The 93,459-nt window shown below is 72.6% G+C and carries 76 protein-coding genes, 3 tRNA genes and 2 pseudogenes; 37 read left to right on the top strand and 44 right to left on the bottom strand.

Annotation, left to right across the window (positions count from 1 at the left end):
- Positions 1-366 precede the first annotated feature (366 nt).
- Positions 367-999: a lytic polysaccharide monooxygenase gene (locus ACFV7Q_RS09150; protein ID WP_385425636.1), complete on the top strand. Its 633-nt coding sequence runs from the start codon at positions 367-369 to the stop codon at positions 997-999.
- 235 nt (positions 1,000-1,234) lie between these two features.
- Positions 1,235-1,308, top strand: a tRNA-Lys gene (locus ACFV7Q_RS09145).
- 105 nt (positions 1,309-1,413) lie between these two features.
- On the opposite strand, the gene ACFV7Q_RS09140 is transcribed toward ACFV7Q_RS09145, so the two are convergent.
- The gene (locus ACFV7Q_RS09140; protein WP_385425633.1) at positions 1,414-2,172 is read right to left on the bottom strand and encodes an IclR family transcriptional regulator; all 759 of its coding nucleotides are present in this window, start codon (positions 2,170-2,172) and stop codon (positions 1,414-1,416) included.
- A 433-nt stretch (positions 2,173-2,605) separates the two neighbouring features.
- Here ACFV7Q_RS09140 and ACFV7Q_RS09135 point away from each other — a divergent pair, with 433 nt between their 5' ends.
- From ACFV7Q_RS09135 to ACFV7Q_RS09125, 3 genes are all read left to right on the top strand, one after another.
- A complete protein-coding gene (locus ACFV7Q_RS09135; RefSeq protein ID WP_385425650.1) occupies positions 2,606-3,628 on the top strand; it encodes an LLM class flavin-dependent oxidoreductase in 1,023 nt (340 codons plus the stop codon).
- Positions 3,629-3,886: 258 nt separating this feature from the next.
- Positions 3,887-5,578, top strand: a complete 1,692-nt coding sequence (locus ACFV7Q_RS09130) for a glycosyl hydrolase family 18 protein (RefSeq protein WP_385425630.1) — start codon at positions 3,887-3,889, stop codon at positions 5,576-5,578.
- Positions 5,579-5,936: 358 nt separating this feature from the next.
- On the top strand, positions 5,937-8,186 hold the full coding sequence (locus ACFV7Q_RS09125; RefSeq protein ID WP_385425627.1) for a hemopexin repeat-containing protein: 2,250 nt from the start codon (positions 5,937-5,939) through the stop codon (positions 8,184-8,186).
- 163 nt (positions 8,187-8,349) lie between these two features.
- On the opposite strand, the gene ACFV7Q_RS09120 is transcribed toward ACFV7Q_RS09125, so the two are convergent.
- On the bottom strand, positions 8,350-10,194 hold the full coding sequence (locus ACFV7Q_RS09120; RefSeq protein ID WP_385425624.1) for a putative bifunctional diguanylate cyclase/phosphodiesterase: 1,845 nt from the start codon (positions 10,192-10,194) through the stop codon (positions 8,350-8,352).
- 387 nt (positions 10,195-10,581) lie between these two features.
- Here ACFV7Q_RS09120 and ACFV7Q_RS09115 point away from each other — a divergent pair, with 387 nt between their 5' ends.
- Complete coding sequence (locus ACFV7Q_RS09115; protein WP_385425621.1) at positions 10,582-11,775, top strand: M6 family metalloprotease domain-containing protein; 1,194 nt, start codon at positions 10,582-10,584, stop codon at positions 11,773-11,775.
- 64 nt (positions 11,776-11,839) lie between these two features.
- Here the strand turns inward: ACFV7Q_RS09115 and ACFV7Q_RS09110 are convergent.
- From ACFV7Q_RS09110 to ACFV7Q_RS09080, 7 genes and pseudogenes are all read right to left on the bottom strand, one after another.
- Positions 11,840-11,913: transfer RNA gene (locus tag ACFV7Q_RS09110), tRNA-Lys, on the bottom strand.
- A pseudogene (locus ACFV7Q_RS09105) lies at positions 11,904-12,489 on the bottom strand (hypothetical protein). Before ACFV7Q_RS09105 ends, ACFV7Q_RS09110 begins: the two are co-directional and overlap by 10 nt.
- A 215-nt stretch (positions 12,490-12,704) precedes the next feature.
- A complete protein-coding gene (locus ACFV7Q_RS09100; protein WP_385425619.1) occupies positions 12,705-13,052 on the bottom strand; it encodes a hypothetical protein in 348 nt (115 codons plus the stop codon).
- Between the two features lie 308 nt (positions 13,053-13,360).
- On the bottom strand, positions 13,361-14,716 hold the full coding sequence (locus ACFV7Q_RS09095; RefSeq protein ID WP_385425616.1) for an AAA domain-containing protein: 1,356 nt from the start codon (positions 14,714-14,716) through the stop codon (positions 13,361-13,363).
- On the bottom strand, positions 14,713-16,290 hold the full coding sequence (locus ACFV7Q_RS09090) for a hypothetical protein (protein WP_385425613.1): 1,578 nt from the start codon (positions 16,288-16,290) through the stop codon (positions 14,713-14,715). The genes ACFV7Q_RS09095 and ACFV7Q_RS09090 overlap by 4 nt, the downstream gene beginning before the upstream one ends.
- The gene (locus ACFV7Q_RS09085; RefSeq protein WP_385425610.1) at positions 16,281-17,411 is read right to left on the bottom strand and encodes a hypothetical protein; all 1,131 of its coding nucleotides are present in this window, start codon (positions 17,409-17,411) and stop codon (positions 16,281-16,283) included. Before ACFV7Q_RS09085 ends, ACFV7Q_RS09090 begins: the two co-directional genes overlap by 10 nt.
- Complete coding sequence (locus tag ACFV7Q_RS09080; protein ID WP_385425607.1) at positions 17,350-18,282, bottom strand: phosphatase PAP2 family protein; 933 nt, start codon at positions 18,280-18,282, stop codon at positions 17,350-17,352. Before ACFV7Q_RS09080 ends, ACFV7Q_RS09085 begins: the two co-directional genes overlap by 62 nt.
- A 115-nt stretch (positions 18,283-18,397) precedes the next feature.
- Here ACFV7Q_RS09080 and ACFV7Q_RS09075 point away from each other — a divergent pair, with 115 nt between their 5' ends.
- Positions 18,398-18,994 carry a histidine phosphatase family protein gene (locus tag ACFV7Q_RS09075; RefSeq protein WP_385425604.1) on the top strand — a complete coding sequence of 199 codons (597 nt, stop codon included), beginning with the start codon at positions 18,398-18,400 and terminating at the stop codon, positions 18,992-18,994.
- Positions 18,995-19,102: 108 nt separating this feature from the next.
- Here ACFV7Q_RS09075 and ACFV7Q_RS09070 read toward each other — a convergent pair whose 3' ends face one another.
- Entirely contained in the window at positions 19,103-20,395 is a 1,293-nt protein-coding gene (locus ACFV7Q_RS09070) for a tetratricopeptide repeat protein (RefSeq protein ID WP_385425601.1), read from the bottom strand.
- A gap of 286 nt (positions 20,396-20,681) precedes the next feature.
- On the opposite strand from ACFV7Q_RS09070, the gene ACFV7Q_RS09065 reads away from it, so the two are divergent.
- Both ACFV7Q_RS09065 and ACFV7Q_RS09060 read left to right on the top strand, forming a co-directional pair.
- Positions 20,682-21,074 carry a hypothetical protein gene (locus ACFV7Q_RS09065; protein ID WP_385425598.1) on the top strand — a complete coding sequence of 131 codons (393 nt, stop codon included), beginning with the start codon at positions 20,682-20,684 and terminating at the stop codon, positions 21,072-21,074.
- 127 nt (positions 21,075-21,201) lie between these two features.
- Positions 21,202-22,080 carry a spermidine synthase gene (locus ACFV7Q_RS09060; RefSeq protein WP_385425595.1) on the top strand — a complete coding sequence of 293 codons (879 nt, stop codon included), beginning with the start codon at positions 21,202-21,204 and terminating at the stop codon, positions 22,078-22,080.
- 27 nt (positions 22,081-22,107) lie between these two features.
- Here ACFV7Q_RS09060 and ACFV7Q_RS09055 read toward each other — a convergent pair whose 3' ends face one another.
- Positions 22,108-22,653, bottom strand: a complete 546-nt coding sequence (locus ACFV7Q_RS09055; RefSeq protein ID WP_385425593.1) for a hypothetical protein — start codon at positions 22,651-22,653, stop codon at positions 22,108-22,110.
- A gap of 79 nt (positions 22,654-22,732) precedes the next feature.
- On the opposite strand from ACFV7Q_RS09055, the gene ACFV7Q_RS09050 reads away from it, so the two are divergent.
- From ACFV7Q_RS09050 to ACFV7Q_RS09025, 6 genes are all read left to right on the top strand, one after another.
- Entirely contained in the window at positions 22,733-23,422 is a 690-nt protein-coding gene (locus tag ACFV7Q_RS09050; RefSeq protein ID WP_385425590.1) for a response regulator transcription factor, read from the top strand.
- A complete protein-coding gene (locus tag ACFV7Q_RS09045; protein ID WP_385425587.1) occupies positions 23,419-24,807 on the top strand; it encodes a sensor histidine kinase in 1,389 nt (462 codons plus the stop codon). The genes ACFV7Q_RS09050 and ACFV7Q_RS09045 overlap by 4 nt, the downstream gene beginning before the upstream one ends.
- Before the next feature lie 175 nt (positions 24,808-24,982).
- Complete coding sequence (locus ACFV7Q_RS09040; RefSeq protein ID WP_385425584.1) at positions 24,983-25,147, top strand: DUF5993 family protein; 165 nt, start codon at positions 24,983-24,985, stop codon at positions 25,145-25,147.
- A gap of 14 nt (positions 25,148-25,161) precedes the next feature.
- The gene (locus ACFV7Q_RS09035; RefSeq protein WP_385425647.1) at positions 25,162-25,806 is read left to right on the top strand and encodes a disulfide bond formation protein B; all 645 of its coding nucleotides are present in this window, start codon (positions 25,162-25,164) and stop codon (positions 25,804-25,806) included.
- A 126-nt stretch (positions 25,807-25,932) separates the two neighbouring features.
- Positions 25,933-26,643: an NADPH-dependent F420 reductase gene (locus ACFV7Q_RS09030; RefSeq protein ID WP_385425581.1), complete on the top strand. Its 711-nt coding sequence runs from the start codon at positions 25,933-25,935 to the stop codon at positions 26,641-26,643.
- 100 nt (positions 26,644-26,743) lie between these two features.
- Positions 26,744-27,046 (top strand): hypothetical protein, encoded by a 303-nt coding sequence (locus tag ACFV7Q_RS09025; RefSeq protein WP_385425578.1) that lies wholly within the window; start codon positions 26,744-26,746, stop codon positions 27,044-27,046.
- Positions 27,047-27,177: 131 nt separating this feature from the next.
- On the opposite strand, the gene ACFV7Q_RS09020 is transcribed toward ACFV7Q_RS09025, so the two are convergent.
- Positions 27,178-27,672, bottom strand: a complete 495-nt coding sequence (locus ACFV7Q_RS09020) for a MarR family winged helix-turn-helix transcriptional regulator (RefSeq protein WP_385425575.1) — start codon at positions 27,670-27,672, stop codon at positions 27,178-27,180.
- Positions 27,673-27,797: 125 nt separating this feature from the next.
- Between ACFV7Q_RS09020 and ACFV7Q_RS09015 the strand changes: the two genes are divergently transcribed.
- A complete protein-coding gene (locus ACFV7Q_RS09015; RefSeq protein WP_385425572.1) occupies positions 27,798-28,685 on the top strand; it encodes an NAD(P)H-binding protein in 888 nt (295 codons plus the stop codon).
- Here the strand turns inward: ACFV7Q_RS09015 and ACFV7Q_RS09010 are convergent.
- The 4 genes from ACFV7Q_RS09010 to ACFV7Q_RS08995 form a co-directional block, all read right to left on the bottom strand.
- Positions 28,677-28,749: transfer RNA gene (locus ACFV7Q_RS09010), tRNA-His, on the bottom strand. The genes ACFV7Q_RS09015 and ACFV7Q_RS09010 overlap by 9 nt on opposite strands.
- Positions 28,750-28,854: 105 nt before the next feature.
- Positions 28,855-29,457 (bottom strand): oligoribonuclease, encoded by a 603-nt coding sequence (orn, locus tag ACFV7Q_RS09005; protein ID WP_385425569.1) that lies wholly within the window; start codon positions 29,455-29,457, stop codon positions 28,855-28,857.
- 120 nt (positions 29,458-29,577) lie between these two features.
- Complete coding sequence (locus tag ACFV7Q_RS09000; protein WP_385425567.1) at positions 29,578-30,750, bottom strand: helix-turn-helix domain-containing protein; 1,173 nt, start codon at positions 30,748-30,750, stop codon at positions 29,578-29,580.
- 373 nt (positions 30,751-31,123) lie between these two features.
- The gene (locus tag ACFV7Q_RS08995; RefSeq protein WP_385425563.1) at positions 31,124-31,579 is read right to left on the bottom strand and encodes a hypothetical protein; all 456 of its coding nucleotides are present in this window, start codon (positions 31,577-31,579) and stop codon (positions 31,124-31,126) included.
- A 340-nt stretch (positions 31,580-31,919) separates the two neighbouring features.
- Here ACFV7Q_RS08995 and ACFV7Q_RS08990 point away from each other — a divergent pair, with 340 nt between their 5' ends.
- On the top strand, positions 31,920-32,450 hold the full coding sequence (locus ACFV7Q_RS08990) for a universal stress protein (protein WP_385425560.1): 531 nt from the start codon (positions 31,920-31,922) through the stop codon (positions 32,448-32,450).
- A gap of 97 nt (positions 32,451-32,547) precedes the next feature.
- Positions 32,548-33,117, top strand: coding sequence for a GPR1/FUN34/YaaH family transporter (locus ACFV7Q_RS08985; protein ID WP_385425557.1), 570 nt, complete (start codon positions 32,548-32,550; stop codon positions 33,115-33,117).
- Between the two features lie 107 nt (positions 33,118-33,224).
- On the opposite strand, the gene glmS is transcribed toward ACFV7Q_RS08985, so the two are convergent.
- From glmS to ACFV7Q_RS08970, 3 genes are all read right to left on the bottom strand, one after another.
- Positions 33,225-35,042 carry a glutamine--fructose-6-phosphate transaminase (isomerizing) gene (gene glmS / locus ACFV7Q_RS08980; RefSeq protein ID WP_385425554.1) on the bottom strand — a complete coding sequence of 606 codons (1,818 nt, stop codon included), beginning with the start codon at positions 35,040-35,042 and terminating at the stop codon, positions 33,225-33,227.
- Between the two features lie 86 nt (positions 35,043-35,128).
- Positions 35,129-35,404 carry a hypothetical protein gene (locus ACFV7Q_RS08975; protein WP_385425551.1) on the bottom strand — a complete coding sequence of 92 codons (276 nt, stop codon included), beginning with the start codon at positions 35,402-35,404 and terminating at the stop codon, positions 35,129-35,131.
- Positions 35,405-35,513: 109 nt separating this feature from the next.
- Positions 35,514-36,428 (bottom strand): DUF4429 domain-containing protein, encoded by a 915-nt coding sequence (locus tag ACFV7Q_RS08970; RefSeq protein ID WP_385425548.1) that lies wholly within the window; start codon positions 36,426-36,428, stop codon positions 35,514-35,516.
- A gap of 51 nt (positions 36,429-36,479) precedes the next feature.
- Between ACFV7Q_RS08970 and ACFV7Q_RS08965 the strand changes: the two genes are divergently transcribed.
- A complete protein-coding gene (locus ACFV7Q_RS08965) occupies positions 36,480-38,078 on the top strand; it encodes a beta-N-acetylhexosaminidase (protein WP_385425545.1) in 1,599 nt (532 codons plus the stop codon).
- Between the two features lie 40 nt (positions 38,079-38,118).
- On the opposite strand, the gene ACFV7Q_RS08960 is transcribed toward ACFV7Q_RS08965, so the two are convergent.
- The 11 genes from ACFV7Q_RS08960 to ACFV7Q_RS08910 form a co-directional block, all read right to left on the bottom strand.
- The gene (locus tag ACFV7Q_RS08960) at positions 38,119-38,535 is read right to left on the bottom strand and encodes a hypothetical protein (RefSeq protein WP_385425542.1); all 417 of its coding nucleotides are present in this window, start codon (positions 38,533-38,535) and stop codon (positions 38,119-38,121) included.
- A 76-nt stretch (positions 38,536-38,611) separates the two neighbouring features.
- Positions 38,612-40,393: an IucA/IucC family protein gene (locus ACFV7Q_RS08955; RefSeq protein ID WP_385425539.1), complete on the bottom strand. Its 1,782-nt coding sequence runs from the start codon at positions 40,391-40,393 to the stop codon at positions 38,612-38,614.
- Positions 40,390-40,974, bottom strand: a complete 585-nt coding sequence (locus tag ACFV7Q_RS08950) for a GNAT family N-acetyltransferase (RefSeq protein WP_385425536.1) — start codon at positions 40,972-40,974, stop codon at positions 40,390-40,392. Before ACFV7Q_RS08950 ends, ACFV7Q_RS08955 begins: the two co-directional genes overlap by 4 nt.
- The gene (locus tag ACFV7Q_RS08945; RefSeq protein WP_385425533.1) at positions 40,971-42,290 is read right to left on the bottom strand and encodes a lysine N(6)-hydroxylase/L-ornithine N(5)-oxygenase family protein; all 1,320 of its coding nucleotides are present in this window, start codon (positions 42,288-42,290) and stop codon (positions 40,971-40,973) included. The genes ACFV7Q_RS08950 and ACFV7Q_RS08945 overlap by 4 nt, the downstream gene beginning before the upstream one ends.
- The gene (locus tag ACFV7Q_RS08940; protein WP_385425530.1) at positions 42,274-43,755 is read right to left on the bottom strand and encodes a pyridoxal phosphate-dependent decarboxylase family protein; all 1,482 of its coding nucleotides are present in this window, start codon (positions 43,753-43,755) and stop codon (positions 42,274-42,276) included. Before ACFV7Q_RS08940 ends, ACFV7Q_RS08945 begins: the two co-directional genes overlap by 17 nt.
- Positions 43,756-43,928: 173 nt before the next feature.
- Positions 43,929-44,828 (bottom strand): siderophore-interacting protein, encoded by a 900-nt coding sequence (locus ACFV7Q_RS08935; RefSeq protein ID WP_385425527.1) that lies wholly within the window; start codon positions 44,826-44,828, stop codon positions 43,929-43,931.
- A 143-nt stretch (positions 44,829-44,971) separates the two neighbouring features.
- Positions 44,972-46,018, bottom strand: coding sequence for an ABC transporter substrate-binding protein (locus ACFV7Q_RS08930; protein WP_385425524.1), 1,047 nt, complete (start codon positions 46,016-46,018; stop codon positions 44,972-44,974).
- Positions 46,019-46,146: 128 nt separating this feature from the next.
- Positions 46,147-47,307, bottom strand: coding sequence for an acyl-CoA dehydrogenase family protein (locus ACFV7Q_RS08925; RefSeq protein WP_385425521.1), 1,161 nt, complete (start codon positions 47,305-47,307; stop codon positions 46,147-46,149).
- 7 nt (positions 47,308-47,314) lie between these two features.
- The gene (locus tag ACFV7Q_RS08920; protein ID WP_385425518.1) at positions 47,315-48,256 is read right to left on the bottom strand and encodes a hydroxymethylglutaryl-CoA lyase; all 942 of its coding nucleotides are present in this window, start codon (positions 48,254-48,256) and stop codon (positions 47,315-47,317) included.
- On the bottom strand, positions 48,253-50,379 hold the full coding sequence (locus ACFV7Q_RS08915) for an acetyl/propionyl/methylcrotonyl-CoA carboxylase subunit alpha (RefSeq protein ID WP_385425515.1): 2,127 nt from the start codon (positions 50,377-50,379) through the stop codon (positions 48,253-48,255). The genes ACFV7Q_RS08920 and ACFV7Q_RS08915 overlap by 4 nt, the downstream gene beginning before the upstream one ends.
- Positions 50,380-50,413: 34 nt before the next feature.
- Positions 50,414-52,045 carry a carboxyl transferase domain-containing protein gene (locus ACFV7Q_RS08910; protein WP_385425513.1) on the bottom strand — a complete coding sequence of 544 codons (1,632 nt, stop codon included), beginning with the start codon at positions 52,043-52,045 and terminating at the stop codon, positions 50,414-50,416.
- A 100-nt stretch (positions 52,046-52,145) separates the two neighbouring features.
- Here ACFV7Q_RS08910 and ACFV7Q_RS08905 point away from each other — a divergent pair, with 100 nt between their 5' ends.
- Both ACFV7Q_RS08905 and ACFV7Q_RS08900 read left to right on the top strand, forming a co-directional pair.
- On the top strand, positions 52,146-52,724 hold the full coding sequence (locus ACFV7Q_RS08905; protein WP_385425510.1) for a TetR/AcrR family transcriptional regulator: 579 nt from the start codon (positions 52,146-52,148) through the stop codon (positions 52,722-52,724).
- Between the two features lie 56 nt (positions 52,725-52,780).
- The gene (locus tag ACFV7Q_RS08900) at positions 52,781-53,593 is read left to right on the top strand and encodes a phosphatase (protein ID WP_385425507.1); all 813 of its coding nucleotides are present in this window, start codon (positions 52,781-52,783) and stop codon (positions 53,591-53,593) included.
- Positions 53,594-53,646: 53 nt separating this feature from the next.
- Here the strand turns inward: ACFV7Q_RS08900 and nadE are convergent, their stop codons facing one another.
- From nadE to ACFV7Q_RS08885, 3 genes are all read right to left on the bottom strand, one after another.
- Positions 53,647-54,477, bottom strand: coding sequence for an ammonia-dependent NAD(+) synthetase (gene nadE / locus ACFV7Q_RS08895; RefSeq protein WP_385425504.1), 831 nt, complete (start codon positions 54,475-54,477; stop codon positions 53,647-53,649).
- Between the two features lie 115 nt (positions 54,478-54,592).
- Positions 54,593-55,471 carry an acyl-CoA thioesterase gene (locus tag ACFV7Q_RS08890; RefSeq protein WP_385425501.1) on the bottom strand — a complete coding sequence of 293 codons (879 nt, stop codon included), beginning with the start codon at positions 55,469-55,471 and terminating at the stop codon, positions 54,593-54,595.
- A 6-nt stretch (positions 55,472-55,477) separates the two neighbouring features.
- On the bottom strand, positions 55,478-56,635 hold the full coding sequence (locus ACFV7Q_RS08885) for an acyl-CoA dehydrogenase family protein (RefSeq protein ID WP_385425498.1): 1,158 nt from the start codon (positions 56,633-56,635) through the stop codon (positions 55,478-55,480).
- A 284-nt stretch (positions 56,636-56,919) separates the two neighbouring features.
- On the opposite strand from ACFV7Q_RS08885, the gene ACFV7Q_RS08880 reads away from it, so the two are divergent.
- Together ACFV7Q_RS08880 and ACFV7Q_RS08875 are read left to right on the top strand one after the other, a co-directional pair.
- Positions 56,920-58,053, top strand: coding sequence for a serine hydrolase domain-containing protein (locus ACFV7Q_RS08880; RefSeq protein ID WP_385425495.1), 1,134 nt, complete (start codon positions 56,920-56,922; stop codon positions 58,051-58,053).
- Positions 58,054-58,125: 72 nt separating this feature from the next.
- Positions 58,126-58,893 carry an alpha/beta fold hydrolase gene (locus tag ACFV7Q_RS08875; RefSeq protein WP_385425492.1) on the top strand — a complete coding sequence of 256 codons (768 nt, stop codon included), beginning with the start codon at positions 58,126-58,128 and terminating at the stop codon, positions 58,891-58,893.
- 422 nt (positions 58,894-59,315) lie between these two features.
- Here the strand turns inward: ACFV7Q_RS08875 and ACFV7Q_RS08870 are convergent, their stop codons facing one another.
- Entirely contained in the window at positions 59,316-60,899 is a 1,584-nt protein-coding gene (locus ACFV7Q_RS08870) for a helix-turn-helix domain-containing protein (protein ID WP_385425489.1), read from the bottom strand.
- Between the two features lie 150 nt (positions 60,900-61,049).
- Between ACFV7Q_RS08870 and speB the strand changes: the two genes are divergently transcribed.
- The 4 genes from speB to ACFV7Q_RS08850 all read left to right on the top strand — a co-directional run bounded on the left by speB (position 61,050) and on the right by ACFV7Q_RS08850 (position 65,552).
- On the top strand, positions 61,050-62,027 hold the full coding sequence (speB, locus tag ACFV7Q_RS08865; protein WP_179176777.1) for an agmatinase: 978 nt from the start codon (positions 61,050-61,052) through the stop codon (positions 62,025-62,027).
- A 59-nt stretch (positions 62,028-62,086) separates the two neighbouring features.
- The gene (locus ACFV7Q_RS08860) at positions 62,087-63,772 is read left to right on the top strand and encodes a thiamine pyrophosphate-binding protein (protein WP_385425485.1); all 1,686 of its coding nucleotides are present in this window, start codon (positions 62,087-62,089) and stop codon (positions 63,770-63,772) included.
- Positions 63,773-63,834: 62 nt separating this feature from the next.
- Positions 63,835-64,278: a hypothetical protein gene (locus tag ACFV7Q_RS08855; protein ID WP_385425482.1), complete on the top strand. Its 444-nt coding sequence runs from the start codon at positions 63,835-63,837 to the stop codon at positions 64,276-64,278.
- A gap of 440 nt (positions 64,279-64,718) precedes the next feature.
- Positions 64,719-65,552, top strand: a complete 834-nt coding sequence (locus ACFV7Q_RS08850) for a UTRA domain-containing protein (RefSeq protein WP_385425644.1) — start codon at positions 64,719-64,721, stop codon at positions 65,550-65,552.
- A gap of 53 nt (positions 65,553-65,605) precedes the next feature.
- On the opposite strand, the gene ACFV7Q_RS08845 is transcribed toward ACFV7Q_RS08850, so the two are convergent.
- Complete coding sequence (locus ACFV7Q_RS08845) at positions 65,606-65,767, bottom strand: helix-turn-helix domain-containing protein (protein ID WP_385425479.1); 162 nt, start codon at positions 65,765-65,767, stop codon at positions 65,606-65,608.
- A gap of 500 nt (positions 65,768-66,267) precedes the next feature.
- Here ACFV7Q_RS08845 and ACFV7Q_RS08840 point away from each other — a divergent pair, with 500 nt between their 5' ends.
- From ACFV7Q_RS08840 to ACFV7Q_RS08830, 3 genes are all read left to right on the top strand, one after another.
- Positions 66,268-70,182, top strand: coding sequence for an ABC transporter ATP-binding protein (locus tag ACFV7Q_RS08840; protein ID WP_385425476.1), 3,915 nt, complete (start codon positions 66,268-66,270; stop codon positions 70,180-70,182).
- Positions 70,183-70,340: 158 nt separating this feature from the next.
- Positions 70,341-70,739, top strand: a complete 399-nt coding sequence (locus ACFV7Q_RS08835) for a hypothetical protein (protein ID WP_385425473.1) — start codon at positions 70,341-70,343, stop codon at positions 70,737-70,739.
- 85 nt (positions 70,740-70,824) lie between these two features.
- Positions 70,825-72,276, top strand: a complete 1,452-nt coding sequence (locus ACFV7Q_RS08830) for an aminopeptidase (protein WP_385425470.1) — start codon at positions 70,825-70,827, stop codon at positions 72,274-72,276.
- 39 nt (positions 72,277-72,315) lie between these two features.
- Here the strand turns inward: ACFV7Q_RS08830 and ACFV7Q_RS08825 are convergent, their stop codons facing one another.
- A complete protein-coding gene (locus ACFV7Q_RS08825; RefSeq protein WP_385425467.1) occupies positions 72,316-74,202 on the bottom strand; it encodes a glycoside hydrolase family 3 protein in 1,887 nt (628 codons plus the stop codon).
- A 10-nt stretch (positions 74,203-74,212) separates the two neighbouring features.
- A complete protein-coding gene (locus ACFV7Q_RS08820) occupies positions 74,213-75,172 on the bottom strand; it encodes a LysR substrate-binding domain-containing protein (RefSeq protein WP_385425464.1) in 960 nt (319 codons plus the stop codon).
- An 82-nt stretch (positions 75,173-75,254) separates the two neighbouring features.
- On the opposite strand from ACFV7Q_RS08820, the gene ACFV7Q_RS08815 reads away from it, so the two are divergent.
- Positions 75,255-76,271 carry an EamA family transporter gene (locus ACFV7Q_RS08815; protein ID WP_385425461.1) on the top strand — a complete coding sequence of 339 codons (1,017 nt, stop codon included), beginning with the start codon at positions 75,255-75,257 and terminating at the stop codon, positions 76,269-76,271.
- Here ACFV7Q_RS08815 and ACFV7Q_RS08810 read toward each other — a convergent pair.
- Positions 76,222-76,719: pseudogene (locus ACFV7Q_RS08810) on the bottom strand (GNAT family N-acetyltransferase); the annotation flags it as partial. The gene ACFV7Q_RS08815 and the pseudogene ACFV7Q_RS08810 sit on opposite strands and share 50 nt — an antisense overlap.
- 371 nt (positions 76,720-77,090) lie before the next feature.
- On the opposite strand from ACFV7Q_RS08810, the gene ACFV7Q_RS08805 reads away from it, so the two are divergent.
- Both ACFV7Q_RS08805 and ACFV7Q_RS08800 read left to right on the top strand, forming a co-directional pair.
- A complete protein-coding gene (locus tag ACFV7Q_RS08805) occupies positions 77,091-79,334 on the top strand; it encodes an ATP-dependent RecD-like DNA helicase (RefSeq protein WP_385425458.1) in 2,244 nt (747 codons plus the stop codon).
- A gap of 166 nt (positions 79,335-79,500) precedes the next feature.
- The gene (locus ACFV7Q_RS08800) at positions 79,501-80,790 is read left to right on the top strand and encodes a citrate synthase (RefSeq protein ID WP_385425455.1); all 1,290 of its coding nucleotides are present in this window, start codon (positions 79,501-79,503) and stop codon (positions 80,788-80,790) included.
- Between the two features lie 480 nt (positions 80,791-81,270).
- Here ACFV7Q_RS08800 and ACFV7Q_RS08795 read toward each other — a convergent pair whose 3' ends face one another.
- From ACFV7Q_RS08795 to ACFV7Q_RS08775, 5 genes are all read right to left on the bottom strand, one after another.
- Complete coding sequence (locus tag ACFV7Q_RS08795; RefSeq protein WP_385425641.1) at positions 81,271-83,634, bottom strand: heavy metal translocating P-type ATPase; 2,364 nt, start codon at positions 83,632-83,634, stop codon at positions 81,271-81,273.
- A 132-nt stretch (positions 83,635-83,766) separates the two neighbouring features.
- Entirely contained in the window at positions 83,767-84,000 is a 234-nt protein-coding gene (locus tag ACFV7Q_RS08790; protein ID WP_385425639.1) for a heavy-metal-associated domain-containing protein, read from the bottom strand.
- A gap of 168 nt (positions 84,001-84,168) precedes the next feature.
- Entirely contained in the window at positions 84,169-84,366 is a 198-nt protein-coding gene (locus ACFV7Q_RS08785) for a helix-turn-helix transcriptional regulator (RefSeq protein ID WP_385425452.1), read from the bottom strand.
- A gap of 288 nt (positions 84,367-84,654) precedes the next feature.
- Positions 84,655-85,665, bottom strand: a complete 1,011-nt coding sequence (locus ACFV7Q_RS08780) for a Gfo/Idh/MocA family protein (protein ID WP_385425449.1) — start codon at positions 85,663-85,665, stop codon at positions 84,655-84,657.
- A 69-nt stretch (positions 85,666-85,734) separates the two neighbouring features.
- The gene (locus ACFV7Q_RS08775; RefSeq protein WP_385425446.1) at positions 85,735-86,649 is read right to left on the bottom strand and encodes a sugar phosphate isomerase/epimerase family protein; all 915 of its coding nucleotides are present in this window, start codon (positions 86,647-86,649) and stop codon (positions 85,735-85,737) included.
- 42 nt (positions 86,650-86,691) lie between these two features.
- On the opposite strand from ACFV7Q_RS08775, the gene iolC reads away from it, so the two are divergent.
- From iolC to ACFV7Q_RS08755, 4 genes are read left to right on the top strand one after another with little or no spacing between them, the layout of a single operon-like run.
- Positions 86,692-87,639 (top strand): 5-dehydro-2-deoxygluconokinase, encoded by a 948-nt coding sequence (gene iolC / locus ACFV7Q_RS08770; protein ID WP_385425443.1) that lies wholly within the window; start codon positions 86,692-86,694, stop codon positions 87,637-87,639.
- Complete coding sequence (iolB, locus tag ACFV7Q_RS08765) at positions 87,636-88,622, top strand: 5-deoxy-glucuronate isomerase (RefSeq protein WP_385425440.1); 987 nt, start codon at positions 87,636-87,638, stop codon at positions 88,620-88,622. Before iolC ends, iolB begins: the two co-directional genes overlap by 4 nt.
- Entirely contained in the window at positions 88,619-90,487 is a 1,869-nt protein-coding gene (iolD, locus tag ACFV7Q_RS08760; protein WP_385425437.1) for a 3D-(3,5/4)-trihydroxycyclohexane-1,2-dione acylhydrolase (decyclizing), read from the top strand. The genes iolB and iolD overlap by 4 nt, the downstream gene beginning before the upstream one ends.
- 13 nt (positions 90,488-90,500) lie before the next feature.
- Entirely contained in the window at positions 90,501-92,000 is a 1,500-nt protein-coding gene (locus tag ACFV7Q_RS08755) for a CoA-acylating methylmalonate-semialdehyde dehydrogenase (protein WP_385425434.1), read from the top strand.
- Between the two features lie 182 nt (positions 92,001-92,182).
- On the opposite strand, the gene ACFV7Q_RS08750 is transcribed toward ACFV7Q_RS08755, so the two are convergent.
- On the bottom strand, positions 92,183-93,289 hold the full coding sequence (locus ACFV7Q_RS08750; RefSeq protein WP_385425431.1) for a DUF916 domain-containing protein: 1,107 nt from the start codon (positions 93,287-93,289) through the stop codon (positions 92,183-92,185).
- Positions 93,290-93,459: the final 170 nt, after the last annotated feature.

Here is a 93,459-nt window from a genome sequence, read left to right as displayed (position 1 = left end):
GGCCGGGGCCGCAGCCGTGTTCCCGGCTGCGGCGGCCGGATGCCGTCGTCGGGGCGGCGCGGACCCGTCCCGTCCGCTGCACCGCCACGGCCTCCTCGCCCGACCCTTTCCGAGGCGGGAAACAGCTGGTCGAGGGGGCCGGCCGGAGGGGCTGGAAGGCAAGGTCGGCCGTGCGGGCGACGGTGGGTCCGGTCCGGACCGAACGTTCCCGCATTGGTATGGACATGGCCAACTCCCGTCAATAGATTGAGACTTGGTCTAGACCTGAAATCGTGCTCGGTCCGGCCGCGGGAATCGCCACCGCCGCCGTCCCCACCCGTGCGCGCGCTCTCGCCCACCCCCCCACGTTCAAGGAGCATCCGACCCATGCGCCCCATCCGCATGCCCATGCGCCGACCCGTCCGCCTGCTCCGGCGCGCCGGCGCCACCGCCCTCGGGATCAGCGTGGCCGCGGGCCTCGCGTTCGCCGTCGCGCCCAGCGCCAGCGGTCACGGCTACACCGACACCCCGATCAGCCGCCAGAAGCTCTGCGCCAACAGGACCGTCTCCGACTGCGGCCCCATCCAGTGGGAGCCGCAGAGCGTCGAGGGACTCAAGGGCTTCCCGGCCGCCGGCCCCGCCGACGGCCGCATATGTGCCGGCGGCCACAGCGAGTTCGCCCAGCTCGACGACCCGCGCGGCGGTGCCTGGCCCGCCACCAGGGTCACCGCCGGGCAGGGATACGGCTTCCGGTGGCAGTTCACCGCCAACCACGCCACCACCGACATCAAGTACTACGTCACCAGGAGCGGCTGGGACCCCACCAAGCCCCTCACCCGCGCCGCCCTCGAATCCCAGCCCTTCCTCACCGTCGCCTACAACGGCGCCCGGCCCGCCATGACCACCGTCCACCAGGGCGCCATGCCGAGCGGGAAGACCGGCCGGCACGTGATCCTTGCCGTCTGGACCGTCCACGACACCCCGAACGCCTTCTACGCCTGCTCCGACGTCGAGTTCTGACCGTCGGCCGGGGCCGGACCGGGGTCGGGCGTCGAGTGCCCGCCGGCCGGACGCACGGCCCCGGCCGGCTCCACAACGGTCGCGCTGCGCCGCGCCGGCTCCTCACCTGCTCGCCGCGTACGCCGCACAGGGCCGCACAGGGCCGCACAGGGCCGCGCGGACCCCCGGGGGTGCTGACCGGCGGACCTGGTTTGGAGCACCCCTCGGGACCAGGTAGTATTTTCTCTGTCAGCAGGCGCCGCTAGCTCAGTTGGTTAGAGCAGCTGACTCTTAATCAGCGGGTCCGGGGTTCGAGTCCCTGGCGGCGCACCTGTCCTTCGGGCGGTTACCGGTTCACCGGTAACCGCCCGAAGTGTTTCGTACGCCGTCCCGCTGCGGACGCACCCTCTCCCGTGAGGCGCATCACACGGCGGCTCAGAGGGCGAGCGACAGCAGCAGCGGCGCCGCCTTCCGGTTCAGGACCTCCGCGGCGGCCCGCAGCCGGTGCGCGTGCTCGACGGGCATCGACAGGGCGAGGCAGCCCACCGAAGCCCCGGCGGTGATCGGGACCGCTGCGCACACCGTGCCGAGCGCGTACTCCTGGAGGTCCAGCACCGGAACCGTGGCCGGCTGGGCGTCGAGCTTGGACATCAGGACCCGCTCGTTCACGATCGTCTTCGATGTGAGCCGGGCGATCTTGTGCCGGGAGAGGTGGTCGCGCCGCCCGTTCTGGTCGAGCTGTGTGAGCAGGCACTTGCCGACGGCGCTGGCGTGTGCCGCGGACCGGAAGTCGACCCACTCGTGCACCTTCGGCGTGCGCGGGCTGTCCGCGAACTGCGTGATCTTCACCTCGCCGTCCTCGTACCGGCTGATGTAGACCGCCGCGCCCACCGAGTCCCGCAGCCGGTCGAGGGTGTCCTGCAGTTTGTTCTGGAGGGCCTGCTCCTTGTGTATCCCCGAGCCGAGGAGGACGAGCGAGTCCCCTATGGCGTAGGCCCCGTCGGAGACCTCGACCACGTACCCCTCCCTGCGCAGCATGAGGAGCATGGGTGCGAGATGGGCGACGGGCAGCCCGGTCTCGCGGGTGATCTGTGCGTTGGTCACCCCGCCGGAGTGGCGGGCGATGGTTTCGAGCACGCGCAGGGCGTACTGCACCGAGTGGAACGGCGCGGTCGGCTCGGGCTTCAGCGCCACGGTCTCCCCCTACCAGGTTGCTACCGCTTGCGTTACCACGATAGCCATCAAGAGGCTCACGTGGAGCGTCTGTTGAGGAGATTGATGGCTCAATCATGCGCCTCTGCCTCGATCTACTCCGCTGGCATATGCCAAGGTCAAGGGCAATCGCCTGAGGGGGCCGGGAATGCCCGCCGACCCCTCACGGTTCGAGTTCCTCGTACGGATGCGAACCGAGACGGGAGCGACAGTGAGTGACATCGGGGACCCCGAGAACGCCGGACGCGACACCGCGCAGGACGCCGGACGGCCCATCGCGCCGAGCGCCGGGCAGCCGGCCGGGCAGCCGCCCGGCCCGAGCACCGCACCGGAGGGGGCCCGGAAGGCGGACCCCGGCCACGCCCCCGACCCGGTCCGCGGCGTCCGCCACGGCCGTGCACCCGTTCCGCTCTCCGTGCTCGACCTCGTCACGGTCGGCAGCGGCAGCACCGCCCACGACTCCCTCCGCACCAGCGTCGCCCTCTCCCGACTCGCCGAGTCCCGCGGCTACCACCGCCACTGGGTCGCCGAGCACCACTCCATGCCGGGCGTGGCCAGCTCTTCCCCGGCCGTGATCCTGGCCCACCTCGCCGCCCACACCACCCGGATACGCCTCGGCTCGGGCGGGGTCATGCTGCCCAACCACGCCCCGCTCGCCGTCGCCGAGCAGTTCGGCACCCTGGAGGCCCTCGCCCCGGGCCGGATCGACCTCGGCCTCGGCCGGGCCCCCGGCACCGACGGGCGCACGGCCGCCGCGCTGCGCGGGCCGGGCCGCCTCGACGAGGCCGCGGACGAGTTCCCGCGCCGCCTCGCCGAGCTCACCCGCTTCCTCGACGACGACTTCCCCGCCGGCCACCCGTACGCCCGCGTGCACGCCGTGCCCGGCCCGGTGCAGGGGCCGACCGGCCGCCCGCCGCTGTGGCTGCTCGGCTCCTCCGGGTTCTCCGCCCGCCTCGCCGGCGAGCTCGGCCTGCCCTTCGCGTACGCCCACCACTTCTCCGCGGCCGGCACCCTGCCCGCCCTCGACCTCTACCGGCAGAGCTTCCGCCCCTCGGCCGTCCTGGACGCCCCGTACGCCCTGATCGGTGTTTCGACGTTGGCCGCCGACACCGCCGGGGCGGCCCGCGCCCAGGTGCGGACCGGGGCCCTGTCGATGCTGCGGCTGCGCACCGGCCGGCCGGGGCTGATCCCGACCCCCGAGGAGGCGGCGGCGTACGGATACTCCGAGCTGGAGCGGGAGTTCGTCGACACCTGGATGTCGAACGTCGTGCACGGCACGCCCGACGAAGTCCGCGCGGGGCTCGATGCCCTGGCCGCCCGCACGGGTGCCGACGAGCTGATGTTGACCACCAACGCGCACAGCGGCGCGGCCCGGCTGCGCTCGTACGAGCTCGTCGCAGATGTGTACGGGATGCCGGTGCCGGGCGTCGGGAGCTGATCGGTCCCCGGCGAACGGAGTTCGGCTGGTTTGTTGCCGAAACCTTGCGGGAGCGTGTCCTAAGTCATCCTTAAACCGCTCGTCACCCGGGGTGGCGAGCGGTTCTTCTTGTGCTCGCACGCCTCTGACGAGGGGATTTGTGAGCTGAGTGGTCTAGTCCTTGTTTGGTCCAAACCATTGACGGGGTGCTTCGGTGATCGCTATCACTTCTCCCACCCGAACCTCTCGCCCTCCCCTCCCACTTCCCGGAGGCAGTTCATGCACATCCGTAAACCCCTCGTCGCGGCCGCCGCCACGGCCGCGCTGGCAGCCGGACTGGCGGCCGGCTTCGCGGGGCCCGGCACCGCGACCGCCCGGGCCGCGGACGCCTCCGTGACCGCAGGCAGCGGCAACGTCCGGATCGCGTACTACGACCAGTGGAGCGTGTACGGGAACGCCTTCTACCCGAAGCACCTCGACACCCGTGGCATAGCGGGCAAGTTGGACGTCATCAACTACTCGTTCGGCAACATCCACCCCACCAACCTCACCTGCTTCATGGCCAACAAGGCCGCGGGCGACGACAGCAACCCCAACGCGGGCGACGGTGCGGGCGACTCCTACGCCGACTACCAGAAGTCCTTCAGCGCGGCCGACTCCGTCGACGGCGTCGCCGACAAGTGGGACCAGCCGATCGTGGGCGTCTTCAACCAGTTCAAGGAGCTGAAGGCCAAGTACCCGCACCTGAAGATCAACATTTCGCTGGGCGGCTGGACCTACTCCAAGTACTTCCACGACGCGGCCAAGACGGACGCCTCCCGCAAGAAGTTCGTCTCCTCCTGCATCGACCAGTACCTCAAGGGCAACCTGCCCGTCGAAGGCGGCTTCGGCGGCCCCGGCACCGCGGCCGGCATCTTCGACGGCATCGACATCGACTGGGAGTACCCGGGCTCCTCCGGCGGTCACCTCGGCAACCACTACGGCCCCGAGGACAAGCAGAACTTCACCCTTCTCCTCGCCGAGTTCCGCAAGCAGCTCGACGAGTACGGCGCCGCGGGCGGCGGCAAGAAGTACCTGCTGACCGCGGCCCTCCCGGCCGGCCAGGACAAGATCAAGTACATCGAGACCGACAAGATCGGCCAGTACTTGGACTACGCCAACATCATGACGTACGACATGCACGGCGCCTGGGACGGCGACGGACCCACCTACCACCAGTCCCCGCTGCTCAACTCCCCGGCCGACCCCACCGACCCGATCGCCCCCGGCACCGAGAAGTACAGCATCAAGAACGCCATCGACGCCTGGATCGACGGCGACCCGGTCTACGGCATCACCGGCGGCTTCCCCGCCAACAAGCTCACCCTGGGCTACGAGTTCTACTACCGCGGCTGGAAGGGCGTCCCGGCCGGCACGGCGGGCGGCCTCGCCCAGACCGCGACCGGCGGCTCCGCCCCCCGCCAGTACAGCCAGCAGGCCGGCATCGCCCACTACAAGGAACTCGGCGGCATCGTCGACAACCCGGCCACCACCTTCTGGGACGACCAGGCCAAGGCCTCGTACTTCTACAAGGACGGCGAGTTCTTCACCGGCCTCGACCAGAGGTCCGTCCAGGCCCGCGTCGACTACGGCAAGAGCCGCGGCCTCGCCGGGGCGATGATGTACTCCCTGCTCGGCCTGGACGCCAACACCACCCTGCTGAACCAGATCTCGGACGCCCTCGGCGGCTCCACGCAGCCCCCGACCACCCCGCCTCCCACCACCACCCCGCCGACCACGCAGCCCCCGACCAGCCCGCCGCCCACCACGGGCTGCGGCTCCGTCCCGGCGTACACCGCGGGCACGGTCTACACCGGCGGCACGGAGGTCTCGCACAAGGGCCGCAAGTGGAAGGCCCAGTGGTGGACGCAGAACGAGGAGCCCGGAACCACCGGTGAATGGGGCGTCTGGAAGGACCTCGGCGCCTGCTGATCTCCCCCCACCCCGCGCCGAGCGACACCCCGCCCCACACCCACCAGGCCGGGTGCGGGGCGGAGGTGTGTCACATGGTTACGGAATTCCGGGGCGATGGAGGAACGTTGTGGGCCCCATCCCGTCCCCGGCGGGCGCAAAGTGGCGTCCGCAACCTCTGAGCCGGGACCGGGTCCGGGCGGAGCCCGGGAAACGGAGAAAGGGCGGGGTGGGGCGCAGCTCCGCGCAGCGGCCCCCGCCCCCTCCGGGGATGCGGGGCGGCTGCGCGTGGCAGACGCTGGAGTCGCGGGCCCGTGGATCCTGTACGGCCGTCTGCCGACCGGGCTCGCCTCCTTCCCCTCCCGTGAGGAGTCGACCGATGCGCGACGACTTCCGTCTGGCGATCCGCGGAGCCCCGACGTACCAGCGGGGCGAGCCGGTGATCCTCACCTTCGAGCTGGAGAACCAGGGCGACAGGGACTACAGGTTGCTCGTCTGGAACACCCCCCTCGAAGGTGAAGTCTTCAACTTCCTGGAGGTACGGCACGCGGACGGTGCCGTTCCCTACGACGGGCGGCTCGTCAGCCGCACGGATCCCGATCCGGCTTCCTACCGCACCATCCGCGTCGGCGAGACCATCGTCGAAGAACTCGACATCTCGGAGTCGTACTCACTGGATGGGCCCGGCGAGTACGAGGTCACCCTGCTGGTCCGGTTCGCCGACGTCATACCCGTCGTCGGGACGGAGGCCCTCGCCTCACGCCCCCGGCACCAACACCAGGGGCTCACCCTCGGCCCGGTCAGCACCTCTTTCGAACTCCTCCCCGACGGCGCCGCACGGCCCACCGCGGGCGAGCGGGCGCGCAGCGAGCAGCCGAGGGAAGGCGCCCGGACGCTCACGATCGCCCCGGACACGGAACGTCCGTCGGCCCTGCTGCGGGACGTCCCTCTCCCTCCGGGCTTCGCGGAGGTCTTCGCCGCGCACGACAACGCCCGCGCCTGGCTGGACGCGGCCATCGCCGAGTTGGACAGCTGGAGCGGCCGGACGGACAACGCCCTGTACAGGGAGTGGTTCGGGGTGGACAGTGCCTCCCGCTACAAGACCGTGCGGGACCGCATGGCCGGGACGCGCGCCTGGATGAACAGGGCGATCACCTACGACCTGAGCCCGCCGAACTGCGGCGTCGACACCACCAATTACACCCACCTGGGATCGGACACCGTCTACGTCTGTCCTGCCTTCTACACGCTCCCGGCGACCGGCACCGACTCGCGGTTTGGCGCCATCGTCCACGAGTGGAGCCATGCGGCCACGAACGTCGACACCGACGACATCGTCTACGGCCTCCCCGCCTCACGCGAACTCGCGATCAGCAACCCCAACGCGGCGGCGAAGAACGCGGACAACTACAGCTCCTTCGTCGAGACGCTCAGCCTCCGCATGCTGACCGCGCCCGTTTTCTGGCCCAACGGCAAGGTGTATGTGTTCGCCGGCGGCGTGTACTACCGCATCGACCCCGGCACCCGGCGGGTCGACCCCAACTACCCGCTGCCGATCAACCCGTACTGGCCGGGCCTGTGGGGCGACCGGATCGACGCCGGTGTGGTGTGGCCCAACGGCAAGGCGTACTTCTTCCGAGACGGCCAGTACATGCGGTACGACATCGCGACCGACAAGGTCGACGCGGGTTACCCGCTGCCCATCACGCCGAACTGGCCCGGGCTGTGGGGCGACCGGATCGACGCGGCGATCGTCTGGAACAACGGCAAGGCGTACTTCTTCCGCGACGCCGAGTACATGCGCTACGACATCGCCGCGGACAAGGTGGACCCCGGCTACCCCAGGCCGATCGCCGGCAACTGGCCGGGCCTGTGGGGCGACGGCATCCAGGGTGCCGTGATGTGGAACGACGGCAAGGCCTACCTGCTGCGCGGCTGGCAGTACGCCGGCTACGACGTCGCGGCTGACCGGGTCGCCCCGGCCTACCCCCGGGCGATCGGGGCGAACTGGCCCGGCCTCTGGAGCGGCGGCGGCATCGACGCGGCCATCATGTACAACAACGGCAACGCCTACATCATGCGCGGAACCCACTACAGGGCCTACGACATCGCCGAGGACAGGGTCGTCTACCCCGACTACGAACTGACCATCGCCGGCAACTGGCCCGGCCTGTGGGACACCGTCGACTCGGGCATCCCGTGGCCCAACGGCAAGGTGTACTTCTTCCGCGGCGGCCAGTACATGCGCTGGGACATCGCGACCAGCCGGGTGGACCCCGGCTACCCGAAACCCATCGCCGGCAACTGGCCGGGCCTGTGGGGCGACCGGATCGACGCGGCCGTCCTGTGGCCCAACGGCAAGGCGTACTTCTTCCGCGGCAGCGAGTACATGCGGTACGACATCGCCGCCGACCGGGTGGACCCCGGATACCCGCTGCCGATCAACCCGTACTGGCCCGGATTGTGGGGCGCCGGGATCGACGCCGGGATCGTGTGGAACAACGGCAAGGCGTACTTCTTCAAGGGCGGCCAGTACATGCGGTACGACATCGCCGCCGACCGTGTCGACGACGGCTACCCCCTGCCGATCGGCTCGAACTGGCCGGGCCTCCCCGGCCGCACGGCATAGGCCGACCCGTCGGCCGGTTGCCGGAAGGCCGCCGGCCGGCGGTCGGAGCTGAGCTCGTCCAGCTGACCCGACGGCCGGACCGGCGGACCTGTCCGTTCAGACCACCTACTGGCCGGCCACCTCGTACTGGCAGGTGGTGGTGAAGTACCGCAGCTCCTCGGGGCTACCAGCGGTCGTGGCCGGCGCCGGGGCGGGTGCCGATCATTTCGGCGATGCGCTCCGGAGCCACCGCGCGGGAGTACAGCCAGCCCTGGCCCGTGTCGCAGCCGACGCGTCGCAGCCGGGCCGCCTGCCCGGCGGTCTCCACGCACTCCGCGGTGACGGTGAGGCCCAGCCGGTGCGCGAGCTGGACGAGGGCTTCGACGATGGTTTCGTCGGCCGGATTCGGGTGGGTGCCCTCGTCGTAGCGGAAGCCGCGGACGAAGGAGCCGTCGAGCTTCAGTACGGACACCGGCAGGCGGCTCAGGTAGGCGAGGTTCGAGTAGCCGGTGCCGAAGTCGTCGATGGCGATGCGCACGCCCATGTCGCTGAGGGACTGGAGGGCTTGGAGCGGGCGGCCCGCGGAGCCCATCACCGCGGACTCGGTGAGTTCCAGTTGCAGGAGCTGCGGGGCGAGCCCGGTTTCGGCGAGGATCCCGGCGACGTCGCCGACCAGGTCGGAGTCCCACACCTGGCGGACCGCGACGTTGACGGAGACGAAGACGGGGGAGTCGCCGGGGTGCTCGATCTGCCACCGCCGGGCCTGCCGGCAGGCGGTCCGCAGCACCCAGCGGCCCAACTGGACGATGGAGCCGTCCTCTTCGGCGATCCCGATGAACCGATTCGGCGTCAGGCTGCCGAACTGCGGGTGGTTCCACCGGACCAGTGCCTCCACCCCGCGCACGGCCCCGCTCTCCAGGTCCACCAGCGGCTGGTACTCCACCTCGAACTCGCCGCGCTCCACGGCCGGCCGGAGCGTGGAGGTGAGGGCCTGGCGGGTCATCCGGTGCGCGTTGCGCTCGGGGTCGAAGAGGGTCCAGCGGGCCTTGCCGTCGGCCTTGGCCCAGTACAGGGTCGTGTCCGCGGCCTGCATCAGGCCGGTCGCCGAGGTGCCGTCCGCGGCCCGCTCCACCACGCCGATCGACGCCGAGACCGACAGCCGCTGCCCGGCCAGGTCGAAGGGCTCCTGGACGGCGGCCAGGACGCTGCGCGCCAGGTCCACGAGCTGGTCGGTGCCGGTGGAGTCCTCGACCAGCAGGGCGAACTCGTCGCCGCCGAGCCGGGCCACGAGGTGTCCGCCGGTTCGCCCGTACCCGGACTGGTCGGCGCACTGGGTGAGGCGGGCCGCGACGGCGGTCAGCAGCCGGTCGCCGACCCGGTGGCCGAGGGTGTCGTTGACCGCTTTGAAGCCGTCCAGGTCGAGGTAGCACAGGCCGATCCGGCCCGTGCCGCCGTGCTCGTACGAGGAGGCTTCCAGGGCGGTGGAGAGCCGCTCGAAGAACAGAGTCCGGTTGGGCAGGCGGGTCACCGGGTCGTGCATCTGGAGGTGCCGCAGCCGGGCCTGGAGGTCGCGGCGGTCGCTGATGTCGGCGACGGACAGCAGCACGTCCCGGGTGCCGGGCACGGGCCCCAGGGTGACCTCGGTCCACAGCGAATGCCCGTCGGGGTGCTTGAGCCGGCGCGTGCAGCGCAGCCGGGCCTGACGGCCGCGCAGCACCTCCTGGTAGGCCTGCCAGGTGCGGGCCTCCGCGCCGAGGTCCACGAGGTCGGCGGCGCGCTGTTCGACGAGCGCGTGCGGTTCGGTGCCGAGGAGTCCCGCCAGGGCGGTGTTCGCGGCGACGACGTATCCGCTGCGGTCGACGACGGCCATGGCGAGGTGGGCGGCGTTGAAGGCGGCCCGGAAGTCGCGCGTTTCGGAGTCGGTGCGGGGGGTCGGGGGAGGCATGGCTGGCACTGCGGGGTGACGCTCCGTAATGGCCGATCGGTTGCTGTCGGCCGCCGAACCGGTTTCGTCAGAGGTTCCGCTCACCGCTGGCTCCCGCAGTGCTCGTTGTGTCCGTGCAGGAAAGTGTGCCGATCATAGAGGCAGCCGTACGGCCCCATCCAGCGGCGTCGCCGATTGGGGGGCGGTGCTTCGGAGTGCTGACGGCCTGTCGGCCTGTCCGTGCGCGATCGTTTCTGCGCAGGCCTGAGCGGCCTTCGCCCCCCATTGTTCCCCCGTGATCGATCGTGACGTTCTGTAGCAAGAGGGTGAACCCGTGAGGTCACCGGCTTGCCACGTCGCTCACTCGTGTGGGGCACTGGAACAGGGCGCTAGTAAGACAGTCACCTCAGGGTGGGAGGAGTTGGTACGAATCCACCACGGGAGGTCGATGTGCCGCGACAGGAGACACCCGGGGGAGTGGATCGCTCCCGCATGCGCAGCACGGCGGCGGCCCTCACCTCCCTGACGGCGCTCGCGGCCATGTCGCTCGTCGCGGGTCCCGCGTCCGCCGATCCCGGAGCCGGGCCGTGTGCGCTGACCCGCACCTCGGCGCACCACTCCCTGGGCCTGGACACGTGGAACGGCGCCTACCCGCAGCCCCGGCGCAGCCTCGACGCGGTCATGGTCTTCCTCTCCTTCCCCGACCACCGCGCCACCCTGACCACGCAGGAGCTGGCCGCCGACTACTTCCCGGCCACCAGCGACTTCTTCGAGCGGGCCTCGTACGGCCGGTTCCGCCTGGTCCCGCACCCGCAGGCGCAGTGGATCACCATGCCGAAGCCGTCCACCGCGTACGGGATACAGCGCGACTGGGCCGCCCGGGACCGGGCCGCCTACCTGCGGGACGCGGTGATCGCCGCCGACCGGGAGATCGACTTCTCGCAGTACGACATCGTGTACTTCGTCGCGGACCCCGACGCGCCGGGCGTGGACTCGGACGCCACCAAGGTCGTCAACTTCGAGCGGCCGATCCGGGCCGACGGGACGGACCTGCGCCGCATCGTCACCGTCTTCGAGCGGCACCCTCCGGACCGCAACGTGCTGGCGCACGAAACCGGGCACGTCTTCGACCTGCCCGACCTGTACCACCGCCCGACGGACGGCAAGGGCGACTGGGACACGTACGTCGGCGACTGGGACGTCATGGGCAGCCAGTTCGGCATGTCCCCCGACCTCTTCGGCTGGCACAAGTGGAAGCTGGGCTGGCTGGACGCCTCCCAGGTCGACTGCGTGCAGTCGGGCTCCTCCCTGCACACCCTGCAGCCGGTGGGCCGCTCCCCGCAGCCGGGCGGCACGGGCGGGACCCGGCTCGCGGTGATCCGCACGGGGCCCGGTAGTGCCGTCGCGGTCGAGGCGCGCGGCTCCTCCGGGAACGACGGGGACACCTGCACGGAGGGCGTCCTGGTCTACCGGGTGCGCAACGAGGCCCCCTCGGGCGGCGGCCCGATCGAGGTGTTGGACGGGCACCCCGACACGGAGGCCTGCTGGGACCGCTCGGTGTACCCCCCGCTGGCGGACGCCCCGCTGGAGGTGGGGGAGTCGTTCACGGTGCCGGGCGAGCGGATCAGGATCGAGGTGGCGGACCGGACCGCGACCGGCGCCTACACCGTCAAGATCACCACCTGACCGGGAACCGCGCCGGTACGACGAAGAAGGCCCCCCACTCGCGTGGGGGGCCTTCTTCCGTCTGTGCGCCGCCAGGGACTCGAACCCCGGACCCGCTGATTAAGAGTCAGCTGCTCTAACCAACTGAGCTAGCGGCGCTTGCTGACGAGGAAGACATTAGCAGGAGGAGGGCCGGAAGGAAAAATCGATATCCGCAGCTCGGGCCGCGCGCACGTACGCCCACAGCAGCGTCTCCGGTCCGGGCAGCCACGGGGAGCGGGTGTCGGGGGCCACGAGCCAGCGCGACGGGCCCGGGACGGCGGCCAGCGGCGGGACGGTGACCGCGTCGCCGTGGCCGTGGCACAGCGGCGCCGGCAGGGGTCCGCCCCACTCCTCCCAGGTCAGCAGGGAGGGGAGCCGGTGGGCGGTGCCGGTGGTGGCGAAGAGCAGCATCCGGCCGCGGTGCACGGCGACCGGCCCGCAACCCGGCCCCTCGGACCACAGCAGGTCCAGCATGCGGCGGCCGAGGACGAGGGGGACGTTGACGACGTCGAAGGCGGTCCCGCAAGGCAGCACGGCCGGGGCGGCGGGGCGGGCCTGCCAGGCGGCGAGGGTGTGATGCGGATGGGCCGAGGAGGACGCGAGCCAGGCGGCGCCCAGCGGGGTGACGTGGGTGGCGGTGCGGGCGTCCTGGGTGGGACAGGCGGAAACGGAGGCCGTCGTCAGCGTCGTCATGTCGACCGGTTTACCGCGCGTAGTGATTCGAGTTCCAGCAGTCACCGAAAACCCGGACGTGGAAGGTGCGCATGCGCTATGTTGCGCCCCGCATATGCCCCGGGCCGGTCCGCCCGGCCCGTGCGACCCGGTCCGCCCGGTCCGTGCGACCCGTGCGACCCGTGCGACCCGGCCCGCCCGGCGCGGTCGCCCGGCTGCCCGTCCGCCCCGCCGCTCTAGGTGGTGCCCGGGCCGCCGCTGCGCTGGAGGGTCTCCCCGAACTCGATCATCTTGCGGGCGTAGTCCTCGGTCCACTCCGCCTCGGCGGCGATCACCGCCGGGTCCAGCCGGTCGAACCGCCGCGGGTCCGCGAGCTGGGCCGCCGCCACCGCCTGGAACTCCATGGCGCGCTCCGTCGCCGCCCGGAAGGCCAGGGTCAGCTCGGTGGCCCGGGCCAGCAGTTCCCGAGGGTCCTCGATCGACTCCAGGTCGAAGAAGTGCTCCGGGTCCGCGGTGGCCTCCGAGGGCTCGAAGAGCAGGGGTGCGGGTCGCAGCTTCCGCTCGGTCCGCTCGGGCTCTGCCATGCGTGTCCTCCTGCTGGCCTGCTGTGGACGTACGGGACCGGTTTCTTCCGGGCCACCCTCCATTGTCCAACGCTGCGCAAGGGTGCCGTCCTCAGGCTGCGACCGGCTGCCGCCGCAGTGACGCCACCTCGTGGAGCCCGCCGGCCCGGGACCAGGACGGAGCGGCGCGGCACCCTCCGCCGAGGTGGGCGGGCTGCTGCGGGAGCGCACGGGCGTCGAACGCAAGCAGCTCCGAGTCGCGCCGGCAGCCCGCCCTCAACCGCCGGCAGCCCGCCAGCAGCCCGCCCGGGGCCGGCCGGGACCGGGGTTCAGGGCTTCCAGGGCACCCGGTGCTCCGCCAGGTGCGCCAGCACCGAATGGTTGGCTTCCCAGCCGTCGGGGAACTTCACCGTCACCCCCAGCTGCACCGGCTCCGCGGACGGATGGTCGTCCAGCAGTTCCGCTATCCCCGCACGCGCCACTACCACGCAGGCGTGCCGGTGCCGCGAGGCCAGTACGCACAGCCGGCCCGTCTCCAGGTGGAAGGCCGTCGCGTCCGGCCGCCCCGACAGCGGGTGCAGCACGACCGTCAGGTCGTACTCGCGGCCCTGGAGCCGGTTCGCGGTGTCCACCGTCACCCCGGACACCCCGAGCGAGGCCAGCGCCGCGCGGACGGCGGCCGCCTGGTCGCGGTGCGCGGTGCCCACGGCGATCCGGTCGGCCGTCAGCGGGACCGGCCCGGACGTCTGCTCGTCCGAGGTCACCGCCCCGCGGTCCAGGGCCCGCCGGACCACCAGGGCCACGGCCCGGACCGCCTCCGGGTCGGTGCGGGGGGTGTGCCGGGCGGGCAGCTCCAGCAGGCCCCAACCGGACTCGGCGGCCTCGTCCAGCACCCGGTCCGGACCCGAACCGTCCGAGGGGACCCCGTACCCGAGCCGGCGGTCGCCGGGGCCGGTCCCGCTGCGGAACTGCGTGTACGGGTAGAAGGCGCGGGAGACCAGCGGTGCGGCCGTCGCCGGGAGCCGCCAGGACACGGGCAGCCGGTGCTGCGGCAGCTGCGGGTTGTGCGCCAGCAGGGTGGTCACCGCCGACGCCGAGGGGTCGTAGGACAGGCCCGCCCACTGCTCGGCGCCGACCACGCTGAACGGGTTCAGCTGCCCGGGGTCGCCCACGAACAGGGCCCGCTCGAACAGCCCGCCCACGGCCAGCAGTGCGTCCGAGCGCATCTGGTACGCCTCGTCGACGATGGCGTGCTCCCACGGCTCGGCGTCCTTCACGTACGCCCACTTCGCGGCCGTGGAGATGGTGACCGGCAGCTCGGCGAGGTCGGCGGGCTTGGCCGACAGGGTCACCGAGGGCAGCTCGCGCAGCGCCGGGTCGTAGGCGTCGGCGTCGCTGCTGTGCAGCCGGCCGACCTTCAGCTCCGGGTCCTTGTCGGCGAGCCGCAGCACCAGATCGTCGACCTGTGCGTTCGTCTGCGCCACCACCATCAGCCGGCGGCCGGCCGCGGCCAGCTCGCGGGCGGCGCGCACCACGAGGGTGGACTTGCCGGCCCCCGGCGGGGAGTCGACGACCACGCCCCGCTCGGGCCCGTGCAGCGTGTCGTGCAGGATCGCCGCGGTGGCCTCGGCGGCCGCAGCGCCCGGGTCGAAGGCGGCCGCGGGAGTGCGCTCGGTCGCAGTCACAGGAGATCCTCGTCGGTCACGGCGTCGGGCAGCCAGGCTTCGGCGGTCGCGGATCCGGGCGGCCCGCCGTGCGTCCACGGGGTCCTGTCCGGGTCGGGCAGCTTCGGGCCGCCGCGCGCGTCGTGCTCGAACAGCGTCCAGCACACCCGCTCGCCCTTCTCCGGTACGGAGCCGGGCTCCGGCTCCCGGCCGCGGCCCATTTTGTCCAGCAGTCGCAGCACCACGCTGCCGTCGGGCTCGTAGCGGACGAACTGTGCGCTCTGCGGGCGGCCCTCCAGCGAGCGGAACACCTTCTGGCCGCTGCTGGCGGTGCCGTCGGCGAGCTGCGGACGGTCGTCGGTGGCCACCGTCACCAGCGGGCGCGGGCTGGGCCGCTTCGATTCCGTCCACTCCATGACGACGTGGGTGACCTCGCCCGCGAACGCCTCGCCCGCGAGCCGCCGGCCCGCCATGACCAGCGGGTCGTCCAGCGCCTCCTGGGCGTCGAGCCGCACCTGCTCGGTCTCCCGGGTGGCCAGCTTCTGGGCCGCCGTGACCGCGTCGTCGCGGCGCGGCTGCGGCGGCTCGCCCGCCCGGACCCGGTCGCGGTGCCCGGTGTACGACCAGCGGTCGCGGACCCAGCGCTCCTCGGCCCGCTCCGCCGCCGGCAGGCCGCGCACCAGCTCCAGGGCTTGCCACACCGCCCGCCAGGTCGGCCGCATCTGCTCCGAGACCAGCACGCGTACGGCCTCTTCGGCGCGGGCGACCTCGGCGGGCCGGCCCGCGGCTCGGGCGGCGTCGTAGCGGGCCATCGCCGGGGCCAGCAGCTTGTTGTCGAAGGCCGGGTCGGTGGCCGGCCCGGCCGGCGGCACCAGTAGCTGTCCGTCCCGGTCGCGGCCCTGTTCGGCGCGTAGGGCCGCGGCGGCGCCGGACCCGCCGTCCGGCGGGGCTATCCAGGCCAGCAGGGCGCCGAGGTGCTGGTCCTCCAGGTTGCTCTGGCCGGTCGCCCAGTGCCGGGCCAGCAGCTCCGTCGCCGCCAGCAGCATCGAGGAGCCCGGGACGCGGGCCCGCTCCCCCAGGTGGGTGAACCAGCGGCCCAGCAGGGGTACCCGGGCGGGCGCCGGATACGGGTTCTCCGGATCCTCCTCGGCGGTCCGCCGGAAGCGCATCGACCGGCCGAGCAGCCGCACGTACTCGATGCCGGCCCGGCTCGGCACCACCAGCTGCGGCGCGTCCAGGCACAGCTCGGCCGACACCTTGGCGCGGGCGCCGGTCTCCGGGTCGGTCTCGGTGCGCTCCACGAGCTCGACCTCGTCCGCGTACGCCTCCACGTACGGCAGCACCTCGTCCGCCAGCCGGGCGAGGAACGACCAGCGCAGGTCGCGGTCGCGGGGCTGCGGCACCACCAGCAGGCGGGGCTCGTCCGGGTCGGTGCCGACGAGGGCGCCGAGCGGGGCGCCCGTCTCACCCGCGGTCGTCAGCGGTACGAGGACCAGCGGGCGCTCGTGCAGGTGCCGGTGCCGTACGGTCGCCAGCGCCTGGGCCCGGCCCGAGCGCACGGCCTCCAGCCGGGCGAGGGTGTCCATCAGCGGCATGCGGCCTCCTGGAGGGCTTCGGCGCGCAGGCGGGCCGCGTGCTCCAGTGCGGCGGCGGTCGGATCGTCGGGGGCGCCCCCGCCGGCGGCGGCCGCCAGGGCCTCCTCGACGGTGGTGAACGCCCCGAGCTCCCCGCGGACGCCGCGGCCGAGCACGGTGGCCTCCCCGGCGGCCCGGGCCCGCTCCCGGCAGTGGAAGGCCAGCTCGCAGGCGGCCAGGCACTCGGGGGCGTAGGCGGCGGAGAGGGCGGCGACCGCCTCGGTCAGCTCCTCCGCGGGCCGGGCCGGGTCGAAGGTGAGCCCCTCGGGCAGGGCCGCTGCCAGCTCCTCGACCCGGGTCAGCCGCTCCAGCTGGCGCAGGGTCACGGACCGCTCGCGGCGGACGTCGACGGGTGCGGCGGCGGGCAGGTTGGAGAAGTCCTTCGGGCAGACGAGCAGCACGCTGTGCCCGACGGAGGCGGCGGGCAGCTTCTCGGCGGTCTTCTCCAGGGCGAGGACGTACACGGCGGCCTGCCGGGCGGCGGCGCCCACCTTCGCCGGGTCGGCGGCCCCGTCGACCAGCGGGAACGACTTGATCTCCACCACGGTCCAACGGCCGTCGGGATGCACCACGACGGCGTCCGGCTCCAGGTAGACGGGCGTGCCGGCGACCTCCAGGGCCAGCATCGGGTGGTCGAGCAGGGTCCACTCGCCGGCGGCGGTGGCCTCCCGCAGGGCGAGCGCGGTGCGCGCGGCCCGGCCCTCGGGGCCGGCGGCGGTGAGGTCGGGGACGCGGGCGCTGCTGCCGGGCGGCTCGGCCCCGTCGCCCAGGTGCCGGTGGACCAGCCGCAGCAGCTCGGTCCCGCCGTCGGCCTTGGCCCTGGCCTCGAAGGAGTTGCCCCGGATGATCGCGAACTGCGACTGGCCGAAGGCGGCGGGCGAGCCGAGGGCCGCTGCGAGCGCCGTCTTGTCCACGCCGGCCCCGTCGAGCAGGGCGCGTCTGCCGCAGCCCGGGTTGGCGGCGAGGGCCGCCAGCGCGCGGGCGTCGAGCGGGCGGGGTGGCACGGCGGGGCCGCGCAGGTCAGCGAGCCGCTGCCGCAGAGTCGTCTTCTGGGGCGGGCCGCTGTGCGGGTAGGAGCTCACGGGCGGAAGTGTCCCATCCGCCACTGACAATCGGGGTCGTACCGCGGAAACCGGCCGGTGGGGCAGCCGGTCCGGCCGCTGGCGAGGCCGCCCCGAGGTCCGTCGCGGGGGCGTCATCATCGGCGTCATCACCGGCGTCCGCACGGGCGTCCGTACGGGCCGACAGGCCGCGGGCGACGGCGTAGCCGAGGCCCATCACGGCGGCCCCGGCGACGGCGTCGAGGAAGTAGTGGTTGGCGGTGCCCATGACCACGAGCACGGTGGCGGCGGGGTAGGCGATGCCGAAGGCCCGCAGGAGCGGGTGCCGCCCGTGCCGCCACATCAGGATCCCGCACCACAGGGCCCAGCCGACGTGCAGGCTCGGCATGGCCGCGTACTGGTTGGTGAGCCCGCCGAACCCGCGCGGGGCGCTGGCCTCGGCGCCCCACCAGCCGTACGCGCTGTACTGGGCCATGGTGTCGGTGAACCCGTGCGCGGCGTCGAGCAGCCGGGGCGGGCAGGTGGGCATCAGCGCGAACCCGACGAGCCCGAGGAGGGTGGAGGACACCAGCCAGGTGCGGGCGGTCCGGTAGTGCGCCGGGCGGCGGCGGTAGAGCCAGACCAGCACGGCCGGGGTGACCAGGTAGTGCAGGGACGCGTACACGAAGTCGGCTGGTACGCCGAGCGGTGCGTGGTGCGAGAACAGCCGGTTCAGCGGCCGCTCGAAGGCGATCCCCAGCAGGTCTTCGGCCCGCAGTACGGCGAGGCCGTGGTCGACGGCCAGCTGCACGTCGCCCCGGGCGAGGAGTCTGCCGCCGGAGTACGCGCCGTAGAGGAGCCCCAGGAGCAGCAGTTCGGCCCACCAGCGGGTGGGCTTCTGCCGGTTGTTCATACGATCTAGGACGGCTGTTCGGGTGCGTGGGTTGCCTGGGGTTCATGTGATGGATGATGGTCGGACGATCCAATCGTCCGAACCGTCACGGACCACCTGTACCGGGAGAAACCGCATGGCCCCCCGCATCCTCCTCGCCCGGCACGGCCAGACGGCGTGGTCCAGGCTCGGCAAGCACACCGGGCGCACGGACGTCCCCCTGCTGGAGGAGGGCCGGCGGGGCGCGAAGCTGCTCGGCGAGCGGCTCGCCCAGGACCCGTGGGGCGGACTGCCCGGCGTGGAGGTCCGCACCAGCCCGCTGGTCCGCGCGAGCGAGAGCTGCGACCTGGCCGGCTTCGGCGCCCGGGCGGAGCCCTGGGACCTGCTGATGGAGTGGGACTACGGCGACTACGAGGGCATGACCCCGGCCGAGATCCAGGCCGTCCGCCCCGGCTGGCTGATCTGGCGCGACGGCGTCCCCGGCGGCGAGTCCGTCGCCGACGTCGCGGCCCGTGCGGACGAGGTCGTCGCCTGGGCCCGCTCGGCCGAACGCGACGTCCTCGTCTTCGCCCACGGACACGTCCTGCGCACCCTGGCCGCCCGCTGGCTCGGCTTCGACGCCTCCTTCGGGGCCCGCATCCGCCTGGAGCCGACCTCCCTGTCAGTGCTCGGCTGGGCGTACGGGGCCCCTGCGCTGGAGCGCTGGAACGACACGGGGCACCTGGAGGCGTAACCCGGGCCCGGCCCGGCGGCCGGGTCCGGGGCCCCGGCGCGGCGGGCGGGGCTGGCGGGCGGGGCCGGCGGGCGGGGCCGGCGGGTGGTCGGGCCCGCCGCGAGGGGCTCAGGCCTCGGCGTGCCGCGCCAGGAAGGCCCCCACCCGGGGGCTGCGCTGGTGCGGGACGAGGGTGCGGGCCGTCGCCGAGAGCATCGACCGGATCCGCGTCGACTGGACGTCCTCCAGCAGGTCCAAGACCCGGCCGCCCGCCCGGGCGGCCTCGTCGGGGGCCCCGGCGCGGGACAGGTTGTCGGCCAGCTCGGCGGTGTAGAGGGCCACGTTCCGTGCGAAGTGCGGGTCCTGGAGGTCCGCGGCGCGCCGCGCGTGCCGGGCCGCCCGGGCGTGCTCGCCGAGCGCCGCCCAGCAGCGCGACTCCAGCGACTCCAACTCGGCCTCGCCGAAGAAGGACATCCACTCCGGGTCCGCGTCCGCCGGACCGCGGGCGAATTCCGTATGGGCCCGGCTCAGCGCCTCCTCGCAGGACTTGCGGTCGGCCAGGCCCGCCCAGCCGCCCGCCTCGCGCAGGGCCAGCAGCGACAGCAGCCGCTGGGAACCGAGGGAGCGGGCGGCGTGGCGGCCCGCCTGCGCGGCCCGTACCGACTCGCGCGGCCGACCGCAGTCCCGGGCGAGGAAGGCCATGTTGCTGAAGGCGTGCGCCTCCAGCCCGGCGTCCCCCGAGACCCGGGCCGTCGCCAGGGCCTCCGCGTAGTGCGAGCGGGCGTCGTCGAAGCGCCCGGAGTCGTGGGCCAGCCAGCCGACCGAGACGGCGAGCTCGCCGGCGCCCGCGTGCAGCCGGTCCTCGGTGGACTGCCGGGTCGCTCCCGCGTCCAGCAGCGCGTAGGCGGCGCGCAGCGGCGCGGCCGCCCGGCGGTAGAGCGCGTCGGCGCCGTGCCGGTCGTCCAGCACCCGGATCTGGCGTACGGCGTCCTCGACGGCGGCGGCCTCGGCCTCGCCGGCGCGGGAGGGCGCGCGGCGGGTGTCGCCGAGCAGGGTGAGGCCGAACGTCGCGGCCGCAACCGTGGCGGAGCCGCCCGCCATGAACGCGCGACGCTGCACGTCGCTCTCCTTGTGGGTGTCGGGGGTGCGCTGCGCCCAGCGGCCGCGGACCGCCTCGCGCGGGGAGAATCCCAGGTCGGTGAGGCTCCGGCCGGGGAACATGTGCAGGAAGACCCGCTCGTAGGCGTAGTTGGGGCAGCGGATCTCCCCGGATTCGACGCGGCCGATGTAGCGGGCGTCGCAGGAAACCGTTTCTCCGATCTCCCGTGCGGACCGGCGCACCACGGCCGCGAACTCGGCCGGGGAGAGCTGTCCGCGCAGCCGCCGGAAGGTGTGGTTGGGTGAGTGCGGGAACGCCGCCATGGACGTGGCCTCTCTGGCAAGGAACGCACTGCCGGTGCTGCGGGTGCTGCCGTGTGGAGCCGGTACCGGCGCGCATGAACGTACCGCCAGGGGCGGCCCGTTGATGCACTGTTTGCCTACAAAAGGGATATCTCACCCGCGATCTGCCATGAAGTGCCATCCTTTGCAGCGTCTTGCCGCCGAACCTGTTGACGCGTCCGCGCGTTGGACCCCTTGCGGGGTGGGAGGCGACTCCCGCCCCGCCCGTAGGCGATCGATGAGGGTGGTTCCCGTGGTGGAGGCCGGCATGGAGAGCGCAGGAACGAACACGCAGCCCCTCGGGTGTGACGCACCGGACCTGGTGACCGTGCCGGCCCGGCAGGGCCTGGAGGCCGTGGACATCATCCGCCGGGCCGCGAGCCGGGCCGGCGGGGTCGGCCCCGTACTGCACGACGGGGCCGGCGCCACCCTCGGCTTCCTCGTCCCGCCCGGCACCGCCGACGGCTGGGACCTCCCCGGCAGTGCCTGCACGCAGACCAACGGGCGCGGCATGCGGTTCGGCGACCTGCTGCCCGCCGCCGGGAACAGCGGCTGGCTGCTCCCGCCGGACGCCGTCGGCGCCGTCACCGACCCGGAGGTGCTGCGGGCGGCGCTCGGCGAGGCGGCCCGACTGATCGAGGCCGCCGACAACTGCCGCTGATCCGCCTCGGGCGCCCAGGACGCCCGAGGGGCGCGGGCGGCGGGCGGGGCGGGCCCGGACGGACCGGTGGCGTCCGGGGCGGGGCGGGGTGGGCCGGGGCCCGCGTACGGCCGGGGACAATGGGGTGGTGGCAGGCAAGGGCAGAGGCAGCAGCAGACAGCGCGGGCGCGGTACCTCCGGGGCGGCCGTCGGTCAGGTGGGCGGCGGGAAGGCGGAGCTGGCACCCGACCGCGAGCGGGCCGAGGCCTGGACCCTGCTGCTCGACGGGGCGCCGCAGTCCCACGTCGACCTCGGTGACCCGGGGCACCTCGCGTTCGCGTACCAGCGTCGGATCGGCCACCTCATCGACCTCGCCGCCCCCGCCCGGCAGCCCCTGAACGTGGTCCACCTCGGCGGCGGCGCCTTCACCCTCGCCCGGTACACGGCCGCGGCCCGTCCCCGCTCCACCCAGCAGGTCGTGGAGATCGACGCCGCCCTGGTGGCCTTCGTACGGGAGCACCTGCCGCTGGACCCGCAGGCCCGGATCCGGGTCCGGACACTGGACGCGCGGGCCGGGCTGGCGAAGGTCCCGGACGGCTGGGCGGACCTGGTCATCGCGGACGTGTTCAGCGGCGCCCGCACCCCGGCCCACCTGACCAGCACCGAGTTCCTGGACGACGTACGCCGGGCCCTGGCGCCCGGGGGCTGGTACGTGGCGAACCTCGCGGACGGGCCGCCGCTCGCGCACCTGCGCGGCCAGATCGCCACGGCCGCGGCCCGCTTCCCGCACCTGGCGATGGCCGCGGACCCGGTGGTGTGGCGGGGAAAACGGTTCGGCAATGCGGTCCTGGCGGCCGCCGACCGGGAGCTTCCGGTGGCCGAGTTCACCCGCCGCGTCGCGAGCGACCCGCACCCGGGCCGGGTCGAACACGGCCGCGCCCTCACCGACTTCGCCGGCGGCGCCGCCCCGGTGTCCGACGGCTCGGCAGTGGCCTCCCCGCAGCCGCCGCCCTCGGTCTTCCACTGAGGCGCGTGGCGGCGGGAGCCGGCGCGGTCAGCCCTCGTACGTCTCCACCAGGGGTGGGTGGCCGTTCCAGGTGCAGAACACCGACATCTCGCGGTCGCCCTTGGTGAAGGTCACCCGGATCCAGAACGGCTGCTTCCACACCTGCATCTGCCAGCCGGTGTCCGGGGTCGCCGAGACCAGGTCGGCCGAGGACGCACCGAGGTCGAACACCACCCGGCCGCCGTTGACCGTGTACGCCTTCACCGCGCCGCCCGCACCACCGGCGCCCTGTTCGCCGGCCGCACGCGCGCCCTGCGACGCCTTCGACGACGGCTTCGCGGAGGAGGCCTCCACGGACGCAGACGACGAGGCCGACGGGGACGGAGACGGGGAGGCGGACGCGGACGGGGAGGGGGAGCCGCCGGCCTGCGCGCCGTGCGTCGACGAGGACGGCGGCTTCGTGGCCAACGGCACCGCCAGTGGCGGATCGTAGGCCGTTCCGGACATCACCGTGTGCACGCCCCACCACGACAGCGTCACCGCCGCCCCGGTCGCCAGCGTCCAGGCGAAAGCATGTACAAGTCCTCGGTGCATCAGCCCACATACTGCACCACCGGCCCCGAACACCGCCCGACACCCCGCTGGGTCGCCCGAATGGACTACGGTGCGGCTCATGGCAAGTGTGCTCGTGGTCGAGGACGACCAGTTCGTACGATCCGCCCTCATCCGGCACCTGACCGACGCCGCGCACACCGTGCGCAGTGTCGGCACGGCCCTGGAGGCCCTGCGCGAAGTCGCCCACCACCGCTTCGACGTGGTCATCCTCGACCTGGGCCTACCCGACCTGGACGGGTCGGAGGCGCTCAAGATGCTGCGCGGCATCACCGACGTACCCGTGATCATCGCCACGGCGCGCGACGACGAGGCCGAGATCGTCCGGCTGCTCAACGACGGGGCCGACGACTATCTGACGAAACCGTTCTCCGTGGAGCACCTCTCCGCCCGGATGGCCGCCGTGCTGCGCCGCGCCCGGTCCGCCGCCGGGGCGGAGGGGCCCTCACGGGTCCTGCGCGTGGGCGGTCTGGCCATCGACCCGCTGCGGCGGCAGGCCGAACTGGACGGTGCCGTACTGGACCTGACGCGGCGGGAGTTCGACCTGCTGGCCTTCCTGGCCGGCCGACCCGGGGTGGTGGTGTCCCGGCGCGAACTGCTCGCCGAGGTGTGGCAGCAGTCGTACGGCGACGACCAGACCATCGACGTGCACCTGTCCTGGCTGCGCCGCAAGCTCGGCGAGACCGCCGCCAACCCCCGCTACCTGCACACCCTGCGCGGCGTCGGGGTCAAGCTGGAGCCGCCCCGGTGAGATGGGCGCTGGTCAAGGTGTGCCTGGCGGTCACGACCATGGTGGTCGCCGCCTTCGCCCTGCCGCTAGGGATGGTCGTCCAGGAGATGGCCAGCGACCGGGCGTTCTCCAACGCCGAGCGGCAGGCCGCCACCATCGGCCCCACCCTCTCCATCACCACCGACCCGGGGCAGCTGCGCCGGGCCGTGGAGTCCACCGAGATGGGCGCCGCCCAGCGCATGGCCGTCCACGTGCCGGAGGTCGGCGGCGGCGCGGCGGTGGAGATCGGCACCGGCTGGGCCGGCCAGCACGCCGTGGAGGAGACCCGGCGGCTCGGGCGGGCGATGACGGTGCCCCTGCCGCGCGGCGGTTCGGCGCTGCTCCAGCCCACCGCGTTGGGCTCCGGGGACATCGCGGTCGTGGAGATCCTCGTGCCCGAGCGGGAGGTCAGCAACGGCGTCGCCACCGCCTGGCTGGTCCTCGCGGGCGTCGGCCTGGCGCTCGTCGTCGGCTCGGTGGCGGTCGCCGACCGGCTCGGTGCCCGCCTGGTACGGCCGGCAGAGCGGCTCGCGGACGCCGCGCACCAGCTGGGCGAGGGCCGGCTGGGGGCGCGCGTACCGGAAGCCGGGCCGAAGGAACTCCGTTCGGCGGCCGTCGCGTTCAACTCGATGGCGGACCAGGTGGTGGAACTCCTGGCCAACGAGCGGGAGCTGGCCGCCGACCTTTCGCACCGGCTGCGGACGCCGCTGACGGTGCTCCGGCTCAACACGGCCTCGCTCGGGGACGGGCCGGCCGCCGAGCAGACCCGGGCCGCGGTCGAGCAACTGGAACGGGAGGTCGACACGATCATCCGTACCGCCCGCGAGCAGCGGGCTCCCGGGGCGGCCGGGGCCGGTGCCGGAGCGGGCTGCGACGCCTCGGAGGTCATCCGGGACCGGATGGCGTTCTGGTCGGCGCTCGCGGAGGACGAGGGCCGGGAGGTGCGGCTCGCCGGCGTGGACCGGACGGTACGGATCCCGGTCGCCCGGCCGGAGCTCGCGGCCGCCCTGGACGCCCTGCTCGGCAACGTCTTCCGGCACACCCCCGAGGGCACGGCGTTCGCGGTCGACGTGCACGATGCGGGGGACGCCGTCATCGTGCTCGTGTCGGACGGCGGGCCCGGCATCGACGACCCCGACGCCGCCCTGCGCCGCGGCAACGACGGTGGCCGGGACGGCTCGACGGGCCTCGGGCTGGACATCGTGCGGCGGGTCGCCGAGGGGACCGGCGGCGACGTGCGGATCGGCCGGTCGGTGCTCGGCGGCACCGAGGTCAGGCTGTGGATCGCCCTGGACGACCGGGCCCGGGGCGGCGGGGGGCGCGGCGGGCGGGAGCGTCGCGGCCGGCGCAAGCGGCGCGGTGGCTGACGGGCCACCGGCTGCACGAGCCGGCGGGCGGCCGGGCGTGCGGCCGGGCGGGCGGGCGCAGGGCCGGGCGGCGGGGCGGGGGACCGGGCGGGACGGGCGGCAACCGACGTAACCGGCGGGCGGACGGGGCGCGCCTCTCGGGGTGCGCGCGCCGTTCGTCGGTACGGTCCGCGGCATGGACACCCTCATCTTCGGCGGCCTCCTCGCCACGCTGATCGCCCTGTGCAGGGACGCGTCGCGGACGGCCGTGCTCGGCGCCTGGTGGCTCACGCTGACCGCGGTGGTCCTGCTGATGGCGCACCACCTGGCCGGCGCCCCCGTCCTCGGCCCGATCCACTGACCGCCGTGGCCACGATGGAGAGCATCGTCCCGGAGACCCCGCTGGAGGGCGGTCTGCTGGGACGGGTGCACTACTGGTTCGCGTGCCTCTTCGTCCTCGGCTGGACGGGCGTCGTCGCCGCCGGCCTCTTCGTCCAGTTCGCCCTGGGGCAGCAGCCGTGCCCGCTGTGCGTCGTGCAGCGGATGTTCATGCTGCTGGCGGCGACGGGGGCGGCGTACATCGTCCGTACGGCACTCGCGCACGGGGCGGTCACGGGCCGCGACTACATGACGGGCTGGGGTCTGGCGCTGGTCGCGGTCGCCGCCGGCTCCTTCGCCTCCTGGCGGCGGGCGGTGCTGCACGTGCTGCCGGGCGGCGGTGGCCGCGGCGGGGAGGTGCTCGGCCTGCACCTGGACGTGTGGGCGTGGGTCCTCTTCCAGGCGTCGGCCGTTGCCGTCGGCATCGTGTTGGCCTCCGCGCACGCGACCGCGGACCGTGCCGTTCCGACGGCCGGGCCGGGCCCGCACCGGGCGGCGGGGCTGCTCGCGCTGTGGCTGCTCGGGCTGGTGGTCGCCGTGAGCGTGGCGGCGGTGTTCCTGCAGGAGGGGTTCCACTGGGTTCTGCCGGACGACCCGCGACGCTACGAGTTCTTCCACGACCTGCGGATCCTGGGCGGGTAGCGGGCGGTCGGACCGGCGTACGGACGGACCGGGGTACGGACGGACCGGGGTACGGACGGACCGGCGTACGGACGGACCGGCGTACGGACGGGCAGAGTAGGAAGCATCGGAAGGATCGGAACACCCATGCGCTACGCAGTCCTCGGCACCGGCATGGTCGGCCGTACGGTCGCCGCCCGCCTGAACTCCCTCGGCCACGACGTCGTCATGGGCACCCGCGATCCCGAGGCCACCGCCGACCGCGACGAGTTCGCCGCGTGGCGGGCGGGCGAGCGCGGCGCGGCAGGCGTCGGCCTGGCCGGGTTCGCGGAGGCCACCCTGCACGGCGAGACCCTGGTCAACGCCACGGCGGGGAAGGCCAGCGTGGCGATCCTGACGAAGGCGGGCGCCGCGCACCTGCACGGCCGGATCCTCATCGACGTCGCGAACCCGCTGGACTACTCCCACGGCTTCCCGCCGACGCTGCAACCGGTGAACGACGACAGCCTCGGCGAGCGGATCCAGCGGACCTTCCCGGGGCTGCGGGTGGTCAAGACGCTGAACACCATGAACTGCCGGATCATGGTGGATCCGGCGCGGGTGCCGGGGGAGCACACGGTGTTCCTGTCCGGGGAGGACCCCGAGGCGAAGGCGGAGGTGCGGGCGCTGCTGCACGCGTTCGGCTGGCCGGAGGCGAGCGTCCTGGACCTCGGCGGCATCGAGACGGCCCGCGGGGCGGAGATGTTGCTTCCGGTCTGGCTCCGGCTGATGGGGGCCCTCGGGCACACGGACTTCAACTTCCACGTCCAGGGCGCCCGGCGGGGCAGTACGGGCCTGGTCCCCGGCGCCGACGCCTGAAGCGGGTGCGGGCGGCGCGGCCCGAGCACCCGGTCGGACGTCCAGATATTGCCGGTGCCTGCGGTCGCGCCGAGGGTGGGCCTGACGGAGGGAGTCAGGCATGAGAGTCATGCTCCGGGCCCACATGGACACGGCCGCCAGCAACGAGGGCATCAAGAGCGGGGCCCTGCCCACGGTGATCCAGAAGTTCATGGAGAAGGTGAAGCCGGAGGCCGCCTACTTCGGCCTCCACGAGGGCGTGCGGTCCTGCTGGATCGTCTTCGACCTGGAGGACAGCTCGAAGCTGCCGGCGCTGCTGGAGGACATGTTCCTGCACTTCAACGCCGAGTTGGAGATCGGTCCGGTGATGAACCGCGAGGAGCTGGCGAAGGGGCTGGCCGCCATGGCCTCCTCGCCGAGCTGAGCCGGGCGGCGGCGCAGTCGTACGGCGATGGCTGCGCAGGCGTGTGGCCGCCGCCCCCGGGCGCGGGGCGCAGGGGGGGGGCGGCCGTGAGACGCCGGCGTTCGCCGGTGCCGAAGCCGTTCAGCCGCCGTTCAGCCGCCGGACTGGAGCCGCTCGGCCTGGGAACGGCCGACCTCGGCGGCGCGGTGCAGGTAGTCGGCGATGACGGCGAGCTCGGCGTCGGAGTAGCGGTCCAGGACGGTGCCGAAGGCGCGGCCGGGGGTCTCCCAGGCCTCGCCGATCCGGGTGCGGGCGTCGGGGGCCAGGGCGACGAGGGAGCGGCGGCGGTCGTGGGGGTCGGCGAGCCGCTGCACGATGCCGGCTTTGACCAGGCGGTCGACGAGGCGGGTGGCCGAGCCCGAGGTCAGGCCGGTGAGGCGGGCGACGTCGCCGGTGCTGACGGGCCCGGGCTCCAGGTCGAGGAGCGCGATGCACTGCATGTCGGTGGGGTGCAGGCCGATGTGGTCGGCGAGGGCCTGGGTGAAGAGCGAGTAGCCGGCGTAGTGGCGCTGGCTCTCCGTCACGACGTGCGCGAGCAGCTCGGCGCGGCTCCACTGCTCACCCGAACGGGGGGAATCGGTTGACATCGGGTTCTCCATGCCTGAAATTTAATTGCGTAACGCAGAGAGTGTTCGGTGCACAATCTGTATCGCGTAGTGATCCTATCGTGTGGAGCCACAGCCCGACACGCAAACCGGAAGCAGGTCCCGTCATGTCCATCCTCATCACCGGTGCCCGGGGCGCCGTCGCCCGCAACCTCGCCTCCCTCCTGAGCGCCCGTGGCATCGCGCACCGCCTCGGATCCCGCGCGCCGGACACACCCGGCACGGTCCGCTGCGACCTGTCCGATCCGGCGACCTTCCCCGAAGCGCTCGCCGGAGTCCGCTCCGTCTTCCTGTACGCCGAGGCCTCAGGCGTCGACGCCTTCGTCGAGGAGGCCGCCGCCGCGGGCGTCGAACACGTCGTGCTCCTGTCCTCCTCTGCGGTGCTGGCCCCGGCCGCCGTCGACAACCCGCTGGCCGCGGCCCACCGCGACGTCGAGGAAGCCCTGCTGGCCTCACCGCTGCGGACCACCCTCCTGCGCCCCGGGTCCTTCGCGTCCAACGCCCTCGGCTGGGCCGGGCCGCTGCAGGCCGGCTTACCGGTCCGCCTGCCGTACCCGGGCGCGCACACCGATCCGGTCCACGAGGTCGACCTGGCGGAGGCCGCGTACGCCGTGCTGACCGACCCCGCCCTCGCCGGGCGCGCCTACACCCTCACCGGGCCACAGTCGCTCAGCTTCGCGGACCAACTGTCCCTACTGGGCCGCGCCCTCGGACGCCCCGTGCCGTACGAGACGGTCACGGCCGAGCAGTGGAAGGCCGAGGCCGCGGCCTCCATACCCGCGTCCTTTGCAGACGCGCTCCTCGCCCACTGGGCCGCAGCCGACGGCGTTCCCGCCCGCCTCACCGAGGACGTGCCCCAGCTCACCGGCCACCCGGCCCGGTCCTTCGGGGCCTGGGTCGAGGACCACGCCGACGCATTCCGAAGCGGCGACTGGGGGAACACAGAGGGCCCCGGCCCGCTCGCGCGGACCGGGGCCTCCGGTAAGGGTGAGTGACGGGACTCGAACCCGCGGCCACCTGGACCACAACCAGGTGCTCTACCAACTGAGCTACACCCACCATGTCCGGTCGGAAACCGACCGGCCGAAGAAAAGGGTACAGGGTCCGGGAGGGTGCTCGCTCCCCACATTCCCGACCCCTCCTCCGGAGGGTCCCGGCGGATGACTACTCGGCGTGCAGGACGTACTTCGCGGCAATGGACCGCGCCGTGTCCGAGTCCGGGCCGGGCTGCGGGACGAAGACCGCCTCCCGGTAGTAGCGCAGCTCGGCGATCGACTCCCTGATGTCCGCCAGCGCCCGGTGGTTGCCGTTCTTCGGCGGGCTGTTGAAGTAGGCCCGCGGGTACCAGCGGCGCGCCAGCTCCTTGACCGAGGAGACGTCCACGATCCGGTAGTGCAGGTGGCTCTCCAGCGCGGGCATGTCCCGCAGTAGGAAGCCGCGGTCGGTGGAGACCGAGTTGCCGCACAGCGGCGCCTTGCGGGGCTCCTTCACGTGCTCGCGCACGTACGCCAGGACCTGCGCCTCGGCGTCGGCGAGGGTGGTTCCGCCGGCCAGCTCGTCGAGCAGGCCGGAGGCGGTGTGCATCGCGCGCACCACGTCGGGCATGGTCTCCAGCGCCGCGTCCGGCGGGCGGATCACGATGTCCACGCCCTCGCCGAGTACGTTGAGCTCCGAGTCGGTGACCAGCGCGGCCACCTCGATAAGTGCGTCGTCCGTCAGCGAGAGGCCCGTCATCTCGCAGTCGATCCACACCATGCGATCGTTCATGCGTCCACCTTATGCGCTTGCCCCGGGGATCACGCCGGGTCCGCAACAGCAGAAGGGCCCCCGCCCCGGTGGTGACCGGGGCGAGGGCCCTCAGCAGGCGGGCAGTGCCCGGCGCCGACGCTACGCGTGCTCGCGCAGCACCCGCGACGGGGCGTACAGCTCCGTCACCGTCGGACCCGAGGCGGCCAGCGCCGCCGCCGCCCGCTGGGGCTGCGGAGTGCGCTGGTGCGGCACGGGACCCGCCGAGATCTCCGAGACCTGCGCCGCCTCGGCCTGGGGGCGGCGGGCCCGGTAGGCGGACCGGTAGGCCGCCGGGGAGGACCCCAGCTGCCGGCGGAAGTGCCCGCGCAGCGCGACCGGCGAACGGAACCCGCAGCGCCCGGCGACCTCGTCGACCGAGTAGTCGGAGGTTTCCAACAGCCGCTGCGCCTGGAGCACCCGCTGGGTGATCAGCCACTGCAGCGGCGCACTGCCGGTCAGCGAGCGGAACCGCCGGTCGAAGGTGCGCCGGCTCATGTAGGCGCGGGCGGCGAGCGTCTCCACGTCGAACTGCTCGTGGAGGTGCTCCAGCGCCCAGGCGACGACCTCGGCCAGCGGGTCGGCGCCGATCTCCTCCGGCAGTGACCGGTCGAGGTAGCGCTCCTGGCCGCCCGTGCGCCGCGGCGGGACGACGAGCCGGCGGGCCAGTGCCCCGGCCGCCTCGCTGCCGTGGTCGCTGCGCACGATGTGGAGGCACAGGTCGATTCCGGCCGCGGTGCCCGCGGACGTCAGCACGTCGCCGTCGTCGACGAACAGCTCGCGCGGGTCGACGTGGACGGACGGGTACCGCTTGGCCAGCGTCGGCGCGTACATCCAGTGCGTCGTCGCGGGTCGGCCGTCCAACAGACCGGCGGCGGCGAGCACGAAGGCCCCCGTGCACAGTCCGACGATCCGGGCCCCCTCCTCGTGCGCCAGACGCAGTGCGTCGAGCGCCTCCGGAGGCGGCGGTGACGTGATGGAGCGCCAGGCCGGGACGACGACGGTGCCCGCGCGGGCGATCGCCTCCAGGCCGTACGGCGCGGTCAGCTCAAGCCCGCCGGTGGTCCGCAGCGGACCGTCCTCCCCGGCGCACACGAGCAGTCGATAGCGTGGAACTCCCGCGTCCTGCCGGTCAATGCCGAACACGGAGAGTGGAATGGAGCTCTCGAAGATCGGCCCGCCGCTGAACAGCAGCACTGCAACGATCTCCCTGCGGCGACGCCCCGCAAGCTTCCTGCCGGCGTCCGTGACGACGGCGGTGGAATCCTGGCTCATGGCTAAGCCCCCCTTGGGTGTCGCGACTCCCTGGTCTGGTCGCACCTGCACGTTTCCCCTCGGCCTTGCACGTGGATCCCCCGCCGTAGAACATGATCGAATCTACTGCGTCCCGTGGTGTCGGCGTGACAAGTTCAGCACGCAGCGCTATGTCGACTTGGCAACTTGGCGAAAAGCATTCGATCAGGAAGCGTTCCACTCCGCTACCGGAGCAGGAAGCTCGCGCTCCGCCCGTGGCCAGTACCCGTCGGGTCTTCCGGTCCCCCCGGCATCATCGTTGCCGGTGGTGGGGCGGGCGGAGCGGCATTCCGGCAAGACCGGCAGGTTGACGCGAAGTTGGCTGAAATCATGCGGGTGTGGGTGCGTGAATCGGTCAGTTCCTCCGGGCGGTGCCGCGGGAGCCGTTGCAGCCGTGCCGCGCGCCGCCCCGACCGCCGCTCCGGCTTCCGCCCCCTCCGCGCGAGTGCCGGCGACGCCGGTCCCGCGAGGACCGCCGCCGGTCCTCCGCCAGGACCGCCACGGCACCCCGGCCCCCCTTCTCGGACGCGCGCAGCATCACCCGGCACACCGCCGTGACGGCGACCAGGCCCAGGGTTGCGACGGCGGCGCCGCCGAAGGACGTTCCGTACACGACGAGGACCACCGGAACGAGCAGACAACTGAAGGCGGCCCAGCGCACCACGTCACCCGTGGGGTCGTCCTGGGAGTGCTTGCCGGACCGCACGGACGAGTGAACGGGGGCGGCGCTGACGCGGGGGGCCGGGTCGGCGAACGGGGTGGGCGGCGTCGGTTGAGCGGGCTGGACGGGGTGAACCGGATGGCCGGGCACGGCGTGCTCCCTGCGGGCTCTCCTGGACGGTCGGACGCCTGGTCCAACGGCGTGCGCCGGGGGCCGGTCACTGCGCGCACGGGTGGCGTGCGAGGGTGCTCGTCACTGGCTGTAGGGGGCAGCGGGCATTGCCAAGGCGGCCTCGCTCCGGCATGCTCCGTGGGACACTTTCCAAGTGCGGCAAGCCCTGTCCAGGACAGGAGTGTCGCCGTACCCTGGTGGGTAAGGGCTTGGGGAGGTGCTTCCCGGGCGGAGTGCCGTCACCCTGAGTCGTCGATTTCGCCCAATGTCGCCCCGTTGCCTTGTCCCTTCCCCCGAGGACCCCTTCGCCGAGACATCCATGGCCGGTCACGAATTCCCCGAACCCGCGGACCGCAAGCGCAAGCCGCTCGCCGATCACGTGCCGAGCGATCTGCGCGCGACGGAACAGGCACGTCCGTCCTGCGACCCGGCCTTCCGCCACGGTGTCGTGGTGGGCTTCGACGGCTCCACCTCCAGCGAGCGGGCGCTCGCGTACGCGATCGGGATGGCCCGCCGGTCCGGATCCGGGCTGATCATCGTGCACGTGGCCAATCGTTTGCCCACTACGGTGTGGGCCGGCTGCGAGCCGCCGGTCTTCGTGGACGTGCCCGACCACCGCACGGAGGTCCTGGGGCTGGAACTGGCCTGCGCCGACTACCTGGCGGAGGTGCCCTGGATCCTGGTCGAGCGGGGCGGGGACATCTGCCACGAGCTGGAGGAGGTCGGCCGGGAGTACTCGGCGGACGCCATCGTGGTCGGTTCGACGCACGGGATCGTCGGCCGGATCTTCGGGTCCGTGGCGGGCCGGCTCGCCAAGCGCGCACAGCGACCGGTCGTTGTCATTCCGTAATCGGCGCCGTATCGATTGTGCGGTTGTGCACCCCTGTAAAGGGTAGATAAATGCTGCTGGGACGCAGCACACAACTGCAGATCGAAGGGAGCCCGCCGTGGACAATGGTGTCTCTGCGGGAAGCACGGCCTCGACCTCGACCCTCGGGAACATCGCCCTGGGTCTCACCCTTCTCGCATTCGGTATCGGCCACACCGGCATCATCGGCGGGGTGTCCGCGGCGGACGCCGTCTCGCTCGCGACCTACGTCGGCGGCCTCGGCCTCTTCGTCCTCGGGCTCCTGGAGTTCCGCGGCGGAAACGGCTTCAACGGCACGGCGTTCGCCGGCCTCGGCGCCTTCTGGTTCACCTGGGCCGCAGGGGCCGACGCCAAGGCCTCCGCGCACGCGGCGGGCCTGTTCCTGGTCCTCTTCGCGCTCCTCGCGCTGACCCTCACCACGGGCGCCGCGAGCGGACTGTTCGGCCAGGGCACATACGCCCTGCTCACCCTGTCCCTGCTGCTCCTCGCGATCGGCACCCTCGCCGACAGCGGCGGCCTGGCCAAGGCCGCCGGCTGGGTGGCCGCCGTCTCCGGGCTGCTGACCTGGTACGGCGCCACGGCGGCTCTGGCCCACTGGCCGACCGCCCTCGGCAAGGCATCCCGCGGCAGCACGGTCACCGCAGGCTGACCGGCCGCAGGGCCTGACCGGCCGCAGGGCCTGACCGTGCGGCCGAAACGCGGAACGGCCCCCGGGTGTCCCGGGGGCCGTTCTCGTACGCGCCTGCGTCGGGTCGACTACTCGACCGTGACGGACTTCGCCAGGTTGCGCGGCTTGTCGATGTCCCGGCCCAGGGCCAGAGCCGTGTGGTACGCCAGCAGCTGCAGCGGGATGCCCATCAGGATCGGGTCCAGCTCGTCCTCGTTCTTCGGGACGACGATGGTGTGGTCCGCCTTCTCCTGCTCGCGGTGCGCGACCGCCAGGATCCGGCCGCTGCGGGCCTTGATCTCCTCCAGCGCGGCGCGGTTCTTCTCCAGCAGGTCGTCGTCCGGGACGATCGCGACCGTCGGCATCGCCGGCTCGATCAGGGCGAGCGGACCGTGCTTGAGCTCGGAGGCCGGGTAGGCCTCGGCGTGGATGTAGGAGATCTCCTTGAGCTTCAGGGAGGCCTCCAGGGCCACCGGGTAACCGCGCACGCGGCCGATGAACATCATCGACTTGGCGTCCGCGTACTCGGCGGCGAGCTTCTTGATGTCCTCCTCGCCCTTGAGGATCTCCTCGATCTGGGCGGGCAGGCGGCGCAGGCCCTCGATGATGCGCTTGCCGTCGGTGACGGACAGGTCGCGTATCCGGCCCAGGTGCACGGCGAGCAGTGCGAAGGCCACGACCGTGTTGGTGAAGCACTTGGTGGAGACCACGCAGACCTCGGGGCCGGCGTGCACGTACACGCCGCCGTCGGCCTCGCGGGCGATCGCGGAGCCGACCACGTTGACGACGCCGAGGACGCGGGCGCCCTTGCGCTTGAGCTCCTGCACGGCGGCGAGGACGTCGTAGGTCTCACCGGACTGGGAGACGGCGATGTAGAGGGTGTCGGGGTCCACGACCGGGTTGCGGTAGCGGAACTCGGAGGCGGGCTCGGCGTCCGCGGGGATGCGGGCCATGCCCTCGATGAGGCCCGCGCCGATCAGACCGGCGTGGTACGAGGTGCCGCAGCCCAGGATCTTGACCCGGCGGATGCCGCGCGCCTCGCGCGGGTCCAGGTTCAGGCCGCCCAGGTGGACGGTGGAGAAGCGGTCGTCGATCCGGCCGCGCAGCACGCGGTCGACCGCGTCGGGCTGCTCGGAGATCTCCTTGTGCATGTAGGTGTCGTGGCCGCCCATGTCGTACGAGGCGGCCTCCCACTCCACGGTCTCCGGGGTGGCGGTGGTGGAGGTGCCGCTGGTGGTGTACGTGCGGAAGTCGTCGGCCTTGAGGGTGGCCATCTCGCCGTCGTTCAGGGTGACGACCTGGCGGGTGTGGGCGATCAGGGCGGCCACGTCGGAGGCGACGAGCATCTCCTTCTCGCCGATGCCGAGGATCACCGGGGAGCCGTTGCGGGCGACGACGATGCGGTCGGCGAAGTCGGCGTGCATGACGGCGATGCCGTAGGTGCCCTCGATGACCTTGACGGCCTCGCGGACCTTCTCCTCCAGGGTGTCGGCCTCGGAGCGGGCGATGAGGTGGACGATCACCTCGGTGTCGGTCTCCGAGACGAAGACCACACCCTCGGCCTCCAGCTTGGCCCGGAGCTCGGCGGCGTTGTCGACGATGCCGTTGTGGACGACCGCGACCTTTTCCTCGGTGTCCAGGTGCGGGTGGGAGTTGGTGTCGCTCGGGGCGCCGTGGGTGGCCCAGCGGGTGTGGGCGATGCCGGTGGTGCCTGCGAAGCGCTTGGGGACGCGGGTCTCCAGGTCGCGCACACGGCCCTTGGCCTTGACGACCTTCAGCGCCGTGGACTTCGGGCTGTTGACGACGATGCCCGCGGAGTCGTACCCGCGGTACTCAAGCCGCTGCAGGCCTTCGAGCAGCAGCGGCGCCACGTCGCGCTTGCCGATGTATCCCACGATTCCGCACATGAAGTGTTGCCCCTCCTGAGGTTCGGGTGTCGCTGTCGCCGCTGCCGGAGCGGCGGGTGTGCCGTGACCGCTGCCGTGCGGGCCGGTCAGCCGTAGACGATGCGGCGGAGCTGTCGCAGGGACAGCTCCGGCGGCGCCACGGCCCGGTGCGGCAGCTCGGCCGCGATCCGTTCGAAGATCTCCGCGTTGACGGCCCCACCGGACTGCAGTTCCCGGTGGCGGCGCCGGACGAATTCCTCGGTCGTCTCGTCGAAGTACGCGAGCACGTCGAGCACCACCCGGGCGGCCTCCCCGCGGCGCAGCGCGGTGCTGCGCACCAGGTGTTCGACGAGGTCGTCGTACGACGGGCGGCGGTCGAGCACTCGTAGATATTGACGCCCGGCGCCCTGGAAAAGCAAAGATCCTGCCCGAATGCGGGCAGGATCACGCTGGTACGTACCTGCGGAATGCATCGATCCGCTACTCAACCGGCTAAAACCGACGCAAAACGGCCTGCTTGGCGGCGGCGAACTCGTCCGCCGTGAGGATCCCCGCGTGGTGCAGCTCACCCAGCTCCCGCAGCCGCCGAAGCAGCGCGTCGTGGTCCTCCCCGCCCCCCGCCCCGGCCGGCGCGGACGCCGCCTCCGCCGCGGGCGCCGGAGCCAGCGACGGCGACTGCGCCGGCACCGGAACGGGCTCGGCCGGCGCCGCCGGATGCGGCATCCGCACCGCCACGGCCGCCGCGACCAGGGCCATCAGCGGGTCCTTCTTGAAGCCGAACAGCTCCACCGCGTACGGGTCGTACTTGGGCGCCGGAGCCGGTGCCGCCCCCGCCAGGCCGAACCGGATCCAGCCGTTGTCCAGGCCCTTCGACGGGGACCACTCCACCGACCGCAGGTCACCGACCCGGAACTCGCGCGGCCCGCCCGAGCTCTTGGCCTCCTCCGACGTCCAGTTCCAGTCCAGGCCGACCCGGTCCCCGTCGAAGGCCACCGTCCCGTCACCCGCCCCCACCGTGATCGGCACCGCCGGCCCCGGCAGCAGGTACGCGTCCACCGGCCCCGCCGGCACCTGCTCCAGCACCAGCGCGTTGCGCACCTCGTCCACGAAGTAGTCGGCCACCCCGCTGCGGTCCGAATCCACGGTCAGCCGGTACGGGTCGGAGGCCTCCGGCAGGCGCCCCCCGGTCACCTGGAGCAGCGGGCACGCCCCGTCGCGCAGCCGCAGCCTCAGCCGGCCCGACTTCCGCCCCGGCTCGTGGCTGATCCCCGCCAGCGCCCGCAGGGGTACGACCACCTCGCCGAGGGTCTGCCGCAGCAGACCCACTCCCTTGTCCCGACCGGGCACGATGCGCACCGCGTCCCCGTCGAAGGTCCACGTACCGTCCTTCTGGATGATTTCCGCCATCCGGCGATTCTCGCACCGTCCCCCGCACGGCAGTTGGCCTATACCTGGGCCATGAGAGTCCTGCGACGCACGCTCGGCGCCCTCCTCGTCCTCGGCGCGCTCGTCTCCTGCGCCTCCGCCCGCGGCGACGACGCCCGACCCGGGGACGCCCGCCCAGGCGAGGCCCACCCCGCCACCACCCCCACCCCCTTCCAGCGGCTCCTGCCCGCCCCCGCCTCCGCGCACGCCGAGGGTCCGGGCTACCCCGTCGCGGCGGCCACGGTCATCCGTACCGGCCCGGCCGGCCACGCCGAGGTCCGGCGGGTCGGCGAGCTCCTCGCCGAGCAGCTGCGCGGCCCCACCGGGCTGCCGCTGCCCGTAATCCACGGCTCGGCCGGCGACGGGATCCGGCTGCGGATCGACGCCCGGGCCGAGGGGCTCGGCGAGGAGGGCTACCGGCTGGACTCCGGCCCGCGCGGGGTCACCCTGACCGCCCGCACCCCGGCCGGCCTGTTCCACGCCGGGCAGACCCTGCGCCAGCTGCTGCCCGTGGCCGGGCCGGGCACCGTCCCCGGGGGCCGGATCACCGATGCGCCCCGCTTCGCGTACCGGGGGGCGATGCTGGACGTCGCCCGCCACTTCTTCACGGTGGACCAGGCCAAGCGGTACGTGGACCAGCTCGCCCAGTACAAGGTCAACGCCCTCCACCTGCACCTGACCGACGACCAGGGCTGGCGCATCGCGATCGACTCCTGGCCCCGGCTCGCCGAGTACGGCGGCGGCAGCGAGGTCGGCGGCGGCCCCGGCGGGTACTGGACGAAGGAGCAGTACCGGGACCTGGTGGCCTACGCGGCCGAGCGGTACGTGGACGTGGTCCCCGAGGTCGACATGCCGGGCCACGTCAACGCCGCGCTCGCCTCCTACGCCGAGCTGAACTGCGACGGCAAGGCGCCCGAGCGCTACACCGGCACCAAGGTCGGCTTCAGCTCGCTGTGCGTCGGCAAGGAGCGGACGTACGAGTTCGTCGAGGACGTGCTCGGGGAGCTGGCCGCGCTCACCCCCGGCCGCTACCTGCACATCGGCGGCGACGAGGCCCACCGGACGCCGGCCGCGGACTACGCGGCGTTCATGGACCGGGCGCAGCAGACCGTCGCGCGGTACGGCAAGACGGTGGTGGCCTGGCACCAGCTGGCCTCGGCCCGGCCGGCCGCGGGCGCGGTCCTGCAGTACTGGGGCCACGACCGGACCGCGGCGGCGGAGAAGGCGGCGGTGGCCGCGGCGGCGAAGGCCGGCCACCCGCTGGTCCTGTCGCCGGCGGACCGGCTGTACCTGGACATGAAGTACGACGCGGCGACGAAGCAGGGCCTGGCCTGGGCGGGATACGTCCCGGTGCGCCGCTCCTACGACTGGGACCCGGGGGCGTACCTGCCGGACGTCCCGGAATCGGCCGTCCTCGGCGTCGAGGCGCCCCTGTGGACGGAGACCATCGCGACCCGCGCCGACCTGGAGTTCATGGCCTTCCCCCGGGTGCTGAGCCTGGCGGAACTGGGCTGGAGCCCGGCCGCCGCGCGCGACTGGGGCGCGTACAGCGGGCGCCTCGCCGCCCACGGGGCCCGCCTGGACGCGCAGGGGATCACCTTCCACCGCGCCCCGGACGTGCCCTGGCCGTAGGCGCGGTCCTCGGGCGTCTGCCGCGGACCGGTCCTACGGGCTACGCCTCCGGGGCGGCAGCCCCGCTGAAACGCCGGTACTCCGAGTCGCCGGGCGGGAGGAGGCCGGCGCGGACCAGCGCGGCACCCAGCTCCCCTTCACGCTCCGCGTCCTCGCACTCCAGGCCGCACTGGATGATCTGGGCGACCATCTCGGTGGTACCCGCCAGGAAGATCGATCCGCTGTCCGACTGGTAGAACCACGCCTCGTAGACGGGCGACCCGTCGGCGGCCACCACGTCCCAGAGTTCACAGGAGTACAGCACCGCCTCGTCGTCGGGCGCGTCCTGGTTCAGGCGCCGTTCGGCCGGGAGGTCCTCGTCGTCGTAGGCGGCCCCACACAGCACGAGCTGTTCGAGTTGCACGGGAGCGAGCTGAGCGGGCGAGGTGATGTCCCGCCTGTTGGTGAATTCGACCATGTGTGCGGACGCTAGCAGGCTGGAAGCGGGCGGTGCTTGCGAGGGACCGTATCGTCAAGCACCGCCCGCCCCGTGCCTACCGCCGCGCGAAGGGCGCGACGGGGTTCTTGAGGTTGCCGATCAGCTGGAGGGCTGCCGACGGGTCGGCGAGGTCGACCATCTGCTTGTTGTTGCGCAGCTGGAGCCGGTTGAGGCAGGACAGCTGGAACTCCTCGGCGAACAGGTCGTACCGCTCGAAGCGCTCCGCGAGCTGCGGCATCGAGTCCTGGTAGGCGTGGGCGCAGTCCGCGACCGCCTGCCAGAACACGTCCTCCTCGCAGACCCCCTCGGTGGCGAGGATGGGCCCCAGGAAGCGGAAGAAGCAGTCGAACACGTCCGTGAAGATCGACAGCAGCTTCATGTCCTCCGGGATGTCCGCCCGGATCCGCTCCACCGCCGGCGGCAGGACCGCGTCCGGGTCCATGACCACGATCTCCTCGGCGATGTCCTTGAAGATCGCCCGCTTCACCACGCCGTCCTCGATGACGAGGATGGTGTTCTCGCCGTGCGGCATGTACGCCAGGTCGTACTGGTAGAAGCAGTGCAGCAGCGGCACCAGGTACGCCCGCAGGTAGTGGCGCAGCCATTCCGCCGGCGTCAGGCCCGACTCGGCGATCAGGGCGCCGACGAAGGACCGTCCCTCGGAGTCCACGTGGAGCAGCGACGCCATGGTCGCCAGGCGCTCGCCCTCCTTCAGCGACGCGACGGGCGACTCGCGCCACAGCGCGGCCAGCATCTTGCGGTACGGCGAGTAGCGGTCGGTGGCGCGCTCGTACTGGCGGTGGTGGTAGCCGATCGCCGCCCGCTCGCGGATGATCGAGAAGTCCACCGACTGCAGGACCTCGTCGCCCTCGATCAGGCGGTGCAGCCAGTCGTTGATCGCCGGGGTGGCTTCCATGTAGGCCGCGGACAGGCCGCGCATGAAGCCCATGTTGAGGACCGAGATCGCCGTCTTGACGTAGTGCTTCTCGGGGGCGCTCGTGTTGAAGAAGGTCCGGATGGACTGCTGCGCCAGGTAGCTGTCCGTGCCCTCGCCCAGCAGCACCAGCCGCCGGCCCGCGATCTCCGCGGCGAAGGTCACCGTGGTCTTGTTCCACCACTGCCAGGGGTGGACGGGCAGCAGGTGGTAGTCCGCCAGGTCCAGGCCCTGGGCGGCCATCCGCTCCTCGAAGACCGCGAGGGTCTCCTCGCCCAGCTCCGCCCGCATGAAGGAGTCGTGCTCCAGGCCGGCGCCCGCCGTGAAGGTGGAGACGTCCTTGCGGGCCGCCACCCACACCAGGTGGACGGGGCTCGCCGCCTCCGGCGCGTACGCGCGGAACTCGTGGACGCCGAAGCCGAGGCGGCCGTTGTTGGCCACGAAGCAGGGGTGGCCCTCGGTCATGCCCGTCTCGACGTCCTGGAACGAGGACTTCGCCAGGACGGCGGCCGGCACCTGCGGCTTGGTGTACTTGAAGCCCGAGCCCGCCAGCGTGGAGGAGATCTCCTCCAGGTAGACCGGCAGGACCTCGGCGCTCAGGCCCAGGGCCTCGCGCATCTCGATGTGGAAGTCGAGGGCGTCCAGCGGGAGCTCGGTGCCGTTCTGGAGGCGGGTGACCGAGGACTCGTCCACGGTCCAGTGGTCGAGCTCGTGGCGGGTGGCCGTGAAGCGGTACTCGACGGTGCCGTCGTCGCTGCGGACGGAGTACGATCCGTCGCCGAGCGGCTTCGGGGTCAGCAGGCGCTCGTGGGAGAACTCCGCCAGGGCCTTGCGGACCAGGGCGCGGTTCGCCCGCTCCCACAGCTCGGGGGAGAGGTGGGAGATCGCGTCGGCGAGGCTCATACCGACGCTCCCGTCAGGCCGGTGGCCGCCTCGAACTGCTCGCGGGTGCAGAAGCTCAGCAGGGCCTGCTTCTCCGGCTTCTGCACCGGGCCCTGCGGGACGAAGCCGACGGCCTCGTTCAGGGCGTGCACGGCCGTGTTGTTCACGTCCGGCTCGACCACGACGCGGCGGGTCTCCGGGTCCGCGAACAGGGCGGCCATCACGGTGGTGATGACGGCGCGGGTGAAGCCGTGCAGGGGGGTGTCGCTGGGCGCGACGAGGAAGTGCATGCCGACGTCGCCGGGCTGGGCGTCGTACAGGCCGACCAGCTCCAGCTCGCTCGGGTCGTAGCGCTCCATCAGGAAGGCCGGGCGGCCCTCGTGGAGGCCGATGAACGCGTGGTGGTGCTCGGCGGCCGCGATCTTCATGTACTCGCGCTCGACGTCGGGCAGCGAGGCGTCCTGCATCATCCAGAACGCCGCCTTGGGGTGGGTCACCCAGCCGTGGAGCAGCTCCGCGTCGGAGAACGGGTCCAGGGGGCGGATGGCGAAGGTGCCGAGGTCCGCGTCGGTGCGGGAGTACAGGGTCTCGGTGGTGCTCATATGTGCGTGCCTTCCGGGGCCGCGAACTGCTGGAACGCGATGGACTTCTCGACCTTGTAGTACTCGCGGCCCAGCATCTCCTTGACGAGGTAGGCGTTGCGGTACGCGGCCATGCCCAGGTCGGGCGCGGTGATCGAGTGGTTGTGGACGGTGCCGTTCTGCAGGTAGACCTCGCGGCCGGTCACGTCGATGCTGTAGTTGCGGGCCGCGTCGGGGCGGCCGTGGCCGTCGAAGTTGAGGCGGTCACGGACCGGCGCCAGGAACTCCGGCAGCACGAACTTGTAGCCGGTCGCGAGGATCAGGCCCTCGGTGGAGAGGGAGAAGTCGCGCTCCTGCTCCTCCTGGCGCAGGCCCAGGGTGTACGTGCCGGTGGTGGTGTCGTACGCCGCCGAGTTCAGCGAGGTGTTGGTCAGCAGGGTGGTGGGCACCGGGCCGGGCATGCCGACCTTCTTCTGGTAGAGCAGGTCGAAGATGGCGTTGATGAGTTCGCCGTCGATGCCCTTGAAGAGGTTCTTCTGCTGCGTCTCCAGGCGGTAGCGGGTCTCCTCGGGGAGGGCGTGGAAGTAGTCCACGTACTCCGGGGAGGTCATCTCCAGCGTGAGCTTGGTGTACTCCAGCGGGAAGAACCGCGGGGAGCGGGTGACCCAGTTGAGCTGGTAGCCGTGGACGTCGATCTCCGCCAGCAGGTCGTAGTAGATCTCCGCGGCGCTCTGTCCCGAGCCCACCAGCGTGATGGACTTCTTCTTCTGGAGCTCCGCCTTGTGCTGCATGTAGGTGGAGTTGTGGATGAAGTCGCCGGCCAGCTGCCCGCAGGCGGCGGGGACGTACGGCGGGGTGCCGGTGCCCACGACCAGGCGGCGGGTCAGGTGCGTCTCGCCGCGGTCGGTGCTGACCGAGTACAGGCCGGCCTGCTCGTCGTACGTGACCTCGGTGACGGAGGTGGAGTACTGGACGTTGTCGAGGCGGTCGGCGGCCCAGCGGCAGTAGTCGTTGTACTCGGTCCGCAGCGGGTAGAAGTTCTCCCGGATGTAGAAGGAGTACAGCCGGTCCTTGTCCTTCAGGTAGTTCAGGAAGGAGAAGGGCGAGGTGGGGTCGGCCAGGGTGACCAGGTCCGACATGAACGGCGTCTGCAGGTGCGCGCCGTCCAGGAACATCCCGGCGTGCCACTCGAAGTGCGGCTTCGTCTCGATGAAGAGGCCGTCGAGCTCGTCGATCGGGGCGGTCAGGCAGGCGAGTCCCAGGTTGAAGGGACCGAGGCCGATACCGATGAAATCGTGGGGCCGGCGGGGGTCACGGGGCTCACGAGACGACTGCAAGGGATTCTCCCAGGTACTGCTCGGCGTGGGACGCGAGGAGGTCGAGCACGGCCTCGATGTCGGCCGTGGTGGTCTGCGGGTTGAGGAGGGTGAACTTCAGGTACTGCTTCCCGTCGACCTTGGTGCCGGCGACGACGGCCTCACCGGAGGCGAACAGGGCCTTGCGGGCGTGCAGGTTGGCCTCGTCGACGAGGTCGGCGCGGACGTCGCCCTCGGGGACGTAGCGGAAGACCAGGGTGGAGATCTGCGGGCGGACGACGACCTCGTAGCGGGAGTCGGCGTCGATGATGTCCCAGCCGGCCGCGGCCAGGTCGATGACCTCGTCGAAGAGCTGCCCGATGCCGTCGGCGCCCATGGTGCGCAGGGTCATCCAGAGCTTGAGCGCGTCGAAGCGGCGGGTGGTCTGGATGGACTTGTCGACCTGGTTCGGGATCCGCTCCTCGGCCATGCGGCGCGGGTTGAGGTAGTCCGCGTGGTAGGTGGCGTGCTTGAGGGTGTCGCGGTCGCGGACCAGCATCGCGCTGGAGCTGACGGGCTGGAAGAAGGACTTGTGGTAGTCGACCGTCACCGAGTCGGCGTGCTCGATGCCGTCGAGCAGGTGCCGGCGGGTGGGGGAGACCAGCAGTCCGCAGCCGTAGGCGGCGTCCACGTGCATCCACGCGGAGTGCTCGGCGGTCAGGCGGGCGATCTCGGGGAGCGGGTCGATGGACCCGAAGTCGGTGGTGCCGGCGGTGGCCACGACGGCCATCGGGTGCAGGCCCTCGCGGACGCACTCCTCCAGCTCCAGGGCGAGGACGGAGGTGTCCATGCGGCGGTTGCGGTCGACCGGGACGGCGATGACGGCCTCGTAGCCGAGTCCGAGCATGGCGGCCGACTTCTTGACGCTGAAGTGGCTGGCCTCGGAGGTGAAGATGCGCAGCTTCGGCAGCACCTCGGACTTGGCCAGGGCGCGTCCGCTGCCCTGCATGACCTTCCGGCAGGCCTCGTCGCGGGCCAGGAGCAGCGCGTGGAAGTTGGACTGGCTGCCGCCGGAGGTGAAGATGCCGTCCGCGGCCGGGCCGAGGCCGATGCGCCCGGCGGTCCAGTCGATCAGGCGGCGCTCGATGAGGGTGCCGCCGATGGACTGGTCCCAGGTGTCCAGGGAGGAGTTGACGGCCGAGAGGATCGCCTCGCCGAGGACGGCGGGGATGACGACCGGGCAGTTGAGGTGGCCCAGGTAGCGCGGGTGGTGGAAGTACACCGCGTCCCGCAGGTAGACCTCCTCCAGCTCGTCGAGGACGGCGGCCGGGTCGTCCAGGGGCCGGTCCAGGTCGATCCCGTTGACGACCGGGGCGAGTTCGTCGACCGATATCCCGGTGTGGGGTCCCTGGACGCTCGCGAGTTTGGCCGCGACGCGCTCGACGCCCTCGGTGACGGAGCGGCGGTAGTGCTCCGAGGTCGTCTCGTTCAGGAGATGCGAGCGCATCAACTTTCCTCCGGGCAGGGGGAGAAGGGTGGGGAAGGTGGTTCTTAGGTTAGCCTAACCTAAGTTGCAAGCCAAATGGAGGCGGGCCCTGGCCGAAAAGCCAGGGCCCGCCGAAGAGCCGTCGAGCGTGTCCACGGGCCGCTGCGGAGCTGCGCGCGGCTGCCCGGAGTCCGCTACAGGGCGGCGCCGGGGTCCTCGCTGGGAGCCCGGCCCGCGTACGCCTCGGCGAGGAGCTCCTCCTCGCTCGCCCCCAGGCGCCAGTAGCCGGTGAAGCGCACCGCACGCCGGTCGATGGAACGTTCCTGCACCAGGTGGCGGCGTACGGCGCGGATGGTGCCGGCCTCGCCCGCCAGCCAGGCGTACGGGGTTCCGGAGGTGGGCAGTTCGGCCGCGCGCACCGTGTCCACGACGCGCCCGGTACGACCCGGGCCGGCCTCCCGCACGATCCAGGTGACGTCCGCTCCCGCCGGGGCGGCCAGGTCGAGCCGGTCATCGGCGTGAGGGACCTCGAAGAAGGCCGTGACCCGCAGGTCGGCGTCGAGCCCCTCCAAGATGGCCGCGGCCGCAGGCAGCGCCGTCTCGTCCGCGTACATCACCAGCGCGTCGGTGCCGGCGGGCGGCTGGAAGCGCACGGACTTGTTCTCCGCGACGGCCGGGCCGATCGCCAGGATCCGACGGCCGGTCACCGCCCGCCCGGCCCAGGAGGAAGCCGGGGAGGAGTCCCCGTGCAGCACGAAGTCGATGTCGACCTCGACCGCCCCCTCGGCCGTCGTGCGCTGCTCGCGCACGGTGTAGGAGCGCATCACCGGGCGCTCCTCGTCCGGCATCCCGCGCCAGCCCGCGAACCAGGTGTCCTCGTCCGTGGACGGAAGCTCGGTGTGCTCCCGGTGGGCGGGCGGCAGGAAGAGCGACAGGCTCTGGTCCCGGCCGCCCGAGCGGAAGTCCGCGAGGGCCTCGCCGCCGAAGGTGACCCGCAGGAACGAGTGGCCGAGGCGCCGGGTGCGGACCACTTCCATCGTGAAGAAACGGAAGTGGGCCACGGCCCCGGTGCTCTCGGGCGCGGTGGCGGTCATGCGGAGTCCCCCTGGGAAGTCGGGCGGGCGCCGGGCCCGGGGCGGTTGCCGCGGTCCCGGCGCCGGTGGCCGGTGGTGCCTTCAGGTCGGTGGGCCGTCAGGCGGGTGGTGCCGTCAGGCCGGTGGTGCCGTCAGGCCGGTGGTCAGCTGACCTTCTTGGCGCCCTGGATGGCCTTGGCCAGGTCCTCCAGGATCTTGGTGCACTTCTCGTACGAGTAGATCGGCTCGGTCACGCGCGGGGCGACCTGGCCGGCCTTGACGGCGGGCAGCTCGGTCCAGGTCGGCTTGGCCTTCAGGTCCTCCGGCTGGGCGGTGCCGGTGCGGTTGTCGAGCAGGACCAGGTCGGCCTTGTACTTGCCGGCGTTCTCCCAGCTGAGGCTCTCGAAGAAGCCGCCCTGGTCGAGCTTGTCCTGCTCCGGGACGACGAACTCGACGCCCAGGGTCTCGAAGTACTTCAGGTCGGCCGAGGTCTTCGGGGTGGAGACGTAGAACAGGTCGGCGGTGCCGGAGCCGACGAGCACCTTGATGCCCGGGTTGGCCTTGGTGGCCTCGCGGACCTTGTTGGCGGCGGCCTCGAAGGCGGCCTTCGCGTCGGTGGTCTTCTTGGCGTTCAGGTCGGCGCCGAGGGCCTTGGCCAGGTCGGCCGTGCGCTGCAGGGCCTGGTCCATGGAGGCGTTGCCGCCCGTGCCGATCGCGGCGGCCGGGGCCAGCTTCAGGATCTTGTCCTTGGAGGCCTCGGGGACGTACCAGTACGTGCCGTCCCAGGTGTTGGTGACCAGCAGCTCGGGCTGGAGGGAGGCGTACTTCTCGACGTTGAACTCGTCGTAGACGTTGCCGAGGATCTCCACCTTGGAGATGTCCATCGAACCGGCCGTCACGTCCGGCTTGCCGTCGGGGGTCTTGGTCGGGCCGAACACGCCCTTGACCTGGACGCCGTAGTCGTAGAGCGCGGCGGCCGTGCCGGTGTAGGCCACGACGTTCTTCGGCTGGGCCTTCAGGCTGATGTCCTTGCCGAGGTCGTCCTTGAAGGTCCAGGCGCCCGAGGCCGCGGCACCCTTGTCCTTGTCGCCCTCGCTCTTCGCCGAGCCGGAGCCGCCGCCGCACGCGGTCAGCGCCGCGACGAGGCCGAGAGCGCCGCCGGCGGCGATGAGACCGCGACGGGTGAAGGGGGAGGTACGGGACTTGGGCATTTTGGTGTCCGCTTTCAGTACGTGCCGGGGCGACCACTGGGCCGTTCGGTGGGAAGGTTAGCCTAACCTTGGCTGAAAACGGTAAGGGGGCCCTAAGTTTTTTCGGGCCCCCTTGTGGTATGTCCGAGTTAGGCGGAGAAGCCCAGCTCCCGGGCGATGAGCATGCGCTGCACCTCGCTCGTGCCCTCGCCGATCTCCAGGATCTTCGAGTCGCGCCACATCCGGGCCACCGGGTACTCGTTCATGAACCCGTAACCGCCGTGGATCTGCGTGGCCTCACGCGCGTTGTCGACCGCGACGGTCGAGGAGTACAGCTTCGCGATCGCCGCCTCCTTCTTGAACGGCTCGCCCGCAACGAGGCGGGAGGCGGCGTCGCGCCAGCCGATTCGAGCCATGTGCGCGCGCATCTCCATGTCCGCCAGCTTGAACTGGATGGCCTGGTTGTCGCCGATGGGCCGGCCGAACGCCCGCCGCTCCTTGGCGTACTTGACCGACTCGTCCACACAGCCCTGCGCCAGGCCCGTGGCCAGCGCCGCGATCGCGATCCGGCCCTCGTCGAGGATCCGCAGGAACTGGGCGTAGCCGCGGCCCTCCTCGCCCACCAGGTTCGCCAGCGGGACCCGGACGTCGTCGAAGGCCAGCTCCCGGGTGTCGGAGGCGTTCCAGCCCACCTTCGAGTACGGGGCCGCCACCGTGAAGCCCGGGGTGCCGGACGGCACGATGATGGAGGAGATCTCCGGACGGCCGTCCGCCTTGCGGCCGGTCACCGCGGTGACCGTGACCAAGCCGGTGATGTCCGTACCCGAGTTGGTGATGAAGCACTTCGAGCCGTTGATGACCCACTCGTCGCCGTCGCGGACGGCGGTGGTGCGGGTGCCGCCGGCGTCACTGCCCGCGCCCGGCTCGGTCAGGCCGAAGGCACCGAGCGCCTCGCCCGCGCACAGCTTCGGCAGCCACTGCTGCTTCTGCTCCTCCGTACCGAAGAGGTAGAGCGGCATGGCGCCCAGGGAGACGCCCGCCTCCAGGGTGATGGCGACCGAGGAGTCGACGCGGGCCAGCTCCTCCAGGGCGATGCCGAGGGCGAGGTAGTCGCCGCCCATGCCGCCGTACTCCTCGGGGAAGGGCAGGCCGAACAGGCCCATGCTGCCCATCTCGCGGACGATCTCGTAGGGGAACTCGTGCCGCTCGTAGAAGTCGCCGATCTTGGGTGCGACGACATCGTGCGCGAACGCCTCCACGGTGCGGCGGAGTTCCTCGTGCTCGGGGGAGAGCCGGTGGTCGAGGGACATGTCTTCGTTACTCCTTGTGGGAGAGGGCGCGGACGGTTCTGGAGGGGCTCGGACGCCCCAGCTGTTCGGCCATCCACACGCTCGTGGCGGTGAGGGCGGCCAGGTCGACCCCGGTCTCGATGCCGAGGCCGTCGAGCATCCACACCAGGTCCTCGGTGGCGAGGTTGCCGGTGGCGCTCTTCGCGTACGGGCAGCCGCCGAGGCCCCCCGCGGAGGCGTCGACCGTGGTCACGCCGTGCTGGAGCGCGGCGAGGGTGTTGGAGAGGGCCTGGCCGTAGGTGTCGTGGAAGTGCACGCCGATCCGATCGGTCGGCACGCCCTCCTCGTTGAGCTCGGACAGGAGTGCCTGTACGTGCCCGGGAGTGGCGACCCCGATGGTGTCGCCGAGGCTCAGCTCGTCACAGCCGAGGTCGAGCAGGGCCTTGGCGACGCGGACCACCTGGTGGACCGGGACCGCGCCCTCCCAGGGGTCGCCGAAGCACATGGACAGGTAGCCCCGCACGTGTGCCTTCCCCTGCTTGGCCCGGGCCACGACGGGCTCGAACATGGCCAGGGAGCCGGCGATCGTCCGGTTGAGGTTGCGGGAGGCGAAGGTCTCGGTCGCCGAGCCGAACACGGCGATCCGGTCCGCGCCGAGGGCCAGCGCCCGGTCGAGCCCGCGCTCGTTGGGCACCAGCACCGGCAGGTGCACCCCCGTCCGGGCGAGGTCGTCGAGCTGCGGGAACAGCTCCTCGGCGTCGGCCAGTTGGGGCACCCACTTGGGGTGGACGAAGCTGGTGGCCTCGACGGTCCTCAGCCCGGCGGCGGCCAGCCGGCGGATGAACTCCGCCTTGACCGCGGTCGGGACGGCCGACTTCTCGTTCTGGAGCCCGTCGCGGGCGCCGACCTCGTGGATCCGCACCCGCGCCGGCAGACCGGCGGCCGGGACGGCCATGGGCAGCCCGTTCATGCGTCCTCCTCCTCTGCATCGGGGGTCACCACGGCCAGGACCTGGTCCATGGCGACCGTGGTGCCCGGGGAGACGTCCAGCTCGGTGACGGTGCCGGCGTGCGGGGCGGAGATGACGTGCTCCATCTTCATCGCCTCGACGACGAGCAGGCTCTGGCCGGCGGCGACCCGCTCGCCCACCGCCACCTTGACGACGGTGACGGTGCCCGGCATCGGCGCCGCCAGGGTGTCCGCCCCCGCATGACCACGGCCGCCGAGGGCCGCCGCGACCGGGTCGTGGTGCTGGACGTGCCAGCTGTCGCCTTCGCGGCCGAGCCAGGTCCCCTCCGGGGAGGGGGCGTGGCTGAAGGTGTGCGTGACGCCGTCGAGTTCGAGGGTGAGGCGGTCAGCGGTACGGGCCACGATCCGGCCGCGGGCCGGTGCACCGGGGCTCTGCCCCAGGCCCCGCGCCTCAATCGCCTGCGGGGCTTGATTCGCCCCGGCCTCGTGGTCGACTGCGGGCTGGATCTCCAGCTCCTCGCCCCGCCGGCGGGTGCGGATCGTGACCGGGTCCTGGCCCGGGAGGCGGAAGTGGTGCACCGTCCAGGCCGGGGTGCCGCCGAGCCGCCAGCCGTCGGCCGCCGAGAACGGATCGGCCCATTCGAGCCGCGCCGGGCCGTCCGTTCCAGCCCCGCCGGCGTTTGAGGCGTTCCGGGAAGGGGCGGGGTGGGGGAAGGAGCCCTGGGCCAGCAGCGCGGCGGCCGCGTACACCTCGGGCGGGACGCCCTCCGGCAGCATCGAGGCCAGGTCCCGCTCCACCAGCCCGGTGTCCATGTTCCCGGACACCACGTCCGGGTGGGCCAGCAGGCGCCGCAGGAAACCGGCGTTCGTCTGGACACCCAGGATCACGGTGTCGGCCAGCGCACCCCGCAGCACCCGCAGGGCGGCGGCCCGGTCCGGCCCGTACGCGATCACCTTCGACAGCATCGGGTCGTACGTGGAGCCGACGTCCACCCCGGCCGTCAGCCCGGAGTCCGTGCGCACCGCCCGCCCCGACGGCTCCGACAGCGCGAGCACCGTGCCGCCGGACGGCAGGAACCCGCGGGCCGGGTCCTCCGCGCAGATACGGGCCTCGACGGCGTGCCCGGTCAGCACCACGTCGTCCTGCGTGAGCCCGAGCTCGCCGCCGGCCGCCACCCGAAGCTGGAGCTCCACCAGGTCCAGGCCGGTGATCAGCTCCGTCACCGGGTGCTCCACCTGGAGGCGGGTGTTCATCTCCATGAAGTAGTAGGAGGAGGGGTCGCCGCCGGGGACGATGAACTCCACCGTGCCCGCACCGACGTACCCGCACGCCCGCGCCGCCTCCACCGCCGCCGCGCCCATGGCGGCCCGGATCTGCGGGGTCAGCAGGACCGAGGGGGCCTCCTCGATGACCTTCTGGTGGCGCCGCTGCAGCGAGCACTCGCGCTCGCCCAGGTGCACCACGTTGCCGTGGGCGTCGGCCATCACCTGGATCTCGATGTGGCGCGGCCGGTCCACCCAGCGCTCCACGAGCAGCGTGTCGTCGCCGAAGGAGGAGCGGGCCTCGCGGCGGGCCGCCGCGATCTCGTCCGCGAGCAGCGCTCCGTCGCGGACCAGGCGCATGCCCTTGCCGCCGCCGCCCGCGGAGGGCTTGAGCAGCACCGGCATGCCGATCTTCTCGGCGGCGGCGACGAGTTCGGCGTCGGACAGGCCGCTGCCGGAGGAGCCGGGGACCACGGGAACGCCCGCGGCCCGTACGGTCTCCTTCGCCCGGATCTTGTCGCCCATCAGGGAGATCGCGGACGCCGGCGGGCCGATGAAGGCCAGGCCGGCCGCGGCACAGGCCTCGGCGAACGCCGCGTTCTCCGCGAGGAAGCCGTAGCCGGGGTGGACGGCCTCGGCGCCCGTGCGCCGGGCCGCGTCGAGCAGCCGCTCCACGGCCAGGTAGCTCTCGGCGGCCGCGGCCGGGCCGATCCGGACGGCCGTGTCGGCCTCCCGGACGTGCCGCGCGTCCGCGTCGGCGTCGCTGAACACGGCCACCGACCGGATCCCGAGCTCCCGCAGGGTGCGGATGACCCGGACCGCGATCTCGCCCCGGTTGGCCACAAGGACAGTGCTGAACATTGGGGTCCTCACGTCACACGTCACAGATCTCAGGTCACATACGGAAGATGCCGAAGGCCGGCTGCGCCGGGTCCCTCTGCGGCAGCGGGGCGTTCGCGCACGCCGTCAGGGCCAGGCCCAGCACCTGCCGGGTCTCCAGCGGGTCGATGACCCCGTCGTCCCACAGCCGGGCGGTGGCGTAGTAGGCGTTGCCCTGCTCCTCGTACTGGGCGCGGACCGGGGCCTTGAAGGCCTCCTCGTCGTCCAGCGGCCATTCCTGCCCGGCGGCCTCCAGCTGGTCGCGCTTGACCGTGGCCAGGACGGAGGCGGCCTGCTCGCCGCCCATCACCGAGATCTTGGCGTTGGGCCACATCCACAGGAAGCGGGGGCTGTACGCCCGCCCGCACATGGAGTAGTTGCCGGCGCCGTACGAGCCGCCGACGACCACCGTCAGCTTCGGCACGCGCGTGCAGGCCACGGCGGTGACCATCTTCGCGCCGTGCTTGGCGATGCCACCGGCCTCGTAGTCACGGCCGACCATGAAGCCGGAGATGTTCTGGAGGAACAGCAGCGGGATCCCGCGCTGGTCGCACAGCTCGATGAAATGGGCGCCCTTCTGGGCGGATTCGGCGAAGAGGATGCCGTTGTTGGCGATGATGCCGACCGGGTGGCCGTGGATCCGGGCGAAGCCGGTGACCAGCGTGGTGCCGAACTCCGCCTTGAACTCCTGGAAACGGGAGCCGTCGACGATCCGGGCGATGATCTCGCGGGCGTCGTACGGGGTGCGGGAGTCGACGGGGACCGCGCCGTACAGGCCGTACGGGTCCACCTTCGGCTCCTCGGCCGGCTCGACCGACCAGGGCAGGGCCCCGCGCTCCGGCAGGGTCGCCACGATGTTCCGCACGATCCGCAGCGCGTGCGCGTCGTCCTCCGCGAGGTGGTCGGTCACGCCGGAGGTGCGGCTGTGCACCTCGCCGCCGCCGAGCTCCTCGGCCGTGACCACCTCGCCGGTGGCGGCCTTCACCAGCGGCGGGCCGCCGAGGAAGATCGTGCCCTGGTTGCGGACGATGACCGCCTCGTCACTCATCGCCGGGACGTACGCGCCGCCCGCGGTGCAGGAGCCGAGGACGGCCGCGATCTGCGGGATGCCGGCGCCGGACATGCGGGCCTGGTTGTAGAAGATGCGGCCGAAGTGCTCGCGGTCGGGGAAGACCTCGTCCTGCATGGGGAGGAAGGCACCGCCGGAGTCGACCAGGTAGAGGCAGGGGAGACGATTCTCCAGCGCCACCTCCTGGGCCCGCAGGTGCTTCTTGACGGTCATCGGGTAGTAGGTGCCGCCCTTGACGGTGGCGTCGTTCGCGACGATCACGCACTCCCGGCCGCTGACCCGGCCGATGCCCGCGATCACCCCGGCTGCCGGAGCCGCGCCCCCGTACATCCCCTCGGCGGCCAGCGGTGCCAGCTCCAGGAAGGGGGATCCCGGGTCCAGGAGGGTGTCCACCCGGTCGCGGGGCAGCAGCTTCCCCCGCGCGGTGTGGCGGGCGCGGGCCTTCTCGCCGCCGCCGAGCCGGACCGCGTCCAGGCGGGCGCGCAGGCCCTCGGAGAGTTCGCGGTGGGCGGCCTCGTTGGTGCGCCAGGCCTCGGACGCCGGGTCGGCGGCGCTCGTGAGGACGGGTGCCTGCTGCATCGGTCGAGCTCCCTTGCTCGGTCCACGCGGTTAATGAGCGTTAACCTCTGTGGAGCCAAGGTTAACGACCGCTAACGGCCCCTGTCTAGAATGGATTCCCATGAGCACTTCAGCGGCCGCCCCGACCCGTCGCGAGCAGATCCTCAGTGAGGCCGCCCGCCTCTTCGCCGAACGCGGGTTCCACGGCGTCGGCGTCGACGAGATAGGGGCCGCCGTGGGCATCAGCGGCCCCGGGCTGTACCGGCACTTCGCGGGCAAGGACGCCATGCTCGCCGAGCTGCTCGTCGGGATCAGCGAGCGGCTGCTGACCGGCGGGCGCCGCCGGGTGGAGGAGGCCGCCGGTGACCCGTCCGCGGTCCTGGCCTCCCTGATCGACGGCCACATCGACTTCGCGCTCGACGACCGCGCACTGATCACCCTGCACGACCGGGAGCTCGACCGGCTCCGCGAGGCCGACCGCAAGCTGGTGCGCCAGCTCCAGCGCCAGTACGTCGAGCTGTGGGTGGACGTCGTACGGGCCCTGCACCCGCAGGTCGGCGAGGCCGAGGTACGGGTGGCCGTGCACGCCGTCTTCGGCCTGCTGAACTCCACCCCGCACCTGGCGGCGCTCGGCCGGCAGGCGACCGAATCGCTGCTCCGGCGGCTCGCGCACGGGGCGTTCGGGGCGCTGACCGCGTGACACGACGCGTCCGACGGCTGGGATGGAGCCGACGCATCGGGGTCCGCAACGGCAGAATGGGACGCATGCCGAAGCCGATAGAGACGTCCGTACCCACCCGCGCCGAGCTCATCGAACACCTGGTTCGCACGCGGATCGCCGGACAGGTCGCCACCCCGCGCGAGAACAACCTCTCCCACTACCGCAAGCTCGCCAACGGCGACCGGCACTACTGGCTCGGCCTGGAACTGGGCGACCGCTGGACGGACGAGCAGGACGTCCTCGCCGTGATGGCCGAGCGCTGCGGGGTCGTCGACGACCCCGAGCACCGACAGGGCCAGGACACGATCGACCCGGAACTGACCCTGGACGCCCTCGACCGGATGGCGGCCCGGCTGCGCAAGGCGGCCCTGGACCGCCAGCGCGTCCTCCTGGCCACCGGCCACCCGGGCGGCCTGCTGGACGTCCACCGGGCCACCGCCGGTGCCCTGCGGGCGGCGGGCTGCGAGATCGTCGTCATCCCGTCCGGGCTGACGGCCGACGAGGCCTCGGTGTGGCAGTTCGCCGACATCGCGGTACTGGAGCGGGGCGCCACCCTGTGGCACACGCACTCGGCGGCGCCGATGGCGGCGACCCTGGACGGCCTCGCCGCGGCCGGCCGCCCCCAGCCCGACCTGGTCGTCGCCGACCACGGCTGGGCGGGCTGCGCCGCGCAGCGCGGACTGGACGCGGTCGGGTACGCGGACTGCAACGACCCCGCCCTGTTCCTCGGGGAGGCGGAGGGCACCCTCCAGGTGGTGGTCCCGCTGGACGACCACGTCCGCGACCCGCGCTTCTACGATCCGATGGTCGCGTACCTGCTGGACGCGGCGGGCCTCCTGGAGGCGTAGGCCCCCGGGACTTCCCGGCGGACGCGCCGCGCGCACGTCCGCCGGGCGGGGTCTCAGGGGGCGATGGGCAGCCGGCGCTTGTGGTCGGTCAGCCGGTAGCGGCGGACGATCGTCTCGAAGGCCCGCTCGTCCACCGGCTTGCCCTCCAGGAAGTCGTCGATCTGGTCGTACGTGACCCCGAGCGCGTCCTCGTCGGCCTTGCCCGGGTCGAGGGTCTCCAGGTCGGCCGTCGGGGTCTTCCACACCAGCTCGGCGGGCGCGCCCAGCGCGTCCGCGACGGCGCGCACCCGCCGCTTGGTCAGGCCGGTCAGCGGGACCACGTCGGCGGCGCCGTCCCCGAACTTGGTGAAGAAGCCGGAGACCGCCTCGGCGGCGTGGTCGGTGCCGACGACCAGGCCGTCGTGCGCGCCGGCCACCGCGTACTGGGCGATCATGCGCTGCCGGGCCTTGATGTTGCCGTGCACGAAGTCCTGGTGGTGGGCGTCGCGGAAGGTCACGCCGGCGGCCGCCGACGCGTCGAGGGCGGCGTCGCTCGCGGGCTTGATGTCCACGGTCAGCACCTGGTCGGCCCGGACGAAGGACAGCGCGAGCTGGGCGTCGTGCTCGTCGGCCTGGACCCCGTAGGGCAGCCGCATCGCGTAGAACACCGCCTCGTGCCCGGCGGCCCGGGCCCGCTCGACGGCCAGCTGGCACAGCCGGCCGGTGGTGGTGGAGTCCACGCCGCCGCTGATGCCGAGGACGAGGGAGCGCAGACCGGTGGAGGTCAGCCGCTCGGTGAGGAAGGCCACCCGGCGCTCGATCTCCCGCTCGGCGTCGAAGGTCTCGGAGACCTCCAGTTCCCGGGCGATCTCCTGCTGGAGGGCGGTGGACGCCGGCTCGCTCACGTCTGCTCCTTGTTCCGGCCACGGTGTGCTGTCCCGCTCACCCTACCCAGGGGGTGTCCCGGGGCCCGGGGCGGACGACCCCCCGGACCGTCCGCACCGACCCGGCACGGACGCGTCAGGCGCGCGGGACGCGTACGACGCCCTCCTGGATCACCGTCACGGCCAGCCGGCCGTCCTGCGTCCAGATGCGGGCCTGGCCCAGGCCCCGACCGCCGTGCGAGGTGGGGGAGTCCTGGTCGTACAGCAGCCACTCGTCGGCCCGGAACGGCCGGTGGAACCACATCGCGTGGTCGAGCGAGGCCCCGACCACGTCGCCCACCGCCCAGCCGCCCCGGCCGTGCGCGAGCAGCACCGAGTCGAGCAGGGTCATGTCGGAGACGTACGTGGCCAGGCAGGTGTGCAGCAGCGGGTCGTCGCCCTCCAGCTTGCCCGCGGTACGGAACCACACCTGCGAGCGCGGCTCCACGGGCTCGCCGATGGTGCCCCACGGCGGGGTCGTCGCGTACCGCAGGTCCACCGCGGCGCGCGACTCCAGCAGCCGCTCCACCGTGCCGGCGTCCGAGAACAGGTCCCGGTAGGCGGGCAGCGCCTCGGCCGCGGTCGGCAGGCCCTCCGGGTCCGGGGCGTGGGGCATCGCGACCTGGTGGTCGAGGCCCTCCTCGTGGACCTGGAAGGAGGCCGAGAGGTGGAAGATCGGCTGGCCGTGCTGGACCGCGACGACCCGTCGCGTGGTGAAGGAGCGTCCGTCGCGGATCCGGTCCACGGAGTAGACGATGGGCGCGCCCGGGTCTCCCGTGCGCAGGAAGTACGAGTGCAGCGAGTGCGCGGTGCGGTCCCCGGGCACGGTCCGGCCGGCCGCGACCAGCGCCTGGGCCGCGACCTGCCCGCCGAACACGCGCGGCACGAGGGAGGTGCGGCTCGTGCCGCGGAAGATGTTCTCCTCGATCTGCTCCAGGTCGAGCAGGTCGAGGAGACCGGTGAGTGCCTCGCTCAAGGGGGCTTACAGCCCCATCGACTTGGCGATGATCGACTTCATGATCTCGCTGGTGCCGCCGTAGATGCGGTTGACGCGGTTGTCGGCGTACAGGCGGGCGATCGGGTACTCGTTCATGTAGCCGTAGCCGCCGTGCAGCTGGAGGCAGCGGTCGATGACGCGGTGGGCGACCTCGGTGCAGAACAGCTTGGCGGAGGCGGCCTCGGCCGGCGTCAGCTCGCCCGCGTCCAGGGCCTCCAGTGCGCGGTCGGCGACGGCCTGGGCGGCGTCCACCTCGGCCTGGCAGGCGGCCAGCTCGAACTTGGTGTTCTGGAAGTGGGCGACCGGCTTGCCGAAGACGGTGCGCTCGGTCACGTACTGCTGGGCGAACCGGACGGCCGCGGCGGCCTGGGCGTACGCGCCGAAGGCGATGCCCCAGCGCTCGGAGGCCAGGTTGTGGCCGAGGTAGTAGAAGCCCTTGCCCTCCTCGCCGAGCAGGTCCTCGACCGGGACCTTGACGTCGACGAACGCCAGCTCGGCGGTGTCGGAGGTCTTCAGGCCCAGCTTGTCGAGCTTGCGGCCGATGGAGTAGCCCTCGGACTTGGTGTCCACGGCGAACAGGGAGATGCCGAAACGGCGGTCCTGCTCGCTCGGGGCCGAGGTGCGGGCGCAGACGATCACGCGGTCGGCGTGCACACCGCCGGTGATGAAGGTCTTGGCGCCGTTGAGGACGTAGTGGGTGCCGTCCTCGGAGAGCTTGGCGGTGGTCTTCATGCCCGCGACGTCGGAGCCGGTGCCCGGCTCGGTCATCGCCAGCGCCCACATCTCCTCGCCGGAGACGAACTTCGGGAGGAAACGCTTCTTCTGCTCGTCGGTGGCGAGCATCTTGATGTAGGGCAGGGCGAGCAGGACGTGCACGCCGGAGCCGCCGAAGTTGACGCCCGCGCGGGAGGTCTCCTCGTACAGGACGGCCTCGAACTTGTGGGTGTCCAGGCCGGCGCCGCCGAACTCCTCGGGGACGTTGATGCCGAAGACGCCCAGCTCACCGAGCTTGTAGTAGAAGTCACGGGGCGCCTGGCCGGCGGCGAACCACTCGTCGTAGACGGGTACGACCTCGGCCTCGATGAAGGCGCGGATGGTCTCCCGGAAGGCCTCGTGGTCCTCGTTGAACACCGTACGGCGCACGGCCGGCTCCCTTCGTCGCGGCGGTCCGCCGCTTATGTCTAAGCGCTTGCTCATGCAAAAGTTACCGGCGAGTTGTGGACTCTGTCCAGAGCTCTGCAGAGGGTATGACGAGCGCCACCTCCCCAGGTGGCGGGGCCGGCGGCCCCCTCAGGGTGCACCCTGGCAAGTCCCCTGACGCCAAAGGCGGTTACCCGCAGGGGGCGGCTCCTCTCCACGCAGGATCCGACGGCCGTGAGCGATCACCAGGATGGAAGCCGTCCACAGCGATCGAGCCAGGAGCCCGCATGAACCGCCGCACGCGCACCGTCCTCGCAGCCGCCCTCCTCCTCGGCCTCACGGCAGGCCCCCTGGGAGCCACCGCCTACGCCGCCCCCGCCCCGGCCGCCGCCGCGGTCACCACCCAGGGCCCCGACACCGCGGCACTGCGCGCGGCCCTCGCCGGACTGCCGGACCGGGACGCCACGGCCGCCCTGGTCCGCGTCGGCGGGAACGGCCGGTGGACGGGCACCGCCGGCGTGCGCGACCTGCGCACCGGATCCCCCGCCCTCGCCGACGCCCGCTTCCGGGCCGGATCCACCACCAAGATCGTCACCGCGGCCCTGGTCCTCCAGCTCGCCGACGAAGGCAAGGTCGACCTGAACGCCCCGGCCCGCCGCTACCTCCCCGACGTCCTCCCGGCGACCTTCGAGCAGGTCACCGTGCGCCACCTCCTCAACTACACCAGCGGCATCCAGCCGGGCATCAGCTTCGGGGGCACCGTGGAGGAGGAGTACCCGCACCGCTACGAGACGATCACCCCCCAGCAGGTGGTGGCCTCCGCCGTCGCGAAGGGCCCGGCCTCCACCCCGGGCACGCAGCAGGAGTACGGGAACATCCACTACACGGTCCTCGGCATGCTGATCGAGGCGACCACCGGCGACACCTACGCCCACCAGGCCGAGGTCCGCATCTTCCGCCCGCTCGGCATGACCGGCACGTCCTTCCCCAAGGGCACCGACCCCCGCATCCACGGCCCCCACAACCGTGGCTACCAGCTCATGAACGGCAAGCCGGTCGACGTCACCGAATGGAACATGTCCGACCGCTTCGCGGCCGGCGACATGATCTCCACCACCCGCGACCTGGAACGCCTCCTCGTCGCCCTCTTCCGCGGCCAGGTGGTCCCCGAGCCCCAGCTCGCCGAAATGTTCACCGTCCCGAACGTCCCCGGCGCCACCTACGGCGTCGCCCTCGAACGCCACGTCATCAACGGCAAGGAGATCTGGGGCAAGACCGGGGCCCGCCCCGGCTACCACACGGTGATCGCCGCCACCCGCGACCTCTCCCGCACCGTCGTCTACTCGGTCAACAGCACCGACGCCAAGGGCGACGGGCTGAAGATCGTCCAGCGCTTCGCCTTCCCGGCCTTCAACCGCTGACCCGGGCGCGCCGATGAGTTCCGCTCCCAGCCGAGGTCTACCGTCGCGACACACGGACGAAGGGACCATCCCATGGGCACGTACATCCAGCTCGGCGCGGTGAAGACCTGGTACGACGAGCAGGGCGAGGGCGAACCCCTCGTCCTGCTGCACGGCGGCCTGGTCGACGCCCGCTTCTTCGAGCCCAACCTCGGCCCCCTCGCCGAGCACTTCCACGTCTACACGCCCGAGCGCCGAGGGCACGGCCACAGCCCCGACGTCCCAGGCCCCATCACCTACCAGCTGATGGCCGACGACACGATCGCCTTCCTCGAAACCGTCATCGGCGAACCCGCCGACCTGGTCGGCCACAGCGACGGCGCGTTCGTCGCCATGCTCGTCGCGATGCAGCGCCCGGAACTCGTCAAGCGCCTCGTCCTGATCAGCGGCGGCTTCAACAAGGCGGGCGAGGCCGTGCCGGACATGGAGTGGGACGTCGACCAGCTCTTCGACTTCCTCGCCCCGGCCTACGGCGAGGTCTCCCCGGACGGCATCGACCACTTCAGGACGGTCGCCACGAAGATCGGCGACATGGCCGCCAAGGAGCCGAACCTCCAGGCCTCCGACCTCTCTGAGGTCACGGCCCGCACCCTCGTCATGTTCTCGGACGACGACCTGGTCACCATGCACCACGTCATCGACATGTACGACGCCCTGCCCCACGCCGAACTCGCCGTCGTCCCCGGCACCTCCCACTTCCTCACCCAGGAGAAGCCGGCCCTGGTCAACGCACTCGTCCTGGACTTCCTCACGAACGACCCGGTCCCCACGGTGGCCGCCATCCGCCGCGCAGCCCCCTGAGCTCCGGGCCGGCCGCCGCATCCTCCGCGGTAGCCGGACCGGCGAGCAACCACGAGGCGTCGGCCGCCCGCCCCACCGCACTGTCGGGCGGTGGCCGGACCCGAGCTCAGCGGGCTGCGCGCGGATGCACCGGACCAGAGCTCAGGGTCCACTCGGGGATGCAGGGGTTGGCACGTCCGACGAGGCAGCCGAATTCACGACGGCCCGCCCAGCCGCGCCGCGTGTTCACCACGAACGGCCGGGAACCCGCCGTCCGGACAACACCGCGTAGCGGTCTGAGGCTCCATGCCGGAGCGGGCGCCCGCCACCCGACAGCGCCGGGCCCAGCCGCTCGCCCCGGGCGTCCCTCCCCGGAAACACCCTCGAACGGCGGATGGCCCCAAGCCGCTTCGCTGATGCAGACCGGGGGCATCCCGCGGGGCTCACCCGACCGGGCCCGCACCCCCGGCCCCGCCCGCCCACCGCAACGCGAACCACAGCTCCGCCCGCGCATCCGGATCGTCCAGGTCCCGCCCGAGCAGCACGGAACAGCGGGCGATGCGTTGCCGGACCGTGTTCCGGTGCACCCCCAGGGCCGCAGCGCTGCGGTCCCAGCTGCCGTGGTGGGCCAGCCAGCCCCGCAGCGTCTCGCGCAGCACCGGGGCCAGTGGGGCGAGCAGCGCCTCCGCGTGCGCCCGGGCCTCGGCTTCGCCGACCAGCCCCGCGAAGCCGGGGTCGGTGTGGCGGGCCAGCGGGGCCCGGGCCGCCTCGGCCCGGTCGAGGGCGCGCCGGGCCTGAGCATCGGCGGTGGGCAGGGCCTCGGGTGCGGCCGGGGCGCTGACCCCCAGCCGCCATCCGGATTGCGGGCCGGGATCCCGGTCGGTGAGGAGCCGTACGCCGGGACCGGGCCGCGGATCCAGCAGTACGGTCCCCAGCGCCGCGGCGAGGGCCCGCGGGTCGGGGTCGGTGCCGCCGCCGCGGGCGTGGACCGCGTACCAGGGGCCGGGGCCCAGCACCTCCGCGGGGGCGCCGCCGAGCAGCAGCCGGACCAGCGCGGCGGCCTCGTCCCCGGCGGGCCGTTCGGCGGTGAGCAGGGTCAGCAGGACGGCGGCGACGGAGGCGACGGTGTGGTCGCCGGGGGTACGGGCCGGGGTGGCCGTGCCCAGCGCCGCGTGGCGGCCGGCGGAGGGCCGGCCGAGGGCGTACGCGGCGAGGTGTCGCCCCCCTGCCTGGTCCGTGGCGGTCGCTGGCCCCCCGGCCCGGCCGACCCGGGCCATGAGCGCGTCCAGAGGGGCGGCGACATCCGCATCACCGCCGGTCGGCGGCGGTGTCCCCGCGGTCCGCCCGTCCGGCCACAGCACCACGTACCCGCCGAGGCTCGCCGCGAGGCGGGACAACACCGCCGGTACCGGATCCGGCCGGGCCGCGGCCGCAGTCAGCGCCTGCTGGGCCTCGGTCACGCGGCGCAGTTCCCGGGTCCGCGCCTCGGCCATCAGCCGCCACACCGCGCGGGCGACGGCGGTGAACGGGGTGTGCGGCGGAACCTCCAGCAGCGGGAGCCCGTGCCGCGCACAGGCGTCGGCCAGCGCGGCCGGCACCTCCTCGTGCACGGGGGCCACACCGAACCCGAGGGCCGCTGCCCCGGCGGCAACGAGCCGAGCGACGTACTGGTCGTAGGAAGCGCCGGCGGGGCCTTCCCCTGCAGGGCCCTCCCCTGCGGGGGAAGGCCCCGCCGGAACATGTCCACCGGCCGCGTCCTGTGGCCCCGCACCCGCGGTGAGCAGCAGCTCCCCACCCAGCAGGTAGGGCGACGGATCGGCCATTTCGGAGGCGTGCACCCCGTGCACCCAGGCCTCGGCGGGCCCGGCCAGATGGCGCAGCCCGAGCTCCCGATCTCCGAGCAGTGCCCCCAGCGCCACAGGCGGGACAGGCGGGACAGCCGACACAGGCGGGACAGGCGGCACTGCCGAAACAGACGGCTCGGATGAAACGGGCCGATCACCGGCCCCGGAGCCAGGAGCGCTCATGGATGCTCCATACAGGAAATCGACACGGTATGGATGGAACGTACACTGCACGCCCCCACCCCCGCGACTTACGCTCGAAGCACCGCACCAGCACGACCTGCACGACCTGCACGACCGCAAGGCCTGTAGGACCTCCAGAAGGGCACCCCCATGAGCACCGAGCGCAACGAGCAGACGCCCCGCGGACCGGTCGACTCCTCCCGCATCCCGCGCTACGCGGGCCCCGCGACCTTCGCCCGGCTGCCCCGCCTGGACGAGGTCGGCTCGGCGGACGTCGCCGTCGTCGGCGTGCCCTTCGACTCGGGCGTGTCCTACCGCCCCGGCGCCCGCTTCGGCGGCAACGCCATCCGCGAGGCCTCCCGCCTGCTGCGCCCGTACAACCCGGCGCAGGACGCCTCCCCGTTCGCGCTCGCGCAGGTCGCCGACGCCGGTGACATCGCCGTGAACCCCTTCAACATCAACGAGGCCGTCGAGACGGTCGAGGCCGCCGCCGACGAGCTGCTGTCCGCCGGCTCCCGCCTGATGACCCTCGGCGGCGACCACACCATCGCCCTCCCCCTCCTCCGCTCGGTCGCGAAGAAGCACGGCCCCGTCGCCCTGCTGCACTTCGACGCCCACCTGGACACCTGGGACACGTACTTCGGCGCCGAGTACACGCACGGCACGCCGTTCCGCCGCGCCGTCGAGGAGGGCATCCTCGACACCGAGGCCCTCTCCCACGTCGGTACCCGCGGCCCGCTGTACGGCAAGCAGGACCTCGACGACGACGCCAAGATGGGCTTCGGCATCGTGACCTCCGCCGACGTGTACCGCCGCGGCGCGGACGAGATCGCCGACCAGCTGCGCCAGCGCATCGGTGACCGCCCGCTGTACATCTCCATCGACATCGACGTGCTGGACCCGGCGCACGCGCCCGGCACCGGCACCCCCGAGGCGGGCGGCATGACCTCCCGCGAGCTGCTGGAGATCATCCGCGGTCTGTCCTCCTGCAACCTGGTCTCCGCCGACGTGGTCGAGGTCGCCCCGGCGTACGATCACGCCGAGATCACCTCGGTCGCGGCGTCCCACACCGCGTACGAGCTGACCACGATCATGAGCCGCCAGATCGCCGCGGCGAAGGGCAAGTAAGCCCCTCCCGGCGTGTCGGCAGCGCTGCCCGGCACGTCAGCACGGAAGGCACGTACAGCGTGACGCACGACCACGACCTGGTCCTCCGCCCCACCGACGCCCAGCGGGCAGCGGCCCTCGCGCCGCCGCCCGGCCGGACGGGCGGGGACCTGGTCGTGGAGACGCTGCGCGGACTCGGCGCGACCACCGTGTTCGGGCTGCCGGGGCAGCACGCCCTCGGGCTGTTCGATGCGGTGGGCCGCTCCGACCTGCGGCTGGTCACCCTCCGCGTCGAGAACAACGCCGGTTTCGCCGCCGACGCGTACGGCCGCATGACCGGCGAGGCGGTGCCGCTCCTCCTCTCCACCGGGCCGGGCGCGCTGACCGCGCTCCCCGCACTCGCCGAGGCGGCGGCGGCTTCGTCCCCCGTCCTCGCGATCTCCTCCCAGGTGCCGACCGCCGGCCTGGGCGGCGGCCGGCGCGGCCACCTGCACGAGCTGCGCGACCAGGCCGCCTCCTTCCGGGACGTGGTCAAGTCCGTCCACCTCGCCCGCACCCCCTCCCAGGTCCCGACCGTCATCGCCGAGGCCTGGGAGTCGGCGCTGACGGCCCCCCACGGGCCGGTGTGGGTGGAGATCCCGGAGGACGTCCTCCGCACGGAGACCTTCCTCCCCCAGGTCACCGGCATGGACGCGACCCCGCACGACCTGCCCCCGCGGCCCGAGCTGACGGCCCTCGCCGCCCACTGGCTGGAGAACGCCGAACGCCCCGTGATCATCGCGGGCGGGGGCGTCATCCGTTCGGACGCGGCGGGCAAACTCAAGCAACTGGCCGAACGCCTCTCCGCCCCCGTGGTCACCACCTTCGGCGGCAAGGGCGCCTTCCCCTGGACCCACCCGCTCTCCCTCCAGTCCTGGCTGGAGGACCGCCACACGACCGACTTCCTGGAGGACGCCGACGTCCTCCTCGTCGTCGGCTCCGGCCTGGGCGAACTGTCCTCGAACTACCACACGTTCCGGCCCGGCGGCCGGGTGGTCCAGATCGAGGCGGACCTCGGCAAACTGGAGTCCAACCACCCCGCGCTCGGCATCCACGCCGACGCCCGCCTCGCGCTCCAGGCCCTCCTCGAAACCGTGGCCGAACGCCCGGACCCCACCGCCCCCAACCGCGTCCGCGCGGTCCTCTCCGCCGTCGAAGACCGCCTGGCCTCCCAGGACCTCACCCTGGAGCAGAACCTCCTCCACTCCATCAGGTCGGCCCTCCCGCCCCGCTCCCCGTCGTTCTGGGACATGACGATCCTGGCGTACTGGGCGTGGTCGGCCTTCGACCCGAAGCACCCCAACACCATGCACTCCGCCCAGGGAGCGGGAGGCCTCGGCTACGCCTTCCCGGCCGCCCTCGGAGCCTGCCTGGCCGAGCCGGGCACCCCGGTCCTGGCCGTCTCCGGCGACGGCGGCGCGATGTACTCGATCGCCGAGCTGGCCACGGCCCGGCAGCACGACCTGGACGTCACCTGGCTGATCGTGGACGACGGCGGTTACGGCATCCTGCGCGAGTACATGACGGACGCCTTCGACGGCCGCGCGACCGGCACCGAACTGACCCGCCCGGACTTCACCGCCCTGGCCGCCTCCTTCGGCATCCCGGCAACGCAGACGACCCCCGGTACCCTCCGCGCGGACCTGGCGAAGGCTCTCGCCACCCCGGGCCCCTCGGTGGTGGTGCTTCCGGCCAAGCCCCGCATGTTCGCCCCCACGCACGTCTAGGGCTTGCTCAGGGGCCTCGTTAGGGTGGCCTTGATCAGGTGGGCGGAGTGCGAGGGGGAGCGGTGTCGTTCGAGGAGGAACGGGGCCGGCACGGGCAGGCGGCCGCGCCCGAGGGCCCGTCGCCGCAGATGCGGCTGAACCAGCTCGCCGCCGACCCGGGCGGCGGCTCCGGGACGCCCGGCGGGTTCGGGGTGCTGGCCACGGCCCCTCCCGAGAAGAAGAAGGCGGCCAACACCATCGAGAACGTCCTGCAGCCCGGCACGACGAAGGCCGCGGACGCGGCCGACGAGCCGACGAAGAACGCGGTCAAGGCCTTCACCGGTTGGGATACGGCGGCCGGTCTGACGAAGGCGCACACGCACTGGGACGACCAGGTCAAGCGTCTGATGGCACGGCTGGACTCGGAGAAGATGGCCCTGCGCGGGGCGTCGAACCTGTTCACCGGACAAGACCAGCTGACGGGCGGGAGCTTCCAGCCGGTGCAGTCCAAGGTCACGGGGCTCTAGGGGGAGACGGACGTGCCGAGTTACGCCGAGATCATGCAGACGGACCTCTCAGCGCTCACCACGGCCGCCGACGGCTGGAAGGCCATGGCGACGCAGTTCAAGACCATGGAGGACGTCTACAAGGACGAGGTCCAGAAGGTCTCCGCCGGCAACGGCTGGCTGGGCACCAGCGCCACGACCGCCGCCACCAACTCCTCCCTCACGCGCCAGGAGTACGCGTCGGCGCAGAAGGAGGCGCTGGCCATGGAGTCGCTGCTCCGTGACGCGCACGCCCGGTTCACGGACCTCAAGGGCCGCCTGGTGTCCGCCGTGTCGGACGCCGAGGACGCCGGCATGAAGGTCTCGGACGCCGGCGTCGCGAGCTTCGACTTCTCCAAGGTGGACGCCGGCACTGCGAACGCGGCGCGGCACGATCCCGACCTCCCGGAGATCGAGCGGGCCTGGACCCGCCGGATCTCGGACACCGTCAAGGCGGTCACGGAGTTCGACGCGGACGTCAAGACCGCCCTGCTGAACGCGTCGGGCGCGGACGGCACGGCGATGTTCGGCTTCAACTCGAAGCCCGTCGACGACGTCGAGGCGGTGGAGGCACTGGCCCTCACCCAGAAGATCCGCGACGGCAAGGCCTCTCCGGAGGAACTGCGGCACTACGACGAGGTCCTGAAGCAGAACTCCCGGGACGAGCACTTCAGCGAGGCGTACCTGAACGCGCTGGGGGCGAAGGACACCCTGCTGCTCGCCGACCAGATGAACCTGGCGTCGAACGACCGCGGCACGTCGGCGGCCGACAGGAAGCTCTACGAATCGATCAACTCGGGCCTCGCCGGGACGATCGCCTCGGGCACCAAGGACCCGGACAGCTACGCGTACAAGCCCTTCGTGAACGGGCTCAAGGAGCAGGGCCCCGAGCTGGTCGCCAAGGGCCTGCGGCCGACGTACGGCTACCAGGCGCTGGTCACCCTCATGGCGAACGGCGGCGGCTACGGCAAGCAGCCCTCACCGCCGGCACCCCCATCGCCGAGCCCGACACCGGCCCCGGCGGCATTTACGCCCGCCTTGCCGACCTCGGCCGCGAGCCGGTCCGGTTCCGGGAGGAGATCCGCTCGCGGATGCCCCGCCCGGAGGAGGCCAAGGCACTGGGGCTCGGGCCCGGGACGCCCGTCGTGCTGCTGTGCCGTACAGCCTTCGCTGCCGACGGGCAGGTCGTCGAAGTGAACGAGATGGCGCTCGACTCCGCCGCCTACATCCTGGAGTACGAGTTCGACGCGCCGTGACGGCCGGGCGCAGGGGGAACACACGGGATGCCCGCGCGCGGGCTACGCCCCCCTCAGGCGGCCTCGCCCTCCCGGGCCGTGAATGCGACCTGGGAGGTCTCCCCGACCAGGGTCAGCCGCAGCTCGGAGTCCATGGCCCGCGCCAGCCGCGCCAGCAGTGGAACCGTGGGCACGGTCCCGCCGAGTTCCAGCTTCGACACCTGCGGCTGCGTCATCCCTCATCCCCGCCCGCCGGGCCAGTTCGGTCTGCGAGATCCCCAGATCGCGCCGCCGGTCGAACACGGCCTGCCCCAGCTCGAAGGCGAGCCGGATCTCCTCCCGGTGGCGTGCGGCCTCGGGGGACTCGGCGACTCCCCGTGCCGCCTTGCGGTCCCCTGGCGAGCTTCCACTGCGCGTGGCTGACATGGCGATTCTCCGTTCTAGACGTCACGGGTATACACGTCGAGTGCCGGTCCGTGCTCGGCCTCGCACACCTTGCCGGCGTGTTCGGCCCGCTCGACCGCTGCGGCTGCATGGCGGTCCGGAGGACGCGGGAAGTCACCCCCATGGGTGGGACACCGCCCGGGGCGTCGCGCAGCCCCCGCTACCCCAACGGCCGCGCCCCGCGTGCGGCCGAGGTGACATATCTGCACCTTCGAGATGTTGCGGCGGGATGAAATCCGCCGGTGGGGGCGTTGGGGGAGGCGGCAGCGACGGACGGACGGGGAGGCAGAACGTGGCGGCGGCGCATACAGCGACGGGGACGGCGCAGACAGCCGGAGAGAAGCCGGACGGGCAGGGCGCACCCGGCGGGGCCGGGAACCAGGGCTGGGCCAGGCGGCTGACCGCCTACACCTGGCGGTACAAGGTCAACGTGCTCCTGGCGCTCGGGTCGTCCCTCGCCGGCATGGCCGTCATGGCCCTCGTCCCGCTCGTCACGAAGGTCATCATCGACGACGTCATCGGGGAACAGAGCAGGCCCATGGCGCCTTGGGCCGGGCTGCTCATCGGCGCGGCGCTCCTCGTGTACGCGTCCACCTACGTACGCCGCTACTACGGCGGCCGGCTCGCCCTCGACGTGCAGCACGACCTGCGCACGGACATGTACGGCACCATCGCCCGCCTCGACGGCCGCCGCCAGGACGAGCTGTCCACCGGCCAGGTCGTCGGCCGGGCCACCAGCGACCTCCAGCTGATCCAGGGCCTGCTCTTCATGCTGCCGATGACCATCGGCAACTTCCTCCTCTTCGGGATATCCCTGGCCGTCATGCTGTGGCTGTCGCCGCTGCTGACGGTCGTCGCGCTGCTGATGGCGCCCGCCCTCTGGTTCATCGCGGACCGCAGCCGCAAGAAGCTGTTCCCCGCCACCTGGTGGGCCCAGGGGCAGGCCGCGGCCGTCGCGTCCGTCGTCGACGGGGCCGTGACCGGCGTCCGCGTCGTCAAGGGCTTCGGCCAGGAGGACCAGGAGACCGCCAAGCTGCGCGCAGCCGGCCGCGGGCTCTTCGCCGGCCGGCTGCGGAGCATACGCCTGAACTCCCGCTACACCCCGGCCCTCCAGGCGGTCCCCGCCCTCGCCCAGGTCGCGATGCTGGCCCTCGGCGGCTGGCTGGCCACCAACGGCCAGGTGACCCTCGGTACCTTCGTCGCCTTCTCCACCTACCTCGCCCAGCTCGTCGGCCCCGTCCGCATGCTCGCCATGGTCCTCACCGTCGGCCAACAGGCCCGGGCCGGCGTGGAGCGGGTGTTCGAGCTGATCGACACCGAGCCCACCATCGAGGACGGCACGCGGGAGCTGCCCGCCGACGCACCCGCCACCGTCGAGTTCGACGACGTGGTCTTCGGCTACGACCCCGAGCGGCCCGTCCTCGACGGCTTCTCCCTCACCGTCGCCGCCGGCGAGACCGTTGCCGTCGTCGGCGCCTCCGGCTCCGGCAAGTCCACCGTCTCCCTCCTCCTGCCCCGCTTCTACGACGCCGACCGGGGCTCGGTCCGCATCGGCGGCCACGACGTCCGCGAGCTCACGTACGACTCGCTGCGCGCCGCTATCGGCCTGGTGCCGGAAGATTCGTTCCTCTTCTCCGACACCATCCGCGCCAACATCGCTTTCGGGCACCCGGACGCGACCGAGGAGGAGATCCGGGCCGCCGCCCGCGCCGCCCAGGCCGACGCCTTCATCGAGCGCCTGCCCGCCGGGTACGACACCAAGGTCGGCGAGCAGGGGCTGACCCTCTCCGGCGGCCAGCGCCAGCGCATCGCGCTCGCCCGCGCCATCCTCACCGACCCCCGGCTGCTGCTCCTCGACGACGCCACCTCCGCCGTCGACGCCCGGGTCGAGCACGAGATCCACGAGGCGCTGCGCGCCGTCATGGCGGGCCGCACCACCCTCCTCATCGCCCACCGCCGCTCCACGCTCGCGCTGGCCGACCGGATCGCCGTACTGGACCGCGGCCGGCTGGCCGACATCGGTACGCACGAGGAGCTGGAGCAGCGCTCCGCGCTGTACAGGCGGCTGCTGACCGACGCGGACGCGCTCGGCGCCGCCTCGCCGCGCACCCCCGAGTCCACGCCGGCCATGTCCGAGTTCGAGCGGGACTTCGAACAGGACATCGAGGTCGAGGCCGAGATAGACGCCGAGCCGGTCAACGCCAAGCGGCGCGTGGTCGACGGAATCACTCCCGAGCTGTGGCGCCGTCGGGAGGACTCCGCACGGACCGCCTCCGCCTCTTCCTCCTCCCCCGCGCCGACCGCGGCCCCCGGTGCCGGTGGCCCCCCGCACTCCATGGCCGGGGCCGTCGCCGGCATGCCGGCCACCCCCGAGCTGCTCGCCAAGGTGGCGGCGCTGCCGCCCGCCGTCGACGAGCCGGGCGTCGACGAGGACCGCGCCGCGGCCGCCGAGGACAGCTACAACCTGCGCCGCCTGCTGCGCGGCTTCTGGGCGCCGCTCGCCGTCAGCCTGGGTCTGGTCGCCGCGGACGCGGGGGCCGGCCTGCTGCTGCCGGTCCTGATCCGGCACGGCATCGACCAGGGCGTGGAGCAGGCCGCGCTCGGGGCCGTCTGGGCGGCGTCGCTGCTGGCCCTCGCGGTGGTCATCGGTCAGTGGGCGGCCCAGTTCGCCGAGACCCGGATGACGGGCCGCACCGGCGAACGCGTGCTCTACGCCCTCCGTGTCAAGATCTTCGCCCAGCTCCAGCGTCTCGGCCTCGACTATTACGAGCGCGAGCTGACCGGCAAGATCATGACCCGGATGACCACCGACGTGGACTCCCTGTCGACGTTCCTGCAGACCGGACTGGTCACCGCCGTCGTCTCCGTCTTCACCTTCTTCGGGATCCTCGTCGCCCTGCTCGTCCTCGACGTCGAGCTCGCGCTGATCGTCTTCGCCACCCTGCCGGTGCTGGTCGTCGGCACGATCGTGTTCCGCCGCAAGTCGGTCGTCGCGTACGAGCTCGCCCGTGACCGCGTCAGCCTGGTCAACGCCGACCTGCAGGAGTCCGTCGCCGGCCTCCGCATCGTCCAGGCCTTCCGCCGCCAGGGTTCCGGCGCCGTCCGCTTCGCGGAGCGCAGTGACGCGTACCGCGAGGCGCGGGTGCGCGGCCAGTGGCTGATATCCGTCTACTTCCCGTTCGTGCAGCTGCTGTCCTCGGGCGCGGCGGCGGCCGTCCTGGTCGTCGGTGCGGGCCGGGTCGAGGCGGGCACCCTGACCACCGGCGCGCTGGTGGCGTACCTGCTGTACATCGACCTGTTCTTCGCCCCGGTCCAGCAGCTCTCGCAGGTCTTCGACGGCTACCAGCAGGCGACGGTCTCCCTCGGCCGGATCCAGCAGCTGCTGCGCGAGCCGACCACCACCCCGCTTCCCGAAGCCCCGCGCGGGGTGCGGGAGCTGCACGGCGAGATCGCCTTCGAGGACGTGCACTTCGCGTACGGGACCGCCGAGGAGCGCGGCGAGAAGGGCAGCGAGGCCCTGACCGGGATCAGCCTGCGGATACCGGCGGGCCAGACCGTCGCGTTCGTCGGCGAGACCGGGGCCGGCAAGTCCACGCTGGTGAAGCTGGTGGCCCGGTTCTACGATCCGACCGGCGGTCGGGTCACCGCCGACGGCGTCGACCTGCGGGAGGTCGACCTGACGGCGTACCGCCGCCGGCTCGGCGTGGTCCCGCAGGAGCCGTACCTGTTCGCCGGTACGGTGCGCGACGCGATCGCCTACGGTCGGCCCGACGCGAGCGACGCGGAGGTCGAGGCGGCGGCCCGCGCGGTCGGCGCCCACGACATGATCGCCACGCTCGACGGCGGCTACCTGCACACCGTCGCCGAACGCGGCCGCAACCTCTCGGCCGGCCAGCGCCAGCTGATCGCCCTCGCCCGCGCCGAGCTCGTCGACCCGGACGTGCTGCTGCTCGACGAGGCCACCGCCGCCCTCGACCTGGCCACGGAGGCCCAGGTCAACCAGGCCACCGACCGGCTCTCCGGCAAGCGCACCACCCTGGTGGTGGCGCACCGGCTGACCACGGCCGCGCGTGCCGACCGGGTCGTGGTGATGGACCGCGGCCGGGTGGTGGAGGACGGCACCCACGCCGAACTCCTGGCCCGGGGTGGCCGGTACGCCGTCCTGTGGCGGACCTTCGTCGGTGAGGACGAGCGCGCGGCGGCCTGAGGCCCCCGCGCGGGTCGGCCCGAGACCCCGGCACGGGGCGACTCCCTTCCGCCCGGCCCCCGGATCTTGCAGCGCGCAACCTTCCGGGGGCCACGTGCGTCGTACGGACGTACGTATGACGCATATAAGTACGCACGATCGACCGGGGGGGCAGTGTGATGCGCGGAGGAAAGCGGGGCGGCCGGGGGGTCGTCCGCGCGGGGGTGTCGTCGGCGGTGCTCGTGCTCTGCCTGGGGGGACTGCTGGTGGCCCCGCCGGCCCGGGCCGCCGAGGGCGGCTGCGGCGGACAGCTCGTCAAGACGCTGCCGTTCCACGCGGGAGAGGTGCGCATCTTCAAGACGCGCACCCGGGCCTGCGCCGTCGCCCTCGCCCGGGATCCCGGCGAGCGCCGGCCGATGACGGTGAGCATCCAGCCGCGCGGCGGGGTCCCGGTCCGCGATATCGGGCGATTCACCCGATATGCCGGACCTGTCACTGTCGGTGCGATCAACCGCTGTGTGTATGTAAAGGGGAGCGTCGGGGTCGGATCCGCCGAATCCGGCTGGATCCTGTGCTGAGGGTGAGGCCCAACTAGGTCTGTTCAGCGGCGTGTTGACCCCGCTAGGTTCACGTGGGACCGCAGTGAACTCAAGGGGAGGGTGAATGCGCAAGACGCTTGGCCGGCTGCTGCCGCTCGTCGTGTTGATCGGCACCTTGGGCACGACCGGCTTCACGGCTCAGGCGGCCACCGCCGCAGAGCCGGCCATCGCCGGACAGGACGCCGCCACGGACATCAAGGACCAGATCCTCGCGATTCCGGGCATGAGCCTGATCGAGGAGAAGCCGTACCCCGGCTACCGCTTCTTCGTACTGAACTACGAACAGCCGATCGACCACCGGCAACCGTGGAAGGGCACCTTCAAGCAGCGCATCACCTTGCTGCACAAGGACGTCTCCCGGCCCACCGTGTTCTACACCTCGGGCTACAACGTCAACACCAACCCGCGGCGCGCCGAGCCGACGACGATCGTCGACGGCAACCAAGTGTCGATGGAGTACCGGTTCTTCAACCCGTCCCGCCCCGACCCGGCGGACTGGTCGAAGCTGGACATCTGGCAGGCGGCCAGCGACCAGCACCGCATCTTCACCGCGCTGAAGAAGCTGTACCCGAAGAACTGGCTCGCCACCGGCGCCAGCAAGGGCGGCATGACCGCGACGTACTACGAGCGCTTCTACCCGCGCGACATGGACGGCGTCGTCGCGTACGTCGCGCCCAACGACGTGGTCAACGACGAGGACTCGGCCTACGACCGGTTCTTCGCCAAGGTCGGCACCAAGGAGTGCCGCGACAAGCTGAACGCCGTCCAGCGGGAGGCGCTCGTGCGCCGTGAGCCGCTGGAGGCCAAGTACGCGGCCGCCGCGGCCCAGAACGGCTGGACCTTCAACACCGTCGGGAACCTCGACATGGCCTACGAGGCCGTCGTCCTCGACTACGTGTGGGCGTTCTGGCAGTACAGCATGCTCTCCGACTGCGGCACCGTCCCCGCGGACGCCAAGTCCGCCACCGACCAGGAGATCTGGGACTCGGTCGACGCAATCTCCGGTTTCTCCGCCTACGCCGACCAGGGCCTGGAGACGTACACGCCGTACTACTACCAGGCCGGTACGCAGCTCGGGTCGCCGGACATCAAGCAGCCGCACCTCAAGGGCCTGACCCGGTACGGCTACCAGCCGCCGCGCAACTTCGTGCCGCGCGACATCCCCATGACCTTCCAACCGGGGGCCATGGCGGACGTGGACAAGTGGGTGAAGAACAACGCCCACCAGATGCTCTTCGTGTACGGGCAGAACGACCCGTGGGGCGCAGAACCGTTCCGCCTCGGCTACGGGACCCATGACAGCTACGTCATGACCGCACCCGGCGCCAACCACGGGGCCAACGTCTCCAAGCTCCAGGAGGGCGAGAAGGCGCTGGCCACGCAGCGGATCCTGCAGTGGGCCGGGGTCGTCCCGACCGCCGCGGCCCTCGACGCGGGCCGGGCGGCGCCGCTGGCGAAGCCGGACGCCCAGCTCGACCAGAAGGACCTGGAGCGCGAACCGCAGCTGCGGCCGTAACGACCGCCCGGGCCGCGGGCCGCGGGCCGGCGTACGGGGTCAGTCGTACGCCAGCCCGTGGCCCAGCGGGTAGCGGCCCGGCACCGGGACCGGCAGCCGGCCCGCCGGCCGGGTCGCACCGGTGATCACCCGGGCAGCCGCCCGCATCTCCACGTCCGTCCAGGTGTAGGTGGCTAGCTCGGCCGCGCACCCCGGTAGCCGGGCCGGGTCGTAGGGGTTCCGGATCGCCACGACGACCACCGGCACCCCGGTCGCCACCAGGTCCGCCACCAGCTTCTGCTGCGGACCGTCCCCCTCCGGCACGTTGTACGTGCACACGAGCACCGCCGCACGGCCCGCAGCCGCGGCCACCGCCTTGCCCGGCGGCACCGCCGTCGCCCGGCAGCCCAGGGCGGTCAACTCCCGGGCCAGGACCACGGTCGGGGGACCCGTCGTACCGCTGGGGGAGGCCGGGTCGGTACCGGTGACCAGCAGCGCGGGCGCGGCCGACGGGTCCAGCGGCAACAGCTTCACGGGATTGGCCAGCAGGGTCGTCGTACCCGCCGCGATCTCGTCAGCGGCGGCCAGGTGGGCCGTCGTGCCCACCGCCCCGTCCACCCGGCCCGCAGTGGTCTGCGGCCGGTCGAACAGGCCCCGGCGCGCCTTGAGCTCCAGGATCCGCAGTACCGACTCGGCGATCCGGGTCTGCGTCAGCTCGCCCGCCTCCACCGCGGCGACCACGCTGCGGAACGCGAGTCCCAGGTCCGGCGGGTTCAGCAGCTGGTCGCAGCCGGCCTTGAGGGCCAGCACCGGCACCCGGTCGTCCCCGTACTTCTGGCGGACGCCGGCCATGTCGAGGGCGTCGGTGACCACCACCCCGCGGAAGCCGAGGCGTTCGCGCAGGATGCCCGTGACGATCGGCCGCGAGAGGGTCGCCGGGTCCCCCGAGGGATCGAGCGCGGGGAAGACGATGTGCGCCGTCATCACGGCGTCCACGCCCGCCTCCACCGCTGCCCGGAACGGCGGCTCGTCCAACTCCTCCCACCGGGCCCGGCTGTGCCGCATCACCGGCAGCCCGACGTGGCTGTCGGTCTCGGTGTCCCCGTGGCCGGGGAAGTGCTTGGCCGTCGCGGCCACCCCGGCGCCCTGGTAGCCGCGCACCTGGGCGGCGACCAGGGCGGCCACCGCCTTCGGGTCGGACCCGAAGGACCGGACGCCGATCACCGGGTTGGCCGGGTTCACGTTCACGTCGGCCACCGGCGCGTAGTCCTGCCGGATGCCCATCGCGGCCAGCTCGGTGCCCGCGATGCGCGCCGCCCGCCGGGCCTCGGCGGTGGCCGACGCCTTGCCGCCGTGCGCGCCCAGGGCCATCGCCCCGGGCAGCAGGGTCGCGGGCTTGCCGACCCGGGCCACGGCGCCGTGCTCCTGGTCGATGGAGAGCATCAGCGGGATCCCCGCACCCGTGACCGCCGCCGCCTGCTGGAGACCGGCCGACAGGTCGGCGATCTGCTGCGGGTCGCGGGTGTTGCCGGCCCAGGAGAACAGGACGACCCCGCCGAGGTGGTAGCGGGAGATCAGCTCGGCGGCGGTCCGCACCCCGAAGTGGGACAGGTTCTTCTCCGCGTCGGCCGGGTCGGGTTCCGTCGCGGAACGCCCGTACGCCCGGGACACGAAGAGCTGCCCGACCTGCTCGGTCAGGCTCATTCCGGCCACCACGCGGCGCAGTTCGGCCCGGTCGGGAGCCGGGCCGGGAGCCCGGTCGCCGGGGCGCGCGTCGCCGTGGCGGGCGGCCCCGGAGCCCCTGGAGCCGCCGGAGGGACCCGAGGGACCGGAGGGGGTGGGGGCCCCGGAGGAGTTGCCCAGGGCGTAGGAGACCGCCCCGGTGGCTGCGGCGGCGGCCACGGCGGCCGCGGCGAGCAGGGACCGGCGGGAGGCGTGGTTCGGCACGCGCCGGACCTTACTGCGGGGCCGCGCTCCCGCCGCCGTCGACACGTCCGGGGTCCCCCGGACGGGCTGCGGCTCCCGCCGCCCAATGCTCCTGCAAGGTGCGTACGGCCTCCGTGATCGCCGGCCGGCGGGCCGCTCCGGTCCGCCAGAGGGCGTACAGCCTGCGTACGGGGCCCGGTTCGAGCGGCACGGCCACCGCGCCGGTCGGCAGTGCGCCGGTGCCCAGCCGGGGGACGACGGCCACCCCGAGCCCGGCAGCGACCAGGGCGACGATCGTGTGGTTCTCCTCGGCCACATGGGCGATGTCCGGCTCGAAGCCGGCCGTGCGCAGCGTCCGTACCAGCCAGTCGTGGCAGACCCGGCCGGGCGGCTGGCACACCCACCGCTGGTCGCCGAGGTCCGACCTGCGGATGACGGCCCGTGTGGTGAACGGGTGCCCCTCGGGTACCACCAGGTCGCACAGGTCATCCCCGATCACGGCCTGCTCGACGCCCTCGGGGGCGGGCAGCGGGGCGATGTCCCAGTCGTGGGCCACCGCCAGGTCGCTCACCCCCCGGGCGACCAGGTCCACCGACAGATGGGGGTCGACCTCCGTGAGGCGTACGTCCAGAGCGGGATGACGGCGCGCCAGGTCCGCCAGCACACTGGGTAGCAGGCCCCGCGCGGCCGAGGCGAAGGCGGCCACGGTCAGCAGCCCGCTCGGCTGCCCGCGGCGCTCCTCCAGGGTGGTCTCGGCCCGCTCCACGATCGCCAGCAGCTCGCGGGCGGTACGGGCCAAGTGCCAGGCCTCCTCGGTCAGCGCGACCCCGCGCCCGCGCCGCTCCAGCAGCGTGGTGCGGGTCTCCCGTTCCAGCTTGGCGATCTGCTGGGAGACGGCCGAGGGGGTGTACCCGAGGGCGGCCGCCGCGCCCGCGACGGAGCCGTGGACGGAGACGGCGTGCAGGGCGCGCAGCCGGGACAGGTCGAGCATGCTCCAACCGTAAGCACTGCTTCATCCATTACGGAAGAGATCCGCGCTGGTGCTACATCATGGCGGCGCGGATGCTCGGTGCATGCGTCCCGTTCACACGGCCCTCGCCGTACTCGTCGCCGCCGTCTGGGGCGTCAACTTCGTCGTCATCCAGATCGGGCTCGGCCACTTCCCGCCGCTGCTGCTGTCCGCCCTGCGCTTCCTCGCCGCCGCACTGCCCGCGGTCTTCTTCGTCGGACCGCCCAAGGTCGCCTGGAAGTGGGTCCTCGGCGTCGGCGCCGCCCTCGGCATCGCCAAGTTCGGCCTGCTGTTCACGGGGATGGCCGCCGGGATGCCGGCCGGGCTGTCCTCCCTCGTCCTCCAGGTCCAGGCCGTCTTCACCGCCGTCCTCGCCGCCGCCGTGCTGCGGGAGCGGCCCGGCCCGGTCCGGCTGGCCGGCATGGCCGTCGCGCTCGCCGGGATCGCCGTGGCCGCCGCGGACGGGGGCGCCTCCGGGCCGGTGCTCGGCTTCACACTGGTCGTCGCGGCCGCCGCCTGCTGGGGCGTGTCCAACGTGCTCACCCGCAAGGCGGCCCCACCCGACGCGCTGAACTTCATGGTCTGGGTGTGCACCGTGCCCGTGCTGCCGCTGCTCGTGCTGTCGCTGCTGCTGGAGGGGCCCGAGCGGGACCTGGCCGCGCTACGGGCCCTGGACTGGTCCGGGGTGGGCGTCATCGCGTACGTCGCCTGGATCTCGACCGTGTTCGGCTTCGGCGCCTGGGGGTACCTGCTGCGGCGCTACCCGGCCTCGGCCGTCGCGCCGTTCTCGCTGCTCGTGCCGGTGTTCGGGATGTCCTCGGCGGCGCTGGTGCTGGACGAGGGCGTGTCGGGGCCGCGCTGGGTGGCGGCGGTGCTGCTGGTGGGCGGGGTCGCGCTGACCTCACTGGCCCCGGCCCGGCCGCGGACCGGGGCGGGGCCGGGCCGTTCGGGAGGGCACGCCGGGGCGGCGGAGCAGGTGCCGTCCCCGTCCCCGTCCCCGTCGCCGTCGTCGTTCCCGTCGCCGTCGTCCGTCAGCGCGGGGAATCCTCCTGCAGGGGCAGCCGCCAGTCCTGGCCCGTGAGGGCGACCCCGTACGAGCGGTGCGGCCGCTCGGCGACCAGGGTGAAACCGGCGCGCTGGTAGAGGGCGCGGGCCGAGGTCAGCACGTCGTTGGTCCACAGCACGAGCTCGCGGTAGCCGGCCGACCGGGCGAATTCCACGACCGTGTCGACCAGCAGGGCCCCGATGCCGTGCCCGCGGCCCTCGGGCTCCACCAGCAACAGGCGCAGCCGGGCCGTGCCGGGCGGTCCGTCCTCGCGGACGCACATCACCGAGCCGACCGGACGGCCGTCGAGCTCGGCGATCCAGACACGCTCCGCTTGCGGGTCGTGGTCCTCCGCGAAGTCCGCGACGATACGGGCCACCAGTGCCTCGAAGTCCGTGTTCCAGCCGTATTCGGCGGCGTAGAGCGCGCCGTGCCGCTGCACGATCCAGCCCAGCTCGCCGGGTTCCGGATCCCGCAGCCGTACCTGTCCGCCGGAGGTGTCCATGGCGCCGAGGGTAGCGTGCGGGGGCGTGGGCGGAACTCCTGGTTCGCGGCGGCCCACGGGCCTTGCGGAGGCGCCCGGGACCGGCCCGAGGTAATGGAAACGTAAAGTTCCGAATTCGGGGTGCAACCCCCGGGCGCACAGGTGGGTCGTACGGTGCGTCGGCACTTCCGGGGAGGGATCTGGGGGGATCGGGAAGTCCGGCGAGGGAGGGGTAACCGTGAGGGGGTCCGGCCGGGGAGGCCGGGCCCCCTTCTGGTGTCGCGGCCGTCCGCGGCCCGTTGCCGCGGCCGGGGCGGGGCGGTCGTCCACAGGTCTGCCGGGCTGTCCGAGGCGGACGGTAACTTCGTGCCATGACAACCAACGGGGCGGTGCAACTGGCGGTGGTCGAGGGGGTGCTGGAGCGCATCACCTACGCCAACGAGGAGAACGGCTACACGGTCGCCCGGGTCGACACGGGCCGGGGCAGCGGCGACCTGCTGACGGTCGTGGGCTCGCTGCTCGGGGCCCAGCCCGGCGAGTCGCTGCGCATGGAGGGCCGCTGGGGCTCCCACCCCCAGTACGGCAGGCAGTTCACCGTGGAGAACTACCGCACCGTGCTCCCCGCCACCATCCAGGGCATACGCCGCTACCTCGGCTCCGGCCTGATCAAGGGCATCGGCCCGAGGATCGCCGACCGGATCGTGGAGCACTTCGGCACCGACACCCTCGACGTCATCGAGAGCGAGCCGAAGCGGCTCGTCGAGGTACCCGGCCTCGGCCCCAAGCGGACCAGGATGATCGGGGCCGCCTGGGAGGAGCAGAAGGCCATCAAGGAGGTCATGGTCTTCCTCCAGGGCGTGGGCGTGTCCACCTCCATCGCGGTGCGCATCTACAAGAAGTACGCCGACGCCTCCATCTCGGTGGTGAAGAACCAGCCCTACCGCCTCGCCGCCGACGTGTGGGGCATCGGCTTCCTGACCGCGGACCGCATCGCGCAGGCCGTCGGCATCCCGCACGACAGCCCGGACCGGGTCAAGGCCGGGCTCCAGTACGCCCTGTCCCAGTCCACCGACCAGGGCCACTGCTTCCTCCCCGAGGAGCGGCTGATCGCCGACGGGGTCAAGATGCTCCAGGTCGACACCGGGCTGGTCATCGAGTGCCTCGCCGAACTCGCCGCCGACCCGGAGGGCGTCGTCCGGGAATCGGTGCCCGACCCGGAGGGCGGGCCGGACCTCACCGCCGTCTTCCTGGTTCCCTTCCACCGGGCCGAGCTGTCCCTGGTGGGCCAGCTGCGGCGGCTGCTGAACGCCGAGGACGACCGGATGGAGTCCTTCCGGGAGGTGGACTGGGACAAGGCCCTGGGTTGGCTGGCCGGGCGCACCGGGGCCGATCTGGCGCCCGAGCAGCGCGAGGCCGTCAAGCTGGCGCTCACCCGCAAGGTCGCCGTCCTCACCGGCGGGCCGGGCTGCGGCAAGTCCTTCACCGTGCGCTCGATCGTGGAGCTGGCCCGGGCCAAGAAGGCCAAGGTCGTGCTCGCCGCGCCCACCGGCCGCGCCGCGAAGCGGCTCTCGGAGCTGACCGGGGCCGACGCCTCCACCGTGCACCGGCTGCTGGAGCTCAAGCCGGGCGGGGACGCCGCGTACGACCGGGACCGGCCGCTCGACGCGGACCTGGTCGTGGTCGACGAGGCGTCGATGCTGGACCTGCTGTTGGCGAACAAGCTGGTCAAGGCGGTGGCGCCGGGAGCGCACCTGCTGCTGGTCGGGGACGTGGACCAGCTGCCCTCGGTCGGCGCCGGGGAGGTGCTGCGCGACCTGCTGGCGGACGGCAGCCCGGTGCCCGCGGTCCGCCTGACCAGGATCTTCCGGCAGGCCCAGCAGTCGGGCGTGGTCACCAACGCCCACCGGATCAACACCGGCCTACCGCCCCTCACCGACGGGCTGCCGGACTTCTTCCTCTTCGCCGAGGAGGACGGCGAGGAGGCCGGCCGGCTCGCCGTGGACGTGGCCGCCCGCCGCGTACCGGCCCGGTTCGGCCTCGACCCGCGCCGCGACGTGCAGGTCCTCGCGCCCATGCACCGGGGCCCCGCCGGGGCGGGGACCCTCAACGGCCTGCTCCAGCAGGCCATCACCCCGGCCCGGCCGGACCTGCCGGAGAAGCGGTTCGGCGGTCGGGTCTTTCGGGTCGGCGACAAGGTCACCCAGATCCGGAACAACTACGAGAAGGGCGCGAACGGCGTCTTCAACGGCACGGTCGGCGTGGTCACCGCCCTTGACCTCGTCGAGCAGCGCCTGACGGTGCGGACGGAGGAAGATGAGGAGGTCGGGTACGAGTTCTCCGAGCTGGACGAGCTGGCGCACGCGTACGCGGTCACCATCCACCGGTCCCAGGGGAGCGAGTACCCGGCGGTCGTGATCCCCGTCACCACCGGGGCTTGGATGATGCTCCAGCGCAACCTGCTCTACACGGCGGTGACGAGGGCGAAGAAGCTGGTCGTCCTGGTCGGGTCCCGGAAAGCCCTGGCCCAGGCGGTGCGTACGGTTTCTGCAGGCAGGAGGTTCACGGCGGTCGCCCCTAGGCTGTCCGGCCGCATACCGGTGGGAAACACGGCCTAGGGTTTCCGCATTCGGCGCGGAGGGGGCAGGATAAGCAGGTTGACGGCACTCAGTGCCGCCAAAATGCCTTACGCCGACCCCGAGTGCACTCTCCTGCGCCAGATGGGGGAAGGTAGAGGAAGTCAGGGCACCTCGAAGAAGAGGCACTACGTCGGTGAGGGATGACGTGAGCGACAACTCTGTAGTACTCCGGTACGCGGACGGTGAATACACCTACCCGGTGGTCGAGAGCACCGTCGGTGACCAGGGCTTCGACATCTCGAAGCTGAGGGCCCAGACCGGGCTCGTCACCTTGGACAGCGGCTACGGCAACACCGCCGCCTACAAGTCCGCGATCACCTACCTCGACGGTGAGCAGGGCATCCTGCGTTACCGCGGCTACCCGATCGAGCAGCTGGCGGAGCGCTCGACCTTCATCGAGGTCGCCTACCTGCTGATCAACGGTGAGCTGCCGACCGTCGACCAGCTCGCGTCGTTCCGCAACGAGATCACCCAGCACACCCTGCTGCACGAGGACGTCAAGCGCTTCTACGACGGCTTCCCGCGCGACGCGCACCCGATGGCCATGCTGTCCTCCGTGGTCAGCGCGCTGTCGACGTTCTACCAGGACAGCCACAACCCGTTCGACGAGAAGCAGCGCCACCTCTCGACGATCCGCCTGCTGGCCAAGCTGCCGACGATCGCGGCCTACGCCTACAAGAAGTCGGTCGGCCACCCGGTCGTCTACCCGCGCAACGACCTCGGCTACGTCGAGAACTTCCTGCGCATGACCTTCTCCGTGCCGGCCCAGGAGTACGAGCTCGACCCCGTCGTGGTCTCCGCGCTCGACAAGCTGCTGATCCTGCACGCGGACCACGAGCAGAACTGCTCCACCTCCACGGTCCGCCTGGTCGGCTCCTCGCAGGCGAACATGTTCGCCTCGATCTCCGCCGGCATCTCGGCCCTGTGGGGCCCGCTGCACGGTGGCGCCAACCAGTCCGTGCTGGAGATGCTGGAGGGCATCCAGCGCAACGGCGGCGACGTCGACTCCTTCATCAACAAGGTGAAGAACAAGGAGGACGGCGTCCGCCTGATGGGCTTCGGCCACCGCGTTTACAAGAGCTTCGACCCCCGCGCGAAGATCATCAAGGCTGCGGCGCACGATGTCCTCTCGGCCCTCGGCAAGTCCGACGAGCTGCTCGACATCGCCCTGAAGCTCGAAGAGCACGCGCTCTCCGACGACTACTTCGTCCAGCGCAACCTGTACCCGAACGTGGACTTCTACACGGGTCTGATCTACCGCGCGATGGGCTTCCCGACCGAGATGTTCACCGTGCTCTTCGCGCTCGGTCGCCTGCCCGGCTGGATCGCCCAGTGGCACGAGATGATCAAGGAGCCGGGTTCCCGCATCGGTCGCCCGCGCCAGATCTACACCGGTGTCGTCGAGCGCGACTTCGTGCCGGTCGAGGCCCGCTGACCCCAGCGGCCCCGGCCCCGGTCGGCCCCGGTCCGAGCGGCCCCGATCCGACGGGCCGGCCGTACGCGGCCGGCCCGGTACGGCGGGCGGGCCGCGCATCCGGTTTCCGGCCCGAACAGCGAAAAGCGCCCCGCCGTCGATCCCCCCACGGGTCGACGGACGGGGCGCTTTCCCTTTCCCCGGCACCGGATTCCCCCCACGGGATCCGAGCCGGGTGTCGGCGAGGAGCGCAGGCCGGGTGCGCTCCGGTCGGGTGTCTGCCGGGACCCGTACGGGTCGGGAGGGCCGCTCAAAGCACCCCGTTGAGCACGCGTCCCGGCCGGCCGATGCCACGGACGTCCCCCAAGACCCCCGGCGAACGTCCCCCAAGACGTTCCGGCATCGCCCCATTAGACCCACTGCGGGGCCCAATGGTTACGTTGTCATTCTGTGATCTGCGTCTCCTGTGAAGGAAGTGTGCACAGAATGAGGAGGGGCGTCTCAGCGGAAGGATCGCAGACGCAGGCTGTTCGTCACCACGAAAACCGAGGAGAACGCCATCGCAGCCCCTGCGATCATCGGGTTGAGCAGGCCGGCCGCGGCCAGCGGCAGCGCCGCCACGTTGTAACCGAAGGCCCAGAACAGGTTGCCCTTGATGGTGGCGAGGGTCCGGCGGGAGAGCCGGATCGCGTCCGCCGCCACCCGCAGGTCCCCGCGCACCAGGGTCAGGTCGCTCGCCTCGATCGCGGCGTCCGTACCGGTGCCCATGGCCAGGCCCAGGTCTGCCTGGGCGAGCGCTGCCGCGTCGTTGACGCCGTCGCCGACCATGGCGACCGTACGCCCCTCGGCCTGCAGCCGCCGTACGACATCGGCCTTGTCCTGCGGGAGCACCTCGGCGATCACCTCGTCGATGCCCACCTCGCGGGCCACCGTCTCGGCCACGGCCCGGTTGTCGCCGGTCAGTAGGACCGGGGTGAGGCCGAGGGCCCGCAGCCGGGAGACCGCCTCCGCGCTGGTCTCCTTGACCGCGTCGGCCACCGTCAGGACCCCGCGCGCCGCGCCGTCCCAGGCCACCAGGACGGCGGTGCTGCCCGCGGCCTCGGCGGCCGCCTTGGCCCGGGCGAGGTCGTTCGGAAGCGGAATCGACCGGTCGGCGAGCAGCCGGGGGCGGCCCACCAGGACCGCGCGGCCCTCCACGACGCCCTGGACGCCGAGTCCGGCGAGGTTCTCGAATGACTCGGGTACCGGCAGGGCGCCGGCCCCCCCGACTCCGTGCGGCGGTACCCCCGCGGCCGCACCGGCGGCGACGGCCCGGGCGATCGGGTGCTCGGAGGCGTGCTCCAGGGAGCCGGCCAGCCGCAGCAACTCCGCCTCGTCCGTGCCCTCGGCGGCGTGCACGCCGGCCAGGGCCATCCGGCCCGTCGTGACGGTTCCGGTCTTGTCGAGGACGACGGTGTCGACCCGGCGGGTGGACTCCAGCACCTCGGGCCCCTTGATCAGGATGCCCAGCTGGGCGCCGCGCCCGGTGCCGACCATCAGCGCGGTCGGGGTGGCGAGGCCCAGGGCGCAGGGGCAGGCGATGATCAGTACGGCCACGGCGGCGGTGAAGGCGGCGGTGGGGTTGCCGGTGGTGAGCAGCCAGGCGACCCAGGTGCCGAGGGCCAGGAGCAGGACGACGGGGACGAAGATCCCGGAGATCCGGTCGGCCAGGCGCTGCACCTCGGCCTTGCCGTTCTGCGCCTCTTCGACGAGCTTGGCCATGCGGGCCAGCTGGGTGTCGGCGCCGATCCGGGTGGCCTCGACGACGAGGCGGCCGGAGGCGTTCACGGTGGCGCCGGTGACGGAGTCGCCGACCCCGGTCTCGACCGGGACCGACTCGCCGGTCAGCATGGAGGCGTCCACGGCGGAGCTGCCCTCGACGACGGTGCCGTCGGTGGCGATCTTCTCGCCGGGGCGGACGACGAACCGGTCGCCGACCGCGAGGGCGCTCACCGGGATCCGTACCTCCCGGCCGTCGCGCAGCACGGCGACGTCCTTCGCCCCGAGCTCCATCAGGGCCTTCAGGGCGGCGCCCGCCTTCCGCTTCGAGCGGGCCTCCAGGTAGCGGCCGAGCAGGATGAAGCTGACGACGCCGGCGGCGACCTCCAGGTAGATGGTGGAGGAGCCGTCGGTGCGGGAGATCGTGAAGTCGAAGCCGTGGCGCATGCCCGGCATTCCGGCGTGGCCGAAGAACAGGGCCCACAGGGACCAGGCGAAGGCGGCGAGGGTGCCCACGGAGACGAGGGTGTCCATGGTGGCGGCGCCGTGGCGGGCGTTGGTCCAGGCGGCCCGGTGGAAGGGCAGGGCACCCCAGACGACCACGGGCGCGGCGAGGGTGAGCGAGAGCCACTGCCAGTTGTCGAACTGGAGGGCCGGGACCATGGCGAGCAGGACGACGGGCAGCGCGAGCGCGGCGGAGACCAGCAGTCGCTGGCGCAGGGCGGCGGTCTCGGGGTCCGCCGCCGCCCGCTTCGGCGCTCCGGCCCCGACCCCGGCCCGGGCCTCGGCTTCCGCTTCGGGCTCGGACTCGGGCTCGGGCTGGGGCGGCGGGGGCTCCTCCGCGGTGTACCCGGTCTTGACGACGGTCGCGATCAGGTCGGCCACCGTGGTGCCGGAGGCGTAGGCGACGTGGGCCTTCTCGGTGGCGTAGTTCACCGTGGCGCTGACGCCGTCCATCCGGTTGAGCTTCTTCTCGATGCGGGCCGCGCAGGAGGCGCAGGTCATCCCGCCGATCGTCAGTTCGACCCGGGTGGTGTCGGCGGGCGCCGCCGCTATGGGTCCGTCGTGCACCGTACTGCTGCTCTTGCCGCTCGTACTCGTGCTCATGCTCATGATCCGGCTCCAAGGGGGATCCGGGCCGTACGGATCCAGTATGAGCTGGAGGTACGGCCCGGTCGGGTGCTGCGGAGGTGCTGGAGGTTCTGGAGTTCTGGCGGTGCTGTGCTGGCGTGGGGCTGCTCAGGCGCGGCCGGCGAGCTCGTAACCCGCCTCGTCCACGGCGGCGCGGACGTCCTCGTCGGCGAGCGGCGCGGCGGAGACCACGGTGACCTCGCCGGTCGCGGCGACGGCCTTGACCGAGGTGACGCCCGGCAGGGCGGAGAGCTCGGTGGTCACCGCGCCCTCGCAGTGCCCGCAGGTCATGCCCGTCACCCGGTAGACGGTGGTGGTCCGGGTGTCCGTCTCGGCGGTCATGTCGTTCTCCTCTTCGAAGGTGCGTCCGGTGCGGCCGGAAGGGGTGGTGGTGCGGAGGCCGTCACTCCACCGTCCTCCCGACACATAGAGACTATACCCCCTGGGGGTATAAATGCGAGAGGCGTCGGCGTTTTCCAGGCCGACGCCACCGGGCCGCCGGCGCCCGGGTCAGGTGTCGCGGCGCCGATTGCCGGGGCGGCGGGCCACCCACGCCCGGATCGTGTCGGCGTACCAGTAGGGCTTGCCGGCCTCGACGTGGTCGGGCGGGGGCAGCAGTCCGTGCTTGCGGTACGAGCGGACCGAATCCGGCTGGACGCGGATGTGGGCGGCGATCTCCTTGTACGACCACAGCTGTCCGTCGCTCATCGACGACACCTCCTCGTCCACGTGCCGGGCCGGCCGGGAGGCCGTCGGGGGAGCCGGCGCGTGGACACAGACGATCACTCGGGTTGTGCCCGGGGAACGACGGAGCGGGACGACGGGGGAGGGGTTGTCGAATGCCTGTGACGGAAAATCCGCGGGATCCGGACATGCGTGAGTCGTGGGGGACTCAGGGGACAGGAGGTACGCCCGGGGGCACCCCGGGGCGGAGCCCGGGGGCGGTGGAGCCCGGAAGGATCGGTCGGAGGCCGGTACGCGGGGGCGGGCCGCCGGTCAGCGGTACAGGGCCGGCCGCTCCACCAGCTCCACCGGGGTCCGGACACCACTGCGCGTGGCCGCGACCCCGGCCTCGCAGACGGCCGCCGCCGCGTAGCCGTCCCACGCATCGGGTCCGGCGACCCCGCCCCGCGCGGCCGCGGCCACCCAACGCCGCAGCTGACGGTCGTAGGCGTCGGCGAAGCGCACGGTGAAGTCCTGCGGGATCGCTCCGGAGCGGGTCCCCGCCCGCCTGACGGTCATCGCCCGGGGCTCGCCGATGGAGGCGCTGCCCGCCTCGCCCACCGCCTCGCACCGGACCTCGTAGCCGAAGCCGCAGTTGACGAAGACCTCCACGTCGACGATGGCCCCGCCGGCCATCTCCATCAGGACGAAGCGGGGATCGTGCAGGTCCTCCGGGGCCGCCGAGGTCGGGGGCGGGGAGAACACCGACACCGCGGTGATCTCCTGCCCCAGCAGCCAGCGGGTCGCATCGACCTCGTGCACCAGCGAGTCGTTGATCAGGCTGTCACTGGTGAAGAAGGGCAGGGAGACCGCGTTGCGGTGCCGGCAGTGCAGGAACAGCGGCCGACCGATCCCGCCCGCGTCCAGCAGCCCCTTGAGCTCCTCGTACTCCGCGTCGTGCCGCCGCATGAACCCCACCTGGACCAGGCGCCGGCCCAGCCGCTGCTCGGCCTCCAGCACGCGCAGCGCCCCCGCCGCGTCCGGGGTCATCGGTTTCTCGCACAGCACCGGCAGCCCCCGCTCCAGGGCGAGCCCGATGGCCTCCTCGTGCGCCTCCCCGGGAGAGGCGATCAGGACGGCCTGCACCCCCGGCGCGGAGATCGCGGCCGCTGCGTCCGTGTGGACGGTCACCCCTTCCAGGCCGGCGGCGGCCTCCTTGGCCCGGTCCCCGTCCGGGTCGGCCACGGCCGTCACCCGGGCCCCGCCGACCGTCCGCCCGATCCGGCGGACGTGGTCGGCGCCCATCTTCCCGGTCCCGATGACGGCGATGCCGAGCGTGCTCATGTCGTTTTCCCTTCAGGCGGGCGGTCAGCGGTCAGGCGGTCGGGGGTGCGGCAGCCAGTGGTCCGGTGGTCAACGGGCGCCGCAGGAGCGGAGGTAGGCGCGGGTGCGGCGGGCGATCGGCAGCGGCCGGTCGGGCGGGCAGGGGTACATGTCCTGTTCCACGATGGCGAAGAGGTCCACACCGAGCCGCTGGGCGGCGGCGAGCACGGGCTCCAGGGCGGGCACACCGGCCGGCGGCTCGCACATCACGCCCCGGGCCACGGCCGGGCCGAACGGCAGCTGCTCCGCGACGACTTCGGCGAGGATCCGCGGGTCGACCTGCTTCAGGTGCAGGTAGCCGATCCGCTCGCCGAACGCCTCGATCGCCCGCACGCTGTCGCCGCCGCAGTACGCGTAGTGCCCGGTGTCCAGACAGAGGGAGACCAGGTCCGGGTCGGTGGCGTCCAGGAAGCGGGCCACGTTCCCGGGGGTGTCGAGGTGCGTGTCGGCATGCGGGTGGACCACGATGCGCAACCCGTGGCGCTCCCGCACCTCCCGGCCCAGGCGCTCGGTCTGCGTGGTCAGTTCGCGCCATTGCGCGGCGCTGAGCACGGGGTCCTCCAGCTCCTTGCCGGTCTTGTCGTCCCGCCAGAAGGAGGGGATGACGACCAGGTGCTCCGCACCCATGGCCGCGGTCAGCGCCGCGATCCGCGACACGTGCTCCCAGGTCTGCTCCCAGACGGCGGGCCCGTGATGGAGTCCGGTGAAGACGGTGCCCGCGCTGACGCGCAGGCCCCGCCTGCCCGTTTCGTCGGCGAGACGGGCGGGATCGGTGGGGAGGTAGCCGTACGGGCCGAGCTCGATCCACTCGTACCCGGCCGCGGACACCTCGTCGAGGAAGCGGTCCCACGGGGTCTGCTGCGGATCGTCGGGAAACCAGACACCCCACGAATCCGGAGCCGAACCGATGCGGATACGGGTCAACGCGGGCGGGGAGGACGTCATGACGGCCACCTTAGGGTGCGGGACGAGCGGGAGGACCAGGCTGTGACCACAGCGGAGGATGTCGTTTTCGACCTCATCACCATGGGGCGGATCGGGGTGGATCTCTACCCGCTCAGAACGGGCGTACCGCTCGCGGAGGCGGACACCTTCGGAAAGTTCCTCGGCGGATCCGCCGCCAACGTGGCCGTCGCCGCGGCCCGGTTGGGCCGACGCACAGCGCTGATCAGCAGGACCGGCGCGGACCCGTTCGGCGCGTACCTGCGGGCAGAGCTGCGGCAGTTCGGGGTCGACGACCGCTGGGTGGCCGAAGTGGCCGCCTACCCCACCCCGCTGACGTTTTGCGAGGTGTTCCCGCCCGACCGCTTCCCCCTGTACTTCTACCGCCTACCGAAGGCGCCGGACCTGGAGATCGGGCCCGACGAGCTGGACCCGGCCGCACTGCGGGCGGCACGGGTGTTCTGGATGACGGGGACGGGCCTGAGCGCACAGCCGAGCCGGGCCGCCACGCTGGCCGCACTCGAAGCGCGGGCCAAGGCCGGGACCACCGTCTTCGACCTGGACTGGCGGCCGATGCTGTGGGAGGAGGACCCGGCGAAGTCCTACGCGCAGGCCCTGGCCATGGCCACGGTGGCCGTCGGCAACACACAGGAGTGCGAGGTCGCGACCGGCGAGTCCGATCCGCACGCGGCGGCACGGGCGCTGCTGGCGGCCGGGGTCGAGCTGGCCGTGGTCAAGCGGGGCCCCGACGGCGTCCTCGCCGTCCACCGCGACGGGACGGTGGCCGAGGTGGCCCCCCTGGAGGTGGAGGTGGTCAACGGGCTGGGCGCCGGCGACGCCTTCGGCGGCGCGCTGTGCCACGGCCTGCTGGAGGGCTGGGACCTGCCCCGGGTGCTCCGGTACGCGAACGCGGCCGGAGCCATCGTCGCCTCCCGGCTGGCCTGCTCGTCGGCGATGCCGTTCCCCGCCGAGATCGAGGAGGTGCTCGGGTGACGGCCTTGACCGACCACGCGCTGCCGCACGCCCGGCTGCGCATCCTGACCCTCGACCCCGGCGGGACGTACGAGCACGAGGCGGGGGAGTGCGAGTGGATCGTCCTGCCGCTCGCGGGCGGCCCGGCGGCGGTCCGCTGTGCGTCCCCGGCCGCGCCCCCGTCCCGGGCCGCCGCCTCGTCCGAGGGCCGCGAGCCGGAGTCGAAGCGGGAGCCGGATCCGGAGCCGGAGCGGGAGCCGGAGCGGGAGCGGGAGCCGGAGTCGGTGCCGCGGCCGGGCCCCCTCGCAGCCGAGGACGGCAGCATCGCGTTCGAACTGCGCGGCCGTGCCTCCGTCTTCGACTCCGTCAGCGACTTCGCGTACCTGCCGCGCGGCAGCCGCAGCACCGTCACCGCTCCGCAGGGAGGCCGGTTCGCCCTGGCCGGCGCCGTCTGCGAGCGGGTGCTGCCCGCCCGGTACGGTCCGGCCGCCGACGTTCCCGTCGAACTGCGCGGCGCGGGCCGCTGCTCCCGCCAGGTCAACAACTTCGCCGCCGCCGACGCCTTCGTCTGTGACCGGCTCATCGCGGTGGAGGTGCTCACCCCCGGCGGGAACTGGTCCTCGTACCCGCCGCACAAGCACGACGAGCACGACCCCGGCCGGGAGTCCCGCCTGGAAGAGGTCTACTACTACGAGATCGCCCCGCACGGGGACACGCCCGGCCTCGGATACCAACGTGTCAGCCCCTCCCCGGCGGGGAAGACCGACATCCTCGCCGAGGTGCGGACCGGCGACGCGGTCCTCATCCCCGACGGCTGGCACGGGCCGTCCATCGCCGCCCCCGGACACGACATGTACTACCTCAACGTGATGGCGGGGCCGGACAGGGCGCGGGAGTGGCTGATCCGCGACCACCCCGACCACGCCTGGATCCGCGACACCTGGCCCGACCAGGACGTGGATCCCCGACTGCCCTTCTACCGAGCGGAGGACCAGACCCGATGAGGCTCACCGTCGCCCAGGCCCTCGTCCGCTTCCTCACCCGCCAGTACACCGAGCGCGACGGCCGCCGCCGACGCCTGGTCGCCGCCACCTGGGGGATCTTCGGACACGGGAACGTCGCCGGCATCGGACAGGCCCTCCTGGAGACCGGCCGGCCCGACATGCCCTTCTTCCAGGGGCGCAACGAGCAGGCCATGGTGCACGCCGCCGTCGGCTACGCCCGCCAGAGCGGCCGGCTCTCCGCGCACGCCGTCACCACCTCCATCGGGCCGGGCGCGACCAACCTGGTCACCGGCGCGGCCCTCGCCACCATCAACCGGATCCCCGTCCTCCTCTTGCCCGGCGACACCTTCGCCACCCGGCCCGCCGACCCCGTACTGCAGCAGCTGGAGGTGCCCTACGCCGGCGACGTGTCCGTCAACGACACCCTGCGGCCCGTCTCCCGCCACTTCGACCGGATCAGCCGCCCCGAGGCCCTCGTCCCGGCCGCACTCCAGGCCATGCGGGTCCTCGCCGACCCCGTGCAGACCGGGGCGGTGACCCTGGCCCTGCCGCAGGACGTCCAGACGGAGGCCCACGACTGGCCCGAGGAGTTCTTCGCCGAGCGCGTGTGGACCGTACGCCGGCCCCGGCCCGGAACCGCCGAGCTGCGGGCCGCCGCAGAAGCGGTCCGCGCCGCCCGCCGCCCCCTGCTGATCGCCGGCGGCGGCATCCACCACAGCGCTGCCGAGGACGCCCTGCGGGACTTCGCCGGGGCCACCGGCATCCCCGTCGCCGCCACCCAGGCAGGCAAGGGCGCGCTGCGCCACGACCACCCCGCCGAGGTGGGAGCCGTCGGCCACACCGGTACCGCCACCGCCGACGACCTGGCCCGCGCCGCCGACCTCGTCATCGCCGCCGGCACCCGGCTGACCGACTTCACCACCGCCTCTTCCACCCTCTTCCAGGACCCCGGGGTCCGCTTCCTCGGCCTCAACCTCGACCCGTACGACGCCCACAAACAGGCCGCCCTGCCCCTGGTCGGCGACGCCCGCGAGAGCCTGGACGCCCTGCGCGCCGAACTGGCCGGCCACCGCGTGGACCCCGTCTACGAGCAGACGTACCGCAAGGCCAAGACCTACTGGGAGGCCCTGGTCGACCAGGCCTTCCACAGCCCCGACGACACGGCCCGCCCCACCCAGGCCCAGGTCCTCGGCGCCCTCGACGCAGTGGTCGACGACACCGACGTGGTCATCAACGCGGCCGGGTCGCTCCCCGGCGACCTGCACAAGCTCTGGCGGGCCCGCTCCCCGCACCAGTACCACGTCGAGTACGGCTACTCCTGCATGGGCTACGAGATCCCGGCCGCCCTCGGCGTCGCCCTCGCCGACCCCGGCCGGCCGGTGTGGGCGCTCGTCGGAGACGGCTCGTACCTGATGAACCCCACCGAGATCGTCACCGCGGTGCAGGAGGGCGTCCCGATCAAGGTGGTGATCCTCGACAACCACGGCTACGCCTCCATCGGCGGCCTCTCCGACGCCGTGGGCGGCGAGGGGTTCGGGACCGCGTACCGCTTCCGGGCGGGCGACGGCTCGTACACAGGACCGCCCCTGCCGGTGGACCTCGCCGCCAACGCCGCCTCCCTCGGCATGGCCGTGATCCGCACCCACACCGTCGGTGACCTGCGCAAAGCCCTCGCCGAAGCGCGGGAGGCCGACCGTCCCACATGTGTCTACGCACAGACCCGAACACCAGACACTGTGTCGGGCCCGCCCCCCGCACAGGCGTGGTGGGATGTTCCTGTGGCCGAGACCGCGACCCGTGCGGCAGCGGTCCGGGCACGCGAGGAGTACGACCGGCAAGCCGCTCAGCGACGTCGCCATCTGTGAAGGAGCAAAGGCAATGAGGACCGTCAACCACTGGATCGGTGGCAAGACCGTCGAGGGCGCGTCAGGGAACTACGGCCCGGTCACCGACCCCGCCACCGGCGAGGTCACCACCCAGGTCGCCCTCGCCTCCACGGCCGAGGTCGACGCAGCCGTGCAGACCGCCAAGGAGGCCTTCCAGACGTGGGGCCAGTCCTCGCTGGCCGCCCGCACCAAGGTACTGTTCGCCTACCGGGCGCTGCTCGACGCCCACCGCGACGAGATCGCCGAGCTGATCACCGCCGAGCACGGCAAGGTCCACTCGGACGCCCTCGGCGAGGTCGCGCGCGGCCTGGAGATCGTCGAGCTGGCCTGCGGGATCACCACGCAGCTCAAGGGCGAGCTGTCGACGTCCGTGTCGAACCGCGTCGACGTCGCCGCCATCCGCCAGCCGCTCGGCGTGGTCGCGGGCATCACCCCGTTCAACTTCCCGGCGATGGTGCCGATGTGGATGTTCCCGCTGGCCGTCGCCTGCGGCAACACCTTCGTCCTCAAGCCGAGCGAGAAGGACCCGTCCGCCGCGAACAAGCTGGCCGAGCTGGCCAAGGAGGCCGGCCTGCCGGACGGCGTGCTGAACGTGGTGCACGGTGACAAGGTCGCCGTCGACGCCCTGCTGGAGCACCCGGACGTGGCGGCCGTCTCCTTCGTCGGCTCCACCCCCATCGCCCGCTACATCCACACCACCGCGGCAGCCAACGGCAAGCGCGTCCAAGCCCTGGGCGGCGCCAAGAACCACATGCTGGTGCTGCCGGACGCCGACCTCGACGCCGCCGCCGACGCGGCGGTATCGGCGGCCTACGGATCGGCCGGCGAGCGCTGCATGGCGATCTCCGCGGTCGTGGCCGTCGGCTCCATCGGCGACACCCTCGTGGAGAAGATCCGCGAGCGCGCCGAGAAGATCAAGATCGGCCCGGGCGACGACCCCACGTCCGAGATGGGCCCGCTCATCACGGCCGCCCACCGCGACAAGGTCGCCTCGTACGTCAAGGGCGCCGCCGACCAGGGCGCCGAGGTCGTCCTCGACGGCACCGGGTACACGGTCGACGGCTACGAGAACGGCCACTGGATCGGCCTGTCCCTCCTCGACCACGTCCGCACCGACTCCGACGCCTACCGCGACGAGATCTTCGGCCCGGTCCTGTGCGTGCTGCGCACCGAGACCTACGAGGAGGGCGTGGCCCTCATCAACGCCTCCCCGTTCGGCAACGGCACCGCGATCTTCACCCGGGACGGCGGCGCCGCCCGCCGCTTCCAGCTGGAGATCCAGGCGGGCATGGTCGGCGTGAACGTGCCGATCCCGGTGCCGGTGGGCTACCACTCCTTCGGCGGCTGGAAGGACTCCCTCTTCGGCGACCACCACATCTACGGCAACGACGGCATCCACTTCTACACCCGGGGCAAGGTCGTCACGACCCGCTGGCCCGACCCGTCGGAGGCCCCGGTCGGCGTGGACCTCGGCTTCCCCCGCAACCACTGACCGCCCGGCGGGCCGGCCCCTGACACCCGCCCGCTGACGGACCTCCCCCGTCGAGACCCCCGACCGCCCACACGGCCGGGGGTCTCGGCCGTTCCAGCGCTTGCCGGCCGCCGGGCGGCCCGGCGACCCCCAGTACCGCTTCCGCTCTTGCGATCACTCGCCGGTCTCGCCGGTCTCGCCGGTCAGCGGGTCGGGGCCGGGCCCGGGGCGGGGACCGGGGCGGGGTCGACGTCCGGGGCGGGCGTGCTGCTGCTGCGGCGGCGGAGGGTGCGGGCGGTGGCGGCCGCTGCCGCGAGGAGCAGCAGGGCGGCGAGCGCCGGCCACGGTACGGCGGTGAACCGTACGACGGACTCCGCGGCCAGGTCCGGGTTGGCCGCTGCCCCTGCGGAGACCCGTACGGTGACCCGGTCCGACTGCGGCGCGTCCGGCCAGGGCTCCGTCAGCTCGATCCGCTGCCCGGGCAGCAGCACCAGCCGCTGTTCGCGGGCCGGCCGGTCCAGTAGCGTGCGGCCGAACAACCCCTCGGCCCTGACCGCCACCCGCGGTTCGATCACCACGTTGCCGCGGTTGACCAGGGCGTACGAGACCGTGGCGCGGGCCTCCTGCACCCACGGCAGCAGCGGCGCGGACCGCCTCACCCGTACGTCCTCCACGCTCAGCCCGGGCGCCAGCGGCCCCGGCACGCGGAAGTACAGCCGGGCGCCGACCTGACGCTGCACCCCGACCTGGACCTTGCCGTCCTGCTGGATGCCCTCCACCTCGGTGCCGAGGGCGACGATCCCGCCGACGTGGTCACCCGGGGCCGCGTCCTGCGGCACCCGCACGGTGAACGGGATGTCCAGCCGGCCCCGTGCCGGCACGGTCACGGTGGTCGCGGCCTGCGGCTCCAGCGCCACCCACGCGCCGACGTCCTGCGGTGTGCGGTCCACCGGCAGCAGGGCGAAGGCCCCGCCGACCGGGGTGTTCACGGCGTCGGTGCCGAAGACCCGGAACGTCCGCTCCCGGTCGGAGGAGTTCACGACCGTCACGCTGTCGCTGACCGTGGTGCCCGCCGCCCCCTGGTGGAAGAAGTAGGCGCGGCCGGTCACCGCTGCGCCGGCCGGCGGAGTCGGGAACACCCCCCAGGTGCCGTTGTCCGCGGCGACGGCCGGGTGGGACCGGGCGGCGGGCAGGAGCAACGCCGCGAGCAGGACCAGCAGACCGAGGAGCGGACGGGGCGGGCCGGGCGGGCCGGGCGGGCGCCGCGGGCCGGGCGGGCAGGGCGGGGTCGTGCGGGTGCGGCGGCGCATGGGCTCTCCCGTCGGCGTGGGCGTCGGAGTGGGCGGCGTGGGGCGTCGGCGTCGGATACGGGACGCGAGGAGGTGGTGGAGCGGCCCGGGGCCCCAAGACCCCCCGGCAGGGCCAGATAACCAAAACACCTACACCGCACTCCAAAACCAAAAGAGTAAGTAGGAGAAGG

Source organism: Streptomyces sp. NPDC059851 (genome assembly GCF_042732005.1).
In the GTDB taxonomy this organism is placed as follows: Bacteria; Actinomycetota; Actinomycetes; order Streptomycetales; family Streptomycetaceae; genus Streptomyces.
Note: the sequence above shows the minus strand (reverse complement) of the source record. Positions and strands in the feature narration are given on the sequence as shown.

Excerpts from the sequence above, each read along its gene's own strand:
- ACFV7Q_RS09150 (WP_385425636.1), top strand. The coding sequence starts at position 367 with ATGCGCCCCATCCGCATGCCCATGCGCCGACCCGTCCGCCTGCTCCGG.
- ACFV7Q_RS09130 (WP_385425630.1), top strand. The coding sequence starts at position 3,887 with ATGCACATCCGTAAACCCCTCGTCGCGGCCGCCGCCACGGCCGCGCTG.
- ACFV7Q_RS09125 (WP_385425627.1), top strand. The coding sequence starts at position 5,937 with ATGCGCGACGACTTCCGTCTGGCGATCCGCGGAGCCCCGACGTACCAG.
- ACFV7Q_RS09115 (WP_385425621.1), top strand. The coding sequence starts at position 10,582 with ATGCGCAGCACGGCGGCGGCCCTCACCTCCCTGACGGCGCTCGCGGCC.
- ACFV7Q_RS09100 (WP_385425619.1), bottom strand. The coding sequence starts at position 13,052 with ATGGCAGAGCCCGAGCGGACCGAGCGGAAGCTGCGACCCGCACCCCTG.
- ACFV7Q_RS09090 (WP_385425613.1), bottom strand. The coding sequence starts at position 16,290 with ATGCCGCTGATGGACACCCTCGCCCGGCTGGAGGCCGTGCGCTCGGGC.
- ACFV7Q_RS09080 (WP_385425607.1), bottom strand. The coding sequence starts at position 18,282 with ATGAACAACCGGCAGAAGCCCACCCGCTGGTGGGCCGAACTGCTGCTC.
- ACFV7Q_RS09075 (WP_385425604.1), top strand. The coding sequence starts at position 18,398 with ATGGCCCCCCGCATCCTCCTCGCCCGGCACGGCCAGACGGCGTGGTCC.
- ACFV7Q_RS09070 (WP_385425601.1), bottom strand. The coding sequence starts at position 20,395 with ATGGCGGCGTTCCCGCACTCACCCAACCACACCTTCCGGCGGCTGCGC.
- ACFV7Q_RS09065 (WP_385425598.1), top strand. The coding sequence starts at position 20,682 with ATGGAGAGCGCAGGAACGAACACGCAGCCCCTCGGGTGTGACGCACCG.
- ACFV7Q_RS09055 (WP_385425593.1), bottom strand. The coding sequence starts at position 22,653 with ATGCACCGAGGACTTGTACATGCTTTCGCCTGGACGCTGGCGACCGGG.
- ACFV7Q_RS09050 (WP_385425590.1), top strand. The coding sequence starts at position 22,733 with ATGGCAAGTGTGCTCGTGGTCGAGGACGACCAGTTCGTACGATCCGCC.
- ACFV7Q_RS09040 (WP_385425584.1), top strand. The coding sequence starts at position 24,983 with ATGGACACCCTCATCTTCGGCGGCCTCCTCGCCACGCTGATCGCCCTG.
- ACFV7Q_RS09035 (WP_385425647.1), top strand. The coding sequence starts at position 25,162 with ATGGAGAGCATCGTCCCGGAGACCCCGCTGGAGGGCGGTCTGCTGGGA.
- ACFV7Q_RS09030 (WP_385425581.1), top strand. The coding sequence starts at position 25,933 with ATGCGCTACGCAGTCCTCGGCACCGGCATGGTCGGCCGTACGGTCGCC.
- ACFV7Q_RS09025 (WP_385425578.1), top strand. The coding sequence starts at position 26,744 with ATGAGAGTCATGCTCCGGGCCCACATGGACACGGCCGCCAGCAACGAG.
- ACFV7Q_RS09020 (WP_385425575.1), bottom strand. The coding sequence starts at position 27,672 with ATGTCAACCGATTCCCCCCGTTCGGGTGAGCAGTGGAGCCGCGCCGAG.
- ACFV7Q_RS09015 (WP_385425572.1), top strand. The coding sequence starts at position 27,798 with ATGTCCATCCTCATCACCGGTGCCCGGGGCGCCGTCGCCCGCAACCTC.
- orn (WP_385425569.1), bottom strand. The coding sequence starts at position 29,457 with ATGAACGATCGCATGGTGTGGATCGACTGCGAGATGACGGGCCTCTCG.
- ACFV7Q_RS09000 (WP_385425567.1), bottom strand. The coding sequence starts at position 30,750 with ATGAGCCAGGATTCCACCGCCGTCGTCACGGACGCCGGCAGGAAGCTT.
- ACFV7Q_RS08990 (WP_385425560.1), top strand. The coding sequence starts at position 31,920 with ATGGCCGGTCACGAATTCCCCGAACCCGCGGACCGCAAGCGCAAGCCG.
- glmS (WP_385425554.1), bottom strand. The coding sequence starts at position 35,042 with ATGTGCGGAATCGTGGGATACATCGGCAAGCGCGACGTGGCGCCGCTG.
- ACFV7Q_RS08970 (WP_385425548.1), bottom strand. The coding sequence starts at position 36,428 with ATGGCGGAAATCATCCAGAAGGACGGTACGTGGACCTTCGACGGGGAC.
- ACFV7Q_RS08965 (WP_385425545.1), top strand. The coding sequence starts at position 36,480 with ATGAGAGTCCTGCGACGCACGCTCGGCGCCCTCCTCGTCCTCGGCGCG.
- ACFV7Q_RS08960 (WP_385425542.1), bottom strand. The coding sequence starts at position 38,535 with ATGGTCGAATTCACCAACAGGCGGGACATCACCTCGCCCGCTCAGCTC.
- ACFV7Q_RS08955 (WP_385425539.1), bottom strand. The coding sequence starts at position 40,393 with ATGAGCCTCGCCGACGCGATCTCCCACCTCTCCCCCGAGCTGTGGGAG.
- ACFV7Q_RS08950 (WP_385425536.1), bottom strand. The coding sequence starts at position 40,974 with ATGAGCACCACCGAGACCCTGTACTCCCGCACCGACGCGGACCTCGGC.
- ACFV7Q_RS08940 (WP_385425530.1), bottom strand. The coding sequence starts at position 43,755 with ATGCGCTCGCATCTCCTGAACGAGACGACCTCGGAGCACTACCGCCGC.
- ACFV7Q_RS08935 (WP_385425527.1), bottom strand. The coding sequence starts at position 44,828 with ATGACCGCCACCGCGCCCGAGAGCACCGGGGCCGTGGCCCACTTCCGT.
- ACFV7Q_RS08930 (WP_385425524.1), bottom strand. The coding sequence starts at position 46,018 with ATGCCCAAGTCCCGTACCTCCCCCTTCACCCGTCGCGGTCTCATCGCC.
- ACFV7Q_RS08925 (WP_385425521.1), bottom strand. The coding sequence starts at position 47,307 with ATGTCCCTCGACCACCGGCTCTCCCCCGAGCACGAGGAACTCCGCCGC.
- ACFV7Q_RS08920 (WP_385425518.1), bottom strand. The coding sequence starts at position 48,256 with ATGAACGGGCTGCCCATGGCCGTCCCGGCCGCCGGTCTGCCGGCGCGG.
- ACFV7Q_RS08915 (WP_385425515.1), bottom strand. The coding sequence starts at position 50,379 with ATGTTCAGCACTGTCCTTGTGGCCAACCGGGGCGAGATCGCGGTCCGG.
- ACFV7Q_RS08910 (WP_385425513.1), bottom strand. The coding sequence starts at position 52,045 with ATGCAGCAGGCACCCGTCCTCACGAGCGCCGCCGACCCGGCGTCCGAG.
- ACFV7Q_RS08905 (WP_385425510.1), top strand. The coding sequence starts at position 52,146 with ATGAGCACTTCAGCGGCCGCCCCGACCCGTCGCGAGCAGATCCTCAGT.
- ACFV7Q_RS08900 (WP_385425507.1), top strand. The coding sequence starts at position 52,781 with ATGGGACGCATGCCGAAGCCGATAGAGACGTCCGTACCCACCCGCGCC.
- ACFV7Q_RS08880 (WP_385425495.1), top strand. The coding sequence starts at position 56,920 with ATGAACCGCCGCACGCGCACCGTCCTCGCAGCCGCCCTCCTCCTCGGC.
- ACFV7Q_RS08875 (WP_385425492.1), top strand. The coding sequence starts at position 58,126 with ATGGGCACGTACATCCAGCTCGGCGCGGTGAAGACCTGGTACGACGAG.
- ACFV7Q_RS08870 (WP_385425489.1), bottom strand. The coding sequence starts at position 60,899 with ATGAGCGCTCCTGGCTCCGGGGCCGGTGATCGGCCCGTTTCATCCGAG.
- speB (WP_179176777.1), top strand. The coding sequence starts at position 61,050 with ATGAGCACCGAGCGCAACGAGCAGACGCCCCGCGGACCGGTCGACTCC.
- ACFV7Q_RS08845 (WP_385425479.1), bottom strand. The coding sequence starts at position 65,767 with ATGACGCAGCCGCAGGTGTCGAAGCTGGAACTCGGCGGGACCGTGCCC.
- ACFV7Q_RS08835 (WP_385425473.1), top strand. The coding sequence starts at position 70,341 with ATGCGCGGAGGAAAGCGGGGCGGCCGGGGGGTCGTCCGCGCGGGGGTG.
- ACFV7Q_RS08830 (WP_385425470.1), top strand. The coding sequence starts at position 70,825 with ATGCGCAAGACGCTTGGCCGGCTGCTGCCGCTCGTCGTGTTGATCGGC.
- ACFV7Q_RS08820 (WP_385425464.1), bottom strand. The coding sequence starts at position 75,172 with ATGCTCGACCTGTCCCGGCTGCGCGCCCTGCACGCCGTCTCCGTCCAC.
- ACFV7Q_RS08815 (WP_385425461.1), top strand. The coding sequence starts at position 75,255 with ATGCGTCCCGTTCACACGGCCCTCGCCGTACTCGTCGCCGCCGTCTGG.
- ACFV7Q_RS08805 (WP_385425458.1), top strand. The coding sequence starts at position 77,091 with ATGACAACCAACGGGGCGGTGCAACTGGCGGTGGTCGAGGGGGTGCTG.
- ACFV7Q_RS08795 (WP_385425641.1), bottom strand. The coding sequence starts at position 83,634 with ATGAGCACGAGTACGAGCGGCAAGAGCAGCAGTACGGTGCACGACGGA.
- ACFV7Q_RS08790 (WP_385425639.1), bottom strand. The coding sequence starts at position 84,000 with ATGACCGCCGAGACGGACACCCGGACCACCACCGTCTACCGGGTGACG.
- ACFV7Q_RS08785 (WP_385425452.1), bottom strand. The coding sequence starts at position 84,366 with ATGAGCGACGGACAGCTGTGGTCGTACAAGGAGATCGCCGCCCACATC.
- ACFV7Q_RS08780 (WP_385425449.1), bottom strand. The coding sequence starts at position 85,665 with ATGAGCACGCTCGGCATCGCCGTCATCGGGACCGGGAAGATGGGCGCC.
- ACFV7Q_RS08775 (WP_385425446.1), bottom strand. The coding sequence starts at position 86,649 with ATGACGTCCTCCCCGCCCGCGTTGACCCGTATCCGCATCGGTTCGGCT.
- iolD (WP_385425437.1), top strand. The coding sequence starts at position 88,619 with ATGAGGCTCACCGTCGCCCAGGCCCTCGTCCGCTTCCTCACCCGCCAG.
- ACFV7Q_RS08755 (WP_385425434.1), top strand. The coding sequence starts at position 90,501 with ATGAGGACCGTCAACCACTGGATCGGTGGCAAGACCGTCGAGGGCGCG.
- ACFV7Q_RS08750 (WP_385425431.1), bottom strand. The coding sequence starts at position 93,289 with ATGCGCCGCCGCACCCGCACGACCCCGCCCTGCCCGCCCGGCCCGCGG.